A 114875-nucleotide genomic window follows, 5' to 3' on the forward strand; every position below is an offset into this window, starting at 1 on the left:
ATCAACGATCCGAAGCAGCGCATGATCGCTTCCATGCGTATGATCGCGAAGATCCCGACGCTGGCGGCGATGGCCTACAAGTACACGGTCGGCCAGCCCTTCGTGTACCCGAAGAACTCGCTGAAGTTCGCCGAGAACTTCCTGCACATGTGCTTCGCGGTGCCGTGCGAGGAGTACAAGATCAACCCGGTGCTGGCTGACGCGCTGGACAAGATCTTCATCCTGCACGCCGATCACGAGCAGAACGCTTCGACCTCGACGGTGCGTATCGCCGGCTCCTCCGGCGCCAACCCGTTCGCCTGCATCGCCGCCGGCATCGCCTGCCTGTGGGGCCCGGCGCATGGAGGCGCCAACGAAGCCGCGCTCGCGATGCTCGCCGAGATCGGCTCGGTCGACAACATTCCCGAGTTCATCGCCAAGGTGAAGGACAAGAACTCTGAAGTCCGCCTGATGGGCTTCGGTCACCGCGTCTACAAAAACTACGATCCGCGCGCCAAGATCATGCAGAAGATGTGTCACGCCGTGCTCAAGGAGACGGGCCATGGCGACGATCCGATGCTCAAGGTGGCGCTGGAACTGGAGCGGATCGCGCTCAGCGACCAGTACTTCATCGACCGCAAGCTCTACCCGAACGTCGATTTCTATTCGGGCATCACGCTGAAGGCGATGGGCTTCCCGGTCTCGATGTTCACCGTGCTGTTCGCGGTCGCCCGCACCGTCGGCTGGATCAGCCAGTGGAGCGAGATGATCGAGGATCCGCAGCAGAAGATCGGCCGTCCGCGCCAGCTCTACACCGGCGTCACCAAGCGCGACTACGTCGCGATCAAGGATCGGAAGTAAGTCTTAGCCTCACGACGTTTGAAACGGCGCCATCGTCTGCGATGGCGCCGTTTTTGTTTGGCGTTCACCTTGGGGTGGGCAAAGCGGAGCGTGCCACCATCTTTCCGCGACCGGCATAGACAGCGTGGGCACGCTTTGCTCTGCCCACGCTACGAAACGGGTTGGACCGCTCCCCTATCTTGCTGCCGCGCACAACAACAAGTCCATGCATCGAGCCGCAAGTGCCTTGACAGTTGAAGCGCTCCGCGCGCAAATCCTTACCCTAAGTAAGAATAACGACAGGGATGGAAATGCCGGAGCAGCCGAGAAGTCGGCGGCAGACGCGTGCTGCCATTTTGACTCATCTGCTTCAGTCGGGCGGCTCGTTTCGCCCGCCGCTGGCCAGGGCCGTGCGCCTGTCGGAAGCGAGCCTGTCGCGCATTCTGTTTGATCTCAAGGCCGAAGGCCTGATCGAGGAGGTGCGGCGCCCTGCCCCTTATGTCGGCGGCCCGACGGGCCTCGTGTCGCTCGACGGCTCGGTCGCGCTCGCGGCCTTCGAGCTGAGCACCCAGCGTCTCAGCGTCGGTGTTGGGGGCCTGTCGGGTGAGTTGCACTACACCGGACACGTGCCGCCTGCCGAAGACGCCGACCGTCGCGACCGTCGGCCGGGCGTTTGGCGAGGCGATGACATTGCTGCGCGACTGGACGCGGCGCCGGCGCATCCCCCTCGCGCAGATCGGCGTCTCCATTCCGGGCCTTGGCCGGTTGGGCGCATCGACCAATCCGATCATTCCCTGCGACGTCGGGCGTATCAGCGAGATGCTCGGCGAGACGTTTGCCGGCGTGCCGGTCGAGTTCACCAATTCGGTGGTCGCGCACGCCATTTTTCACCGTTGCCGTACGGAGAATTATCCATTCAGCGGCGCGCATCTCTTCGTCTTCGTCGGCCAGGGCGTCGCGGGGACCTGGATGGACGATCCGGTCGAGGACGATGCGCTCCAGCCGGTCGAGCTCGGCCACATGGTGTTCGAGCCCGACGGACCGCGTTGCCGCTGTGGTCATCATGGCTGCGTCGAGGCCTATACATCGCTTCCAGCCTTGGCCGAGCTTCTTGGCGTCGCGGAGGCCGAGTTGCTTCAACTCGGCAGCGAATGGGTGACCGCAATGCCGCTTTCGTCGCGCGTGCGGCAGGAGTTGCGCCGGCGGCTGTTCCGGCTTGGCCTCGCGATCGGCAACACGCTGAACGTGAAGCTATGCAACGGCGTCGCGATCAGCGGCTGGCCGTCGCTTCTCATCGAGGACGATCGCAACGCTCTCGTCGACGGGATCGACGCCTGCCTGTTGGGCGGTCGCAAGCATGCGCAAGTGTCGCTTGCTTTCGTGCCGCCGTCGAATGGCAATGATCCGCGGGCGGCGCTGGCATTCGCGGCGTTCTGCCTCGCTTGCCGCGGCGGCATGCCGGCCGCATCGACCGAGGCCGCCTGAGATACCTGATACCGCGCGGCTCTCGCGCGAAAGAGTTCACACCGGGAGGAACTTGCCATGCCGATCACGACAACAAGGCGCCGTCTGCTCGCTGGATCTGCTGCCGCGCTTGCGCTCCCGGCATTTGCCCGCGCGCAAGGCGCGGTCAAGCCGCGCCTGACTGCGATCTCACAATGGTCCGCAGGTAGCGACGGGGCGGCCATCACGGCGCTCGGCAAGAAATTCGAGGAGAAGGGCGGGATTTGGCAGCACTCGCCGGTCCCCGGATTCACCACCGAGATGATGAACAAGCTGCGCGCTCAGATCATGGCCGGCGATCCACCGGCCTGTTCGCAGCTCAAAGGTCCCGAGATTGCAGCCTGGTCGAAGATTGCCCCAACCGTCAATCTCGACGCCCTTGTTGCCGCCGCCGGCTACGAAAAGGTCGTCGCTCCAGACCTTGCACGATTGCATAAGCCGGGGGGCAAATGGATCGCACTGCCGCTGCAGATCTACAGCACCAACATGCTGTTTCTCTCCAAGCGCGCGATGGACAAAGCCAAGGCCGACAAGATCCCCGTCACATGGGCTGACTTCAACGACCTTGCCGAGAAGATGAAGGCGGGCGGTGTCGCCTATCCCATCGCCAACGGTGGTACGCGCCCGGACGATGGACAGAAATTCGAGGCCGCTCTGGCCGGCATCAGTCCCACCTCATACCGCGCAGCCATCATGAATCTCGACAAGAAGGCCTTGGAGGGTCCCGAGATAAAGGCTGCCTTCGCACAGGTGCGCAAGATCGCCGACTGGATGGACCCGAACGTCGGCGCCCAGCACTTTTCGACCAACCTGAAGCGCTTCATCGACGGCGACATGGGCATGATGATCATGGGCGGCTGGGCGCAGGGCGTATTGCGCAATGCCGGTTTCAAGTTCGACGACTTCATCATCGCCCCGGGCCCGAGCGACAATTCCAAGCCGGTTTTCCTGTTGAATGCCGATGCCTTCATATTCTGGCAGCGCAAGGAGCCAGATCTGCAGGCGGGTCAGGCGCTGATGGCCCAACTCGTCATGGATCCAGCAATCCAGACGATGTATTCACAGATCACGGGATCGATACCCGTGCGCACAGATGTCGATCTTTCCGGTGAAGGCTGGTCGGACGGTCAACGGCGGACCGCAGCAGCCCTGAAAGACGCTATCGCCAGCAATCAAGCGGTCCTCAGTCTCGCGCACAACATGGCGCAGGAAAACGGCATGACCGCAGCGATGATCGACGTGATCACGGAGTATGTGAAGAACAAGACGGTTACACCGGAGCAGGCGGTCACCCGTCTTGCAGAGGCCGTCGAGGGCGCGCGTTGACCGACACCGTCTCTCCAGCGACGCGGCCGGGCTGGCCGGCGACCTCTGACCTGGTGCGCCGGCTGCCCGAATACCTGATGATCTGGGTGCCGCTGCTGCTGGCGGCGGGGCATCTCGTCTCGTTCTCGCTGTGGACGATCTGGGTATCGTTCACGCCCTCCACCCTTGTCCCAGTTTCGGGCTGGGTGGGTTTGCGCAACTACACGGCGGTCCTGTCGTCGCGGAACTGGCAGATCGCGTTCGACAACTTGCTGTTGTTTGGCTGCGCTTTCGTGGTGCTGAGCTTGATCACCGGCCTCATGCTCGCGATTCTTCTCGATCAGCGCATTCGCGGCGAGAACGTGTTGCGATCCATCTTCCTGTATCCCCTGGCGGTGTCGTTCGTCGTCACCGGCACGGTCTGGAGCTGGCTGCTCAATCCCGGCCTTGGTATCCAGAAGCTCGCTCACGACCTCGGCTGGACCTCGTTCCGGTTCGACTGGCTGCTAGACCGCGACATGGCGATCTGGACCATTGTCATCGCTGCGATCTGGCAATCTTCGGGCTTCGCCATGGCACTGTTCCTTGCCGGCCTTCGCTCCGTCGACGCGGACATCATCAAGGCCGCGCAGATCGATGGCGCCGGACCTATCCGGATCTATCGGCGGGTCATCTTGCCGACGCTATGGCCGATAACCATCACCGTCGCCGTGATCCAGCTGCAGTTCGCGATTTCGGCCTTCGACCTCGTCCGCGCTCTCACCAACGGCGGGCCCGGAATCGCGACCCAGCTGCCGGCACTCGTCGTCTACGATCTGATGTTCCAACGTGGCCAGCTCGGCCGGGGTGCGGCGGCGGCGGTGCTCATGTTGCTTATTCTTCTCGCGGTGCTGCTGCCGTATGCAGCGTGGCGTTATTTTGAGCGACGGCGGACGACCCATGCGTGATCGAGCCTTCGCACCAAGCCGAATGTTGATCTATCTGCTCGTTTTGGCGATCGCTGCAGCATGGCTCGCGCCATTGGCTGTTGTCGTGCTGAATTCGCTCCGTAGCAACGAGGAGATCGCACAGGCCTCGATGATCGGCTGGCCGAAACAATGGGCCTGGAGCAACTACGCCGTTGCCTGGAGCGGTTTCTGCGTCGCCGAGACCTGCGCCGGCCTCCGGCCGTACATGTTGAACTCCGCGCTCGTCACGATTCCCGCGACGATTTTCTCTACCCTGCTCGGTGCTATCGCCGGTTACGCCGTGTCGCTCTGGCGATTTCGCGGCGATAGCTGGATCTACGGCATCGTGACCCTTGGCCTCTTCCTTCCCCAGCAGATGCGCTTGCTTCCCTGGACCATCGTGTTGCGGGATATCGGTCTCATCAACACGCTGACGGGTCTCGTGCTGATTCACACGATCCAGGGGCTCTCCTTCACCACGCTGTTCTGCCGGAACTACTACGTCGCCATCCCACATGAACTGATCAGCGCCGCGCGCATCGATGGCGCCGGGTTCTTCCGCATTTTCTGGCGCATCATTCTGCCGCTCTCGTCTCCGATTCTGATCGTCACCGTGATCTGGCAGTTCACGCACATCTGGAACGAGTTCCTCTACGGCGTGACATTCACGACCGGCCAGCAACAGCCGGTCACGGCCGCTCTCATTGCGCTATCTGCCGCGATCGCAGACATCCCGCAGCATGGCGTACAGAGCGCGGCGGTGATCATCGCGGCGCTGCCCACTTTGTTGATCTATCTCCTCGGCGGCCGGTACTTCGTGCGCGGCCTGACCGCCGGGGCCGTGAAATGATGGGATTGTCATGGCAGCACTAAGCATTCGCTCCCTGTCGAAGCGCTACGCCAATCTGGAAGTGCTGAAGGGGATCGACCTCGACATCGAGAGCGGCGAGTTCACCGTGCTGGTCGGCCCGTCCGGTTGCGGCAAGTCGACGCTGCTCAACATCGTCGCCGGGCTCGACCGCCCGAGCGCAGGCACCGTGGAAATCGGCGGACGTGTCGTCAACGACATCCCGCCAAAAGACCGCGACATCGCCATGGTGTTCCAGTCCTATGCGCTCTATCCGTCGATGACGGTGCGTCAGAACATCACCTTCGGCATGGAATGCCGCCACGTAGCGAAGGCTGAACAGGAGAAGGCACTGGCGAATGTGGCCCGGCTGCTCCAGATCGAGCCGCTGCTCGGCCGCAAGCCGTCGCAGCTCTCCGGCGGTCAACGCCAGCGCGTGGCGATGGGTCGGGCTCTGGTCCGCGATCCCCTGCTCTTCCTGTTCGACGAGCCGCTCTCCAATCTCGACGCCAAGCTGCGCGTCGAGATGCGGATGGAAATCAAGCGGCTGCATCAGCGCATCGGCGCCACCATCATCTATGTCACCCACGACCAGATCGAGGCGATGACGATGGCGACGCGCATCGCCGTGATGCACCGGGGCGTGGTGCAGCAGTTTGCCGACCCCGATACCGTGTATCGCTATCCCGCTAATCTGTTCGTGGCCCGTTTCATGGGCTCACCGCCGATGAACACGATGCCGGCTCGGCTCGAGGCCGATGCCGGCGGGCCTGTGGCCGTGATCGGCGCAGGAAGGCCGGACGAGGTCCGCCTCCGCCTTGGCCAATACGACGCGGCGGCGCGCTTCGTCGGCCGTGACGTGGTGGTCGGAATCAGGCCGGAATGCATCGCCGAGGGCAATCGCGTGTTTTCCAGCGATGCGCCCGTCATCGTCGACGCGCCGGTGGAAATGGTCGAGCCGACCGGAGCCGAAACGATCGTGCTGCTGCGGCTTGGCGGCGAGCCTGCGCTGGCGCGCATCACGCCGGATATCCGGCCCACGCCCGGGGCGACTGCCTCCTTCGCGCTCGACACGCGGCGCATTTGCCTGTTCGACCCCGAAACGGAGCGGCTGATCGCATGACCAGGACCACCTATTCCAGCCTTGCCGGCCGCGTGGTGTTGATCACCGGTGGCGCCAGCGGCATCGGTGCCGCCTTCGTGCGTGCCTTCGCAGCCCAGAAGGCACGCGTTGCCTTGTTCGACCTCGATGCGAGCGCCGGCGAAGCACTGGTCGCGGAAGTGGCGGCGGCGTCCGGCACCGTACCATTGTTCGTGCCATGCGATCTCCTCGACATTGATGCCCTGCGCGGCGCCATGGCGCAGGTCCACGGATCGCTCGGCGATGCCGCGGTCCTCGTCAACAACGCCGCCAATGATAAGCGCCAGGTACTGGCCGAGGTGACGCCCGCCGAATTCGACTGGACGATCGGCGTCAACCTCAAGCACGTCTTCTTTGCGGCTCAAGCGGTGGTGCCGCAGATGCAGGCGCGCGCGGCGGCGGCTCGATCATCAACATGTCGTCGATTGCCTGGATGCGCGGCGCGCCGGCGCTGCCGGTCTACGCTGCGGCAAAAGCCGCGATCGTCGGCTTCACCAACTCTCTGGCCCGGCTGGTCGGTCCCGACCGCATCCGCGTCAACGCGATAGCGCCGGGGATGGTGATCACGGAGCGTCAGCGCCGGCTGTGGTATCCGGACGAACAGACCATCGCCGAGCTGCGCACGCGCCAGGCCATTCCCGATGCGGTGACGCCCGACGACATCGCCAACATGGCGCTGTTCCTCGCCTCCGACGAGAGCCAGCGCATCACGCGCCAGTGTTTTCAGGTCGACGGCGGGATTGGCTAGCCGCTCCAGGCGAACTGTTCGTTGCAGCTCCTGCGACGCTTCATACCATCCTGCTAGGATCGAAACTGCTCATTGAAAATGCCATAGACCACATCTAAACTGTAGATAGAGTGCGACTAATCATTAGAACGACAGATTGAAACACAGCAGAATTTGCGCGGCATGAAAACCGTGGACTGACCAATACCATTGAAGCTGGATAAGCGCCGCCGGCGCGTGAGCCGGATGGGGAGCTGGATCGAGAACCAACCACGGGGATGCTCCATGGATACGCTTTGGCGGTTCTTTCTAGTCAAGAAGAATCGGGACGTCCTGGCTTGGCTCGGCGGGGGAGCCGTGGTCGCCATAGCGAGCCTATGGACGGCCTACGTCCAACTGCAACCCAAACAAGCCGCCCACGATGTTGCGCCTGTCTCCGCGAACTGCGGCAGCGTAGCGGCGGGCGGAAACATCAGCGGCGCGACCATCGTGATGAACGGACCGAAAGACTCAGATTGCAGCAGTAAGCAATGAGGCAGCAATGTTTCGTGGCACATTCGTCGTTGTAGCCATCACGCTTCTGATCGCGAACACCGTCCAAGCTCAGGTTCAGGCCAACTTTGGAAGTGTGGCGGCCGGCCGCGACATTGTGAATTCCGTGATCAACATCGGCGTCGATGATCTCGTCAAGAAATACAAGGAAGATGCCCAGGATCTGAAACAGAATAATGCAGACCTGAGGCAGAACAATGCAGATCTAAGGCAGTTCAACGCAGAACAAATCACCCGGCTCGCTGAACTTCAGAAGAAGCTCGATCTGAACGAACGACAAATTCGCTCGGCTCTCTTCATTTTGGGCGAAACAAACCTGTCACCGGACCAGCTCGCACCCACATTGGTGCAGATCGCCAGCCAATACAAACTGCTGAGAGACCAGGCCCTCACCAGGCCGACGGACTCTTCAGAGACCTCCACCCTGAAGAACGATGCCCGGAAGGCCATCGACGCCGGGGACCTAGCTGGGGCCGAGGCCCTGCTCGCCAAGGTCGAGGACCTCCAACGGGCAGCGTTGCTCAATGCGACCCGCAATCTCGCCGCCGATGTTGCTGAAACGGCTGCAAGCCGAGGCGAGGTCGCCATGACGCGGTTACGTTACGTCGAAGCCGCGACGCATTTTGCCTCCGCAGGCAACATGTATGCACCCGCATTCGACAGTCCCAAGGCGCTCGACTATCTCGAGCGCGAGGCCGATGCGCTCTATCTGCAGGGCGAAGAGTTCGGCGACGACAAGGCGCTGCACCAGTCCATAGAGCGGCGCAGAGCGCTGCTGGAACGGCTGCCTCGCGACAAGATGGCTCGGGACTGGGCCCGCAACCAGCACAATCTTGGCCTGTCTCTTGACACGATTGCGCAACGCAGCAGTGGCGCCGAGCCCATCCTTCTCCAAAGCATTGAAGCTTACCGCGATGCCCTTCAGGTGATTACGCGAGACAAGTCTCCTCTCGACTGGGCCAACATGCAAAGCAACCTGGGAAGCGCGCTCGCCCAACTCGGAGAGCGCTCTCCCGGGTCCGGGCGAATGGAGGAGGCGATCGCCGCCTACCAGGAAGCACTCAAGGAGTGCTCGCGAGAGAAGGCTCCGCTGCAGTGGGGCGGCATTCAGGCAAATCTTGCGGCCGCCTATCTGAGGATTGCCGAAACCGAGAGCGGCACCGAGAGCTTCGAATTGGCCTTGAAGTCTTTCGATCTCGCTCTGCAGGAGGTTACCCGGGAGCGCGATCCGGCGGCCTGGGGGACGATCCAGAATGACCTAGGTTCGGCGCTGTCCAAATTGGCAACCCGGAATGGCGACCAGAAAATGCTCGCTTCCGCAATCGACGCGTATCGGGCTTCGCTAGCGGTCAAGACGAGGGAGCGATATCCTTACGACTGGGCGACGACGACCTATAATCTTGCTGGCACGCTGTCCGACCTTGCGAAGGACGACTCCGGGGTAAAGCTGCTCGACGAGGCGGCGATCTCCTATCGCGCAGCTCTCCAGGAGATCACGCAGGAACGATCCGGACTGGTCTGGGCAAGAGCCCAGACGAACCTGGGCAACGTGCGGCTACGCCTGGGACGCTTGCGCCCAGGTACAGCCGACCTGGAAGCCGCGCTTGCGGCCTACACGGAGGCAACAAAGGAATGGACAATTGATAGTTCGCCTCTCGACTGGGCCATGGAACAGGACCACATCGGCGACGTCCTCTTCCTGCTTGCGATACGGACTTCGCAATCCCAGCGCTTCCAGGAAGCGGCCGATTCGTATCGACAGGCAATGGCAGTTAATCAGCGTGCCAACCGCATCTTCGACGCAGCCAGGAATCAAGCGGATTACTGTGTGGTGCTCTGGCTGGCGGGCGACCGAACCAGCGACGAGTCCAAGAAGTCGGAAGCACAGCAATCATGTCAGCGGGTGGTGCGTTTAGCGATGGCGGTTGCGAACGCGGGAGATCGGATGCCGGCAGCAACGAGATTTCAAGCGGCCAAGATTCTCGGTGACCTGACCTACAAATTCGTTTTCGTTCGTGACTACGACGAAGCTGTTCGCATAGCAGATTTTGTCATTCCTTCATTTCCCGAACTGAGCTGGGTGCAAATAAACAAGGCGCATGCCTTGATGCTGTCCGGGAAGACGCAGCAAGCTCTTGAAATCTATCAGGGTCTCATCTCAGGTCCCGATGCAGCCGACTTCAAGCAATCAATCCGCACCGACTTTCAACAACTGCGCAGTCTTGGACTCAATGCTCCGCTCATGGAAACTGTCGAAAAGAACATCAAAGACTAGCCTGTCCGGCGGCCCTTGCGCATCGTCGCCAGCACGATGTCGGCGGCAAGCACGCTCGGCGGCTTGTTGCCGGTCGCCATGATCTGATCGAGCTGGACGAACGCTTCGACCTGCTGCTTGCGCAGCGGCGAATCCGTCAACAGCTCCGACAGCGCAGGCGCCAGCTTCTCCGGCGTGCACTCCTCCTGCAGAAACTCCGGGATGACATCCTTGCCGATCACGAGATTGGCGAGGATCACCGAGGAGACGCGGATCGCGCGGCGCAGGATGAAGGCTTCGATCACGCTGACGCGATAGGCCGTCACCATCGGAATGCCCGACAGCGCCAGCTCCAGCGTCACCGTGCCGGATTTCGCGAGCGCTGCATGCGCGATCCGGAAGGCGGCGCGCTTCTCGTTTTCACCAACCACGATCTGCGGCTTGACCGGCCAGTTCGCGATGCCTTCGCGGACAGTCGCTTCGAGATGCGGCGTGGTCGGCAGCATCAGTTCGAACGCGCGGCCTTCCGTCTGCAATCGGCCGAGCGTCGCGCCGAACACGTCAAGATGGTGCCGGATCTCGCTGCGGCGGCTGCCGGGCAGCACCAGCAAAACCGGCAGCTCACCGTCGCGGCGCTTCTGCTCCTCCGCGTTCGGTCGCAGCGACGGCAATTGCTCGATCAGGGGATGGCCGACATAGCTGCATGGCGGTCCGCCGAGCTTGCGATATTCCTCCGGCTCGAACGGCAAGAGGCCGAGCACATGGTCGACATAACCGAGCATGGTCCGCGCCCGTCCCGGCCGCCAGGCCCAGAGCTGCGGCGAGACGTAGTCGACGATCGGGATTGCTGGATTGCGCGCCCGCACGCGGCGGGCGACACGATGGGTGAAATCGGGACTGTCGATGATGACGAGCGCGTCCGGCGCGGACTCGGTCACGGCCTCCACGGTCTCGCGGATCAGCCGCAGGATCTTTGGCAGTTGCTGCACGACCGCGGCGAAACCGACGATCGAGAGCTGCTCGATCGGAAACAGCGTCTCGAGCCCCTCGCGGGCCATGGTGCGGCCGCCGACGCCTACGAACTGCACGCCGTCGCCGAGCCGCTGGCGCAGCACCTTCATCAAGGCGCTGCCGAGCCGGTCGCCGGATTCCTCCGTGGCGATCAGGAAGATCTTGCGCGTGGGATCGCGGCCTTGCATCACGCCGGCAGGCCGATGACGAAGAGATATTTTGTGTCGGCGAACGCGATCATCGCCTGCGGCTCGGCGGCGATGGTATTGCCGGCGACGACGGCAATGCCGGCGAGCCCCGCGACGGCGACGCCCTCGAGGGTGCGCGGGCCGATCGTCGGCAGGTCGAAGCGCAAATCCTGCCCGCTCTTTGGGACCTTCACCAGCACGCCGCGCCCGGTGGCAGCGCGGATGCGGCCCTCTTCGCGCAGGCGCGCCACGCGCGCGAGCAGCGCATCGGTGCCCTCGATATCCTCGACCGCCACCACATGGCCGTCGATCACGACCGCGGCCTGGCCGATGTCGAACGGACCGAGCGCGGTCAGCACCGCGCGTCCGCGCTCGATGTCGGTCTTGCCGGTGTCGCTCGGCCAGGCGCGGCTGATGCAGCCCTCGGGCATCAGCAGGTCGGGCGCGACATCCCGGATCCCGACCATGCGAAAGCCGCCCTGCTCGAGAATGCGCCCGACGCCGGACAACAAATGATCGTCGCCACCGCGGAAGGCGCGGATGACATTGCCGAGCAGCCGGAGCGTTGTGAAGTCGACCCGGACCTCCGAGAGCGAAGGCCGTACCAGCGTGCCGATGAAGATCAGGTCCCGGCAGCCTTCTTCGCGAAACAGCCGCATGGCGCGGCCAAGCTGGCCAACCGAAATCCAGCGGTGACGGAATTTCTCCACTCGCGCCGGATCGCAGGCCCCCCGAAGGGGAAACAGCACCGGTGTGATGCCGCGGGCGGCGAGCGAGTCCGCAACCGCGAACGGCATCGCGCCGCCGCCTGCGACCACGCCGACCGGTGACGAAATCTCCGAAGCCGCCGATGTCATGCCCGCGGCCATCCCAGAACTCACTTCGCGATGGCGGGAAGACAGAGCGGGCGATGCTTGCCCTTGCCGATGAAGTCGAGGATTTCGGCGATCGCCGGATCTTCACCGGCGAGCGGCCGCGCCGTCTCCAAGCGTTCGGCAAAGGTGCCGGGGCCATGGAAGAGTTTCTGGTAAAACGCGCGCACGGTCGCAAGCCGCTGCTTGGTAAACTTGCGCCGCTTCATGCCGATTAGGTTGAGGCCTTCCAGCGCCGCATACTGGCCGTTGGCCAGCCCGAACGGAATGACGTCGTCGCGCACGCCGCACACGCCGCCGACCATCACCTGCGGGCCGATGCGCGTGAACTGATGCACCGCGGACAGACCGCCGATGAAGACGAAATCACCAATCTCGCAATGACCGCCGAGCGTCGCCGAGGTGGCGAAGATCACGTCGTTGCCGACATGGCAGTCGTGGCCGACATGGCTGCAATTCATGAAATAGTTGCGGTCGCCGACCTCTGTGATTCCGCCGCCTGTGACGGTGCCGGCGTTCATGGTCACGGATTCGCGGATGGTGCAGCCCGAGCCAATCTTGAGCTTCGTCAATTCGCCGCGATAGCTGAGCGATTGCGGCGGCGTGCCGAGCGAGGCGAAGGGATAGATGGTGCAATCGTCGCCGATCGTGGTTTGCGCGGTGATATGCACATGTCCGATCAGCTTGCAGTTCGCGCCGATCACGACATTGGCGCCGATGATGCAATAAGGTCCGATCTCGGTGCCCTCGCCGATCACGGCGCCGTCCTCGACCCGTGCGGTGGGATCAATCTTGCTCATCAAGCAATCAAACTCGTCAAGAAGGGCTGGTTATGCGTTGAAGTCATTCGATTTTCCGGTGGTTAGCGCGACTATGCCCGATCTGTCCAGTGACGTATCATCTCGCCGTGTTTCAAGTGCCGGATGAAGCAACCTTCTCGGCTCGTCAACAAGTTCACACGGAGCTTCAGCTATCGTGGTCAGGGCCCTGGCACTTCTGCTCGCACAGCTCGCGGCCGCACCGATCGTCTCCGAAACGGTCGAGACCGGCGAACTTCGCCCCACCGACCTCGCGACGTTCGAATGCCGCGACATCAGCCGCAGCACGGTGCTTCAGCGCGTCTGCTACGACCGGGCGCAGCAGAACCTCGTAGTCGCGGTCGACGGCAGGTATGACCGCTATTGCGCCGTCGCGGCCGAGACCGTCGACAGCCTCCTGGGCGCTCCGTCCATGGGCCAGTTCTTCAACCGGAATATCAAGCGCGAGGCAGCCGGCAGCCGCTACGACTGCCGCGCATGAACCGGACCGTTCAGTCGGTCAGCATGGCGCCGACGTCGGCTTCCGCGACCACCTGGCCGTTGACCTTGGCATCGCCGTGAAACCACCACATCGCCTTGCGGCGCCCGACCGAGCGCATGTGATACTCGATGGTGTCGCCGGGCAGCACGGGCTTGCGAAACTTGCACTTGTCGATGGTGAGGAAATAAACCGCCCGCGGCTTCTCGGTGCCCTCGACCGACTTGATGCCGATTACGCCCGCGGTCTGCGCCATCGCCTCGATCATCATCACGCCGGGATAGACCGGACGATCCGGGAAATGGCCCTGGAACTGCGGCTCGTTGAAGGTGACGTTCTTGATGCCGATGCCGCTGTAATCGGTGCGGATGTTGATCACGCGATCAATCAGCAACATCGGAAAACGGTGCGGGAGCGTTTGCAGAATCATATTGATGTCCACAAGCTCGAACCTGACCGGTGCTTCGTCCGTCACTCCCGTTCCTCCTGCTTCGGCTCGGCCTTGCCGTCGCGCGCCAAGCGCTCCACCGCCAAGATTTCCTTGAACCACTGCCTGGTCGGCTTGGCAAAAAAACCACCCCAACGTCCGTTGGGAGGAACGTCGTCCTTGACGCCACTCATGGCAGTCACCTGAGCTCCATCCCCGATCTTGACGTGATTGTTGATACCCACCTTCGCGCCTAGCGCCACGTTGTCGCCGAGGGTCAGACTGCCGGCGAGGCCGATCTGGGCTGCCAGCAGGCAGTGCCGGCCGATGGTCACATTGTGGCCGATCTGGACCTGATTGTCGATTTTGGTGCCCTCCCCGATCACGGTGTCGCGCAAGCTGCCCCGGTCGATCGTGGTGTTGGCGCCGACCTCCACATTGTTCTGGATCAGCACGCGGCCGGTCTGGGGCACCTTCAGATGGCCCTCGGGACCGAAGAAGATGAAGCCGTAGCCGTCCTGGCCGATCGAGCAGCCGGGGTGGATCAGCACGTCATTGCCGATCAGTGCGCACTGGATGGCGGTGCGCGCGCCGACATTGCAGTCCCGACCGATCTTGACGCCGGGGCCGATCACGGCCCCTACACCGATCACCGTGCCACTGCCGATCTCCACGTCGGGGCCGATCACGGCCAGGGGATCGACGATCACGCCGTCCTCGAGCCGGGCCGTGGGGTCGATGATCGCCGACGGCGCGATGCCGTCGTTGCCGGTCCAGGATTGCGGCCGGAGGGCGTCGCCATGCCACTCCCGCGCAATCCTGACGAAGGCGCGGAACGGCTGCGTCGCCCGCAGCACGGCCACATGCGCGGGCACCTTGGCCTCGAAACGCGGGCTCACCAGGCAAGCTCCGGCCTTGGTCGCCTTGAGTTCGTCGGCATATTTGAGATTATCGAAGAACGTCAGGTGCATCGGGCCGGCCTCGTCGAGCGAAGCCAGACCCGTGATGATTTGGCCGCCCTTGGCGGGATCGACCAGCTCCGCTTTGGTCAGCGTGGCAATGTCAGCCAACGCTGAGGCAGGCGGTTTTGTGAAGAAGGTCGGCTGCGCCATTCCACCCCATCGCGGTCCGGCTTCGGCATGAAGCGGCAAGACCGCATCATGCCTCATCTCTTAAATTGGCACGATCCCTTTCGGAAACCGGCTCCAGTGATCCGGATCGTGCCGTGCTGATCGAATTAGAACGAGGTGCCGCCGCCGAACCGGAACTCCTGCGTACGGTCGTACTTGCCCTTGCTGAGCGGCACGGCGTAGTCGAAGCGCAGCGGACCGAACGGCGACTGCCAGATCAGGCCGACACCGACCGACGATCGGATCACCTTGCTGTCGTCGTAGATCAGGCCGGTACAGGTTCCCGGCGTCACCGGATTGGTGGTCGAAGCCGTGCAGCCGGAGTTAAACGGCGTGGTCGTTTCGCCAGTCACTCCCCACGTCGTCGGCCCCTTATAGTCATACAGGCCGCCGGCGTCGGCATAGACCGCGCCCTTCAGACCAACTTCCTTCGGCAGGAACCAGAACGGCATCTGCAATTCGAGCGAAGCGCCCCAATACTTGGTGCCCCCAAGGGCGTCCTGCGTGTCGTACGGGTTGATATCGCGCGGGCCGATGCCGTTCGGGGCGAAACCGCGGACGAGGTTCGGGCCCATCTGGAAATGATCGAGCATGCGCAGGTCGTTGGAGCCGATCTTGTTCAGCATGCCGCTCTGCAAATGGACGAGGCCGACGACGTCAGACACCAGCGGAGCGTAGTACTTAGCGTCGATGACGGACTTCAGGTAGGAGACGTCGCCGCCGACGCCGGCGAAATCCTGCCGGAAATCGACGAGCAGACCGTCGGTGGGGTTCTTGTTGTTGTCCAGCGTGTTGTAGGTCAGCGTGTAGCCCAGCGCCGAGGTCAGGGTCTTGCCGCTCGCAAGCTCCTTGCGCACCGGCAGCGAAGCTTCACCGTCGCTGTAGCAGCCGAGGCCGTTGGTCGCGGCGAAGTTGAAGCCGCTGGACGCGATATCCGCAGCGCCCTGCGCTGTGTTGGCGTATGCAGGGGAGGGATTAAACGCCGGTCCCAGAATGTTGTTACAGTTCGCCAGGTAGGACGGCAGCGTGATTTCCTGCTGGTAGATCGAGTAGCGCAGCTGCAGCGACAGATCTTCACGCAAGGCGAAACCGAGGCGCGGCGAGAAGCCGAGCGTCTTGGTGCCGTAGGAGATGTAGCTGTTGGACAGCTGCTGGCGCTGATAGAGGTCGAGACCCAGCGCAACACGATAGTCGAGCAGATAGGGCTCGACGAACGACAGCGAATAGCCGCGGGCGTACTGGCCATAGGTCACCGACGCCTTGGCGAACAGGCCGCGGCCGAGCAAATTGCGTTCGGAAACCGAGACTTCGGCCAGCGCGCCGTCGGTGGTGGAATAACCGCCCGAGACCGAGAAGTCGCCGGTCGATTTCTCTTCCATGTCGACGAGCAGGATCACGCGGTCGCTCGACGAACCGGGCTCCGTCGTGATCTTCACGCTCTTGAAATAGTCGAGGTTCTTCAAGCGCCGCTCGGCACGGTCGACCAGCGCGCGGTTGTAGGCATCACCCTCAGAGACGTCGAACTCACGACGGATCACGTAGTCGCGCGTGCGGGTGTTGCCGCGAAGGTTGATGCGCTCGATATAGGTGCGCGGGCCCTCGTCGATGTTGAACACGACCGACACGGTGTGCGCCTCGAAGTTGCGGTCGCCGCCGGGACGGACCACGGCGAAGGCATAACCGCGGCGCGAGGCCTCGATCTGCATCTCCTCGACCGACTTCTCGACCGATTCGACGTTGTAGAGCGAGCCGACATTGATGCGCGAATAGTTGCGCATCGAGGTGGGATCGAAGTTCGGAATGCTGGAGCGGAAGTCGATCGCGCCGACGCGGTATTGCGAGCCTTCCTCGATCTTGAAGGTGACGTTGAAGCCCTTCTTCTCCGGATCGTATTCGGTGAGCGCGGCCACGACCTGGACGTCGGCGAAGCCGTTCTTGAGATAGAAGCGGCGGATCAGGTCGCGGTCGGCTTCGACGCGATCGGGATCGTAAATGTCGCTGCTGGCGAGGAAGCTCAGCAGGTTCGATTCGTGCGTCTTGATGACGTCGCGCAGGCGGTAGGACGAGAACGCGCTATTGCCGACGAATTCGATCGACTTGACGCCGGTCTTGGAGCCCTCCTCGACCGTGAAGATGAGGTCGACGCGGTTGTTGGGCTGCTCGATGATCTCAGGGGTGACGCGAACGTCGTAGCGGCCGGAGCGGCGATAGATTTCAGCGATTCGCAGCGTGTCGGACTGCACCATGGCCCGGGAAAAGGTGCCGCGGGCCTTGGACTGGACTTCGGCAGTGAGCTGCTCGTCCTTGATCTTCTTGTTGCCCTCGAAGGCAATGCGGCCAATCACCGGGTTTTCCACCACGGAGACGACGATCTGGCCACCGGCACCGCGGTTGATCCTGACGTCCTGGAACAGACCGGTCTCGATCAACGCCTTGAGGCCGTCGTCGATGGCACCTTGATCCAGGCGACCGCCGGGACCCGCCTTGAAATAGGAGCGGATCGTCTCCACCTCGACACGGCGATTTCCTTCAACGGAAATCGACTGCACGGTCTGAGCGAGCGCAGACGAAGACACGAAAGCAGCCCCAACCGGGGCAAGCACCGGCGCGCCGAACATGATCAGGGTTGCGAGCAAGCCCCCCCGGAGTCGCAGTCCAAACTTCATTGCGCAGCGCGCCCTTATCATTCCGCACCAGACCCAACCCCAACGCCGGTCTGGAGATTCCCCAAGTTCAAGCCGCTTGTAGCCAATTTAAACGACGCCGCAAACGGCCGAGCGCGCCGTAATTTCATTTTCATTCCAAGACGTTGCCCAAGAGCAACGCCCAGCAACGCCACAAAAAAACCCCTATCAGGATGCGGCCATCCGCAGGATGTCGTTGTAGGTGGCAAACACCATCAGCATCAGCACCAAACCCAGCCCGATTCGGAATCCCATCTCCTGAGTCCGCTCGGACAGGGGCCGCCCACGGGCCACCTCCGCCGCATAGAACATGAGGTGACCGCCATCGAGCAGCGGGATCGGGAACAGGTTCAACAGGCCGATCGACACCGACAGCACCGCGCACAGGTTGATCACGAATTGGAACCCGGCGCTGGCCGCCTGCCCCGACATCTTCGCAATGCCGAGCACACCGCTCACCTCGTTCGGATTGCCGTTTCCGACGAACAGCGCGCCCAGGAACTTGAAGGTGCTGGTGATGATGAACCAGACCTGCTCAACCCCGATCTTGAGCGCTTCGCCGACGCCGACCGGCGAAGTCGAGGCTTCGCCCGCCTGAGACTTGTGCTCGATGCCGAGCACGCCCAGGCGATGGCTGTTGCCGAAGGGATCCTTGCGCTCCAGCAGTGCCGGGGTCGCGGTCAGCGACACGATGCTGCCGTCCCGCTTGACCTCGAAGGCAAGCGCCGAACCGGCGTTCATCGCAACGCGATTCGCTGCATGTCGGCAAAGCTCTCGATCGGCTTGCCGTCGATCTGGACGACGACGTCGCCGATCTTGAAGCCGGCTGTCGCCGCAGCGCCGTCGGCGACGACACCGTCGACACGCGCGATCGTGCTCGGCTTGCCGTAATACAACGCCATGCCGGCGAAGATCAGCGCGCCCAGAATGAAATTGGCGATCGGTCCGGCGGCAACGATGGCGGAGCGCGGGCCGACCTTCTTGTGATGGAAGCTGCCGGCGCGCTCCTCGGCCGTCATGGCCGCTAGCTTCTCGGACGACGGCGTCGAAGCCTCGCTCTCGTCCCCGAAGAACTTGACATAGCCGCCGAGCGGGATCGCCGAGATCTTCCAGCGGGTGCCATGGCGGTCGTTGAAACCGACCAGCTCAGGTCCGAAGCCGAGCGAAAAAGTTAACACGCGAACGCCCGCCCAGCGCGCGACCAGAAAATGGCCGAGTTCATGGAAGAACACGACGATGGTCAGGACGAACAGGAAGGGAACCGCATAGCCAAGGAGTCCATGGCTCAACGTATTGAAACTATGGACGAAAAAGTCGATCATCGAATTCCCTCATCCAGCGCCGCAATGCCCCGGCCGCGAACCATCTAGGATGCCTTTAAGGCAATTTGAGGCAATAGGGCGGCAGCTCTATTTCGCGCAACATGGTCAACAGAGATTGCGTCGTCGGCTGACGTCAGCGGGGCCTGGTTCCCGCTCCGGATCCAGTCGTCCAGCGTCGCTTCCACCAGCCTGGCAATCGCGCCGAACCGGATCTTGCCGGCGATGAAGGCGGCGACCGCGACCTCGTTGGCGGCGTTGTAGACGGTGGTGGCGCCCTTCCCGGTCCGAAGCGAATCGAAGGCCAGGCGCAGCCCGGGGAAGCGCTCGAAATCCGGCGCCTCGAAGGTCAGCTGGCCGATCTTGGCCAGATCGAGCTTGGCAGCAGGCCCCTTGATGCGGTCGGGCCAGCCGAGACAATGCGCGATCGGCGTGCGCATGTCGGGTGCACCGAGCTGGGCCACGACCGAACGATCGGAAAACTCGACCATGCCGTGGATGATCGACTGCGGATGCACGAGGACGTCGATCTCCTCCGGACTCAGCGCGAACAGATAGGAAGCCTCGATCACCTCGAGCCCCTTGTTCATCATCGAAGCGGAATCGATCGTGATCTTCTGGCCCATGCTCCAGTTCGGATGCTTCAGGGCTTGCTCGAGGGTTGCCTGCTCGATGTCGGCCGGCTTCCAGGTCCGGAACGGGCCACCGGAGGCCGTGATGATGACACGGACGAGCTCGTCGCGATTGCCTGAGCCGAGCGCCTGGAACAGCGCGTTGTGCTCGGAATCGGCCGGCAGGATGCAGGCGCCCGCTTTCGCCGCGCGCTGCATGAAGAAATCGCCGGCGCAGACGAGACATTCCTTGTTGGCGAGCGCGACATGCGCGCCGCGATCGACCGCCGCCAGTGCCGGCTTCAATCCGGCAGCGCCGCTCACGGCGGCCATCACCCAATCGGCCGGACGCGCGCCGGCCTCGATCACAGCGCTTTCGCCGGCGCCGCATTCGGTGCTGGTGCCCGCGAGCGCAGCCTTGAGCTCGGCAAACTTCGAGGTGTCGGCGATCGCGACGAAGCGCGCGGAAAACTCCTTCGCGAGCTTTGCCAGCGCTGCGACATTGCTGTTCGCCGTCAGCGCCTCGACCCGGTAGCGCTCGGGAGAGGCGCGCAGCAGATCCATCGTGCTGTCGCCGATCGAGCCGGTGGCGCCGAGAACCGTGACGCTGCGGACGGTCGATGCCGCAGTCTTGTTGTTACGCAATGGAACCGCGCTCATGTCCTCACCAAACCATAAGACCGCTTCCGGCGCTATGCACACCATGGCGGAGGAAACCGATAATCCATGCCACCAGGATGGCAGCGACAAAACCGTCCAGACGGTCCAATAGCCCGCCATGGCCGGGAATTAAGTGACTGGAATCCTTGACATCGAAGCGTCGCTTCACCGCGGATTCGAAGAGGTCCCCGCAGGCCGACACGACCGACAGGATGGCGCTGACGAGCAGCAATGGAACCATCTTTCCGAGCCCGCAAGCGGCAAAGCCGGCCGCAACCAGAAGGCTCGCGGCAAAGCCGCCGAGCGCCCCTGACCAGGTCTTCTTCGGGCTCACCCGCGGCCACAGCTTCGGTCCGCCGATGCTTCGGCCGGCGAAATAGCCGCCGATATCGGTCGCCCACACCACCAGCAGCACGAACATCAGCGCGGCGAAGCCGTTCACGAGATCCTGCCGCAGCAGGATCGAGGCCAACAGCGCCGCCGATGCATAGGCGAATCCAGAGGCCGCCCAGACGAACTTGCCCCGCGCGATCACCGTCACGATCGCACCGCCAATGAGGCCGGTGATGATTGCGGTCTTCAGCGCGCCGAAGGCCACGCAGGATCCCATCAAGGCGATGACGATGGTCCCTGCCCCGGTCAGCGCGACCGATCCCGCGCCCACCACCATCAGCCATTCCGCGAACAGTCCGATCGATACCAGGGTGACGAGAAGCGCCCACAACCAACCGCCGGCATAAGCGAGTGCAATGGCGAGCGGCGCCAGCACCAGCGCTGCGAGGACCCGCATCACGAGATTGCTCGGGGCAGGCTGAGAGCCGGCCGGTGCGGCGTCGGGTTCACTCACGAGGCGGTTTTCGCGACCAGGCCGCCGAAACGGCGTTCCCGCCTGGCAAATTCGGCGATGGCGCCTTCCAGCGTCGCCTTGTCGAAATCGGGCCAGTGAATCGGCACGAAGACAAGCTCGCTATAGGCGGCCTGCCACATCAGGAAGTTGGACAGCCGCTGCTCGCCGCTGGTGCGGATGATGAGATCGGGATCGGGAATGTCGGGCGCGTCGAGATGCGCTCCCAGTGTCTCGGCATCGATCGTCGCGGGATCGCGCCGCCCCTCGGCGACTTCGCGCGCGAGCTTCTGTGCCGCCTTCGCAATCTCCTGCCGCGAGCCGTAGTTGAAGGCGACGACGAGCGTGAGGCGCGTGTTGTCGCGCGTCAGTTCCTCGGCCTCGTTGAGGAGTGCGCATATGTCGCCCTCCAGCCCGTCCCGCTCGCCGATGATGCGGACCTTGACGCCGTCGCGATGCAGGCTCGCCAGATCGTTGCGGATGAAGCGGCGCAACAAGCCGAAGAGATCGCCGATCTCGCTCGCCGGACGGGACCAGTTTTCCGAGCTGAAGGAGAAGATGGTGAGATAGCGGATGCCGAGCTCATGCGACGCGCGAACCGCGCGGCGCAGGGCCTCCACGCCGCGGCGATGGCCTTCCGCCCTCGGCAAGCCGCGCGCGGCCGCCCAACGCCCATTGCCATCCATGATGATGGCGACATGCGCAGGCGCCTCGGACCGATCGGGTCCTTCCGTTGCTGGCGCGGCGGCGTTGGACATGAGGATGCCTTAAAGCATGATCCCGAAAAGTGCGAAGCGGTTTTCCGAAAAGATCATTGCGCGAACAATAACCTAAAGCGCGATCCATCGCGCTTTAGACGGTGAGGATTTCTTTTTCCTTGGCAGCCAGCAACTGGTCGATCTCGGAGATCGTGCCGTCGGTCGCCTTCTGCACCTCGTCGGAGTGACGCTTCTGATCGTCCTCGGACATCTCGTGATTCTTCTCGAGCTTCTTGAGAACGTCGAGGCCGTCGCGGCGGACATGGCGCGCGGCGACCTTGGCGGCTTCCGCGTATTTGTGCGCGACCTTGACGAGCTCCTTGCGGCGCTCCTCGTTGAGCTCGGGAATGCGCAGGCGCAGCACCTGGCCTTCGGTCGCGGGCGACAGGCCGAGATTGGAATCGACGATCGCCTTTTCCACCGCCTTGACCATCGACTTGTCCCAGACCTGCACCGAGATCAGGCGCGGCTCCGGCACGCTGACGGTGGCGAGCTGGTTCAGCGGCATGTGGGTGCCATAGGCGTCGACCTGCACCGGGTCGAGCATCGAGGCGGAGGCGCGGCCGGTGCGCAGGCCGCCAAGTTCGTGCTTGAGCGACTGAACGGCGCCCTGCATGCGGCGCTTCACTTCGTTGAGGTCGAAATTATCCGTGGCCATCACGTTTCTCCTTCAAAATCCCGGCGACCTCTCCGCACCCTTCTCTCAGGGCGCAACGACGAGCCGTCAGCCGGCGACGATGGTTCCGTGGCCGCCGCCACGCAGTATAGCGCCGATCGAACCCGGCTCCGCGATCGAGAACACAATGATAGGCAGCGACGTCTCGCGGGCAAGCGCGAAGGCGGTCGCATCCATCACCTTGTAGCCGCCCTCGATCGCCTGCGAATGCGTCAGACGGTCGAATCGCGTCGCCGTCGGATCCTTCTTCGGGTCGGCCGAGTAGACGCCATCGACATTGGTTGCCTTCAGCACCGCCTCGGCGCCGATTTCGGCGGCGCGCAGCACTGCGGTCGTGTCGGTGGTGAAGAACGGATTGCCGGTTCCGCCGCCGAGCAGCACGATCCGGCCCTCGGCGAGGTATTTGTGCGCCACGGTGCGGGTGAAAAGCTCGGAAATCTCGGGCATGACGAAGGCCGACAGCGTGCGCGCCGGCGTTCCCTTGCGCTCGATCGTCGCCTCCAGCGCGAGGCAGTTCATCATGGTGGCGAGCATGCCCATGGTGTCGCCTGTCGGGCGCGACACGCCGCGCGAGGACACCTCGACGCCGCGAACGATGTTGCCGCCGCCGATCACGACCGCAACCTCGGTGCCCAGTTGGCGGGCGGCGATCAGATCGTCCGCGACCCGGTCGATGGTCGGCTGGTCGATGCCAAAACCCTGCTGTCCCGCGAGATATTCGCCGGACAGCTTGATCACGACGCGACGATAGACCGGATCAGTCATGAGCACTTTCCTTGTCCGGGCGCCGCTTCCGGCGGCACGCCGGAAGGAACGTTCCGGCGCTTACTTCTTGCCGCTGACCGCGGCGACCTCGGCCGCGAAGTCGCTTTCCTGCTTCTCGATTCCCTCACCGAGAGCATAGCGCACAAAGCCCGCGATCTTCACCGCGCCGCCGACCTTGCCTTCGGCTTCCTTCACCGCCTGCGCCACCGACTTGCCGGTGTCGTGGATGAAGGCCTGCTCGAGCAGGCAGACTTCCTTGTAGTAGGTCTTGAGACCGGACTCGACGATCTTCTCGATCACGTTCTCGGGCTTGCCCTGCTGGCGATATTTGTCGGCGAGCACGTCCTTCTCGCGCTTGACGACCGCCGGATCGAGACCGGACGGTTCGAGCGCCAGCGGATTGGCGGCCGCGACATGCATCGCGATCTGGCGACCCAGCGTTGCGAGTTCATCGGCCTTGCCCGGCGATTCCAGCGCCACGATCACGCCCATCTTGCCGGCGCCCTCGACGACCGCGCCGTGGACGTAGCTTGACACCACGCCCTGGCTCACTTCGAGCGAAGCTGCGCGGCGCAGCGTCATGTTCTCGCCGATGGTGGCAATCGCGTCATTGATCGCGGCTTCGATCGTGACGTCGCCGACCTTGGCGGCCTTGATCTTCTCGACATCTGCGCCGACGTCGAATGCGACCTGGGCGATCATCTTGACGAGGCCCTGGAACTGGCCGTTGCGCGCGACGAAGTCGGTCTCGGAGTTGACCTCGATCACGACGCCCTTGGTGCCCTTGGTGAGCGCACCGATCAGGCCTTCGGCGGCGACACGGCCCGACTTCTTGGCGGCCTTCGACAGGCCCTTCTTGCGCAGCCAATCCTGCGCCGCTTCCATGTTGCCGTCGTTTTCGGTCAGCGCGGCTTTGCAGTCCATCATGCCCGCGCCGGTCGACTCGCGCAGCTCCTTGACCATCGCAGCTGTGATCGTTGCCATCGTTGAAAATCCTTTTTGCCTGCCGGTTCGCCGCGGCGTGGCATTCAATTGCCCCGCCGCGGTCCATCTCAGGAATTCGCGTCAACTGAAATGGTGGCCGGAGCTTATCCGGCCAACCCATCGCTCTTTTGACTATTCCGCTTCCGCGGTCAGCGCCTTGGCCTTGGCCACCCAGGCATCGGCCCGGCTCGGCAGACCGACTTCTTCGCCGATCTTGTGCGCGGTGTCGTGATCGAGCTCGGCGAGCTGCCAGAAATGGAAGATGCCGAGGTCGTTGAACTTCTTCTCGATCGCACCCGACACGCCCGGGAGCTTCTTGAGGTCGTCGGAAGTACCGCGCGGACCGGCGAGGCCCTGGAAGCCGCTCGTGACCGGCAGCTCTTCGGCGGCCGGCCGAACCGAAGCGCCGACGTCGACGCCGGAATCGCCCTGGGCACGCGAGATGCCGTCAATCGCCGCACGCGCGATCAGATCGCAATAAAGCGCGATGGCGCGGCCGGCGTCGTCATTGCCCGGCACCACATAGGTGATGCCCTTCGGGTCCGAATTGGTATCGACAATCGCTGCGACCGGGATGTTGAGCCGCTGGGCTTCCTGGATCGCGATGTCTTCCTTGTTGGTGTCGATCACGAAGATCAGGTCGGGCAGACCGCCCATGTCCTTGATGCCGCCGAGCGAACGGTCGAGCTTGTCGCGCTCGCGCTGAAGCGTCAGGCGCTCCTTCTTGGTGTAGGAGGAGGCATCGCCACCGGCGAGCACGTCGTCGAGATGACGCAGGCGCTTGATCGAGCCCGAGATCGTCTTCCAGTTGGTCAGCGTGCCGCCGAGCCAGCGCGAATTGACGAAGTACTGCGCGCAGCGCTTGGCAGCGTCGGCGACGCCGTCCTGCGCCTGGCGCTTGGTGCCGACGAACAGGATGCGGCCGCCCTTGGCGACAGTGTCGCTGACCGCCTGCAAGGCGTTATGCAGCAACGGCACGGTCTGCGCGAGGTCGACGATGTGGATGTTGTTGCGAGCGCCGAAAATGAAAGGGGCCATTTTCGGATTCCAGCGATGAGACTGGTGACCAAAGTGCACGCCGGCTTCGAGGAGCTGACGCATAGTGAAATCAGGTAGTGCCATCGTTCTAATTCTCCGGTTGGTTCCTCCGGAAGCGTGTGAGCAAAACGGAGCGTTGTCGCCCCGGCTGCCACCGGACGGCCTTGTGAGCCATGCTTCCGTGTGAGATGGCGCGCTGTATAGCGCGATTCCGGCCAGAAGCAAGGAAATAAGGGCCATTCTGCGGCGGTTTTCGCCCGCGAGAGGCCCTCTTCCGTAAAGACCACGCTGCGCCCTGGCCCGCGACTAGCATCTGGGCTGGTTCGGCGGGCATTTCTTTGCCGCCGGCGGCGGGGCCGCGGGACGCGGCGGAGGTGCTGCCGGGCGCGGCGGTGGCGCGACGGCCATCCGGGGCGGCGGCGGTGGCGCCGGCCGGGCTACCGGTGGCGGCGGCGCGGGTCGGGCCATTGGCGGCGGCGCTGGCCGAGCGGCCGCGACGGGGGGAGCCACCCGGGCCGGCGGCGGCGCTGCAACACGCGGCGGAGGCGGCGGTGCCGGACGCGCCACGGCCGGCGGTGGAGTCGGCCTCGCCACGGCCTGAGGCCGCGGTGGTGATGCCGACGGCCGGGCGGCCTGCGCGGGAGTAGCCGACGGCTGATTCTGGGGCCTGATCGGCTCGCGCGCGGCAGAGGGCGGCGGGGTGACCGGTCGTCCAGCTGCGCCGGGAGGCGTGCGGGCAGCAGGCGGCGTGCCAGCCGGGTTGCGGGTCGCGGACTTGCCATGCTCCCCGGGCCCGGTCCCGGGCGCGGGCTGGGCCACCGGCGGCTTCGGCGATTGGCCGGCCGCAGCGGCCGGATTTGCAGTGATGGGCTTAGCCGTCGGCGGCGCCGCGGCGGTTGGCGCACCGGGATGAGCCGGCAGAGCGGTACCGGGACCAGCAGTCGGCGGCGCCCCCGGATGCGTCGGCAGCGGCGCGCCGGGTGCAGTCGCCGTCGGAGGTACAGCTCTGCCGCCCGGCAGAGGCCCTGCCCCCGCTGGTGGCGTCGGCGGCCCGCCATGGCTCCCTGGAACCGGCAGTGTATTGGCCTGGGGCAGCCTGGCCGATGGAGCAGCGGTTGGCGCTCCGATCGGTGCCGCGGTCGGCGCGACATTGGCCGGCGTCGCTGGAGCTAGCCTTGGCCTTGCCGTCGGCTGCATCGTCGCGCTCGGCGGCATCGGCGCCTTGCCCTGCTGAATCAGGGCGGCGCGCTGCGCGACCGCCTGCGGCACGGCGGGACCGGCCGGGCTGGCGCGGCCGGCAACGGCTGGTGCGAGATTGCCCGGTCCGGGCCCCGGCCCCGCACCCGCCGGCAATGCCTGCGGCCGGTTGATGACGGTGTTGATGACCGTGGTGTTGTGAATGTTCTGGTAGATGATGTTGTTCGGCGGCGGCGCGACATAGATCGGCGGTCTGACGAACACCGGGATCGGCACGAAAACCGGCTGCGGCAGCACGAACAGGCCGAGCACCGGCATTGGCGGCGACAGCACGACGAAATCCGGCGGCGGCGGCGGCAGATAGTAGATCGGCGGCGGCGGCGGCGGCGCGAAGCCAAAATCGGGATCGCTGAAATACAGCACCGGACGGTCGACATAGACGATCTCCTCCGGCGGCGGAGGCGGTACGTCATAGTCGATCATCGCAAAGCTCGGCGGCGGCTCGACCGGCGCGGTCAGGATCGCCAGGCGACGGCGCGCGTCGGCCGCATGCGGCCCTCGCGAATAGCGACGCAGATACGACCAATAGGCTTCCGGCGTATCGGTCCGATAGGTCCGCCGCCAAGTGATCGCCTCGCGGCGCGCCGCGACGATCGCCATCACGCGCTTGGACATCGGATCATTCGGATAGGCGCCGAGAAACTCCTCATAGGCCGGCAGTGTGTCGCGCGCGAGCGCGGCGGCATAGGCATCCTGGACGCCGAGGTCGCGGATCGGCTTGTTACGCATCGCGGCGACCTGGTCGGGCGCGGCCTCCTGCGGCGGTGCGTCGGGGCCGCGCTCGAAGAACGAGAACTGCGCCGATATCTTCTGCTCGTTCCAGGGTACCTGCGCGCCCTTGCTGGCCTCGTTGACGCGCAGGCGAACGCGATCGAACACATCAGGCAGTGGCAGGCCGCCGGTGCGGATCATCTCCGCCAGCGATTGCGCGTAGATGCCGTATGGCCCCGGCTCCTCCGGCGCCACCGTGCCGGGCGCGGCATTGAAGGCGATCAGCATGTTCGGATCGGGCTCGACCAACGCAAGCCCGCTCGCGATCGGCTGGCCGCCCTCGACGAAGGGCTGCGCCCGCGCTGCATCGAGCACGACGATGTTGGCCTTGAGCGGAACGGAAGCGAGCTGCCGCGCATAATCGCTGATGCGCAGGCCTTCGGTCGGAATGTCGGCGTCACGGGTGATGTTGGAATCGACCGGGATGAAATAGTTCTCACCCGCAAGCTGCACGCCGTAGCCGGCGAGATAGATCATCGCGACGGTGCCGGGGCCGGAGGCCTGCGCCTTCTGGATGAAGTCGCGAAAACTCTTGCGCAGCGTGTCGCCGTCGAGATCGCGGGCGCCGACAACGTCGAAGCCCGCCGCTTGCAGCGTCTGCGCGATCAGGCCGGCATCGTTCGCGGTCGTCGCCAGCGGCGACTTGGCATAGGCGCCGTTGCCGACCACGAGCGCGATGCGCTTTTCCTGCTGCTGAGCGCGCGCCGGATCCGGCGCGCCCGCGGCAAAAACCGCGATCGGCAGGAGAAGGCAGATGAAGGCTCTGAGCGTCCCAAGCATGGCTTGCTGCCCGTTATTGTTGTTGAGGTGCCGCCACGCATCAGACGCGCGGCCAGCTGAATGGCACTTGAACGAAGGGCTAAATAACGAAAGGCCCAAATAACGAAAGGCTTGGATTGAGGCGGAGGCATGGCGCCCGTTGCCGGCGCCAAGCTCCTGCGTCAGACTCGCATCAGCCTCGCGACGGTGGACCGGCGCGAGGCGATCAGCGCGTCAGCCCTGCGCGATCAGTTCGACCGTTCCCGTCGTGAGCCGGTAGATGCCGCCCACGACCTTGAGCTTGCCCTGCTCCACGGCCGCATTGAGGATCGGCGCCGCCGATTTCAGCTTCGCGACGTTGTCGATCACGTTCTGCCGGATCGCATTGTCGAGGACGTTCCCGCCTTGCTGCATCGCAACCTTGGCGGCAGGCGCGATCGCATCGACCAGCGAGGGGATGTGGCCCGGCGGCGGCTTGTTGTCCTTGATCGCCTTCAGCGTCGCATCGACGGCGCCGCAAGCGTCATGGCCGAGAACGAGGATCAGCGGCGCGTTGAGCACGGCGACCGCATATTCCATGCTGGCGATGGTCTCGGTGCCGGCAAAATTTCCGGCGACGCGGCAGACGAACAGATCGCCGCGGCCGGTGTCGAAGGCATATTCCGGCGCGATGCGCGAATCGGCACAGCTCAGCACGGCCGCGAACGGGTTCTGCCCGCCTGCCAGCGCCTCGCGCTCGTGCTTGAAATCATGACGCCGCGCCACGCCGTCAACATAGCGCGCATTGCCTTCCATCAAGCGTTTCAATGATGCGTCGGGCGACAGCACGTTCTGCGGCTTGGGCGGCGTTTTCGTCTCCTTGGCGAAGGCTCTGCCGGTCAAGGCGAGGCCGAGGGCCGAGGCACCAAACAACATCGCGGACCGCCGCGATGGTACGATCTTCTCCTGTAGGGATTCATTGCATTTGTCGCACATGTTACGTTTCCTCCCGGCGCGATGGACCAACGGCATCGGTGCAATCATAGCCGCAACGATGTGACGAAACCACAAATGACGGTGCGGGCGACGCCCGAGTTTCGCGCGGGCCTATTCCGCCAAGCGAAGCTCCGCGATCGTCGTCCTCGCAGCCGGTTCGTCCAGGGGAAGGAAATCCAGCGGTCCCTGATTTGTATAGCCGGACGTCATCGCAAGTGTGAGACCCCAGCCCAGCAGCCCAGTGCTCGCGTTCGCGATCATGGCGCTCTTGCGCTGACTGAAGCGCGCAACGAAGAACACGGTCTGGCTGGACTGAGCCGAGAAGTCCACGCGCGTCACGCCGAGCGCCGCCTCCTCTGCTACGAACTGGTGTTGGCCCGCCGGGCGATCGACATAGACATATGTCCCGGTCTTCAGGCCCTTGATCGGCGTACCGTCGAGGGAAAATGCCCAGTCCGGATCGCCGATGCCGCCGAAGCCCTTCTCGCGAAACACGACGACGCGTGCCTGCCCGGCTTTCGGCGGACCCAGCTTTCGTACCGCCTCCGAATACCCGAGCCCACTTCTCGCCGTCTCACAGCCGCACAGCAATGCCGCAGCCACGAGCAACACCAGCCCACGCAATAGCATCACGCCCCCAGATTTTCCCCGGGAGCATGCTAACCGGAATCAGCGACAGGTTGCAACGGGACCGCAGCATCACCCGCGCAAAACATGCAACCGGCTGCAACTTCGTGCGTGTTGCTAGAGCTGCTGCACGTCCACGACACCCGCCACCGCCTTGATGGCGCCCGCGATCTGCGGCGAGACCTTGAAACGGCCGGGCAGCTTCATCTCGACCTCGGTCTCGAGGTCGAGCATCATCACCAGCGAGACCTCACCGTCGCCGTTGGAGCGCGGCGCGGTGCCGGGACTGCCGACTTTCGGTGCCGCGCCGTTCGACGCCGCCATGTCGGGTCCGGCGAGACGCTTGGCGATCGAGTCCAGCGGCTTGGTGTCGCGCACGAAAATGCGCAGGCCCTTCTGGGTCTTGGCCGCGGCGTCGTCCAGCGGCTCGGCATGCAGCACGCGGGCGCGCACGTCCTCGCCCTGGAGCTCGGCACCGAGCTGGAGCAGCACGGCAGCGCCCGGCTCCAGCACGTCGCGATATTGCGCGAGGCCTTCCGAGAACAGCACCGCCTCGAAATGTCCGGTCGGATCGGACAGGCCCATAATGCCCATCTTGTTGCCGGTCTTGGTGCGCCGCTCCATGCGCGACACCACGGTGGCCGCGACCTTGCCGGCGGTGGCGCCGGTCTTCACCGCGCGCGAGAACTCGGCCCAGGACTGTACGCGCAGCCGCTTCAGCACGGTGGCGTAATCGTCGAGCGGATGTCCCGACAGGAAGAAGCCGATCGCGTCATATTCGCGGCGCAGCCGCTCGGCCGGCAACCATGGCTCGATCTGCGGCAGCATGACGGTCGGCGCATCGGCCGAGCTGCCGAACATGTCGTTCTGGCCGATCGTCTCGGCCTGATGCGCGCGCTGGCAGGCGGCGAGGATCGCGTCCGCACCGGCGAAGACGCGCGCCCGGCTCGGCTCCAGCATGTCGAAGGCGCCGGCCGCGGCAAGACTTTCGATGACGCGCTTGTTGATCGCGCGCGGATTGACCCGCGCGGCGAAATCGGCGAGCGAGGTGAACAGTCCCTTCTTCGTCCGCTCCTCGATGATCTGCTCGACAGCGGCAATGCCGACGCCCTTCAGCGCGGCGAGCGCGTAGTAGATCGTCTTGTCGCCGACCTCGAAGGTCGCGCCTGAGCGATTGATGTTCGGCGGCTCGACCTTGATGCCGAGGCGCTGCGCCTCCGAGCGGAATTCGGAAAGCTTGTCGGTGTTGTTGAGATCGAGCGTCATCGACGCCGCGATGAACTCCACCGGGTAATGCGCCTTCATGTAGGCGGTGTGGTAGGACACCAGCGCATAGGCCGCCGCGTGGCTCTTGTTGAAGCCGTAGTCGGCGAATTTCGCCAGGAGCTCGAAGATGGTGTCGGCCTGTGCCTTCGGCACGCCGTTCTTCACCGCACCGGCAACGAAGATCTCGCGCTGCTTCTCCATTTCGGCGCGGATCTTCTTGCCCATGGCGCGGCGCAGCAGGTCGGCGTCGCCGAGCGAATAGCCCGACATCACCTGCGCGATCTGCATCACCTGTTCCTGGTAGATGATGACGCCGAAAGTCTCTTTGAGAATCGGCTCCAGCACGGGGTGCAGATATTCCGGCTCCTCGTCGCCGTGCTTGCGCAAACAATAGGTCGGGATGTTCGCCATCGGACCCGGGCGGTAGAGCGCGACCAGCGCGATGATGTCCTCGAACCGGTCGGGGCGCATGTCGACCAGCGCGCGCCGCATGCCCTGGCTTTCAACCTGGAACACGCCGACCACCTCGCCGCGCGCCAGCATCTGGTAGCTTTCGGCATCGTCGATCGGCAGCGTGGCGAGATCGACATGGATGTCGCGCGGCTTGAGCAGCTTGATCGCGACGTCGAGCACGGTCAGCGTCTTCAGGCCGAGGAAGTCGAACTTCACGAGGCCCGCGGGCTCGACCCATTTCATGTTGAACTGGGTGACCGGCATGTCCGACTTGGGATCGCGGTACATCGGCACCAGCTCGCTCAACGGGCGATCGCCGATCACGATGCCGGCGGCATGCGTCGAGGCGTGGCGGGTCAGGCCTTCGAGGCGCTGGGCGATATCGAAGGCGCGCGCCACCACCGGGTCTTCGTCGCGGAACGCCTGGAGTTTTGGTTCGCTCTCGATCGCGGCAGCCAGCGTGACAGGCGCGGCCGGATTCTGCGGCACGAGTTTTGTGAGCTTGTCGACCTGACCGTAAGGCATCTGCAGAACGCGGCCGACGTCGCGCAGCACGCCGCGCGCCTGCAGCGTTCCGAAGGTGATGATCTGCGCGACCTGATCGCGACCATAGCGCTCCTGGACGTACCTGATCACCTCGCCGCGGCGGTCCTGGCAGAAGTCGATGTCGAAATCCGGCATCGAGACGCGTTCGGGATTGAGGAAGCGCTCGAACAGCAGGCCGAACTTGATCGGGTCGAGGTCGGTGATGGTCAGCGCCCAGGCGACCAGCGAGCCTGCGCCGGAGCCGCGGCCCGGCCCGACCGGTATGCCCTGGCCCTTTGCCCATTTGATAAAGTCGGCCACGATCAGGAAGTAGCCCGCGTATTTCATGCGCATGATGACGTCGAGCTCGAACGCCAGGCGCTTTTTGTAGTCCTCGTCAGTGGTGCCCGGCGACAGGCCGTGCACTTGCAGACGGTTGCCAAGCCCCTCCTCGGCCTGCCGCTTCAATTCGGCCGCCTCGACCGCGGCGGCATCGGAGCTTGCGGCAGCGCCGACCGTGAAGAACGGCAGGATCGGCTTGCGCGTCATCGGGCGGAACGAGCAGCGCTCGGCGATCTCCACCGTCGAGGCCAGCGCCTCCGGAATGTCGGCGAACAGCACCGCCATCTCGGCGCGGGTCTTGAAGCGGTGGTCGGGCGTGAGCTGCTCGCGCTCGGTCTCTGCGATCAGCCGCCCGCCGGCGATGCAGAGCAGCGCGTCATGCGCTTCGTAATCGTCGGTCGCGGCGAAATACGGCTCGTTGGTCGCAACCAGCGGCAGGCCCTTGACGTAAGCGATGTCGATCAGGCTGCTTTCGACTCTCCGCTCCTTCTCGGTGTTGTGGCGCTGCAGCTCGACGTAGAGGCGGTCGCCAAACAGGCTGGCCAGACGCTCGCAGCGCGAGGCGGCAATTTCGGCCTGCCCCGCGGCAAGCGCCAGCGAGATCGGCCCATCCGGACCGCCCGTCAGCACAATCAGGCCTTCGGTCTCGCCCTCCAGCCAGTCAAACTTTATGTGGGAGGCATGGGTGTCGGGCGTCTCCAGGAACGCGCGCGAGTTCAGCCGCATCAGGCTGCGGTAGCCGCGCTCCTGCGCGGCCAGCAGTACCACGCGCGAGGGCAGAAGCGCGTTGCGCGCACTGGGATCCTGGTCGCCGAAATCGATCGCGATCTCGCAGCCGACGATCGGCTGGATGCCGGAGCCCGCCATCTTGTCGGAGAACTCCAGCGCACCGAACATGTTGTCGGTATCGGTCAGCGCCAAGGCCGGCTGATGGTCTTTCTTCGCAAGCTCGGCGAGCTTGGCGATCTTGATCGAGCCCTTGAGCAGCGAATAGGCCGAGTGAACGTGAAGGTGGACAAATCCGGCGCTCGGCATGGTCGCGTGACGGCCTCTTGCAGATGGATGGAGCGGTCGCCGGCACCGGAGGCATCATGCATTCGCCAAGCCGACTCGCCTCACAATGGTGGGGTCTCACCGCTTCAGAGTCCACGCCGGAGCGGCCGATCGGTCGCGTCGTCCCGCTTTTCCCCAAGGGGCACCCGTGAGCCGAGCACCGGTTTACAAAATCGCGGGTCTAGAGCTGCGGAATCACCTGCGCCCAGATTGCGATCATCCCGACGAACAGCGCGATCGAGGCGAGTGCGGCGGCTTCTTCGACGAAAATCCTGAACATGGCTTGCTCCATCACCAGAACGTAGGAAGAACATTGTTCTCATTTTGTTCCTGGGAGTCAAGCCGTCTGCGCCATCTTGAAAAGCGATGGTTAACTCGCTGAATTCAAACAATAAAAAAGCCCCGGCACAAGGCCGGGGCTTTCATCAACCGCTCGATGGAGCGATCAAGCTCAGTAACGGCCGAGCATCTGGCCGGGGCCGAACTTGTAGTTCAGGCGGACGAGGCCCATGTCGACGTCCTGCTTGACGTGGACCGGCAGAACACCGATGCCGCCGGTCAGGTTCTGATCGTTGCCACCCAGGAAGATGTGGTTGTATTCGGCGCCAACCGACCAGTTCGGAGCGAACCCGAACTCGAGGCCCGCGCCGACCGTGCCGCCCCAACGAGTGTCGTTGGCCGATGCAAGCGACACGCCGCCGAAAGAGGCGTCGTACTTGGTGCCAACCACCGCCGCACCACCCTTTACGTAGAGCAGCACGTTGTTCCAAGCGTAGCCGACCTGACCGGTGATCAGACCGAACGAGTCGATCTTTGCGTTGTTGGTGAAGCCGGAGATCGCTCCAACGTGGCTGCCGGAGAAGTCAGCCCAGTTGCCCTGGCCTTCCACGCCGAACACCCACTGGCCCGACTGCATGCGGTAGCCGATCTGGCCACCAACCGTGCCCCCGGTCGCGTCATGCGAACCATCGCGGCCGAAGCCCACCAGATCCCACGTCGCGTGCGAGGAACCGCCGCCGCCGTTGACGCCGATGTAGAAGCCGCTCCAGTCGTAGATCGCGGCAACCATCGCGGGCGCCTTGGTGTAAGGCCGCGCAGCGAGGTCAGCAGCCACCGCCGGCGCAGCCGCGCCGAGCGCGACAAGGCTCACAGCAGCAAGCAACAGATTCTTGTTCATTTGATTCCCGTTCCAGTTTTGTCGTGAGGCCCCCGGGCCGTGTCGTCGTTCATACCAGCGCTCGACGGAATTGCTGTAACCTCGACGCCACAGTCCGCCCCAAAGGGCTGCGCTTCATTAATGAAGATTTATCAGGGCGCGCTGGAAACCCTTTGAAACAAGAGTTTTCACGAGTTCCAATGTCGGTTACACGACATATACGGCATGCACGCGTAACAATATCGCGCGCACATTCGCGTGATTGGAGAATTGAAATGCGCAGACGAATTGCTTTCCCCATTTCTGCCATATTTTCGCTCGCGCTCGCCACATTTGCGTTTGCGCCCGGCGGAAGCACGCCGGCGCATGCGTTCGGAACTCACCATGCCTTCTGTCTCACCGGCGATGAATGGCCGGGGCTCAGCAATTGCACGTTCGACAGTTACGCGCAGTGCCAGGCGAGTTCGTCGGGCCGCGCCCTCACCTGTATCGCGAACCCGTATTTCGCAGGCCAGAGCGATGATCCCTACGCCTACCAGAACAGGCCGCACGCGCAGACGCCTGGTTATCCGCCGGGCTATTTCCTGCGCTAAGCTGCGTCGCACTCGCTTCGCGCTCCTTGATTGCCGCTACGCCTCCCTCGAGCAGTGCAGGTATTTGGCCGTGGGTCTGTCGGCGACGCGCACTGCGAACCGGTATTTTGCGCAGAAGAAGCCCCCTCGCCGCGCAAGGCGCCTCAATTAAATCGGGACGCTGATATGCGGCCTGCCCAGCGTTCAGCTTCCGGTGTTGACGCCGACTGATCCGGGTTTAAGTACGACAGAGAAATCTTGCAGGGGTGGCGACGTTTGCTGGGCTGGTTCCCGTTGACGCCACCATTGCAGGACACATGACGACATCGCACCGAGCGACCTCGCCCCGCGCGACCGCGGCCTCAGCACCCCCTCATCTCGCCATCGTCCTGTTCTCGCTCGCGATGGGCGGCTTTGCGATCGGAACCACCGAATTCGCATCGATGAGCCTGCTGCCGTTTTTCGCCGCCGACCTCGGGATCGACGAGCCGACCGCGGGACACGCAATCAGCGCCTACGCACTCGGCGTCGTGCTCGGCGCGCCACTGATCGCCGTGCTCGGCGCGCGATTGGCGCGGCGCGCGCAGCTATTGGTCCTGATGGCCGTGTTCGCGCTCGACAATGCCCTCACCGCGCTGGCGCCGGGCTTTGGCTGGATGATCGCAGCGCGTTTCCTCTCGGGATTGCCCCACGGGGCCTATTTCGGCATCGCCGCGCTGGTCGCGGCCTCCCTCGTTCCGCAACATCGCCGCGCGCAGGCGATCGGCCAGGTGACGCTCGGCCTGACCACTGCCACCATCATCGGCGTGCCGCTGGCCAATCTGATTGGGCAGGCCGTCGGCTGGCGCGCGAGCTTCGGTCTCGTGTCGGTGCTGGCGCTGCTCACGGTCCTGCTGTGCGCCCTGTTCGCGCCACGCGACCAGGCAGGCCGGTCCGATCCGCTGCGAGAGCTGGGAGCGCTGCGAAGCGGCCGCGTCTGGATCACGCTGGCGATCGGCGCCATAGGCTTCGGCGGCATGTTCGCCGTCTACACTTACCTGGCGACCACGCTGATCGAGGTGACCAAGGTCAGCCCCGCGGTCATTCCGCTTTTTCTGGCCGTGTTCGGCATCGGCGCCACGCTCGGCAATCTGTTCGTGCCGCGCTTTGCCGACCGCGCGCTGATGCCGACCGCGGGCGTCATCCTGTTATTCTCGGCAGTTGCGCTGCTGGTGTTTCCGCGTGCCGCCGGCAATCCCTGGCTGCTGGCGGCAGACGTCTTCGCGATCGGCGCCAGCGTCTCGCTCGGCGCCATTCTCCAGACGCGGCTGATGGACGTCGCCGGAGACGCGCAGGCGCTTGCGGCCGCCCTCAACCATTCGGCATTCAACACCGCCAATGCGCTCGGCCCGTTCCTCGGCGGCATCGCCATTCGCGAGGGGCTGGGCTGGACCTCCACCGGCCCAGTCGGCGCCGCGCTGGCGGTTCTGGGTTTCCTGATCTGGATCGTCGCCTATCGCGACGCCAGATCTGCTGAAGCCGAATCTGCTCCGGTCGATGTCAGCTCGGGAAGCAACGCGGCCGCACCGGAGAATCCTCCGGCGAAACTGGCGCCACCGTTGGCGCCGGATGATCGAAGCCGTTCGGATGCCGCCAGTGATCCGGTGGCTTGAGGACGCCTCCTCAACCAGCCATCGTAACGATCAAAGGTCCGCTTCGGGTGGCGATCACGGTGTGCTCGTATTGAACAGTCGCCGCTTCGGGGCTGCTGTAGAGCGTCCACGGATCATCGCCATCCTGTGCCCACTCGGCGCCCAGGGACAGGAATGGCTCGACCGTGAACACCAGGCCGTCGCTCATGATACGGCGTTCGGAGCGGTCGGGCCATGTCGCGATCTCCGTCGGCTCCTCGTGGAGCGACAGGCCGACACCGTGGCTAGCAAGGTTCCTGACCAGGCTATAACCGTTCTTCCGCGCGAAGGTCCCGATGGCCTGACCGATGCCGGCAATCGGTTTGCCGGCTCCAACCTGCCGCAGGCCCGTCCACATCGCGCGCCTTCCATCCCTGCAAAGACGTTCGACCACGCGGGTTACGGGCGGAACGGCGAATGACGCTCCCGTATCCGCAAAGAAGCCGTTCTTCGCGGCAGACACGTCGATGTTCACAAGGTCGCCGCGCGCGATCCGTCGCTCACCCGGAATGCCGTGAGCGATCTCCTCGTTCACGCTGATGCAGGTCGCCCCGGGAAAGTCGTAGGCCAGCTCCGGAGCCGAACGTGCGCCGGCAGCCTCCAGCAGTGTTCGTCCGATCTGGTCGAGCTCGGAGGTGGTCATGCCCGGCTCGAGCGCCTTGCCCATCGCCTCGAGAGTGTTGGCGACGATGCGTCCGATCTCTTTCAGGCTGGTGAGGTCGTTGTCATCCGAGATTGTCATATCAGGCTCTTCCGAAAGCCGGGGCATAGCGCTTGTGAAGCCGGCTTGCAAACGGAAGGACCCATGCCAAATCGCGTCGGCGCAAATGCTTCTTGCCGGACGGCCCGGTCTTTCGAAAACGCACGACGTGACGCACCGGACCTCGCAATCGCCGTTCATATGACATTTCAGCGATGCTATCCCCCTGTCGCTCTCGACAACACAGACGAGAGAACTGGAGAATGTTCATGTCTGTCACGAACAACGGAATCGGCCGGCGAGACTTCGTTGCATCGTCGCTGGTCGGTACCATTGGCCTTACCTTTCCGCTCACTTCGATCGCGTCATCCGCTCAGGCCGCAGAAAGCACCGCAAGCCCCGCCGGCGACGCCAGCATCCGCAAATTCAATATCAACATCCCCGACTCGACGCTCGATGACCTGCGCCGGCGCATCGGAGCAACGCGCTGGCCCGACCGGGAGACGGTGCCCGACATCTCGCAAGGCGTGCAACTCGCGCGGCTGCAATCTCTTTGCGGCTACTGGGCCAAGTCCTATGACTGGCGCAAGATCGAAAAGCAGCTCAACGCGCTGCCGCAGTTCATCACCGAGATCGATGGCCTCGACATCCATTTCATCCATGTCCGGTCACGCAATCCCGACGCGCTGCCCATCATCATCACGCACGGCTGGCCGGGTTCGATCCTCGAAATGCTCAAGACCATCGGACCGCTGACCGATCCCGTAGCGCACGGTGGGCGCGCCGAGGACGCCTTCCACGTCGTCATCCCCTCGATTCCCGGTTACGGCTTCTCGGCGAAACCACGCGAACTCGGATGGGGCCCGGACCGCGTAGCGCGCGCCTGGGACGTGCTCATGAAGCGGCTGGGATATGTCAGATACGTCTCCCAAGGCGGCGACCATGGATCGGTGATCTCCGACGCGCTCGCCCGTCAGAAACCTGCTGGCCTTCTGGGTATCCACGTCAACATGCCGCCGACTGTGCCTGCCGAATACGTCAGGGGCATCAATGCCGGCGATCCGCCGCCTGCAGGCCTTCCTGAGCCGGAACGCGTGGCCTTCGAGACCCTGAGCAAGTTCTTCGCGCGAAGCGCGGCCTACGGCGCGATGATGGTGACGCGCCCGCAGACGATCGGTTACGGGCTTTGCGACTCGCCCGCGACACTCGCTGCCTTCATGTACGAGAAGATTGCCGAGTGGACGGACAGCGGCGGCGAGCCCGAGCGCGTGCTGACCAAGGACGAAATCCTGGATGCCATCTCGCTCTATTGGCTCACCGATACCGGCGCGTCGGCCAGCCGGTTCTACTGGGAAAACAACAACAACAACTTCAGCTCCGCCGCGCAGAAGACCACGGAGATCACGGTGCCGGTCGCGGTGACCGTATTCCCTGCCGAGATCTATCGCGCGCCGAAGACATGGACCCAGCGCGCCTATCCGACGCTCCATTATTTCAACGAGGTCGACAAGGGCGGCCACTTCGCGGCGTGGGAGCAGCCGCAGCTCTTCGCCGCCGAGATGCGGGCAGCGTTCAGATCGCTGCGCTAAGGCGTTCAACCCGTGAACCGAGGCGGCGCTGTCATGGCGCCGCTTGGTGGCTCTTTCGGCCTCTCGGCGGCGCCGTCGCTTCCCTGCGCATGGCGCGAAGAGCGCGTCGGCTGTGATGACCGACAGGACGGGTCTGACGTCAGTGTGGACGCAGCTCGTGGCGTCGTGCTCGTCGGCGGCATCGGCTCCGACTAGCCCTTGGACAGCAGCTTCGCTGCCGAACGTCAGCGCGACGCCGTCGCCGCAGTTGGATTCAAAATAAAGCCGCGCTTAGAGCCTGTCCGTAGATCATTGCGGCCACAAGTGACAGCAGCAGACCTGCTCCCGAAAAAATCACAAGTATCTTTAAAGTTTCGACGTCAACGTTGGTTCTCGTCGCCCCGGAATATCGCCTTCGCCAGTGCAGTCATCATCGCCCGCTCCAAAGCAGACCGCGTGAAAACGCGACCTGACTTCGTCTAGCGTTGTTGGGCGCGTTTGCGTGTGAAGCAGATTACAGGTGATTGGCGCAACGACAGTTTTTGATTACGCACCTGGGCATGATCATCATGAGCAGGATCGTGTTGCGATCCTGCTCACGTCGCCGCCCAACGCAAAATTCCTCGGCGACGTCGTTACGCGACGGCTCAGGTCTGCCAGGGCGTGTTGCGGATGCGCGTGCATGCGTTCGGCTTGCGAAATGCCGGATCGCGATCTTCGATGTAATCGAAATTGACCGTCCCGAACGTCGTCTGAGGCTTCTTCAAGGCCGAGCAAGTCTGCACCTCGAGGAATTCGTTCTTGAAATCGCCGCGCGGAAACGCGGCGATCACCTCGTCGCGTTGCTCTTGTGTGTAGTCGTCATATCCAACGCCCACGACGTCCACCAAAACCCCTGCGTTCGTGAGCGCGATTTCCGGCTTCATATACTGCGGAATTCCTGGCGTGGTATGCAGCGCAATCGCCTCCCACACCAGATCGGCTTGCGGCTGAGCAACGCCGTGCCCCCTGAGAAATTCTCGCGCGGCGTCGGCGCTGTCGACTTCAAATCGCTTTGTCTCGGTGTGGTAATGATCGACAAGGCCGAGATCGTGAAACAGCGCCGCGACATAGAGCAACTCGGAGTCGAATTTCAGCTTCTGACGCACGCCCTTGATCGCGCCGAATACATAGACGCGAACCGAATGGTTGAACAACATCTCGGTTTCGTACTGGCGCACCAGCTCGGCCGCCTGCCGTGCCATCTTGCTGTCGGGAATCCTCACGCCGGAAATCATGCTTGCCATTTTTCAGGCTCCTGGCTTTGTCGCTGCGATTGCGGCCGTCAGGCCGCCTTCTCCATCGCAGCCTGCGGCCTATTTCGGAAGCTGATCGCGAGACGGTTGTACACATTCATCAGGCCGATCGCGATGGTGAGATCGACGAGCTCGCGCTCCTCGAATATCGCGCGGGCGGCCTGGTACGTTTCATCCGGCACGCCGGTATCCGCGACCCGAGTCACCGTTTCGGCCCATGCGAGGGCGGCGCGCTCGCGCGCGTCGAAGAGATTGCCGGCCTCAGCCCACGCCTGCAGCAGCGCGAGCTTTTCGATCTTCTGGCCGCTCTTAAGCAGATCGCGCGTGTGCATGTCCAGGCAATAGGCGCAGTTGTTGATCTGCGATATGCGCAGGTAGACCAGGTTCACCAGCGTCGCAGGAAGATTGCTCTGCATGACGTAGCCGTAGACGCCGCCCAACGTTTTCACGCCCGCCGGTGCGATGTGGTTGTAATCGAGACGCATGGTCATTTTCTTACTCCATGATGTCGGTCTGTTCGCCGGTCTTGGTTGCCGGGTACTTTCATCTGCCCCCATAAGTGCTACCGCCATGGTCCACAGAAAAGTACCAAGAACGCACGAAAATCGTGTACCACGGGGACATGACCAAGCCGCTGCGGTTGAAGCTTGACCGCTCTGCGAAGACGCCGCTGGCGGAGCAGATCCGCAAGGGTATCGGGAATGCTATCGCGAGCGGTGTGCTCGCCCCGGGGGCTCGTCTGCCTTCCTGGCAGGACATGGCAGCCCAACTTGGCGTCGCGCGAGGTACAGTGCGCTCGGCGTACCAAAAACTCTCCTCCGCCCAACTGATCGTAGCTTCGCGCGCGACAGGAACGCACGTCGCGGACCGGCCGTCCCTCGCCGCTCGGCAGGAACAAGCCCCGGATTCTGGCTCATTCATGGAGATGTACCGGGAGCTCACCGCGGGGCCGGCTGTTTTTCAGATGGGCGTGCCTTCGAACGAAACCGTTCCCGCCAAGCTCTTCGCGAGAATGCGCGCGCAGGCGGTTCGTGCAGAAATGAGCGCACCGGCGATCTATCCCGATCCGCGGGGCGAGCTAGACTTGCGCCGCGAGATCGCGGCTTTACCTTGCGCTAGCGCGCGGAATCGAGTGCGCACCTTCCCAAATCATCATCACCAGCGGTTTCAGTGGCGGCCTCGGACTGGCGCTCCGCGTTCTCGGCCTCGAGCAAAAAAAGGTCTGGGTGGAGGATCCAGGCTTTCCCTTCACCCGTAAGGGTCTCGAGCTTGCGGGATTGTCGATCGCGCCGATCCCGGTTGACGCGGACGGCATCGACGTCAATTACGGCCTGAAACATGCTCCTGACGCGTCGCTGGTTGTCGTGACTCCAGGACAGCAGGCACCGCTTGGATTCACCCTGTCGCTGGCAAGACGTTCACGCCTGCTCGAATGGGCCGCTCAAGAGAGGGTGTGGGTGATCGAGGATGACTATCTGAGCGAGCTTCAGCTAAAGGGCCGGGCTACGCCGGCGCTTGCCTCTCTCGATCGTGCTGGGCGCGTCATCCACATTGGGTCTTTTAGCAAGACAGTGACGCCCGCCTTGCGGCTTGGCTTCGTCGTTGCGCCCGCTGCTCTGGCGCCACGCTTTGCCGAAGTTGCGGCATGCCTCGCTCCGGCGCCCGGGCCCTCCGTACAGATCGCAACCGCCGAATTCATCCGCGACGGCCACTATCTACGGCATCTTCGACGGACGAAGCGGGCCTATGCCGCGCAAGGCGATGCGCTGCTGAAATACCTGAAGGCACGCGCCAGGGACGTTGCGATCGCCGGATTGGCCGCGGTCCTGCGACTGCCGGACGGGACCTCCGACGTCGCGATCGCGAGGAAAGCGGCATCGTTCGGATTGGCGCCCACGCCCCTGTCGCTATGGCATGCGTCCGCGGCTTCGGCGCGATCCGGACTGTTGCTGGGCGTCGCCACATCTCCCCACAAGAGGATCGAGGCATCCTGCGACCGGCTCCTTCAGATCATCGACCGTCATACGTGACGAGCTTGGGCCCTATGATTCCGCAATCTACACGGGTGTGTAGATCACCAGCTTCAGCGCCGGATCGTCATTGGCCTGAAAACTCGTGTGTTCGAACTGGAGCACGCCCCTGGTCGGGTGGTTCATGGTCTTGAGGCCCGCGGCGGTGCTGCGGATGTCGTGCGCTTCCCACCATTTGACGAATTCCGGACTGCCCTCGCGCAGCCGCGTGAGCAACTCCGAGAAGGCGGGATCGCCCGCCCAGACGTCGTGGGTGGCGCGAAACATCGCGACCATGCTCTTGGCGACGTCGTTCCAGCCGGCACCATAGAACTTTCGCGTCTGCTTGTTCGTCATCACCAGCAGCAGCGTGTTGCGGTCCTGCTCGGGCAATTGTCCGAACCCGAAGACCTCCTCGGCCGCCTCGTTCCAGGCCAGCACGTCCCAGCGCCGCCCCGTGACATAGGCCGGCTGCGTCAGGCTCTCGATCATCCGCCGAACGGGCGCCGGCACGATCTCGCGCGTGAACGCGCGCTTGTCACCGTCGCGCGCCAGCGCCTTGAGATGGGCATGCTCGGTCTTGCTGAGGCGCAGCGCGCGGGCCAGCGCGTCGACGGTGGTCACCGACGGACTGACGGTGCGGCCCTGCTCGAGGCGGATATACCAGTCGACGCCGATGCCGGCGAGCTGCGCGACCTCTTCGCGACGGAGCCCTGCGGTGCGGCGCCGCCGGCCAGCGGGAAGCCCGACGGTCTTCGGCGACAGCTTTTCGCGGCGGGACCTGAGGAAGTCGCCGAATTCGACGCGGCGTGGATCGGCCATGATGACATGCCTCGATGGAGGGCCTAGACAATACTAGGATAATACCAGGCCTTCCTGCGCCTGGAAAGGCGGCGCATATCGGCTTCACCCACTTTAAGGTGAGATCATGAAAGCTGCCGTACTGAAATCCTTTGGATCCCCGCTTGCGATCGAGAAAGCCCCGGACCCTGTGCTCGGGACCGGCGAGGTGATCGTTGACGTCGTCGCCACGCGCGTGCTGTCTTACATGAACGAGGTCTTCAGCGGGATGCGCAACTATGCGCTCGACCTGCCGATCATCCCGGGTCCTGGCGGCATCGGACGGGTGCGTGCGATCGGCCCGGACGCGACGAAGCTCAGCGTTGGCGACTGGGTGTTCTGCGATCCGACGGTGCGTTCGCGCGATGACGCCGCAGCGCCCGACGTCGCCCTGCAGGGGCTGACTGCCCCCGGTGCCGGCGCCATGCGCCTGCAAAAGCATTTTCGCCACGGCTCGTTTGCCGAGCAGATGCGCGTGCCGACGGAGAACGTGAAGCGCCTTGGCCAAATCACGTCCGACGAAGCCACGCAATGGTGTGCGCTGGGGACGCTGCTGGTGCCCTATGGCGGCTTCCTTGCCGCCAACCTTCAGCCCGGCGAGACCGTGCTGGTGAGCGGGGCCACCGGAAATTTCGGCAGCGCCGCGGTCTCGGTCGCGCTCGCGATGGGCGCGGCCTGTGTGGTCGCACCCGGCCGCAACGACGAAATTTTGGCCGACCTCGTCCGGCGTTTTGGTGACCGCGTGAAGCCGGTCAAACTCACCGGCAATGAAGACGACGACCGCGAGCGCATGAAGCGAGCGGCGCCCGGACCGATCGACTGCGTGCTCGACATCATGCCGCCCTCGGTGAGCACGACCGTCGTGCGCGCGGCGATCATGACGGTGCGCGCCTACGGCCGCGTCGTGCTGATGGGCGGCGTCGGCATGGCCGGCGGCACTGGCCTCGAGCTGCCTTACCCCTGGATCATGCGCAACTGCATCAGCATCCATGGCGTCTGGATGTATCCGCCGGATGCGGCAGGCCGCCTGATCGCGCTGGTGCGCGCGGGACTGCTCAGGCTCGACGAATACGAGACCACGGCCTTCGATCTCGACCATGCCAACGAGGCGGTCGAACACGCCGCAGCCAATGGCGGTCCGTTCAAATTAACAGTGATCCGGCCGTAAATCGCCTTCCGCGGCGGCGATGCGCCGCCGCGGCTGATATGCCCGACATGTCAAATGGCTGGAGGAAGTCACGCCTGACGTAGCCGGCACACGCCCGGCTACTGTGCATGGGGTTGTTTTCGCGTTTTCGTTCGAGCTCGATGACGTTACTCGAGCTCGATGGTTTTATTCGAGTTCGATCACTTGTCCGTTCGACAGCGACACGCGCCGGTCCATGCGGCCGGCCAGCTCCATGTTGTGGGTCGCGATCAGCATCGAAACCTTGGTCGCCTTGACGAGCTGCATCAGGGCCTGGAAGACGTGGTCCGCGGTGTGCGGATCGAGATTGCCGGTCGGCTCGTCCGCGAACAGCACCCGCGGCGCGTTGGCCACCGCGCGCGCGATCGCAACGCGCTGCTGCTCGCCGCCCGACAGCTCGGAGGGACGGTGCGTGATGCGCTCGCCGAGGCCGAGATAGCCAAGAATCTCCTTGGCGCGCTTGACGCTCTCGGACTTCTTCAGGCCGCGGATCATCTGCGGCATCATGACGTTCTCCAGCGCGGAAAACTCCGGCAGCAGCCGGTGGGACTGGTAGACGAAGCCGATATCGGTGCGGCGGAGCTGGGTGCGCTCGATGTCGGGCAGTTGTGAGGTCGGCGCGCCATTGACATAGACCTCGCCGGAATCGGGAGCTTCCAACAGCCCCGCAATGTGCAGCAACGTCGACTTGCCCGAGCCCGACGGCGCCACCAGCGCGACGGATTGACCCGCCCACAGCGCGAGCTTGGCGCCGTCCAGGATCGTCAGCGGCACCTCGCCCTGCAAGTACTGCCGCTTTATCTCGTGGAGATAAATGACCGGTACATCTTCCGCCCCCTGCTGCTCCATCAGCCCCTCACTCGTACCGCAGCGCTTCGACGGGATCGAGGCGTGCGGCCCGCCAGGACGGATACAGCGTCGCCAGGAACGACAGCGTCAGCGCCATGATGACGACGGCCGAGGTCTCGCCGATGTCGATCTCGGCGGGCAGCTTCGACAGGAAATAGAGCTCTGGCGAAAACAGCTCGGTGCTGGTCAGCCAGGACAGGAATTGCCTGATCGACTCGATGTTGAGGCAGATCACCAGCCCGACGAAGAAGCCGACCATCGTACCGACCACGCCGATCGAGGCGCCCGTAATCAGGAAGATGCGCATGATCGAGCCTTGCGAGGCTCCCATCGTGCGCAGGATCGCGATGTCGCTGCCCTTGTCCTTCACCAGCATGATCAGGCCGGAGACGATGTTGAGCGCCGCGACCAGCACGATCATGGTGAGGATCAGGAACATCACGTTGCGCTCGACCTGGAGCGCGTTGAAGAAGGTCGAGTTGCGCTGGCGCCAGTCGACCAGGAACACCGGCCGGCCCGCCGCCTCCGTCACGGCCTGGCGAAACGCTACGATCTGATCCGGATTGGTGGTGAAGACCTCGATCGAGGTGACGTCGTTGCTGCGGTTGAAATAGGCCTGCGCCTCCGCGAGCGGCATGAACACGAAGCCGAGATCATACTCGGACATGCCGATCTCGAACACCGCGGCGATCTTGTACGGTTTTATGCGCGGCGTCGTGCCCATCGGGGTAACCGCGCCCTTCGGCGCCACCAGCGTGATGCTGTCGCCGGCGTGCAGCGACAACTGGTCAGCGAGTCGCCGGCCGATCGCGACCCCCTGCCCGTCGTCAAAACCCTCGAGCGAGCCCTGCTTGATGTTCTTGGCGATCGAGGTGAGGTTGTTGAGGTCGTCGGAGCGGATGCCGCGCACCAGGACGCCCGAGGCGTTCCACGGCGATGACGCCAACGCCTGGCCGTCCACCACGGGCGCGGCGAGCCGGATGCCCTGGACCTGGCTGAGACGGTCGGCGACGTCCTTCCAGTCGGTCAGCGGCGATTCCAGCGGCTGGACCAGGATGTGGCCGTTGAGCCCCAGGATCTTGTCGAGCAGTTCCTTGCGGAAGCCGTTCATGACGGCCATGACGATGATCAGCGTCGCCACCCCCAGCATGATCCCGAGAAAGGAGAACCCGGCAATGACCGAGATGAATCCCTCCTTGCGGCGCGCCCGCAAATAGCGCGCCGACAGCATCCACTCGAATGGCGCAAAAGGCGCGGTCTGTACAGTCTTGGTCATGGGTTCATCCATCGGTTGATAATCCCATGATTCGGGGTCAATTGTGGCCGGATTGCCGGCCCATTACCGCGCGGTGAACACTATTCAGCCGGCCAGACGCGCAACCACGTCCGCAGGCGACATATTCTCGCGCGAGCCGTCGGCACGCCGCTTCAACTCGATCTTGCCGTCGGCGAGCCCCTTCGGCCCGATCATGATCTGCCAGGGGATCCCGATCAGGTCGGCGGCGGCGAATTTGGCCCCGGCGCGCTGGTCGGTGTCGTCGTAGAGCACGTCGACGCCCTTGGCGGAAAGCTCCGCATAGAGCTTCTCGCAGGCTGCATCGACCGCGGCGTCGCCCTGCTTGAGGTTGAGAATCGACACCCGGAACGGGGCCACGGCCTCGGGCCATTTGATGCCGGCATCGTCATGGCAGGCCTCGATGATGGCGCCGAGCAGGCGCGAGACGCCGACGCCGTAGGAGCCGCCGTGGATCGGCACATCGACACCGTCGGGACCCGCAACCAGCGCCTTCATTGCGTCGGAATACTTCGTGCCGAAATAGAAGATCTGCCCGACCTCGATACCGCGGGTGTTCACCCGCTTGTCCGCGGGCACTTCCTGCTCGAAGCGCGCGGCGTCGTGAACGTCTTCCGTCGCCGCATAGACCGAGGTCCATTGCTTGATGATCGGCGTCAAATCGCTCTCATAGTCGACGTCCTCGCCCGGCACCGGCAGGTCAAGCACGTCGCGATTGATGAAAACGCCGGATTCGCCGGTCTCGGCCAGCACGATGAACTCGTGGCTGAGATCGCCGCCGATCGGGCCGGTCTCGGCGCGCATCGGGATTGCCTTCAGCCCCATCCGCGCGAAGGTGCGCAGATACGCCACGAACATCTTGTTGTAGGAGACCCGCGCCGCGGCCTCGTTAAGGTCGAACGAATAAGCGTCCTTCATCAGGAACTCGCGGCCGCGCATCACGCCGAAGCGTGGGCGCTGCTCGTCGCGGAATTTCCATTGGATATGGTAGAGATTGAGCGGCAGGCTCTTATAGGACTTCACATAGGCACGGAAGATCTCGGTGATCATTTCCTCGTTGGTCGGCCCGTACAGCAGCTCACGCTTGTGGCGGTCGGCGATGCGCAGCATCTCCGGACCGTAAGCATCGTAGCGGCCGCTCTCGCGCCAGAGGTCGGCGAGCTGGAGCGTCGGCATCAACAGTTCCAGCGCACCGGAGCGGTCCTGCTCCTCGCGCACGATCTGCTCGATCTTCTTCAGCACACGAAAGCCGAGCGGCAGCCAGGCATAGATGCCGGCGGCCTCCTGTCGGATCATGCCGGCGCGCAGCATCAGCCGATGCGAGACAATTTCCGCCTCTTTCGGATTTTCCTTCAGGATCGGCAGAAAGAACCGCGACAACCGCATGGCAATACTCGAGGAATCAGTGACGGCTTGCAGTGAAACCGGAATTGAGAGCCAAAACACAAGACCATGAATGAGGAAAAGCCGCTAAGGCAACGGAATTCCTGTCATTTTTCCGTCGACTTGAGGTTCAGCCTGAGCTGCCGAAGAGCCGGATTCAGGGCGCCCCCACCTCGAGTTCGTCCTCCAGCGTGATCATCTCGAAATCGGTCACCAGCGCGTCGATCCGCATATGCCAGCGGCCGGCAAAGGGAAGCTCGACTTTGCGCACGTGCCAGTAGCCATCGGGTCCTAGCGAAGCGTTCCGCTCCATCGGCTCGATGCCCCGTTCAGGCAGGCTCAGGGTCAGCGTCGCTTCCTTGGCGGTCAGCGGCGTCGCGTCGCCGGTCATGAGCTGGAGCACGAAATCGTCGAGCCCGGCCTTACCCGGCGAGACCAGGACTTGGAACATCGCCTTGTCGGTGTGAATGTGGATGGCGAGCGGCGTCTCCGGAACGATCGTCCGCGGCGGCGGCGTGAAGCGCCAGCCCGCGACGACGGCAAAGATGCCGAGCGTGATGGCGCATTCGAACAGGATCGAGCGCTTGAGGGCTGGCGCGGCCTTGTGATCCCCGGGGAGCGCCGGGGTCAGGCGAAAGCGGTTGAGCGCGGCAAGCGCCAGCAGCACCACGACCAGCGCCAGCTTGATCGAGAGGATCAGGCCGTAGCGGGTCTCGACCAATGCAGACAGCTTTTCAAGCTGGACGAAGGCGAGCGCGAGGCCGGTCAATGCGAGAACGCCAACGACCGGGACGGCGATGTGGGAAAAGCGGTTCACGACAGGCAATGCCGCGGCTGGCGACTTCGACACAAGTGCAGCGAGCGGGACCAGCGCGCCAATCCAAAAGGCAACGGCGAGGCCATGCAGGAAGATAGCAGGCCGCGTGAGCGCCTCGGGCGGTGCCGTAGCAGCGTGCCCGGTCATGGCGAGCGACAGACCGACGCCGACGAAGGCGATGAGAGCAAGAGCGCGTGCATACCCCGTACCGCGCAGCGCCATTAACGCGAACAGCATCGCAGCGATGGCAACAAGCAGCGCGGGGCCGGCGCTAGTCTCAAATGCGACTTTCCAGGGAGCAATCGTCGCGAGAGCCGCCAGCGGCAGCCCAAGAAGATCGAGACCCAGCGCACCAAGGGACGCAACCGCGCTCGGAAGGCCGATCGCGAGCGCTATGCGCGGCACGGCCATGCCGGTCATCGACCACGCAACGCAGCGCGCAAAGAACACGCCGCCGGCGCCGACGAACAGGCCAAGATAGAGACCGACCCGCGTCAGCCAGATCAGCACGTTCAATCCGCTATCCGCGTTTGCCGGAGGTTGCGTCCCCGTCGGCCGGCCGATCGAGAAGATCACCGATCCCGCGACGGGATGGCCATCCTGCGAGATCACGCGATAGCTGACGACCGCCGTGCCCTGCGGCAGGTCCGCCGGCATCGCAATCGAGATCGTCTCGCCCGATGCGCTGACGCGCACATCACCCCGCGCCCTGCCCGCGCCGTCGATCAGTTGGATCGCGCCCGGCGTCACCGCCTCGTTGAAGCGCAGCTCCACCGTCTTCGGCGCGCTCGCGAGCATGCTGCCGCTCGGCGGCTCGACCGCGACGAGGGCCGCGTGCGCCGAGGCGCCGGTCGCGAAGCCGACAAAGAGGAGCAGCGCGGCGAGCAGGCGCATCAGGGTTTTGGCAGGAGTTTTACGCCCGGCGCCGGTGACTTGCCCTCGCGCGAATGCCCCGCTCCCTCCGCTGGAATCTCGATCCAGCGGCTGACGCCGGTCTCGCATTCCTGGACGACGGGGAAGTACAGAATCGTGTTCGGCTTGAGCGTGTCGGTCAGGGCCGTGTGCATGACGAACTCGTCATAGTTCTTGTCCGGCAGCTTGCCGCCGGACCAAGTCACCTCCTTGACGCCGGAGGAGAGCTTGGTGCCGTGATAGTCGTATTCGCCGGCATATTTGCCCTCGACGACATCGACGTTCCAGCCGGCCTTCGGCATCGGCTTCACCGCGATCACGCCCTCGGGGATCTGCACCCGGATCTTCACCGTCGGCGAGCCCGCGCAACCGTGCGGCACGGCGAAGACGGCTTTGTACGATCCCCCCACAGTCGCCTGCTTGGCTTCGAGGAAGACGTGCGCGGTCGCCGGCGTTGCCGCAAATGCGCTCAGAAAAATCAGCCAGATTCGCGTCGACATGTTCGGTCTCCCGAAGGTCCGGATCATGCTCGTCACATCTTCATTCCCGAATGATCAGGCATTTTCTTCATCATCTGCCCGCTATCGCCGGGCGCCTGGGCGCCGACGCCCTGGACCTCGAGGGAGACGGCAACTTTGCCGGCCTTCTCGAACTGAAGCGTCACCGGCACCTTGTCGCCCTGCTTGAAGGGGCCCTTCAGCTCCTGAAGCATGAGGTGGTAGCCGCCGGGGGCGAACTTCACCGTCTTGCCGGGATCAATCACGAGGCCCTTGTCGAGCAGGCGCATCTTCATCACGCCGTTATCCATCGCCATTTCATGAACCTCAGCCTTCCCCGCGATATCGGCGGAAATGCTGACCAGCTTGTCGGCGGTCATGCCCTTGTTCTCGATGGTCAGATAACCGCCGGCGACCTTGGCGCCGCCCGGTGTCGCCCGGCTCCACGCCTGCGAGATGACGAGATCGCCCGCCTTGACGTCGTCGGCCACCGCTGGCGCCGCGCAGAGCGCGAGAGCGAACGCCGCGAACAGCACATCTTTCAACATGGTCTTCATATCGGTCTTCCCGTTTGCAGATTGACTTTCAGTGTGTGGAGAGTTGTTGCGCCGACCATTTTTCGAGGTCGGCTATCTCGGCCGAGCCTTCGACCGTCGTAATGGCTCCATCGCGAGATATGAGCATTGTCCGGGGAATGTCGCCCTGCCAGCCGGGGTCGATCTCGAACCGCAAACGTTCGACAAAGCCGTCATTGAAGATGAAATTTTCGGTCGAGGACAGCCCCGCTCTGTCGAGCATCGATTGCGTCGCCGCCGGCAAGTTCGGCACGAGATCCGCGCTGATCGTGACGACGTCGATCCCGGGATGATCCTTCGCAAACTGCCCGAGCAGCGGCAGCTCGACCTTGCAGGGCCCGCAGGTTACGCCCCAGAAATGCACGAGCGTCGGGCGACCCGCATGGCCCCTCAGCACGCTTTGCCACGCGCCGCGCTCGAACGGTTTCAGAGCCGGGGCTGCCCCTGGCGCAGACGCTGAGGCGATCAGGAGACCCAGGCCCAGCAGGCCGGCAAATCGACGTCTCATGGCTGGTCCTCGATTGCTGCAATCCGATAGCCATCCGCCTTCGTCATCCATGACAGGTAGGTCTGCCGGCCGTTGGAAACGAGCAAGGGGTGGTCGGAGGTGTCGGTGGTGCTCGATATCGTTCTCGGTGCCGACCACGTCTCGCCATCGTCGTGCGAGATCGTCATCTGCACCGAGGTCTTCTCGCCATCGAACTCTTTCCAGACCATCACCGTTCCCGCCGGGCCCGCAAGCACGAACGGGCGCGTCGGACTGCGATCAGGCCGCCCCAGCGCCAAGGGCGCAGAGAACGTGCGGCCTTCGTCGCGCGAGTGGGCGTAGAACAATCCCTTTCGCACCTTCCCGTTGGTGTACCAGGCGACGTGATAGGTCCCGTTCGGTGCAACCGTGAGGCTCGGCCCGTGATGCGGGCAAGCATTGATCTGCCAGTCGTCATTGCTGACCCGATGGATTTCACCTGGCGTCGAGACGTCGGTGAAGGTCATGACCGCATGATCGCGCACGCCGCCCTCGAAGATGTTTCTGAAGATCACGACCGGCCGCCCCGGTGCTGCGAACGTCAACCCCAATCGGCAGCATTCGCAGGTGTTGTCACGCGCGAGACTGGCCTCTGCGTAGGTGGCGCCGCCATCGCGCGACGACGCAAAGAACAGCCCTGCGCCCTCGTACTTCCGTCCCGCCTCCTTCGCCGGGACGCGATTGCGCTTGTCGAGCCAGGCCGCGAAGACAGTGCCATCCTGATCGAGCGCCAGCGCCTCAAAACGCTGGCTCTCGTTGTTTGCGGTGATCGGCTTCAGCTCCGCAAAGCTCCTCCCGCCATCGGCCGAGCGCGTGTAGAGCACCTGACCGTTGAATGCCTCGTCCCTGAAGATCGAGAATGCGAGGGCGATGCCGCCCTTGCGATCGACCACGATCTTCGGCCGGGCATCCGGCCCCCAGTCGAGGTTGAGCCGCGTCGTCGTGACCTGGGTGGGCGGCGAAAAACTCCGCCCTGCATCCTGCGAACTCGCAACCGAAACCTGCCCGCCCGCCATCCAGGCGAGCCACAGCGTTCCGTCCGGGCCGAATGCAGGCGTCGCCTTGGTTGCGCAACGCAACGTGGGCTCCTCACAGGCCGCTTCCGAGGCATGCTGAGTATGCATCTGCGCGAGCGCCGTACCTTGCAAGAACGCAAGGGCGACTATGCCGAGGAGGCCACTTCGGATCATGGCCCTACTCCCTTCAAGAGCCCGGATCATCTAAACGCCACCTTCATACCTGCAACGAACGTGCGCGGCGAGCCCGCATAGATCGATCCCGTTGTGTTTGCGAGCACGCTCGCAGGATTTTGAAGGCCGGCCCCGGTCACCGTGTTGGCGATGTTGTTTGCCGACGCAACGTAGGTGCGATCGAACACGTTCCTGACTTCGAGAAACAGGTTGAGGGATCTGAAGGTATCCGACACCAGATCCGTCTTGTAGTGGACGTTCACATTGACCAGCTCATAACCTGGCGCTTTCAGCAGATTTGCATTGTCCATGTAGAAGGAGTCCTTCCACTGGACTTCGACAAAACCTCCCAGCCCCGTCAGTGGCCCCGCGAATTCGTCGTAGCCGATCCTGGCCGTCAGCTCGTTAGGCGAGATTCCGGGGATCTTGTTGCCTGCCCGGTTGAAGCTGAACACCGCGACATTGGTGATGTTCTCCACATACTCGGTGTAGACCTCGTCGAGATAGGTGTACGCCGCCATGAACCGCCAGCCCGGATAGAACTTCCAGTCGGCGGCGAGCTCGATGCCGCGATGTTCGGAGCGCGGCGCGTTGAATGTATAGCTTGTGTTGGCTGAATTGGCTGGAGTTGCCTGCGATACAAGTTCGTCGCGGAAAAATTCGTAGAACCCAGTCGCGCTGACCTTGAGCGTGTTGCTCGGTGTCCAGTCGAAACCGAGATCGTAGCCCAGGTTCTTCTGGGTCTGGAGTTGGGTATTGTTGCCCGACAGCCCGCTCGCCAAAACGAACAGGTTCGAAACCTGCGGAGTGCCGTACCCCGTCGCGACCCGTCCCCGGAGCAGCCATTCGCTGTTGACTGTATAAAGCAACGCCAGCTCGGGCGACGTATTCTGGAACTGCCTGTCCGCGGCCGTAATCTTCAGAGGATCCAGGACGCCTGTCGGACCAGTGTAGCTGTAGGCCGTGTTTATGCCCTTCAGGACGGTTTGCTCCCAGCCGATGCCGGCAACGGCGAGCAGCGATGGTGTCAGCCTCAGCTCCTCTCGCGCGCGCACGCCGTAGTTCGACGTTTCGCTGTAGAGATTGTTCGTGATCCTGCCAAGCGTGGCATTGCCCCCCGGCATCACGCTTCGGGTGTCGCTCGACGCCGTCAGGGTGTTGTAGAAAGCGCCAAAGAACGCGGTCGACTCCAGGCCGAGAATTTCGCCCCGCTTGGTGAGATCGCTCATGTAATTATACGACGGGAAGTCGCCGATCGCGCTGGTCGTGCCGGTGGGCTGACTGATGTTCCTGTCGTCGAACACGAACTGGTTGCGCCAGGTCGTGGTGTTGTCAAAATCGTGCTCCCACCGGCCGCCGACGATGGTGCGGCGGTCGTTGCGGCCGAGCCCGGCCTGCACGGCCGTCTCCTTGTCGGTTCCGGCGGTCGCGTTGAAGCCGTTGTTGTTCAGCGTGACCGTACCGCATCCGGCCGCGGCCGCGGCGCCGGTCGCGCAGCCTTGCTGGAAGGGATTTTGATAGTACTGGTTCAGCGACTGTCGGATTGGCAGCCGCGCGCTGAGGTCGTTGTTGATGATCTTGACCGTGAAGCGATCGTCCGGCGTCGCCTTCAGCGTTCCGAGGAAATTGACGGTCTGCGTGTTGAACCAGCTATTGCCGATGTAGCCGTCGCCCCGCGTGTCGCTTGCAAACAGCGAGCCCTCGAAATTCCCGACCTTCTTGCCGGCTGCCAGGTAGTTGTTGCGATAACCGTAGCTGCCGCCGTCGACGCCATATTCGACGCCGTCGATCGTGCCGCCCCGCCGCGTTCGAAAATTGAGCGCGCCGCCGGTCGCATAATTGCCGTAGAGCGCCGACGAAGGGCCGCGGATCACGTCGATCGCACCATAGGCATGGGGATCGATCAGGTCGCTCCGCGACAGGCCGTCCGGCTGCGTCACCGGAAAACCGTCGTCGAAGATCACGAGATTGCGGATGCCAAAGCCGTTCCGGGCGTTGGAGCCGCGAATCGAGATGCCGAAATCGCGGGGGCCATTCCCCTGCTTGATCGAGATGCCCGGACTATCCCGCAAGACGTCGCTGACCGAAAACGACGGGCGATTGTCGAACTGGCTGCGATCGATGGTCGTCGCGGTCTGTCCGGCAGGCGCCTGATTGAGACCATCTCGGGCTGCACCAGCAGTCACTGTCCTGCTTTGGGTCGGTGCGCTGACGTTCGCGTTCGCCGCAACAGGCCTCGCCGCGCGGCCCGCCGAAGCGGAGCGTAGTCGTGATGGCCGGGTTACCGCTGGTTTGGGCCGGGCGGCCTGCGGCGCCTCAACGGTCACCGCGGGAAGCACGGTATTGCTGTTTTGGGCAAAGACTCCGCTCGACGACGCAAGCAGCGCAGCCTGAACGGCAACGAGGCTCACGCCACGGCGGGCATAACAACGTAACATGGGGCATTCCTGACGCCGGCAGCTATCGCCGGCCAATGACAACATCAATCGCCAGCGGACGGGCCGCGGCGTTACCTTGGGTCGTCAGGGAAAACTGAGGCGGCGCGCGTGCCTGGGCGTTTGAGTCCCTATAGACGGCGACGGCGGATACATCCGCCACGTGCCACACCACGCGCTCGGCGTGGCGGAAGGGAATGGAGAGCGCGGCGTGCGGCGGCGAATCGGGTGACGCGCCCACCTGCGCCAGACAACACAGCGCGCAGGCGCCACCATGCGCGGCCGGTGCACCGTTCTGGTCGCTCAGGCCGCCCTGCTCGCTCGGGCTGTGGCAGATGACGGCTGCAGAAAGCGGATTGGCCACGGCCTGGCCGGCCGCCAAACAGGCGGCGATCGGCGCCAGCACCTGCATCGCCAAAGCGAGCAGGACCAGGGGTAAGAATTTTTGCAACCGTGCGCGCATCCGCCGAACCATTCGTTCGTCTACCAACTAAACACCGCGCGGAGAGCCGAGTCGAGGCCGGTTCCGCGGCCTTCTTGGTTCAGCGCAAATTTCTGGAGAACTGTGGTCGGGCCGCCCCACGAGAGGGGATCTGCGGCATTCGAGGCAGTCCCGCAACCCTGCCCCTCCACAGATTTCTTATATTTGTCATATGCTTACAAGACCGGAAGCCTGATCATTTCGTTAATTGCTCGAATTTTGAACATTCGTTGCCGAAAATGATGACAAGTGAGAAAAGTTGATCTAGCATCCCTCTTGCTCAGGCTGGCCGTGAGGTCGAAGTCTGGTGGTCCAAGTCTCGGGAGGAGCCCCTGACGCGCAAAACGCAGCGTCGCCCCGCCAATCAAGATCAAATCTTAGAATCGGGGATAATAGGGTCGACACAATTTTCGAGCGGGGCTAGGGCCCCGCTCTTTTTTTGTCTGCATGGCCACGGCGCCGGTGAATAATTCTCCCAATCCGATCGAACGGGGCTTTGAACTCGCGGCCTTGCGCTGCGCGGATCTCACGCCGCTCGTCTATCAACGTCTGTTCGAAGAGCATCCCGAAACGCGGGCGATGTTCCGCACGCAAGGCAGCGAGCTCGTGATGGGATCGATGCTCGCGCTCACGATCGAGGCGATTCTCGACTTCGCCGGTGATCGTCGTGGGCATTTCCGGCTGATCGCGTGCGAGGTCGCCTCGCACGATGGCTACGGCACGCCGCGCGAGCTGTTCATCGCCTTCTTTGCCGTGATCAGGGATACGCTGCGCAGGTTGCTCGGCGATGAGTGGTCGCCGGATATCGCGCAGGCCTGGGACCGACTGCTCATCGAGATCGACGCATTTGCCGCCGTTCAGGCCTGACGCTTGCGCTGCACCAACACCGGTTGCGGCGATCTCGCGTGATTGCAGATTGAGTGGCATCAACTCTTGTGAGACACTTTCCGTATCGGTCGCGCAATCAATGACGCGCCGACGATAAAATATGGGAGCGAGCGATGTCCGGGACGAAAGATTTCTCGACGACGAGGCGCGATCTTCTTCAAGCGGCGGCAACCGCCGGCGCCGGGGCTGCCATCCTTGGCGGCATGGGCATAAACCCCGCCCTTGCAGCCGAAGTCGGACGAAGCGAGAAGCCGCTGAAGGCGGCGTTCTCCAATGCGGGCCTCCAGGCGACCTGGTGCGCGCAGGGCAAGCAGGCCGCGGAGTTCTGGGGCAAGCTGTTCAACGTCGAGGTCACCTGGTTCGACGGTCAGCTCGATGCGGTGAAGCAGCGCGCGGCGATCGACAACATGGCCTCGCAGAAGTGGGATTTCGTCGCCATCCAGGCTTTTGGCATCGGCACCCTCACCCAGCCCGTGCAGAAGATGATCGACGCCGGCACGCCCGTGATCGACATGGACACGCTGATTGCCCCTCTCGACCAGATCAACGTCCACTCTTTCCTCGCCCCCGACAACGAGTTCATGGGCGCGTCCGTGACGCAGGCGCTGTGCAACGCCATGGGCGGCAAGGGCAAGATCATCATGACGCAGGGCGCGCTCGGCCATACCGGCGCGCAGGGCCGTGCCAAAGGCTTCAACAATGTCGTGAAGCAATTCCCTGGCATCGAGGTGCTGGATACTCAGCCCGCAGATTGGGACGTCTCCAAGACCGCACGTCTCTGGGAAACCTATCTGACCAAGTACCCGCAGATCGACGCAGCGTTCTTCCACAATGACGACATGGCGCTTGCCGCCGCCAATATCATGAAAGCGCGGGGCCGCACCAATATCCTGATCGGCGGCGTCGATGCGATGCCGCCAGCGATCCAGGCGGTCAGCGAAGGCCGCATGTTCGCCACCGTGCGCAATCCGTCCTGCCGCATCCATGGCGGCGCGATCGTCGCGGGCGTCTCCGCCGTGGTCGGCGGGGAGAAGAGCGGACAGGGCATTCCCAAGAACGTCGTCACCGACGGTCCGGTCGTGACCAAGGCCAACGCACCCGGCATGCAGTGGATGGAGGATCACTTCCTGATCTGACCCTCCATGCCTGAGGGACATCAGCCCATCCTGGAATTGCAGGGCATCACGAAGAGCTTCGGCGGCGTCGAAGCGCTTCGTGGTGTCGATTTTGCGCTCTCACCCGGCGAGATCCATGGTCTCGTCGGCGAGAACGGCGCGGGAAAAAGCACGCTGATGAAGATCATCGCCGGCGTGCACACTGAATTCTCCGGCCGCTTCCTGATCGACGGACAGGAGACGCATTTCCGCTCGGCCCGCGATGCGCACTCCGCCGGCATCGCCATGGTGCACCAGGAGCTATCTGTCGCCCCCGACCTCACGGTCGCCGAGAACGTGTTTTTGGGCAACCAGCCGACCAACCGGCTCGGCCTGGTACAATGGCGACGGATGGCGCGCGAGGCCGGCGAGCAGCTCGCCCGCTTCGGCATCGACGTCGATCCGATGAGCAGGCTCGGCGACCTCCCGATCGGGCTTCAGCAATTGATCGAGATCGCGCGCGTACTGTTTTCCGGCGCGCGCATCGTCATCCTGGACGAGCCGACCTCCGCTCTTTCCCCGCCCGAGGTCGAACGGCTGTTCGCAACGCTGCGGCGCCTACGCGCGGAAAGGCACGGCAATCGTCTTCATCTCGCATTTCATCGAGGACATCTTGCGCGTGTCCGACACGGTGACCGTGTTCCGCAACGGGCGAAAGGTCGCGGAGACGGCAAGCGCTGCGACCAGCAAGGGCGCGCTGATCGAGGCCATGATCGGCCGCGGCGGTGAAGCGCTCGAGCACAGCTATAGCGACGATCTGATGCTGCCGCGGCCGAGCGACAGCTCGGTGGTCCTGAAGGTCGATCAGCTGTCGCTGGCCCGCAGCTTGAAGGACATCTCCTTCGAGGCGCGTGCCGGCGAAGTGCTGGGAATCTACGGCTTCATGGGCTGCGGCCAGCAGGAGCTGTCGCGCATATTGTTCGGCAAGCTGAAGCCGGATGCCGGCACGCTCGCCGTCGAGGGCAAGCCCAAGACCTTCGCCAGCACGGCAGCGGCGCGGCGCGCGGGCGTGGCGCTGGTGCCGGAGAGCCGGCGCGCGATGCTGTTCCACCAGGAGCCGGTCTACAAGAACATCTCGATCAGCATTCTCGATCGCATCTCGGCGCTGCTGCTCAAGCCGGCGCAGGAGCGCGATATCGCCCAGCGTCAGGTCGAGCAACTGCAGATCAGGCCGCCGGTGGTCGGCCTCGATCTCGGCATGCTCTCCGGCGGCAACCAGCAGAAGGTCGCGCTGGCGAAATGGCTGACCTATCCGCCAAAACTGCTGGTGCTGTGCGAGCCGACCCGCGGCATGGATGTCGGCGCCAAGAACGACGTCATCAACATCGTCCGCGACCTCCGCGCCAAAGGGCTCGCGATCATCGTGCTGTCGACCGAGCCGGAAACGGTGCTGTCGCTGGCCGACCGCATCCTCGTGCTCAAGCGCGGCGCATTGGTGCGGGAATTCAGGAACGAGCCGGTCAGCAAGGACCGCCTGCTGGAAGCGGCGTGACGGAGAAGCACCATGGCGAGCAGTGAGACGGCACCGGCGGCGAGGCAACGGGCGCGCGGGTTAGCGCCCTTCCTGCGCTCGCAGATGCGCAACATCGCACCGTTCCTGACGCTGATTTTCCTGTCCGGGTTCTTCGCCCTCGCCAGCCCCTCCTTCGCGACGCTGGACAATCTCGGCAACATCCTGACGCAGGTGTCGGTCACGGGCGTCATCGCCGTCGGCCTCACCTTCGTGATCCTCTGCGCGGAGATCGACCTCTCGATCGCCAGCATCGCCAACGTCACCGGCATCGCGGTCGCCTACTTCACGGTTCAAGAATCCTACGTCAACATTCCCAACATTCCCCTCCCCGGCGCTGCGGCGATCCTGCTGGCCATTCTGCTCTGCGCGGCTCTCGGCCTCGTCAATGCGCTGGGCCTGACCGTGATCGGCATCCCCTCCTTCATCATGACTTTGGCGATGATGCAGATCGCGGCCGGCATCTCCGCGCTGCTGGTGCGCGGCCAGATCGCCTACAAGGTGCCTGACGTGATCACCACGCTCGGCTCCGGATCGATCGGCGGCATTCCCTGGATCGTCATCGTCGCCGCGATCATGCTGCTCGGCGGCCATCTGGTGCTGACCTACACGCGCTTCGGCCGCTACGTCTACATGGTCGGGGGAAATCGCGAGGCCGCCGAATATGCCGGCCTCAACGTCAAGCTCATTCTCGGCGCGGTGATGGTGATCTCGGCGGTCTGCTCCGGCATCGGCGGCATGCTCGGTGTCGCCCATTTCGGCAGCGCGCAGCAGAACGAATTCGACACTTACCTGCTCGACTCCATCGCCGCCGTCGTCGTCGGCGGCACCAGCCTGTTCGGCGGCCGCGGCGGCATCGGCAACACCATCGTCGGGCTGTTCGTGCTTGGCGTGCTCAACAACGGCCTCGACCACGTCAACATCGACAGCTTTTTGAAGATCCTGATCCGCGGCCTGATCCTGCTCTTGGCCCTGATCATCAACGTCTACGCGCAGCGGCTGAGGGAAAAGGCGGCGGAGTAGACAGCCATCAAAACAAAAAGCGCGAAAACAACCCCATGCACAGTAGAAACTGTGAGGAAGTTCAGCCGCTTACAATATTCGCAATTGCGTGATTGCGACCGCGCCGACGTTTGACTCGTCGGGCAAAACAGGCGCACGATGTCATTGTGGCGCTTGGCGTCGGTGGACTCAGAGTCACGCTCAAGTTCCGTCATTGCGAGCGCAGCGAAGCAATCCAGACTGCCGCCACGGAAAGATTCTGGATTGCTTCGCTACGCTCGCAATGACGATGTGACAGCAGGGCAATCCAGCCTCCCCTCGATCGCCGAGCATGAGAACGCGGCTTAACTGTCCGACTTCTCTTCCAGCGCGAGCTGCGAGAACCGGAAATTGCAGTGGCTCGCACCGCCCGCTAACGTCTGTGTCCTTTCCAGCCGGATGCCTCGCGCTGCGTAGGCGACGAAATCGAGTCCGCAGATGTTCGGCAGAATGTCCTTGTCGCCATGGCGCGCCGCGAATTTGCAGAAGCCGCAGGCCTTGTAGTTGATCCCGAACTCGAAATTGTCTTTTGGACCCGGCTCGACGAAATCGTAGGCGAAATCTTCCGGAAACTCGTTCTGATGGCTGTCAGTCATGCTGGTGGCCGCCTGCTCGCGCAGCAAAGCCTGGTTCTCCGGCGACATGAATTGACGCCCCGAGGCGAGACGTTCCGCTTCTGATACGGTCAGCAATTGCGCCCTGTAGGTTTCCCGCTCGATCTCGCCGATCACAGGCAGCGGCACGCCGTGCCGCCGCAGTACCCGACTGATGGCCATGAAGCCCATCAGGCGCATGAAGAAATCGCTCATGCGACTGGCCGCGCCGCCGACATAGGGCATCTGTGTGAGCACGATCTCGAATTCGTCCATCACCTCCTGCCTGATCCCGTCGATCTCGGTGAGATGCGCGCGCTCGCGCAACATCGCATCGGCAAGGTCGAGCCGCTGGCGCATGGCCGCTTCCATAGCGCTCCGATACGTCTCGTAGAAGGGATGCATGTTTTCAGCCATTGGACGCCCGATATGATTGGTTCATTCGCGAAGCCGGTTTCATTCCGCGGCGATCGCCTCGATCTCCAGCAGCCATTTGCTGTCGACGGTCTCGACGATCACGACCGTCAGCGCGGGCTGGTGTTCCCCGAGCACCGCGCAACGAATGGTGCGGTTGGTCACGACCTGATTGCGGTCGGTCAGAAACGTGGTCAGCTTCACCAGATGCTCGACGCCAAGGCCTGCGGCGGCGAGCACCTCCATCACGTTGCGCCAGGCCTGCTCGCATTGCGCCTCGAAACCATCGGGCACGGTGCCGTCGGTTCTCTCAGGCACCTGGCCGCTGATGAACAAGAGGCGGCGGTGCTGCGTCAATTCAACTCCCAAGCTGTAACCACCGGCGGGAGCATGGACCGTTGCGGGATTATGGCTGACGACGTGAACTGGCGGCATAGGGTTTCTCCGGATTGCGGGCCGACCCTATGCGGCGACATTGCCGTGGCGCAAAGCATTGTTGCTGCGGTTCAACGCAAGAAAATCTATTGCAAGGCCGCGGCCCATCAGTGTCAAAGTGGAGCACGATGACCTACACCCTTCCACCCCTCAACGCGCTCCGCGCCTTCGAAGCCGCTGCCCGCCATCTCAGCTTCAAGCTGGCCGCGCACGAGCTGCACGTGACGCCCGCCGCCGTGGGGCAGCAGGTGAAAGCGCTGGAGGCGCGCCTCGGCGTGCAGCTGTTCGAGCGGCTGCATAAGCAGCTCATCCTCACCGCGGCCGGTCAGGCCTATTTGCCCGGGGTCTCCGAAGGCTTTCGCCACATCGCGGAGGCGACCTCGCAATTGAAACCGGCGGGTGCGGTACTGCTGCAGTTGGGCGTTCATGGCAGCTTCGACCTGCGCCGCCTCGAATTGGCGGAGTTTCGCGGCGCGCATGCGGAGATCGGTTTGCGGGTGCTCCAGCCCGCCGGCCTGCACGAATTGGTCGAGGGCAAGGTCGACCTGCTGATCGCCCGGGGTCTCAGCCGCCATCCGGGCTATCGCTGCGACCGGGTCGATGCGGGATCCGGCTTGGGCGATTGGCTGATCGCGCCTGAAGGCACGGCGGATTGCCCTGAGATCGTCAGCTTCCGCGAATGGCTGCGCGCCCTGCCGGCCGAAAACCCGCTCGCAAACCGCCGCCCGCGTCTGGTCGGCATCAGACGATAGGCTCGACCGGCAATCGTAGCCTCGCTGCGGCGGCGTTCGACACATCTGGCAAAACAGAAGCACGGTGTCATCATGGCGTCCGGCGTGTCCGTGGCAGCGCTCCCAAATGCTCCGACGTTCACCGCAAACAATGCCCCGTCATCCTGAGGGGCTGTCAGTTTTCTAGCTACCAGTAGCGCAATGCTTCAGGGAAGCGGCTTCGGAACAAATGATCTTCCAGAGAATGGTGCCGGCTCGAGCCCAACGAAGATGGCGGGACTGCCAAATTTACCACCTTCGACCCATCTCCCGTTCGTTATGCCAGGAAGCATCTTCTCGCTCCACTTCCCACTGATAAGAACCCCGGCATCTCGGAAAGCGCCGACAACGAGATCTACTACATTGTGCTGACTATCTTGTTCGACGATAGCAACACCCGTAGTTGACACTGCCGTGCCAAAGCTACTTGGGAACTGAACATCCTGTGTTCCAGCAAGCTTCATGCGAGCATCGATACCGGCAGTCTGCAGAGACTAGCTTATCTGGAAAGCGTATCTGTTCGCCTCTACGTCCGCGAGTGCATAGAGATAGACGCGGTCGATCTTTCCCTTCAAAGAGGCGCCGATCTTTGCGATCGGCTCATTCGTTAAGCGCCGAGCGGACACCTCTTCGGTGATCATTGCCTCTATCTTAACGGCCTTCGCGCACCTTGGCGAACGGCGGCCGGCACGCTTCTCGTCGATACTGATCCATTCATGTTCAGTCGCCGCGCCCAGCTTCTCGGTCTGGCAAAACGCCATGCTATTTCCGCCATTCTCGATCGGTGGGAGTACGCCGGAGGCCGGGGAGTGCGAGGCGGATTTGCAGCCCAAGGGCCGATTCTGACGTGCTTGTCAGAAACTAATTCATTCGTCATCGGACATTGAGCGCTATCCCGTAAGATATAGGAACCGCAGGAGATCAACCGTATTCACACTTGGCCAACAGCGCAGCTGACGAGTTCGCTGCGCGTTGGCGCACCTCAATTCAGAAGAGGAGTTGATGATGATGAGGAAACTCACGATCCTGGCCGCAGGCGCATCCCTGCTTGCAGGGGCCTGCCCGAGCTATGCAGCGGACCATCTGTTTACCGCCGTGGCTGCGGGCGGACTTTCGACCACGACGAGCCAACCATTCCTGAACGGCGCCAACAATCCGGGTCGTCCGGGCGACGAAGTCCCAGGTCAAGGCAGCGTGTTCCAGGGCGAGGACCATACCGTCCCGGCAACGGATACGACGACCGGGGTAAAGACTCTTAAGACACCCCCGCCGGCACTGAGCGGGACGAAGACTGTGCCCACTGGCAGCCCTTCGGTGCCCTAATCCGGCCGACTGCGATCGTTTCGGATCGCGCCAAAAGCGGCGCGTTCACCATCAGGTCTTCTGGTCTGATCGCGCCGCCTGCCGCATTACCAAGGATTACGTTCAGCATGGAGCACCGCAAGCGCTAATGCGGCGAGATCATCATTCGCACGGATAATCAACTGAGTTTGCCTCGAAGCCTTCTGATGCGCGCAGCACTGGGAGGCGCTGCAATTGCTGTTGCGTATCCGTTGTGGGCACCGGATAGCCCGGTTTCCGCAATTGGGGATGATCATGACAATCTGCGCTACGTCAGCATCACGCGCGATAATGTTGTTCAGAACATCACTGCTGCCGGAACGCTCGAAGCCGTCGACACCGTCGAGGTCAGCTCACAGCTATCGGGTCAGGTCGCCAAACTCATGGCTGACCACAATTCCCGCGTTCGCGCGGGCGAACCGCTTGCGGCCCTTGACGGTGCGACCTTTGAAGTCCTGCTCAAGGAAGCGGAGGCTGCGCTCGCGGTCGCACTGGCACAACAGGAAGAGGCCAACGCAGCCATCGAGGGCGCACGGGCACACTACGATGACGCTTTGCGGGAGCTTCAGATCAAGGCCACGCTCAGCAAGAACGGCAGTGTTTCCCAGCGCGACGCCGAGCGAGCACAGATGACGGCTCGGGCGCTCGCCGCGGAATTGTCCGCGGCCAAGGCGCGCGAGCAGGTACGCACGGCCGGGGTAATGGCTGCGCGCGCTTCTCTGGAACGGGCTCGACTTGACCTCGAACGAAGCACCATCAAGTCACCGATCGATGGGGTCGTAATTCGGCGCAGCGTCGAGCTTGGCCAAACGCTGGCTGCGAGTCTGCAGGCGCCGACGCTCTTCACCATCGCGCGTGATCTTTCGGACATGCGCGTAAATGCATTCGTCAGCGAGGCCGATATCGGCGCAGTGCGAATCGGGCAGCGCGTCCTCTTCGGCGTGGATTCATATCCGGGCCGAGCGTTCGAGGGGCGCGTGATCGAGATTCGGAAGGCTGCGCGGATGATCCAAAATGTCGTGACCTACACCGCGATGATTTCGGCGCCCAATCCGGACGGCTTGCTGCTTCCGGGAATGACGGCCGACGTCCGCATCCTGGTTCAGGAGCGTCAAGACGCGATGGTGGTTCCCAACGCCGCGCTGAGCTTTCGTCCGACCCGATACGACGGAAACAATCCTGCGCCCGGTCAGGGCGTGATCTGGCTCCGCGCGAAATCGGGTCATTTGGCTGTCGCCACCGTGTCACTAGGCGCTACCGGAGATTCGCTCACTGAGATCCGGTCGCCAGATCTCAAAATAGGCGAACAGGTTGCCGTCGGTTATCGGAGCAAACACTAGATTGGAGCCGCTTTGCCGGTTAGCGCATGCGATCGCTCGTCACTCTCGACCATATCAACAAACAGCACCGGCTCGGTGACCAAACGATTCGCGCATTGTCCGACGTAAGCCTGAAGATTGATCGCGGAGAATTCGTCGCGGTCATGGGCCCATCGGGATCGGGAAAATCGACGTTACTTTCGATTCTCGGCTGCCTCGATCATCCCTCGCGCGGGCGCTATTTTCTTGATGACGAAGATATACTAGTGCAGTCGAAGGGGCGCTTGAGCGAGCTGCGAAACCGGCGCATCGGGTTCATCTTTCAAAACTTCAACTTGCTGCCGCGGCTGACCGCACTCGAGAATGTCGGCTTGCCGCTATTCTATCGGCGCGAGCCGCTACGGAATCCGACAGCGAGGGCGCGCGCTGTGCTTGAGCGGGTGGGGCTGGGCGGCCGAATGCACCATATGCCTGCCCAGCTTTCGGGAGGTGAGCAGCAGCGGGTTGCCATCGCGCGGGCGATCGTCAACGGTCCCGACCTTCTCCTGGCCGACGAACCGACCGGCGCACTGGACACCAGCACGCGCGATGCCATTCTTGCTCTTCTTGGCGAATTGCAGCGCGCGGGCCTCACAGTCGTGCTTGTGACCCATGATCCTGAGGTCGCGGCGTACGCGGGGCGCAGGATCAGGCTACGGGACGGCGCAATTGTCGACGACCAGGGATGTGATGCTACCTCATGAGCTTCTGACCCGCGTGCGGTTCCAATGCGATCATTCAGTTATATCTATCTGGCGTTTCGGTCGTTGCGTGTGCACATACTGCGCTCCATTCTCGCAGTGACCGGCGTTGTCATCGGTATTGCTGCCGTCCTGATCGTGGTCGCGGTGGCGGAGGGAGCCCGTGCCGAGGTTTCGAGGCAGATCAACTCGCTTGGATCAAATCTGCTGCTCGTGCAACCTGGCGCGCAGGTCGCGCAGGGCGTACGACAGCAGGCGGGCACCATCCTATCGCTCACGACGGGCGATGCAATCGCTGTCGCCCGCGAAGTGCCCGATGTCGTTATCGCGGCACCGTTCGTCGGCGAGCAAAAGACGACGATATCAGGAGACCTGAACTGGTCGACACTTGTTGCCGGTGTGACGCCCGTTTTTTTTGAAGCGCGCGGGTGGAATCTTGCGGAAGGTCAGCTGTTCAACGACGCGCAAGTCGCATCGGCCGCAAAAATAGCCGTCATCGGTCATACCGTGGCACGTGAACTGTTCCGGGGCAGTGATCCACTTGGCCGTTTTGTCCGTATTGAACGCACGTCCTATCTCGTGATAGGCACGCTTGCCGAGAAGGGGCAGGATTTCACGGGCCGAGACCAGGATGACGTCATGTTCATTCCGCTGTCGTCGGCGAGAATCTTCGCCATTGGACGCAGTCAGGCCAATCCCGATGCCGTGCATTCGATTCTGGTGAAAACCGAATCCGCTCAGTCGATGTCCGCGGCAGAAACCGCGATTGCACGCGTCCTACGGCAACGTCACAAGATCGTCAGGCGGGGGCGACGATTTTCGAATTCAGAACCTCATTCAGGTCGCCCAGACGCGTGACCGCGCCTATCGCCAGTTCACGTTGCTGGTGTCCGCGCTTGCAGGAATCTCATTGCTGGTCGGCGGTATTGGGGTGATGAACATCATGCTCGTGTCGGTGACCGAACGGATCAATGAAATAGGCATTCGACTGGCATTCGGTGCCCGACCGCAAGACATCCGTCGACAGTTTCTGTTGGAAGCGGTGCTCCTGTGCACTATCGGCGGCCTGTTGGGACTGGCCGTTGGCTACGCATGCGCGCGCGTTGTGCCCTCCGCGCTGGGTTGGCCAACCGAGTTCAACGAACGAATGGCGCTGATCGCGATCGCCTGCTCTAGTCTCACCGGCATTATCTTCGGTCTGCTACCCGCTCAGCGGGCTGCACGCTTGGATCCGGCGGCGCTGCTAAGATCCAGGTAAACGGTAACTCGGCGCACCTAAACATCCGTGGCGCACCACTCTCGACCCGTGCGCAAGACATGGTGATGATCAGGTCGGCGCCATACCAGTGACGTCCGGAAGTGGTCCCTTACGGACCTATAGATGCTGTAGTAGATTTGTCGGCTGCCGACCGAACTGAGACATTCGCGCGTGGCTTCTGTCCCGCGTTTTGCGTTTACGACTACGGCGGTTCTTCGCTCGCCCCGGTCGCCTCGTGGTTGATCGTGACACCCGCCGAACGCAAGCAGGTCAGCAATACGGTTCTTACACTGGCCGGATCGAATCCAATATCCTTGGCGTTTGGTGGATGTGCTTCGCTGCCCTTCAATCGGAGCGCCAAGTGCAAGTGCTCGCAAAGGTGCTGAACAACGAGATCGACCTGATCGTCAGTCATGATCTGCCTCTCCTGCTACCATCTTGCTACACAACTAGGTAGCACACATGAAAATGGGGTGGTACGCGATTGGACTGCCCCACGGATCAACCCCACGCGATTGTTCATGGGCGGGCTCCAAAATCGTTCGCCTATCGGGGCGGATCGGAGGTGACTAGCGGGCATTAGAACGACGCTTTTGACCCACAACGGTCGCCCTCCGTCCTAGGGACGTCCACCCTCGGCTGAGACCAATACCGCCTGACCGTCAATCTCGTCAGCTCGCCAGCACCGGACCGAGTGTCCGTCGGAACGCGTTTCAAGCGACGGTCCAGGCTCGCTCCGACACACCGCCTCGGCATACCGGCACCGCGGACTAAACGCGCATCCGTTCGGCGGATTGAGGGGATTGGGAAGGTCGCCGCCTGTCGTCGCGAGCGGTGCATGGTGCAGGGGATCGGGGATGGCGGCGATCAGGGCTTGCGTATAGGGGTGCGCGGGCCGTTCGAAGATTTCGCGCCAGTCGCCGTTCTCGACGATGCGGCCGAGATACATCACGGCTACCCGGTCGCTCATGTGTTCGACCACGCCGAGGTCGTGGCTGATCATGATGAACGACAAGCCGAGCGTTTCCTTCAGTTCCAGCAGCAGATTGATGATCTGCGCACGGATCGAGACATCCAGCGCCGACACGGGCTCGTCGCAGATGACGATTTTGGGATTGAGGATCAGGGCGCGCGCGATGCCGATGCGCTGGCGCTGGCCGCCGGAGAATTCATGCGGGTAGCGGTCGGCCTGTTCGGGCCGCAGGCCCACATGCCGCAGCATGATCGCAACGCGGTCCTCGATCTCGCTTGCGGCGGTCACGCCATGCACGCGCAGGGGATCTTCAAGCGTGCGACGAACGGTCTGGCGTGGATTGAGCGAGGCGTAGGGGTCCTGAAACACCATTTGCACGATGCGGGCCAGCGCCTTTCGATCGCCGGATGGCCGGCCCGTCACGACCTGCCCGTCCACCACGATGCGGCCGCGCGTCGGGGTCTGGAGACCAAGGATCGACAATGCGACCGTCGACTTGCCGGAGCCGGACTCGCCGACGAGGCCGAGGCATTCGCCCCGCTTCAGCCTGAGATCGACACCGTCGACGGCGCGGAGCAGCCGACGGCCGCGCCCCAGCAGGCCGCCTCCGAGCGGAAAATGGACCGCAAGATCCTCGACGCTGAGAATGACATCGTCGTCGGGCCTTCCCTGCGGCTCATGCATGGTGATGACACCTGACCAGACCGCCGGCCTCCAGCAAATCCGTTCCCGGCACGGTGGTCCGGCAAATATCGGTCGCATGCGCGCAGCGCGGATTGAACCGGCAGCCATGCGGGAAATTCGTGATGGCCGGCACGACGCCCGCGATCTCCTTCAGCCTGGTGCGGCCAAGCGCGGCGCGGCTGCCGAGCCGCGGCAGCGAGGCCACCAGGCCTCGCGTATAGGGATGCGAGGGCGCCCGGAAGATATCGGCCGAGCCGCGCTCCTCGACGATGCGGCCGGCATACATTACGGCCACGCGGCGACAGACATTGGCGACCAGGCCGAGATCGTGGCTGATCATCAGGATTGCCGTTCCTCTCTCGGCGCATAAATTCCGCATCAGCTCGATGATCTCGGCTTGCACGGTCACGTCGAGTGCCGTTGTCGGCTCGTCGGCGATCAGGAGATCCGGACCGCATGCGAGCGCAATGGCGATCATCACGCGCTGACGCATGCCGCCTGACAGCTGGTGCGGGTAATCCTTCACGCGTCGCTCCGGCGCGGGGACGCGGACGCTGGCCAGCGCCTCGACTGCGAGCTGGTTGGCTTCCCGCCAGCTCTTGCCCTTGTGCAGCACGAACATCTCGGCGATCTGCCGGCCCACGGGCGACACCGGGTTCAACGCCGTCATCGGCTCCTGGAAGATCATGGCGATGCGATTGCCGCGCAGCTCCCGTTGCCTGCCGGCTGAAAGTTGCTGGATCTCCCTGCCCTCGAACCGGATGGCGCCGCCGCCGATCGACAACGGCTGCCGCAACAGGCCGATCAAAGCGAGCGCCGTGATACTCTTGCCGCAGCCGGATTCGCCGACAAGGCCGAATGTCTCGCCGCGATCGATGCGGAATGAAATGCCCTCGACCGCCGCAACGCGCCTCGATCCATCGTTGAGGTCGATACGCAAATCCTCGACCTCGATCAGCGGCGGCCCGGTCATGTGCGCCGGCTCCGCGATTGTGGATCGAGAATGTCGCGCAACCCGTCGCCGAGCAAATTGAGGCCGAGCACCGTCAGGAAGATGGCAAGACCGGGAAAGACCGAGAGCCACGGTGCCGTCGTGATCTGGTCGCGGGCATCCGACAACATGCTGCCCCAGCTCGGAAACGGCGGGCGCACGCCGAGGCCGAGGAACGACAATGCGGCTTCGGACAGCACCGCGCTACCCATGCCGAGTGTGCCGATGACGACGATCGGCCCTAACATGTTCGGCAGCAGCTGCGTGATCATGATGCGCAGATCGCCGTAGCCGAGCACGGTCGCGGCCTGCACATAGCCCTGGCTCCTGAGCGACAGCGCCGAGGCCCGTGCGATCCGGCACGTGAAAGACCAGTTGGTCAAGCCGAGTGCGATCAGCAGGCTGGTCAGGCCGGGACCAAGCACCGCCATGATGGCCAGCGCGAAGATCAGCGATGGGATCGCGAGCATGACGTTGGTCAGGCCGTTGACGACATCGTCCCACCAGCCGCCCCAATAGCCGGCGCTCAGGCCCAGCGCGACGCCGATGACGCTGTTGATGAGCTGCGAGACGATGCCGACCGTCAGCGAGACGCGCGCGCCGTAGACGACGCGGGAATAAATGTCGCGGCCCTGGTCGTCGGTGCCGAACCACCAGGTCCAGCTCGGGGGCTCTTCCGCATTCAACAAATTGGCGTCCATGACGGGATCGGTATGGGCCAGCCAGGGCGCGAGCAGGCCGACCAGGATGGCGAGCGCGAACAGCGCGCCGCCGATGATGAGATTGGCGCGCAGCTTCATGCGTATCTGATCCTGGGATCGATCACGCCGTAGAGCAGGTCGATCAGCAGATTGATCGCGAGAAAGGCCAGCACCACCACGAGAATGGATCCTTGAACGGCCGGAATGTCGCGCTGCAGGACACTGTCAACCAGCAGCGAGCCGATGCCGGGCCAGGAGTACAATTTCTCGACGACCACCGCCTGCCCCATCAACGCGCCGAACTGCAGGCCGACGGTGGTGAGAATGATGACAAGCGCATTGCGCATCACGTGCCACTTCACGACCCGTGTCTCGCTCATGCCCTTCGAGCGCGCAGTGCGCACGAAATCTGCGGTCATGATCTCGAGGACCGCAGCGCGTGTCGTCCGTGCGAACAGCGCCATCGGCGAGACGCCGAGCGTCACGGCCGGAAGGATCAGATATTTCAGTCCGCCATCACCATAGCCGAAACTCGGCAGCCAGCCGAGCTTCAACGCAAAGAAGTACATCAGCACCAGTCCAAGCCAGAATTTGGCGATCGAAAGGCCCGAGACCGCCACGACCATTGCGAGCGTGTCGACGATGCCGCCAGGCTTCAGCGCTGCGATGAAGCCCAGCGGCACGCCGATCACGACGGCAAGTGCCATGGCGGCGAAGATGAGTTGCAGCGTCGGCCACATCCGTTTGGCGATCATGGTCGTGACAGGTTCGCGGGTCCGGAACGATGTTCCGAAATCACCTGTCGCGAGCTTGGCGATGTAGGCGCCGAACCGCACATAGACGGGATCGTCGAGGCCGAGCTGCTTCTTCATGCGCAGCTCGACCTGTGGATCGCTGTCGTCGCTCATGGACGAGACGATGCTGCCGGGAACGACGCTGAACAGCACGAAGACCAGCAGCACGACGGCGAGCACGGTCGGAATGGTTTGCAGGAGACGACGGAACAGGAAGGGGAGCATCGGCACTTTTCCTCTCTCCCTCCATCGTTCGTTGCGATGGAGGGAGCCCGAGAGCGCGTGTCACTTCGCGGGCGAGGTCTCGTCGACCCAGAGGTCTTCGACGTTCTGATGGGTCAGCTCCGTCGCGTTCAGCTGAATCCCCTTGAGCCACGGCTGCACCGCCATGACCGCCTTGTTGTAGTTGAAGAACCAGACCGGCGCCTCTTCGTAGAGCAGGGCGTTGGCCTTTTGCAGCAGCTGGGCGCGCTTGGCGGGATCGTCGGCCTGTCCGGCCTCATCGACCATCTTGTCGAAGTCGGCATTTTTGAAGTTCATGTAGTTGCAGGCTGGTTGCGGCGTCGCCGAGTGGAAGCATTTGAGGGCGGCCTGCGGATCCGGGCCGCTCGCCTGGGAATAGATGAAGGCCTGGTAATCGCCGCTGCGAACCACCTCCGCCAGTACCGCGGTCTCGACCTGCTTGACTTTCACCTTGATGCCGACCTTGTCCAGCATCGGGATGACGGCCGAGACGATCGGCAGACCCCAGCTTTCATTCTGGCTGGTGGTCCATTCGAATTCGAAGCCCGAGGGATAGCCGGCGTCAGCGAGCAGCTGCTTGGCCTTGGCGGGATCGAAGGCGTAGGGCTTCATGGCCTTGTCGTAGGCGGGCGAGGTCAGCGGCAGCCAGCTGGTGGCGCGATAGGCCTTGCCCTTGACCAGCTTGTTGATGATCAGGTCGGTGTCGATCGCATAGTTGATCGCCTGCCGGACCCGCTTGTCGGCGAACGGCTTGAACGCGGGGTTCATCCCCATGTAGCGGGTGAAGACCTCGGCGACCTCGACGACGGTGCCCTTGAGGTCGGCGTCGTTCTGATAGGCGACATATTGCGCCGGTCCCAGCACCGAGGTGTCGATCTCCTTGTTGCGGAAGGCGACATCGCGTGCCGCGGCCTCGCCCATGACCGACACGATGATCTTGTCAGCGTAAGGCTTGCCGGGCTTGTAGAAGCGGTCCCACCGCTCCAGAACGATGCGCGATCCCGGTACGTGCTCGACGAACTTGAAGGGCCCAAGACCGATCGGCTTCTGGAGAAAGCTCTCCTTGGCGGCTTCGTCGGCGGGATAGATCGAAGTTATCGCGTTCCAGAAGTAGAAGCCTGGATCGACTTTCTCGGTCAGCTTCATCTCAAGTGTGACGTCGTCGATTTTCTTCAGACCGGAGATTTCCTTGGCCTGGCCCTTTTCGACCGCGGCCGCGCCCTCGATCACGCGGACATAGCGCGCGCCGGGATAGGCCTTGGTGCCGTCCATGATGCGGTTGTAGGTCCAGATGATGTCGTCCGCCGTCATCTTGCGGCCATTGTGGAAATAGGCGTCGTCGCGCAGCTTGAAGGTGTGAACGAGACCTCCGCCCGAGACGACGTCCTCCTTGGCAAGTTCCAGAACCGGCTTGCCTTCCGTGGAATTCCAGATGTAGAGCGACCGGTGCAGAGCCTTGGCGTAGATTTCGTCCTGGGCGCGCTGCGTCGTATGAATGTCCAGGCTTGTGAAGCTCGAGCCATAAGGCGCGGTCATGCGGATGGTTCCGCCCTTTCGCGGTGTCTGGGCCTCCGCCGAGGCGACGAGCGCCAGTCCAAAACCAGCGACGATTGCCACTATCCTGAAGATCATGTGTCCCCCAACAACGCAGGCGTGCTCCGGTTCGAGAGTTGACCATCCACGGCACGTCGAGCGCAAGCGCCTTGAAGGGGTTGACGTATGCGGGCGCAGAGCTCGGGCCCCGATTTGTGAGTACGCGCCCTAGCCAGTCGCGAGCTCCGGCTGCCAGTCGCGCAATTTTCGCGCTGCAGCAGTGACGTCCGCAATGGTGGGAAATGCCCCCGCCTCCAGCATCATCGTCCTTGCCAGCCTCACGGCGCGTGCTTCGCTGATCGCGCGCCGGCGCGGATCCTCGATCAGCTCGAAATCGATATTGTGGGCGAGACCGAAGATGCGGCGGATGGTTTTTGCCGCAGCGAAGCCGACCGTGTCGGCGAACAAGCGCTGCATGTAGACCTGCCGCTCGGCCTCAAGCCGCGCGGCGCCCTTCTCTCCTGCGAAGAGCGAGGCCGGGTAGGCATCTCCCGCCGCGCCAGCGCGCCAGAGGTCGAGGAATTTGCGGGCGAACTCGTTCCAGACCTCCTCGACGGTCTCAAGCACCCAGCCTTCAAAGGCGCGCCGGTCCCCCGGCGAGCGATCGCGGCCTGATGACGCGAAATAGGCCATCAGCAGGTTTGCCAGCACAGCGCCGACATCAAACCCCATCGGACCATAGAACGCGAACTCGGGATCGATCACCCGTGTTTGGCCCTCCGTCACCATGACCGAGCCGGTGTGAAGGTCGCCATGGAGCAGCGCCTCGGGGCTCGCCATGAATTTCAGCTTCAGCCGGGAGATGGCGACGTGCAATTCAATGTCATCGCGCAGATCCGCGGCGAGCGCATCGAGATACGGCACGGTCCAGTGGTTCTGTACGGCCACGCGGTAGGGATCGGTAAAGATCAAATCCTCGGTGATCTTGCACAGCGCATGGTTGCCGGCGAAGGCCGCGATGGCCTCCTTCTTGTCGGCCGCTGACAGCGCGAGGTCGGAGGTGAAGAACAAGGTCCGGGCCATGAAGGTGGTGATGTCATTGGCGAAGCCCGGATATTGCGTTCCCGCGACCATCCCCTTGCGCATGATGATGTGGGGCTCGAGCAGCTCCATCACCGTCAGCGCCAGCGCCTCGTCGTGATGCAGCAATGCCGGCACGAGTCCGGGCGCGAGCTGGGCCTGCCGGGACAGAGCGAGATATTCGTAATGGGCCCGGGACAGCGGCAGCGGCCAGCTCTCGCCGACGAGGCGGACATAGGGCAGCGCCTGCTTCACGGCGACACCGCTGCGGCCGCCCTTCACGATAAAGACGAGATTGAGGTTGCCGTCGCTGACTTCGGTGATCGACCAGGAGGCAGCCTCGCCGCCGAGAAGCGCCTTGAGGTCCGGAACGCCTGCGAGATAGTCCCGCAAGTCAGCCTCATGCAGAATCCGGTACCCCTCCGCCTGCGCCATGACGATCCCATCCCATGCTTGTCATGGCCGGATCGCTACTCCCGCTCCAGGAAGCTTGAGCCGATCTCGGCCTTTCTTTTGACCGGATCGTAATCGCAATAGACGTTGTCCGCCACCAGCGTGTAGCTGGCGCTGACATTGTATTTGTCGAGCTTGACCGAGTTCAGGCCGATGACTGAGGTGCTCTTGCCCCCGTTCCATTTGAACGGCGTCGAGCTCTTGGCCTGCTCGCAGGCCATCACCGCGTCGTTGAAGACGTAGCCCTCGACAAACGCCTTCAGGGTGCGCACCTGCGCGGCCATCTTCCACTCGAAATAGCCGATCGCACCGAGACCGGCGACGATCAGCACCAACAGCGCGATGACGATCCTCTGAAAAGTCATTCGTCCCCCCAAACCCACACAACCGGAAAATTCTAAAACGGCATTCCCATCAATTTCGACAGGCGTTCGATCGAGAGATAGCCGGCGTGATAGGCCGCTATGCCGATCCCGTAGATGATGGCCGAGATGATCGTGGTCCAGATCAGCTTGCGCCGCATGCCGGTCAGGATCGGTGCGCCGGGATCGGTGCCTGGCGTGCCCACGCCGTCCTCGTGCTGGCTGCGTACGCCGAACGGCAGCGTCAGAAACAGTGCAATCCACCAGATGACGAAGTAGATCGCGAGCGCGGTTGAGAGCTGGATCGCCATGGCTTCGGCCTTACGCCTGCTCGATTTCGACCAGCGCGCCGGAAAAATCCTTCGGATGCAGGAACAGCACCGGCTTGCCGTGGGCGCCGATCTTCGGCACGCCGTCGCCAAGCACGCGTGCGCCCTCCTTCACCAGCGTGTCGCGCGAGGCGATGATGTCGACCACCTCGTAGCAGACGTGGTGGATGCCGCCGTCGGCGTTGCGGTCGAGGAACTTTGCGATCGGCGAGGCCTCGCCGAGCGGCTCGATGAACTCGATCTTGGTGTTGGGCAGGGTCGCGAACACGGTGGTGACGCCATGCTCGGGCAGCGCGACGGCCTCCGAGATCTGGGCCCCGAATGCGGCGCCATAGATCCTGGCGGCCTTGACGGCGTCCTTGGTCGCAATCGCGACATGGTTGAGCCGGCCCAGCATGTTTCTTCTCCCTCAGAGCATGATCCGGAAAAGTGTGAAGCGGTTTTCCGATGAGATCATGCTCAAACTTTATACTGTCAGAACGTGTACCAGACAGGGGGGCTTTTTACCCCAATGTTCGTTGATCACGGAGCGGACAGCGCGTCGCACCGACTCAGCCAGCGCATCCGCGTCGCGACGGCGCGCCTTCGGCAGGCCTTCGATGGTGGAGACCACGGCGTCGAAGACGATGTCGTCGAAGGGCTCGCCCGCTTTGTTCTTCTCGGGGATGCCGATCAGATCGACCTCGGGATCGTCGACGAGCTCGCCTTGCTGCGTCATGGCGATAGCCACGAAGGCGCAGCCGGAGAAGGCCAAGCGGCGCCGCTCGATCACCGCGCGGGACTTGGAGTCCTCCAGAATCGTGCCGTCCTTGTAGAGACGGCCCGCGGGCACTTGTCCGATGATGCCGGGATCGCCGGGGCCGAGCTTGACCAGGTCGCCGTTGCGGCAGACCAGGACGCGCGGCACGCCGGCGGCACGCGCGAGCTTGGCGTGCTCGTTCAGGTGCAGGGCCTCGCCATGGACGGGGATCAGGAGCTGCGGCCTGGTCCAGGCGATCATATCGCGCAATTCGTCGCGGCGGGGATGACCGGAGACATGGACCAGGTGGTCGCGGTCGGTGATGACCTCCACACCCTGCAAAACCAGGCCATTGATGATGGCGCCGACCGCCTTCTCGTTGCCGGGAATGGTGCGCGAGGAGAAGATCACGCTGTCGCCGCGATTGAGCGTGATCTCGGGATGGTCGTCATTGGCGATGCGCGCCAGCGCGGCACGGGGCTCGCCCTGGCTGCCGGTGCAGAGCGCCAGCACCTTGTCTTGCGGCAGATGACCGTAGACCTCGGGGGAGCGGAAACTCTGCACGCCGTCGAGATAGCCGGTCTCGCGCGCGACCTGCACCACGCGCTCCATGGCGCGGCCGACCACGACGACCTCACGGTCGGCGGCCTTCGCAGCGATGGCGACCGCCTTGAGGCGCGCGACATTGGAAGCAAAGGTCGTGACTGCGACGCGGCCCTTGGCGGCCTTGACGAGTTCGGTGATGGATCTCGCAACCTCGGCTTCCGAGGGTGAGCGGCCGTCACGCACGGCGTTGGTGGAATCGCCGATCAAGGCGAGCAGGCCCTGATCGCCCAGCTCGCGGAGCCGCTTTTCGTCGGTCGGGCGGCCGATGATCGGGGTCGGATCGATCTTCCAGTCGCCGGTGTGCAGCACCGTGCCGACTTCGGTGTGAATCGCCAGCGCATGCGACTCCGGAATCGAGTGCGCGACGGGGATGAACTCGACGTTGAACGGACCGATATCGACGCGCCCGCCGGACGGCACCACCGTCACCGGGATCTTCGGCGCATTGCGCTCCGCGGCGCATTTGGCTTCGAACAGCGCGGCGCTGAACTGCGTCGCATAGATCGGGCATTTCAGCCTCGGCCACAGGTCGATGATGGCGCCGAAATGGTCCTCATGGGCGTGCGTCAGCACCAGGCCCATCAGGTTCTTGCGCTCCTTCTCCAGGAAGCTGATGTCAGGCATGATCAGGTCGATGCCCGGCAGATGCTCCTCGTCGCCGAAGGAGACGCCGAGATCGATTGCCAGCCAGGCGCGCTGCTGGCGGTTGCCGAGGCCGTAGATCGACAAATTCATGCCGATCTCGCCGACACCGCCGAGCGGTGCAAATACCAGTTCTTCAGGCTTCGCCATCACGCAGCTCCCACGGAGGCGGCCGAGCCAAAGAACACCTCGCCCGCGGCCACCGGCACGCGCCGGCCCTCCGCGGTGCGGACGATCAGGCAGCCGGTGTCGTCGATCGTGTCAAAAATGCCTTCCAGCGTCATCACTCCCGTGTGGATCGCAACCCGCTCGCCGAGGCCGGCGGCGCGCTCCAACCATAGCTTGCGGATCTCGGCAAAGCCGCGACCATTGTCCCAGATGCCGCGGAACTCCACCCAGGCGTCAGAGAGTGCCGAGAACAGCTCCTCCGCACTGATCTGGACGCCGAGCGCGGCGAGCGACACCGCCGGCGTCGGCGTGCCCTCAGGCGCGGCGACGACGTTGGTGCCGATGCCGACGACGATGGCAAGGCGTTCGCCGACGGCTTCGGCCTCAAGGCCGATACCGACCAGCTTCTTGCCGCCGGCAAGCACGTCGTTCGGCCATTTCAGGGTGTAGCGGGGACGACCCTCGCCGAGGCGCAGTGCAGCCTCCAGGCTCACCTTTTCCAGGGCGGCCTCCTCGGCCAGCCCGGCCGCAAAGCCGATCGTCGCGGCGACAGACGGGGCAACGTCCAGGACTTCGAGGACGCTGGCGGCGAGGTTGCCCTTTGGCGCGATCCAGGCACGCTGACGTCGGCCACGGCCCGCGGTCTGCTCCGACGTGACGAACCACATCGGGCCGCGTTCGCCGCCCCTCGCGTGCTCGATCGCCTCGGTATTGGTCGAGCCGGTCCGTTCGAAAGCCGCGAGCTTGTAGCCCGCCGACAGAGCGCTGGGACCGAGCGCGAATGCCATCCTAGAACAGCGACTTTGCCGCGGCGGAGGCGACGCTCACCACCGGACCCGCGAACAGGGCGAACAGGATATTGAACAGGCCCGCGACCGCCAGCACCGTCCGCACCTCGACCCTGACAGGATCGACCTGCCCGGCCGGCTCGTCGAAATACATCGTCTTGACGATGCTGAGATAATAGTAGGCGCCCACCACGCTGGTCAGCACGCCGACGACAGCGAGCGTGAACAAATTCGCCTTGATGGCGGCGACGAAGACGTACCATTTGGCAAAGAAGCCGGCGAGCGGCGGGATGCCGGCGAGCGAGAACAGCAGCATCGCGAACATGAAGGCGAGCAGCGGATTGGTCCGCGACAAACCGGCGAAATCGCTGATTTGCTCGACGGGCTGGCCGTTGCGCTTCATGGCGAGGATGACCGAGAACGAACCGAGCGTCATCGCGACATAGATCACGATGTACATCAAGACGCCCTGCGCGCCCTCGACCGTGCCTGCGGCAAGGCCGACCAGGGCAAAGCCCATGTGGCCGATCGACGAATAGGCCATCAGGCGCTTGATGTTGCTCTGGCCGATCGCGGCGAACGAGCCCAGCGCCATCGAGGCGATTGCCACGAACACCAGGATCTGCTGCCACTGCGAGACGATGCCCGGGAATGCGGTGAGCGTGACGCGGGTGAAGACCGCGAGCGCGGCGACCTTCGGCGCCGAGGCGAAGAAGGCGGTGACCGGAGTCGGCGCACCCTCGTAGACGTCTGGCGTCCACATGTGGAACGGGACCGCCGAGACCTTGAAGCAGAGGCCGGCGAGCAGGAACACCAGGCCGAACACCAGGCCGACATTCGAGACGGTCGCGGCCGCCGCGATGCCGGTGAAGGTCACAGTACCGGTGAAGCCATAGATCAGAGAGGAACCGTACAGCAGCATGCCCGAGGATAGCGCGCCGAGCACGAAGTACTTCAGACCGGCTTCGGTCGACTTGGCGTTGTCGCGGTTCGAGGTCGCCACGACGTAGAGCGCGAGCGACATCAATTCGAGGCCCAGATAGAGCGAGATCAGATCGCCGGCCGAGATCAGCACCATCATGCCGAGAGTCGAGAGCAGCACCAGGATCGCGTATTCGAAGATGCGGCGCGACGGGTCGGACAGGAACTCGGTCGACAGCACCAGCGTCACCGCCGAGCCGATCAGGGCCAGTATCTTCATGAAGCGGGCAAAATCATCGACGATGAAGCTGCCGCCGAAGGTCACCTGCTTGCCCGCGGGCAGCATGTATTCGAGCACGCCGACCACGATCAGGAGCAGCACCGCAAGCGTCGTGACCGTCTTGGTGGTCTCCTGCCCGCGATAAGCGCCGAGCATCAGCAGCGCCATGGCGCCGATTGCGAGCACGAGCTCGGGCAGCACCGGCGCCAGTTGATAACCTGCAGTCTCAAAGCTCATGGCGATATCCTGACCTGCCCGCTCACTGGAGCAGTGCGGCGGCCTTCACGGCCGTCACAGCGGTGTTGTAATTGTTGACGAGTTGCTGGACCGAGGCCGCCGACATGTCGAGCACCGGCTTCGGGTAGATGCCGAACAGGATCGTCAGCGCGATCAGCGGGAACAGCATCAGGCACTCCCGGAAGGTGAGATCCTTCATGCTCATCAGCGACGGCTTGACCAGCGCTCCGAACACCACCTTGCGGTAAAGCCAGAGCGCGTAGCAGGCCGACAGGATCACGCCGAAGGTGGCGAAGAACGCGGTCGGGATCGAGACCTTGAAGGTGCCGAGCAGCGTCATGAACTCGCCGACGAAGCCGGAAGTGCCGGGCAGACCGACATTGGCCATGGTGAAGACCATGAAGGTCAGCGCGTAGAGCGGCATCCGGTTGACGAGGCCGCCATAGGCCGCGATATCGCGGGTATGCATGCGGTCGTAGACGATGCCGACGCAGAGGAACAGCGCGCCGGAGACGATGCCGTGCGAGATCATCTGGAACACGCCACCGGCGACGCCCTGCATCGTGCCGGCAAAGATGCCCATGGTAACGAAGCCCATATGCGCCACTGAGGAGTACGCAATCAGCTTCTTCATGTCCTCCTGCATCAGCGCCACCAGCGAGGTGTAGATGATGGCGATGGCCGAGAGCGTGAACACAAGCGGCGCGAAATCATGCGACGCCAAGGGGAACATCGGCAGCGAGAAGCGCAGGAAGCCATAGCCGCCCATCTTCAGGAGGATCGCGGCGAGGACCACGGAGCCTGCGGTCGGCGCCTCGACGTGCGCGTCGGGGAGCCAGGTGTGTACCGGCCACATCGGCATCTTCACCGCGAACGAGGCGAAGAAGGCCAGCCAGGCCCAGGTCTGCAACGAGCGCGGCACGGCCGTGTGCATCAGGGTCGGGATGTCGGTGGTGCCGCCGTTCCAGTACAGCGCCATGATGGCGAGCAGCATCAGGACCGAGCCGAGCAGCGTGTAGAGGAAGAACTTGAAGGACGCGTAGACCCGGCGCGGACCGCCCCAGACCCCGATGATCAGGAACATCGGGATCAGGCCGCCTTCGAAGAACAGGTAGAACAGCACGAGATCGAGCGCCGAGAAGGTGCCGATCATCAGCGTTTCCAGGATCAGGAACGCCATCATGTATTCGCGGACGCGGTTGGTGATCGCCTTCCAGCTCGCGATGATGCAGAACGGCATGATGGCGGTGGTCAGGATCACCAGCGGCAGCGAAATGCCGTCCACGCCCATGTGATAGGTGATGCCGGTGGCGAGCCAGTTCGCCTTCTCGACGAACTGGAAGTCGGCGTTCGACGCGTCGAACCGCATGACCAGGATCACCGACACCGCGAAGGTGATCAGCGTGGTCCAGAGCGCGATCCAGCGCGAGTTGCGCCGGGCCGCCTCGTCATCGCCGCGGCTGAGATAGACGATCAGCGCGCCGACCAGCGGCAGAAACGTCGTGACGGATAGAATTGGCCAGGTTGTCATTTACTGGCCTCCAAAGCCGAACATGAACCAGGTGATCAGGCCGGCGGCACCGATCAGCATGGCGAACGCGTAGTGGTAGAGATAGCCGGTCTGGGATCTTCACGACGTTGCGGGTGACATCCAGCACGCGGGCCGAGATGCCATCGGGGCCGAGGCCGTCGATGATGAAGCCGTCGCCCTTCTTCCAGAGCTGATAGCCGATCCACTTCGCCGGACGGACAAAGATGAGATCGTAGAGCTCGTCGAAGTACCATTTGTTGAGCAGGAACTTGTACAGCATCGGCTGCGTGTTCGCGAGCTCGACCGGTAGATAGGGCCGGCGGATGTAGAACAGGTACGACACCAGGAAGCCCAGCACCATCATCACCGTCGGCAGGAAGGCGATGGTCTCGGGGATGTGGTGCATCCCCTCGATGATGTGCGGATTCATCTTCACGGACTCGCGGAAGAACTCCTCGATGCCGTGACCGGCAAACAGCTCCTTGAACGGGAAGCCGGCCAAGATGGAGCCGACCGCGAGCACGCCGATCGGGATCAGCATCCAGATCGGCGCTTCATGCGCAGCCTCATAGTGATGCTCGTCATGGGGCTCGCCGTGGAAGGTCTTGAAGATCAAGCGCCACGAATAGAACGAGGTCAGGCCGGCCGCGACGACCGTCATCAGGAAGCCGTACATCGCGAACGGATTGTGCGAGGCGTAGGCGGACTCGATGATCGCGTCCTTGGAGAAATAGCCGGCGGTCAGCGGGAAGCCGGTGAGCGCGAGCGTGCCGACCACCATCACCGCGTAGGTGTAGGGGATCTTGCGCCAGAGGCCGCCCATGTTGCGGATGTCCTGCTCGTGATGCATCGCGTAGATCACCGAGCCGGAGCCCAAGAACAAGAGCGCCTTGAAGAAGGCATGCGTGAACAGATGGAACATGCCGACCGAATAGGCCCCTGCTCCCATCGCCACGAACATGTAGCCGAGTTGCGAACAGGTCGAGTAGGCGACGATGCGCTTGATGTCGTTCTGGACGAGGCCGATGGTCGCCGCGAAGAACGCCGTGGTGGCGCCGAAGAACATCACGACGGCCTGCGCGTTCGGCGCGAGCTCGAACAGCGGCGACAGGCGCGCCACCATGAACACACCGGCGGTGACCATGGTCGCCGCGTGGATCAGCGCCGACACCGGGGTCGGGCCCTCCATCGCGTCCGGCAACCAGGTGTGCAGAAGGAACTGCGCCGATTTGCCCATCGCGCCCATGAACAGCAGCAGGCAGGTCAGGGTCAGCGCATCGGCGTGCCAGCCGAGGAAGTCGATGGTCTTGCCGGTCAGGCTCGGAGCTGCATGGAAGATGGTCTCGAAATCGGTCGAGCCGACCAGCAGGAAGATCGCGAAAATGCCGAGCGCGAAGCCGAAATCGCCGACGCGGTTGACCACGAAGGCCTTGATGGCGGCCGCGTTCGCCGACGGCTTCTGGTACCAGAAGCCGATCAGGAGATAACTCGCCAGACCCACGCCTTCCCAGCCGAAGAACAGTTGCACGAGGTTGTCCGCGGTCACCAGCATCAGCATGGCGAAGGTGAACAGGCTGAGATAGCCGAAGAAGCGCGGCCGGTTCGGGTCCTCGTCCATGTAGCCGATGGAATAGAGGTGCACGAGCGAGGACACGGTGGTGACCACCACCAGCATCACCGCGGTGAGCGTGTCGACCCGCAGCGTCCAGTAGACCTGGAGATCGCCGGAGAGAATCCACGGCAACAGCGGAATGCGCATGTCGTGGTGCATGAAGCCGACGTCGACCAGCGTCATCCAGGACAGCGCTGCCGACACGAACAGGAACGCCGTGGTGATCAGCTCGGCGCCGCGCGAGCCCACCGCGGGCGGCTCGGAGACGTGATGGTCGTCGTGGCCGTCGCCGGGCTCGTGATGGGACTCCTGGATGACCGACGCATCCTCGTTGATCGTATCGGACGCATGCGCCTGTGCGCCGTGTCCGTGATCATCGTGGTGCTCGACCGTGTCGCCCGAGGGGTTGCGGGCATGCGCGCCGAACAGCGCGATCATGCCGGCCAGAATGGCCCCCAGCAGAGGCAGAAAGACGATTGCCTGGACCATGACTTATTTCTCTTTGCGCATGATCTGACCGGAAAACCGGTATCCACTTTTCCGGATCATGCGCGTTAGCCCTTCATCAGATTGACGTCCTCAACCGCGATCGAGCCGCGGTTGCGGAAATAGACCACCAGGATGGCGAGACCGATCGCGGCTTCGGCGGCCGCGACGGTGAGCACAAGAAGCGCGAAGACCTGCCCGACGATATCGCCGAGGAAGGTCGAGAACGCCACGAGGTTGATGTTGACCGCGAGCAGGATCAGCTCGATCGACATCAGGATGACGATGATGTTCTTGCGGTTCAGGAAGATGCCGAGGATCCCGAGCGTGAACAGGATCGCGCCGACCGCAAGATAGTGTCCGAGCCCGATCGTCATTTCACCCACTCCGCCGCGTCAGAGTCCTGGAGCCCCTGCCCCGGCGCCACCTTGCGTATCGCCATCGCAATTTCGGGCGTGCGGGCGTTCTGAACGTTGATGTCCTGCCGCTTGACGCTCGCCTTGTGCCGCAGCGTCAGCACGATGGCACCGATCATGGCAACCAGGAGCACCATGCCCGAGAGCTGGAAGTAGTGGATGTACTTCGTATAAAGCACCAGGCCGAGCGCCTCGGTGTTCGAGACATTGGTCGGGATCGCCGCCGTGATCGTCTTGGCGACGCCGGGGTTGATGACCCAGAAGCCGACCGTGAGCAGCAGCTCGAACAGGAAGATGCCGCCGATCACGAGGCCGACCGGCAGGTACTCGATGAAGCCCTCGCGCAGCTCGAGGAAATCGACGTCGAGCATCATGATCACGAACAGGAACAGCACGGCGACGGCGCCGACGTAGACGACGATCAGGATCATCGCCAGGAATTCGGCGCCCATCAGCACGAACAGGCCGGAGGCGTTGACGAAGGCCAGGATCAGGTACAGCACGGAGTGCACGGGATTGCGCGAGACAATCACCATCACCGCCGAGGCGACGCAGACGCCGGCGAAGAGATAGAAGAACAGCGCGGGAAGGATCATGCTCTCATCTCACCGGTACGGCGCGTCGAGCTCGATCGCTTTTGCGATCTCGCGTTCCCAGCGGTCGCCGTTGGCGAGCAGCTTGGCCTTGTCATAGAACAGTTCCTCGCGGGTCTCGGTCGCGAACTCGAAGTTCGGGCCTTCGACGATCGCATCGACCGGACAGGACTCCTGGCAGAGGCCGCAATAGATGCACTTCACCATGTCGATGTCGTAGCGCACGGTACGGCGGGTGCCGTCGTTGCGCCGCGGGCCGGCCTCGATGGTGATGGCCTGCGCCGGGCACACCGCTTCGCAGAGCTTGCAGGCGATGCAGCGCTCTTCACCATTCGGATAGCGGCGCAGCACGTGCTCGCCGCGGAAGCGCGGCGAGATCGGGCCCTTCTCGAACGGATAGTTCAGTGTCGGTTTCGGCTGGAAGAAATAGCGCATGGCGAGGAAGAACGCCGAGACGAATTCCGACAGCAGAAGCGAGCGTGCAGTGGCGTTGATGTTGATACCCATGACGGCCCTCACTTCGGCGCGATGCCGGCGAAGTGCAGCACTCCGGCCACCACGATCACCATCGCCAGCGACAGCGGCAGGAACACTTTCCAGCCGAGGCGCATCAGTTGATCGTAGCGGTAGCGCGGCACGATCGCCTTGGCCATCGCGAACAGGAAGAACATGAAAAACAGTTTCAGCGAGAACCAGATGATCCCCGGCACCCAGTTGAAGGGCGGGAGGTCCACCGGCGGCAGCCAGCCTCCGAGGAACAGGATCGTCGCCATCGCGCACATCGTGGCAATCGCGACATACTCGCCGAGCATGAACAGCAGATACGGCGTCGAGCCGTATTCGACCATGAAGCCGGCCACGAGCTCGGATTCCGCTTCGACCAGGTCGAACGGCGGACGGTTGGTTTCCGCCAGCGCCGAGACGTAGAAGATCACGAACATCGGGAACAGCGGCCAGACATACCAGTTCAGGATGGTGAGCTGCGGCAACCCGATCAGGCTGGCGAGGCCGCGGACATGCTGGGCCTCGACCACGGCCGAGAGGTTCAGCGTGCCGGCGCAGAGCAGCACCGTGATGATGACGAAGCCGATCGAGACTTCATACGACACCATCTGCGCCGCCGAGCGCAGCGCCGCCAGGAACGGGTACTTCGAGTTCGACGACCAGCCCGCCATGATGATGCCGTAGATCGACAGCGACGAGATCGCGAAGATGAAGAGGACGCCGACATTGATGTCGGAAATCACCCAGCCGAGATTGGTCGGGATCACCGCCCACGCGGCGAGCGCGAGCACGCACGATACCAAGGGAGCAAGAAGGAACACGCCCTTGTTGGCGCCGGACGGAATGATCGGCTCCTTCAGCACGAACTTCAGGAGATCGGCGAAGGACTGCAGCAGACCCCAGGGACCGACCACGTTCGGGCCGCGGCGTATCTGCACCGCCGCCCAGATCTTGCGGTCGGCGAGCAGGATGTAGGCGATCGCCACCAGCAGGACGACCAGCACCAGGACGCTCTCCGCGATCATGATGATCAGCGGCCAGAGGAACCCGGTCCAGAATGCGCTTTCGAAGAATTCCATCAGCTCACTCCGCTGCGGTCAGCATCTGCCCGGAGGCAAGCCGCGAACACTCCGCCATCACGGCGGACGCACGCGCGATTGGGTTGGTCAAGTAGAAGTCCTCGACCAGCGGCTTGAACGGCGCCTTCTCCATCGTGCCGCCCTTGCCCGCGAGTTTCTTGATCTGGTCGGCGGAGCCGGCCTCGATCTGGTCGAGACGGATTAGATGCGGCACGGCCTTGAAGATCGCCTGGCGCAGGGCCGAAAGCGAGTCGTAGCCGAGCTTCTTGCCGAGCGCCTCCGACAGCGCGCGGACAATCGCCCAGTCCTCGCGGGCCTCGCCCGGCGGGAACGCGGCGCGGCCGGTCATCTGCACGCGGCCTTCGGTGTTGACGTAGATCGCGGACTTCTCGGTATAGGCGGCTGCCGGCAGGATCACGTCGGCGCGATGCGCGCCGCGGTCGCCGTGGGTGCCGATATAGACGACGAAGGTGCCGTCCGACGGCTTGATCTCGTCGGCGCCGAGCAGAAACAGCAGGTCGAGCGTCCCGAACGTCGTCATCTGCGCCGCGTTAAGCCCGCCCTGACCGGCGACAAAGCCGATATCCAGCGCACCAACGCGCGAAGCGCTCTCATGCAGTACGCCAAAGCCGTTCCAGCCGTCCTTGAGCGCGCCGACGTCGAGCGCAAGCTTGGCGGCGGCGGCGAGAATGGCAGCGCCGTCGTGGCGCGAGGCAGCGCCCGCACCGACCAGGATGATCGGGTTCTTGGCGTTCTTCAGCACGTCCATGAAGGAGTGCTTGCCGGCCGCGAGTTCACCGAGCGTCTCGGTGCCCGCGCCGAGATGGCCATAATCGTAGGTCAGGTCGTCCTTGGCGCCGATCACGCCGACCTTGAAGCCGCCGGCGCGCCAGCGCTTGCGGATGCGGGCGTTGAACACGGCCGCCTCTTTCCGCGGATTGGCGCCGATGATCAGCAGCGCGTCGGCCTGCTCGACGCCCACCAGCGTCGGATTGAAGATGTAGGAGCCGCGGCCGAGCGCGGGGTCGAAGGCGTCGCCGCCCTGCACCGCCAGATTGCCCGAGCCGTATTTGGCCAGCAGATCCTTCAGCGCGAACATCTCCTCGACGCCGGCGAGGTCGCCCGCGATCGCGCCGATGCGCTTGCCGTCGGTGCGCGCCGCCTTCGCGGCGATAGCGGCAAAGGCTTCGGGCCAGCTTGCCGCCCGCAGCTTGCCGGCTTCGCGGATATAGGGCCGGTCGAGGCGCTGGGTGCGCAGACCGTCGACGACGTGGCGGGTCTTGTCCGAGATCCATTCTTCGTTCACGGCCTCGTTGATGCGCGGCAGGATACGCATCACTTCGCGGCCGCGGGTGTCGACTCGAATCGCGGATCCGATGCCGTCCGTCACGTCGATCGACTGGGTCTTGCCGAGCTCCCACGGGCGTGCGGCGAAAGCATAAGGCTTCGAGGTCAGCGCACCGACCGGGCAGATGTCGACGAGATTGCCCTGAAGCTCCGACGTCAGCGCGTGCTCGAGATAGGTCGTGATCTCCATGTCCTCGCCGCGGCCGGTCGCGCCCATTTCAGGGGCGCCGGCCACTTCCGCCGAGAAGCGGACGCAGCGTGTGCACTGGATGCAGCGGTTCATCGAGGTCTTGACCAGCGCGCCGAGATATTTGTCCTCGACCGCGCGCTTGTTCTCGGCGAAGCGGCTGGTGTCGACACCATAGCCCATCGCCTGGTCCTGCAGATCGCACTCGCCACCCTGGTCGCAGATCGGGCAGTCCAGCGGATGGTTGATGAGAAGGAATTCCATCACGCCTTCGCGCGCCTTCTTCACCATCGGCGAACGCGTGGAGATTTCCGGCGGTTCGCCCTTGGGACCCGGACGGCAATCGCGCACACCCCAGGCGCAGCTTGCGACCGGCTTCGGGCCGCCCTTCACCTCGACGAGGCACATCCGGCAATTGCCGGCGATCGACAGCCGCTCGTGATAGCAGAAGCGCGGAATCTCGGCGCCGGCCGCCTCGCACGCCTGAAGCAGCGTGTATTCGGCGGGGACATCGATCTCTTTGCCGTCGATGATGAGCTTGGTCATTCTCTCTACTCCGCCGCGACCATGTTCACGGGATCGCGGACGCCGGCATCATCGATGTCGGCCTTATGCGAATATTCGTCGATGCGCGCTTCGATCTCATGACGGAAATGCGCGATCAGGCCCTGGATCGGCCACGCCGCCGCGTCGCCGAGCGCGCAGATGGTGTGGCCTTCGACCTGCTTGGTGACCTCCAGCAGCATGTCGATTTCGCGCTTGTGGGCGCGGCCGTCGGCCATGCGGCTCAAGACGCGCCACATCCAGCCGGTGCCTTCGCGGCACGGCGTGCACTGGCCGCAGCTCTCATGCTTGTAGAAATAGGAGATGCGGGCGATGGCGCGGATCAAATCGGTCGACTTGTCCATCACGATCACGGCCGCGGTGCCGAGGCCCGAGCGCAGCTTGCTCAAGCTGTCGAAATCCATCGGCGTGTCGATGATCTGCTCGGCCGGCACCATGCGCACCGAGGAGCCGCCGGGGATCACGGCCTTGAGGTTGTCCCAGCCGCCGCGGATGCCGCCGCAATGCTTCTCGATCAGCTCACGGAACGGAATGCCCATGGCCTCTTCGACGTTGCAGGGCCGCTCGACATGGCCGGAGATGCAGAAAAGCTTCGTGCCGACATTGTTCGGACGGCCGATGCCGGCGAACCACGCCGCGCCCCGGCGCAGAATGTCGGGCGCGACCGCGATCGACTCGACGTTGTTGACGGTGGTCGGGCAGCCGTACAGGCCGACATTCGCCGGGAACGGCGGCTTCAGACGCGGCTGGCCCTTCTTGCCTTCGAGGCTCTCGAGCAGCGCGGTTTCCTCGCCGCAGATATAAGCGCCGGCGCCGTGGGCGACGTAGATGTCGAACGGCCAGCCGTTGACGTTGTCCTTGCCGACCAGCTTGGCCTCGTAGGCCTGGTCGATCGCCGCCTGGAGATGCTCGCGCTCGCGGATGAACTCGCCGCGGACATAGATGTAGCAGGCATGCGCGTTCATCGCGCAACTCGCGATCAGGCAGCCCTCGATCAGGAGATGCGGATCGTGCCGCATGATCTCGCGGTCCTTGCAGGTACCGGGTTCGGATTCGTCCGCGTTGACGACGAGATAGCTCGGCCGACCGTCGGTCGATTCCTTCGGCATGAACGACCATTTCAGGCCGGTCGGGAAGCCGGCGCCACCGCGGCCGCGCAGCCCCGACGCCTTCATCTCGTTGATGATCCAGTCACGGCCCTTGTCGATGATGTTCTTCGTACCATCCCAGGCGCCGCGGCGCCGCGCGCCCTCGAGCCCCCAATCATGGAGGCCGTAGAGGTTCTTGAAGATGCGGTCCTTGTCCTCGAGCATGTCAGTGCTTTCCGATCAACGGTTGGCTTGCTTGTAGGCAAGCCCGGCGGCGCAGACGGCGAAGGTCAACGCCCAGAGCAGACGACGAGAGATCACGCATCAGGTGACCTCCTTAAGTGTGGTCGGCCCGCCCGTCGGCGCCGAGAACTGGCGGCCGTTCTGCGGGCCGGGCTTGGGCGGATTGCCCGAAGCAAAGCCGTCGAGCACCTTGCCGAAGCTTTCCTTGGTCAAATCCTCATAGGTGTCCTTGCCGATCAGCACCATCGGCGCGTTCACGCAGGCACCGAGGCACTCCACCTCTTCCCAGCTGAAATTGCCGTCCTTGGAGAGATGGAAGGGCTCGTGATGGATGCGGTGCTCGCAGACGTGGATCAGATCCTCGGCGCCGCGCAGGCGGCACGGCGTGGTGCCGCAGACCTGGACGTGGGCCTTCTTGCCGACGGGGGCCAGCTGGAACATCGTGTAGAAGGTCGCGACCTCGAGCACGCGGATATAGGGCATGTCGAGCATGTCGGCGACGACGCGGATCGCGGCTTCCGAGACCCAGCCATCGTGCTGCTCCTGCGCCCGCCAGAGGATGGCGATGACCGCCGAAGCCTGGCGTCCGGCCGGATATTTCGCGATCTGCTGCTTGGCGAACGCGAGGTTCTCCTCCGTCAACGCAAAGCTCGCGGGCTGGACTTCCTTCGGTGCTAATCGGCGAACGGACATATCTTCAATCTCTCACTGCATGCGGCGCGCGGTTTTGGCATTCAGGGCTTCGATCCTGTCCTGCCAGAATGCGCTTGCGGTGCCGAAAACGTTGTAGCCGACGTGGGTCGAGACCTTGATGCGATCGAGGATCGACAGCTCGGTCACGGTCTCCATCCGGTTGCTGCGCGGATCGAACACGATCAGCTTCAGCGGGGTGTGTTCGAGGATGTAGCGCGACACCGCATGCGAGCGGTCGCTGCCGTGCTCTTCGCACATGATGACGCTGTCGGCCTGGAGCAGCCGGGCGCCGCCCTTGATCGCCTCGATCTCGACGCCCTCGACGTCAAGCTTGATCAGGTACTTGCCGCTGGCGGCAACCTTGCCGTCGTCGATGAGATTGTCGAGCGCGATCACAGGCACGTCCTCGCCGCCCGCCGACGCACCGCCGGCAATGCTGAAGGCCTCGTGCTTGGTGCCGGACAGACGCGCGGTGCCGCGGGCCGCGCCGATCGCGCATTTCATGGTCTCGAAGCGATTGCCGTTGACGCGGGCGTTGTTGGCGAGCTTCGGATAGTTCTGGCCGGACGGCTCGATCGCAATCGCCATGTGCGAGCCGAATGGCTTGCTCGACACCAGCACCGACCAATAGCCGTAATTGGCGCCGCAATCGAGCAGCGTGTAATCGACGTCGATGGAGTCCGCGAACAACAGCTCCAGCTCGTCCTCGTAATTGTAGGAGCGGTTGAGCAGCTTGCTCCAATAGCCGTCGCCGTAGGGGAATTCGAACACGGCGTCGGGGGTTGAGCTTGATCGCGATGTTGCGCTCGGGCAGCGTCTTCCGCAGCAGGTTCGCGCAGGCGATGTAGCCCATATGCGAGAAGTGCGACGAGATCTTCGATCCCGTCACCAGCGCCAAGGCAGCCGTCCGCTCCCACAGGTTGGCCCCTTCAAGGGCCCCCGAGGCACGGTCAAACTGGATTGGCGCCTGCGCCATCACCGATCGACCTCTCCGAACACGATGTCGAGCGAGCCGAGGATCGCCGAGACGTCGGCGAGCAGATGGCCGCGGCAGATGTGGTCCATGGCCTGGAGATGCGCAAAGCCCGGCGCGCGGATCTTGCACTTGTAAGGCTTGTTGGAGCCATCGGAGACGAGATAGACACCGAACTCGCCCTTGGGCGCCTCGACTGCGGCATAGATCTCGCCGGCCGGCACGTGGACGCCTTCGGTGTAGAGCTTGAAGTGATGGATCAGCGCTTCCATCGAGCGCTTCATCTCGCCCCGGCGCGGCGGAGCAACCTTGTTGTCTTCGACGACGACCGGGCCTTTTCCTTCGGCTGCGTTCAGCTTCTGGATGCACTGCTTCATGATGCGTACGGACTGGCGCATCTCTTCCATGCGGATCAGATAGCGGTCGTAGCAGTCGCCGTTCTTGCCGATCGGAATGTCGAAATCCATCTCGGCGTAGCACTCATAGGGCTGCGACTTGCGCAGATCCCAGGCGGCGCCCGAGCCGCGCACCATCACGCCCGAGAAGCCCCACTCCCAGGCTTCCTTCAGCGACACCACGCCGATGTCGACGTTGCGCTGCTTGAAGATGCGATTGGCGGTGAGCAGCCGATCGAGATCTTCGACCACCTTCAGGAACGGATCGCACCAGGTGTCGATGTCGTCGACCAGCTTCTGCGGCAGGTCCTGATGCACGCCGCCGACGCGGAAGTAGGCTGCGTGCATGCGGCTGCCGGAGGCGCGCTCGTAGAACACCATCAGCTTTTCGCGCTCTTCAAAGCCCCACAGCGGTCGGGGTCAGCGCGCCGACGTCCATCGCCTGCGTGGTGACGTTGAGCAAATGCGACAGAATGCGGCCGATCTCGCAATAGAGCACGCGGATCAACTGAGCGCGGCGCGGCACCTCGATGCCGAGCAGCTTTTCAGCCGCCATGCAGAAGGCGTGCTCCTGGTTCATCGGCGCGACGTAGTCGAGGCGGTCGAAATAGGGGATCGCCTGGAGATAGGTCTTCTGCTCGATCAGTTTTTCGGTGCCGCGGTGAAGCAGGCCGATATGCGGGTCGACGCGGGCGACGACTTCGCCGTCAAGCTCCAGCACCAGGCGCAGCACGCCGTGCGCCGCCGGATGCTGCGGACCGAAGTTGATCGTAAAGTTGCGAAGGATTTCGGGTTGCTCGTTCATGTTCAGACCTTCGGCCCTGCTTTTTCATCGCCCGGAAGGACCGGATAGTCGGCGCCCTCCCACGGAGACAAAAAGTCGAACTTGCGGAATTCCTGGTTGAGCCTGACCGGCTCGTACACCACCCGCTTCTCCTGGTCGTCGTAGCGGACCTCGACGAAACCGGTGGTCGGGAAGTCCTTGCGCAGCGGATGGCCCTCGAAGCCATAGTCGGTCAGGAGGCGGCGCATGTCGGGGTGGCCGACGAAGAACACGCCATAGAGGTCGTAGGCTTCGCGCTCGAACCAGTCGGCGCCCGGGAACACCTCGATCAGCGACGGCACCTGCGTGGTCTCGTCGGCCTGGGCCTTGAGCCGGATCCGCGCATTCAGGGCCGGTGACAGGAAGTGATAGATCACGTCGAAGCGTTTTTCACGCGAAGGATAGTCCACCGCCGTGATGTCGGTGAAGTTGATGAACCGGCAGTTCGGATCGTCGCGGAGGTACTTGACCACCTCGACGATCTTGCTGGCTTCGACATCGACCGTGAGCTGGTTGAAGGCCACCGAATGACCGATGGCAGCGCCCGGAAGCGCGCTAACGATCGTCTGCCCCAGGGCGTCGAGCTTGGCGTCGTCCATGACGTAAAACCTTAGCGTTCGATGGTACCGGTGCGGCGGATCTTCTTCTGCAGCAGCAGTACCCCGTAAAGCAGCGCTTCCGCCGTCGGTGGGCAGCCCGGCACGTAGATGTCGATCGGCACGATACGGTCGCAACCGCGCACGACCGAGTAGGAATAGTGATAATAGCCGCCACCGTTGGCGCAGGAGCCCATCGAGATGACGTAGCGCGGCTCGGGCATCTGGTCGTAGACCTTGCGCAGCGCAGGCGCCATCTTGTTGGTCAGGGTGCCCGCGACGATCATCACGTCCGACTGGCGCGGCGAGGCACGCGGGGCGAAGCCGAAGCGCTCGATGTCGTAGCGCGGCATCGACACCTGCATCATCTCGACCGCGCAGCAGGCGAGACCGAAGGTCATCCACATCAGCGAGCCGGTACGCGCCCAGGTGATGAGGTCGTCGGTCGCGGCCACGAAGAAGCCCTTGTCGGACAGCTCCGAATTGACCTCGAGGAAGAACGGATCACGGGCCCCGATCGGCTTGCCGGTCGACGGATCCAGAATGCCCTTGGGGGCCGGCGCTACGACCGGACCGGAGGACGGTGCAGGGTTCAATCCCATTCGAGTGCCCCTTTCTTCCATTCATAGGCGAAGCCGACCGTCAGCACGCCGAGGAACACCACCATGGACCAGAAGCCGGTCGCGCCAAGCTTGCCGAACGCCACCGCCCAGGGAAACAGGAACGCCACCTCGAGGTCGAAGATGATGAAGAGGATGGCGACCAGATAGAAGCGGACGTCGAACTTCATGCGGGCGTCGTCGAAGGCGTTGAAACCGCACTCATACGCCGACAGCTTTTCCGGATCCGGCTGCTGGAACGCGACGATGAAGGGCGCGATCAGCAGCACAAGGCCAATAAGGCCCGCTACCCCTATGAATACCACGAGTGGAAGATAGTTCTGAAGAATGCCGCTCATTGACGAGCCCTTTTTCCCGCAGCCTCGGGACAGCCACGGATTCGTCCAGTTTGGAATTGTTCTGAGCCTTAGCGCAGTGCACCAATGGGCGCAAGACACGCTCTTTTTAGGCCCTTTCCCGCTCCCGGAACGATGAAATTCCGGAATCACCCCGCGCTGGTATGGAGCAGATCAGAAAACCCGGCAAGGGTTGGGCAAGAGCGCCCACGGTTTTGCAGGGCAGCGGTTCTGAGATTGCGGCGCACGGGCTGAGGCGGCTACTTGCCGCGCAACATCCGGTCAAAATGCCGGGGTTTTTGGCCGCCGCGGCGCACCCAAACCCAGGCGATGACCAGCACAGGCGCTCCCACGGTCACCCAGGCGACGTACTGGCCGACGGTCCCCCAGAGCAGCGCAGCGAGCAGACCGGTGATGGTCGCAGCCGCAAGCAGGACAGGTGCGGCAAAGACACGTATCCACCGGCGCGTACGGTCAGGGGAGGCATGCATCACGACGGGACCGGGGCTCGTCTGGCGAATGCGTTGGATTTGGCAGGCGCGCGCGCTTGCGCCGCCGCGCCAGCCAGAGATAGAGACCGCTGCCGATCACAACGATCGTGAGCAGGTCGAGCGCGGCCCAGATCACCTTGAGCGGCATCCCGCCATAGTCGCCGAAATGCAGCGGCTGCGAGATCAGGAGCGCCTGGAGATAGACCGGCAGCGCGCGGCTGTCGGCGACCTCCCCCGTCTCTCCGTCGAGCAGCACCGGCTTGAGCAGCCGCGCCGTCAACGCCGTGTCGCCGCGCATGAAGGCGGCGAAGTGATGCGACGAGGTGAAGGGCGTCCCTGGAAAGGCGATGAAGGCGACCTCCATGCCGGGCGCGGTGTGTCTGGCGCGTGCGACGACGTCGTCGAGCGACGCCAGATGCGACGGTGGCGGCTTGCCGGTATATGGCGCGACCATGCTGGCGAGTTCGGTCACCTTCCACTGGTTGAGCATCAGCTCGGCCCAGGTGTTGACGACGCCGGTCAGGCCCACCACCAGCGCCCAGGCCACCGTCACCCACGCCGATCAAATTGTGCCAGTCGAGCCAGCGCACGCGGGTTGAGGCGCGGTCGCGAATAGTGGCAAAGCGCAGACGGCGAGTGAACGGCCAGTACAGCACCACGCCGGAGATGATGGCGATTGCGAACAGCAGACCCATCCCGCCCAGAAACAGCTTTCCGGGCTGGCCCGCGAACATGTCGGTGTGCAGCTTCAGAACGATCAGCATCGGCCCGACGCCGACCGGGCCGAGCAGCTTGGTCGAGACCGCATCGAAGGCGCGCACGGTGGTATTATCGGGCAGCCCGTCGACGGCACTGTTGGTGAAAGCCGTGACGATCCCGGGCTCGTCCTTGTCCCAGGAGATGTATTGCAGCACGCGGCCGGGATCGGCGGCGAGCGCGGCGTCGGCGACCGCCTGGGTCGTCGCACGCGCCGCGCTCGCATGAGCTTCGGGCTGGGGGGCATAGCCCAGGAGCTCATCGATCTCGTGATGGAAGATCAGCGGCAGGCCGGTCAGGCAGAGCAGCAGCAGAAAGACGGTCGAGATCAGGCTGGTCCAGGTGTGGACCACGGACCAGAGCCTGACCGTGCGCGCCTTCACGAAGCCCTCCCCTCGCCTGCGCCTACCATTTGTAGGAAACGCTGGCGGTGACGCGCCGGCGGTCGCCGTAGAAGCACGACGTCGCCGAGGCACAGCTCGCGACATAGATCTTGTCGGTCAGATTGATCACGTTGATAGCCGTGCGCCAGTTCTGCCATTCGTAATGGACCGCGAGATCGCCGAGCACAACCGCGGGAACCTCGAGGGTGTTGGCGGCGTCGGCCCAGGAAGACCCGACATAGCGCGCACCGCCACCGAAGCCGAAGCCCTCAAGCGGGCCGTCCTTGAAGGTGTAGTCCGCCCAGCCCGATACCAGCAACTCAGGCGTGTTGGTCGGCGTCTTGCCGACCAGCGACGGGTCGAGATCCCTGCTGTTGAACAGGTGATAGGCCGTGAACGCGCCGATCAGCTTCAGCTCCTTCGTGGCATTGGCCACGGCTTCGAGCTCGATGCCGCGCGAGGTCACCTCTCCGGTCTGGTTTTGCAGCAGCACATTCAACGGATCGGTGGTAGCCACGTTCTGGCGCTTCAGGTCGAACACCGAAGCGGTGAAATAGCCGTCGAATCCCTTCGGCGCGACCTTGACGCCGATCTCGGCCTGCTTGGCCGTCTCCGGCAGGAACAGCTGGTTCTGTGCGTTGAGGCCGATGATCGGATTGTAGCTCGTCGAATAGGAGACGTAGGGCGCGATGCCGTTGTCGAAATTGTAGATCAGCCCGGCGCGCCCGCTGAACTTGCTGTCATCGCGTTGGGCGATATTTGCGCCCGTGTCGCGGGCGGCCTGCGTCGTCTCGACCCAGTCATTGCGGCCGCTCAGCACCAGCGTGAAGTTGCCGAGCTTCATCTGGTCCTGAACGTAGGTGCCGGCCTGCTTCTGCGTGATCAGGAAGTTGCGGAACGGCGCGCCCGCGAGCGGGATGTCGATACCATAGGCCGGATTGAAGACGTTGATCGGAGGAACCGTGCCGAAGTTGAAGGCCTGATAGTCATCGATCTGATAGCCCTTCAGATCGACACCGAACAGCATCGTGTGCCTGACCGGGCCGCTGTTGAAGCGATACTCGAGCTGGTTGTCGAGATTGGCCTGATTGGCGGTGTTCTTTGCATACCAATTGTAGCGGCCCATCGTAGCCGTATTGATATTGTCCCAGCCATTACCGATGTAGCCGCGATAGGTGAGGTCGATATGTGCAAATCGCGCGTTCTGCCGGAACGTCAAATCGTCGGTAAGATTGCGCTCGAACTGGTAGCCGAGCATCTCCTGCTCGCGCGTGAACTTGTCGACGCTGGGATCGCCCACGAAGAAGCTGGTCGGAATCTTGCCGAACGGCGCGTTGGTCACCGTGCCCTGGTAGGGCAGGAAGTTGATGCCGCGGGTGTCCTGCTTCGAGGCCGAGGCCAGCACCGTGAAGGTGGTGTCGGCATCCGGCTTCCAGGTGAACGACGGCGCGATGAAGTAGTTGTTGTCGGGCGTGAAGTTGACCTGCGTATTGCCGTTCTGGACCTGGCCGACGACGCGGTAGAACAGTTTGCCATCCTGGGACTGCGTCGCGACAGGACCGCCGACATCGAAGCCGACATAGGCATTGCCGAAATTGTTGACGCCGGTCTCGATGTAACGCACCGGCTCGGTCGGCGGCATCTTGCTGATGACGTTGACGATGCCGCTCGGGCTCGATCCGCCATAGAGCACGGCCGACGGACCACGCAGCACCTCGACGCGCTCCATGTTCGGCGGCTGCAGCTTCCAGCTCGCATAGGACGTGTAGAACAGCTGCATGCCATCGAGGAACAGGCCGACGTCATCGGATTTGAAGCCGCGGATCAGCCACCAATCGTTGCGGGTATCCGCACCGAAGGTTCCGGCGCGCACGCCGGCGGTGTAGCGCAGCACTTCGTCGAGCTTGTTCGGCTTCTGGTCGCGGATCTGCTCGGCGCCGATCACCGAGACCGACTGCGGCGTCTCCATGATCGGCGTGTTGGTCTTGGTGCCCGACGAGCTGCGACCGGCGACGTAGCCGTGCACCGGGCCGAGCGGGGTCTCGACGAAACCGATATTGCGCTGCGGCTGCGGCTTGCTTCGGTCAGCAGTCTGCTGGGATGATCGCGGCGCGCGACGCTGGGCGGCGGCAGCACGGCGGCGCCCTTCCGGCGCGGCGACGGTCACCGACGGAATGTTTTGCGCGCCGCTCTGCGCAGAAGATTGTGCAAGCGATGCCTGCGGCACCAAAACCCAAGCGGATGCGGTCGCCAATACGGCCGACCGCAGCATTCCAAGACTGTTCACGCGCCACCCCAAACGTATCTGCATGCGTCATGCCGTCAGCCACGTGACGGCACTGCGGTGACGCTTAAGTGAGCGCGCGCGAAATCCCTAATTGAAAAGTTCTTAGAACGATTCTTAGAAAAAAAGGATTCTTAGCAAATTTCTTAGAAGCGATCCAATATCTCCGGAGATTGCCGCGCAATCAGCGCGGAACTTTCTCGGCTTCGAGCAGCTTCTCTGCCGTCGCCGTGAGACGGTCGATCTGCGCCAACAGCGTCTCGAACTCGTCCTTGCTCAATTGCTCCAGCAATTGCCGATTTCGGTCCTGCGCGCCTTCGACGATCGCATCATGCGCGGCGAGCCCTGCCGGTGTGAGCGAGACCAGCACCTCGCGGCTGTCCTTCGGGTTCGCTGACTTCGCGATCAGCTTGCGCGAGACGAGTTCCGCGAGTGCGCGACTGATCTGCCCCTTGTCCTGCCCGACGGCTTCGGCGAGCCGCGCCACGCTCATCGGCGGGCGGCGGCCGAGCGAGGCGACGAGGCCGAACTCGACGGAGGACAATCCGGCGAGGCGCTTGTAGCGCAGGATCGCACCGCGCTTGAGCAGATTGGCCAGCACCATCAGCCGTGACGACAGCATCGCGGTGATCGGCGCGGGCGAGTGACTTTCGTCCGCATCGGACGATGTGCGCCCGTCCCTGCCTGGTGTCTGGCTCATGATCCACCTCTGCCAAGAAAGCCGCGGCGTGCCAAGGGTTGGTAGCGCTAGCTCCCCAGCCTGATCCGAATGCGACTAAGAGGCATTTGGAAATTCGTTGACATTGTCATCGATCAGCCCTTCATTGGTGTTTAAGGCCTCAAAAGCCGGGCCAGCACGGCCGACAGCGGGAGGATCAGCATGACCATCACCCAGCGGGATCGCGATTTCGGCACCGCCTATGCGATGAAGCCGGCGCTCACACGTACCGAGCTCACCTCGGTCGTGCGCGGCACGCCGATGGGCGAACTGCTCCGCCGCTACTGGCATCCGGTCGGACTTGTCAGTGATGCCACCGACACGCCGAAGAAGGTGCGTGCCCTCGGCGAAGATCTGGTGCTGTTCCGCGACAAGCACGGCCGCGTCGGCCTGCTGCACGCGCGCTGCTGCCATCGCGGCACCACGCTCTACTACGGCAAGGTCGAGGAGGACGGCATCCGCTGCTGCTATCACGGCTGGAAGTTCGACGCCGAAGGTCACTGCCTGGAGCAGCCCTGCGAGCCGGACGGCGGCCAGTACAAGGACAATGTGCGCCAGCCCTGGTATCCGGTCGAGGAGCGCTACGGGCTGATCTTCGCCTATATGGGCCCTGCCGAGAAACGCCCGGTGCTGCCGGCTTACGAATGCCTGGAGACCATGGATGACGGCGAGTTCGTCGAAGCCGACGATTCCTCGATCGGCGGCGGTGGTCCGGCGATCATCCCCTGCAACTGGCTCCAGCATTTCGAGAACGTGGCCGATCCCTACCACGTGCCGGTGCTGCACGGCTCGTTCTCGGGTCCGCAATTCACCAACATGATGGCGTCGATGCCGGAGGTGAAATTCGACAAGACGCCGCGCGGCATCGCCGTGCGCTCGATCCGCAAGCAGGATGACGGCAAGGTTTTTTACGCGCGTCACCGAGGCCGCCCTGCCCACCTTGCGCGTCGTACCGAACCCGCGCGTCGCGCAATTTGCCCGCGTCGAGTCGATCGGCTGGACGCTGCCGATCGACGACACCTCGTTCCGCATCTACGTCGCCGGCCGCGTCAAGAACTCCGGCGACATCGGCCGCATGCGCTCGAAATTCAACGGAAAGTTCTGGTGGGACATGACCGAGACCGAGCACCAGCAATTCCCCGGCGATTACGAGGCCCAGGTCGGCCAGGGCCCGCAGACCATCCATTCCGAGGAGCATTTCGGCCAGAGCGACCGCGGCATCCTCATGATCCGGCGCATGCTGAGCGACCAGCTCGAAGCGATGGAAGCAGGCCGCGATCCGATCGGAACATCCTTCGACGCAAGCGCGCATCCCGTCGAATTCGAAGCGGGGAATTACATCCGCGAAGGCTGACTATCCGGCTCCAAATAGGAGCTGGACCGACAACGATAACAAAGACTAATTGGGGGAAGCGATGGTCGATGTGACGTCACAAATGTCGGTGCAAACGGCCGCCACGGCAAAGCCTTCGGCGCGGCGCTATTACGTGCTGGGCCTGCTCACCATCATCTATGCGCTGAACTTCCTCGACCGCACGATCTTCAACGTCCTGATCGAGCCGATCAAGAAGGAGTTTCAGCTCAGCGACACCATGATGGGCCTGCTCGCGGGCTTCGGCTTCGCGCTGTTCTACTCCCTGCTCGGCATTCCCATCGCGCGCGTCGCCGACCGGCTCAACCGGCGCAACATCGTCGCCGCCGCCTTCGCGTTCTGGAGCGCGATGACGGCACTGTGCGGCGCGGCTTCGAGCGTCACCTCGCTGGCGCTGGCGAGGATCGGCGTCGGCATCGGCGAATCCGCGGGCTCGCCCGCCTCGCAATCCATCGTCGCTGATCTCTTCGCCAAGAACGAGCGTCCGCGCGCGCTCGGCATCTACGCGGTCGGCACCTATCTCGGCGTCTTCCTCGGCTATTTCGTCGGCGGCTACGTCAACCAGCACTATGGCTGGCGGACGGCGTTCTACGTCGCGGGCGTGCCCGGCATTCTGCTCGCATTGATCCTGTGGCTGACGATCTCCGAGCCGAAGCGCGGCGCCATGCAGGAGAGCTTCGTGCCCGAGCCGCTCGGCCCGACGCTGCGCTTCCTCGCATCCCAGCGAAGCTTCATCATCGTGCTGATCGGTTTCTGTCTCACCACTTACACGAACTACGCGACCGCGGCGTGGATCCCGCCGTTCCTGGCCCGCGTGCACCATCTGTCGAGCGCCGAGATCGGCACCTATGCCGGCACCTTCAAGGGGCTCGCCGGCATGGCCGGCACCCTGCTCGGCGGCTTCGTGGTGGCCAACATCAGCCGCCGCGACGATCGCTGGAAGCTGTGGGCGCCCGCGATCACCTCTGGCCTCGCCGGCCCCGTGTTCGCGGTATGCATGCTGACGCAGGACTTTGCGATGATGGTGGCCATGCTGGCGCTGACCTCGTTCCTGGTCGGCTTCCATCTCGGGCCGATCTTCGCGATCGCACAGACGGTGGCCAAGCCGAGCATGCGGGCGCTGGCCTCCGCCCTCATCGCACTCACCGCCACCTGCTTCGGCCAGGGCGTCGGCCCGCTCGCCGTGGGCATGGTCAACGACGCCCTCAAAGGCAGCTATGGCGCGGACGCCGTGCGCTATTCCCTGCTTTCGGCTGCGGTCACGACGCTGGGGGCGCTCCTGTTCGTCTGGGCGGCCCGCACCATCCGGAACGATATCGGCCGGGCCGCAGCCTGAGGCAGGCCCTGGAACACCTTCGCCCGGTGAAACCCGCCGGGCGGCCAGATGAAACCATTTTGCGGAACCCGCGAAACAATCCGGAAACAGACGGTCCTTACAAGTGGAGCCATAGACGGCGGCAAAGCCCGTCGGGAGGCTCAGATGAACCACTCCATTCACTCTGCTGATCGTGCGACCCACCTGAAGATCGTGGTTGTGGCGCTGGTGGCCGGCATCACTGTGGCCGGCTTCGGGATCGCAGCCCGCACCAATGCCGATCACAGCCAGACCGCCCAGTCGACCCACGTGATCAAGGCCGGCAAACCGGTCGTGGTGACGAGCGCCGGGACGTCAGATATCCGCTGACGCGAGGCTCGCGGGCAGACCAGTGGCCGCCTCCGGGCGGCCTTTTTGATTCAGGCGACGGGTGAGGACGCCGACATGGATCGGGGCAGTAGCTGCCGCATCTATGCGTGAATTTCTCGCCTGAAACAGGGGGCCGCGCGAGCGCGGGAGTTTTACGCCGGTCGAAGGCCAAAAAGCACGCAGGAGTCGCGTCGCGAGCGCCCGGGATCGAAGCAAGAAGAGGATTCGGAGGTAAGGGTATGAAAGGATTGCCAAAAATGGCGCGAGAGACGGGGCTCGAACCCGCGACCTCCGGCGTGACAGGCCGGCGCTCTAACCAACTGAGCTACTCCCGCGTGACACGCAAATGTCTGCGGAACGAGGGGGGACTTAAAGGCCGGACCTGTTGAAGTCAAGGACGTTGCATCCGCAGCCTGAACGAGCGGATTTCCGTCGAGGGTGCGCACGAACGTGACCCTCGGCCGCGAGGGCTGACGTAGTCAGTCCGGTCCCGAATCGTCTACGCCTCCGGGAACTTGCGGGTTCAGGGGCCGTCTTCCCGACCACCGGCAGGAATCGAGGAGGCCAGACATCGAGGAGGCCAGACATGGCTAAGAAGGACTCGGCGAAGAAGGCTGCCGCTCCCGCCACCATCACGCTCAAGCGCCTCGCCGCCGACATCGCGGAGAGCCAGGACCTGTCGAAAAAGCACGCCGAGGCGGTCCTGACCGACATGGTCGACCTGATCACCAAGCACCTCAAGAAGGGCGACCGCGTCCGCATCGTCGGGCTCGGCATCCTCCAGGTCCGCAAGCGCGCCGCCCGCACCGGCCGCAATCCCGCGACTGGCGAGCCGATCCATATCAAGGCCAGCAAGAAGGTCGCCTTCCGCCCGGTCAAGGAACTGAAAGAGGCGATCTAACCACTCACATTTCGTTAAGCCTGAGCAGCGTCGTCCCGCCGCAACGCGGCCCACTTTTCTGGTATACCGCCTCTCTCCCCTGACCCGGCGGTTTGACCAGAAATGTCCTCCCTCACCTTTTCGCATACCGTGACCGAGCGCTTCCTGCGCTACGTCCTCATCGACACCCAATCCGATCCGGAATCCCCGGCCTCCCCGTCGACCGAGAAGCAGAAAGACCTCGGCCGTGTGCTCGCCGCCGAGCTTAGAGACATGGGCGTTGCCGATGCCCATCTCGACGATTACGGCTACGTCTACGGAACGATCCCGGCGAACACCGACAAGAAGGTGCCCGTGATCTGCTTCTGCTCGCACATGGACACCTCGCCCGACGTTACCGGCAAGGACGTCAAGCCGCAGGTGGTCAACAACTATCGCGGCGGCGATATCACTCTATCCGGCGACACCAGCCAGGTGATCCGCTTCGCCGAGCATCCAGCGCTGAAGAACCAGATCGGCAACGACATCATCACCACCGACGGCACCACGCTGCTCGGGGCCGACAACAAGGCCGGCGTCGCCGAGATCATGGATGCCGCGCATTTCTTCATCAACAATCCGCAAGTGAAGCACGGCACCATCAAGATCCTGTTCACGCCCGACGAGGAGATCGGCCGCGGCGTCGACAATGTCGACCTGACGAAGCTCGGCGCCGAGTTCGGCTACACCATGGACGGCGAGAGCGCGGGCTGCGTCGAGGACGAGACCTTTTCCGCCGACGGCGCCGTCATCACCATTAACGGCGTCAGCGCCCATCCCGGCTATGCCAAGGGCAAGATGGAGCACGCGATCAAGATCGCGGCGGCCATCGTCGAGCGGCTCCCGAAGGAAGGCTGCTCGCCCGAGACGACCTCAGGCAAGCAGGGCTTTCTGCATCCGATCGGCATCGAGGGCGCACTGGAGCAGGCAACGCTCTCCTTCATCGTGCGCGACTTCACCGAGGAAGGGCTCAAGGAGAAGGAAGTCCTGCTCGAGAACATCGTCAAGGACGTGATGAAGGACTATCCGCGCTCGACCTACAGGTTCGAGGTGCGAGAGCAGTACCGCAACATGAAGCAGGTGATCGATCGTCATCCCCACATCCTCGAATACGCCATCGAAGCGATCCGCCGCGCCGGCCTGCGCCCGATGCGCACCGCGATCCGCGGCGGTACCGACGGCTCCCGGCTCTCCTTCATGGGCCTTCCCTGCCCCAACATCTTTGCCGGCGAGCACGCGTTTCACTCGCGCCTCGAATGGGTCAGCCGGCAGGACATGGAGAAAGCCGTGCAGACCATCGTGCATCTCGCGATGATCTGGGAGGAGAAAGCGTAGATACGCGCAGACGCCGTGGCCGGGCTTGCTCCCGGCCACAAGCGCAGGCCGCAGCCTTTACGGCACCGGCTTCGCGCGAGAAGTGCGATGGAAGCGGTTGGAACTTACGATCCAGTTCGGCAGCGGCTCTCCATCGCGATGCCGTCCGCCGGCAACAGCAGCAGCCCAGGCTACCACGGCCCCGATCAGAGTTGCGGCTGCAACCGAGAATGCGAGGATGATCGAGCTGTGTCGCGTACGGTTGATCGCCGTCCGGGAGTCCGCAATCGCGGCGTCGACCCGACGCTCGGAGTCCGGCCCGGTCAGTCCCGTCAACGCTGTAACCTGCTGCACAAGATAGGTTCGATCGTCGCCGCTGACGCCGCTGTGGCTCGACGACGTCATCAGGATACGTCCGGCTTCAGCGCGCGTTTCCCCGAGATCGGTGGGAGGTCGACGCGCACGGAATAGCTTGTCCAGTTCATAACCTAAAAGCGGCTCGGCTGCGGTCGCGTTGCCTGACGACGAACGTGCCGGAGAGCGGTCAATTGTGCCCGCACCGAGAAAGGCGAGGAAAACGCCGCCGATCAGTACGGCAAGCGCCCATGACATCAGGCCATGGAGCCCGTCCCACCGCTCGCCATCGTCATCGATGGCCGAAACTGCGGCCGCCTGACGCGTGGTGCGGCCCGCGATATAGCCGCCGAAGCCGAAACTGGCGATCGCCTGCAAAATCAAATACAACCCCGAAAGAAGCGCCAGAGCCGCTGATGCGTCGCGCCATGTCGGCGACGTCGAGCTGATGCCGAGCCCGATAGCGACGCCAAAGCTCACCAGGATGAAGGACAACGCGGCGGCGGCGAATGCGCCTGCGACGATAGAACTCCATTGGATGCTCCAGCGGTCTTCGGCGACTCGCGGACGACCTTCGGTGACTTCTTCCTGCACGAGAGCTTCGATGGTCATATCAGCTCTCTCAACGCAGGCCGAATAACGACAAGACAGCCATGATCACCACGATCAAGCCGACGAGATAAATCAGTCCGTTCATGGTGCGTCCTCCTCGATTTTCCCCTGCTCGCTAATGAGGAGGAAGACGGAACGTTCCTAGTTTTTGCAGCCGACAGGAACGAACTCACCGGAGTCGGGTTGGGTGTGAGCCCAAGGATGAAGTTGCGAGCACGAGGCCCAGCCGGTCAACACCGGAGCCGGGGGCCTTTGTTTTGAGCTGGGCTCCCTGTCCTATGTTAGCGACGCCGGCGCTGGGATCATCGAAGATGCGACCGGGGCGGGACTCCGGATCGGGAGAGCCGCGTGGATCGCAGAACCGCGTGCCTTCATCAGGCAGATGCATTCCGGGAAAAGGCGATCGCCGATCCCGAGCACCACGACCAGTGGATCGATGAAGCCATCAAATGGCTGGAACGGGCAATGGAAGCCAGCTGTCGCGCCGTCGTCACGGTCGAAGCCGGCGACACCGGCGACATTCCGGAGCTGGCACGCGGAGCGCCAGCCGATGCTCAACTGAGCCTGATCACCCGTCAATGAGAAGCGCTGGCGTCTCCGCCACTGCTGCGGCAATTGCGCCAGGGACGTAACAATGTTGCGGGTCGACACTATTCCCGCGCCCATGCTAGGCCGGACGCAGACCGCAATCAGAGTGACTTCGTGCTCGCGAACCGCCAGCCCTCAGGATCTTGCCGCCCGCGCAACTGGCGCGGGCTGATGTCTGTGCTGATCGCGGTTGTCTATCTGCTCGCGGGAACGCTGCACGGCCTGCACGACATCGACGTCACCACGCCCGGCGGCGGCTCGGAGATTGCTGCGGTCATTGATGGCTCCTCAGATCACAGCGACCACAAGGCCATCGGCGGGCATCATTGCCATGGCTGCTTCTCGGTGATGGTCGCGCAGCCGGCGCCGCCGGCCGCATCGACCGCGCTCGTGTCTGCATCGCGCCCGCAACGCGTATCCCGGCTCGCCGGCATTGTCCCCGATACCGACTCCCCGCCTCCCAAACATATTGCCTGAACGGATTGGTCGGGCGCCGCGCGCCCATTAGGTTCATCCTTCACAGGTCGATTTCATGTTTTGCAGGGGAATGGCCGCGCGCCTGGCGTGCGCGGCAGCGTGTCTGATTGGCGGATTGGCGCTTGCGCCGTCCCACGCCCAGACACTGACGATGCGAAGCGCGCTCTCGCGCGCGCTGGCCACGAGCCCGCGGCTGACCGCGGCGGAGCGCGACGTCGGAATCGCCACGGGCCAGCGCATCCAGGCAGGTGCGCTTCTCAATCCGGAACTGTCCTACGAACAGGACAATTCGTTCGGGTCCGGCATCTATCGCGGCACGCGATCGGCCGAGACCACGCTGCAGATCAGCCAGGCCTTCGAGCTGTTCGGCAAGCGCGACGCGCGGATCGCCGCGGGCGTCGCCGGCATCGAGGTTGCCGCGATCCAGGGCAAGGCCGTCAGGCTGGAGGTGCTCTCGGAGACGGCGATCGCCTTCCTCAGCGTGCTCGGCGCACAGCGGCGTATCCAGATCCTCGACGAGCAGATCGCCGCCATCGACCGGCTGACGCCGCTTTTGCGCCGCCGCGTCGAGGCCGGCGCCTCCTCGCCGGCCGAGACCGGCCGTGCCGAGGTAGCTTCCGCCCTGGTGAAGGCCGACCGCGAACGCTTCAAGGCGACGCTGGCGAGCGCCCGGCGCGAGCTTGCGGTCTTGATGGGCGACGCGGCAGCGAAATTCGGCGAGGTCTCCGGCCGGCTCGACACCATGGGACGGCCGCCGACCTTCCAGTCGGTCGTCGCCGCCATCGATGCCAATCCGCAGCTGGTGCGCTGGACCGCGATCTATGCCCAGCGCAACGCCGAGCTGTTGTTGGCGCGGCTCAGGCCCTATCCCGACGTGCGGATCGCTGCCGGCTGGCGACATTTCAACGAGACCACTGACGACGCGGCGCGCCTCACCGTCTCGGTGCCGATTCCCGTGTTCGACCAGAACCAGGGCAATATCCTCTCGGCACAGGAAAGCCTTGCCAAGACCAAGGCCGAGCGCGAGGCCAACCGCAACACGCTGATCGTGGTCGCCGGCCGCGCCTACGACTCGCTTCAGGGCTCGCTGCGCGAGCTTTCGGTGCTGCGCGAGAGCGCCATTCCCAAGGCCACCGAAGCCTCGGACGCAATCGCGCAAGGCTACGGCCAGGGCCGCTTCACCCTGCTCGAAGTGCTCGACGCCCAGGCGAGCGTCACCCAGGCGCGGCTGCGCGAGCAGGAGGCGCTCCAGAACTTCCATGCGGGGGTGGCGACCATCGAAGGCCTCGTCGGCAATCCCTTCACGCTGGCGCGGGAGAGCGCACGATGAAGACGTCCTCCATCGTCCTTGTCGCCGTCGTTGCCGCCGCACTCGGCGCTTACGGCTATTCCCTGCTCGCCCCAACCAGGGTCGAGCATGCCGAACACAGCGCGGACAAAAAGCCGGAGAAGCCGAACGACCATGTCGAGCAGGACGAGCACGGCGCCGACCGGATCCGGATCTCCGACGTCAAGCTTGCCGCCGCCGGCGTGACGCTGGCGGAAGCTGCGAGCGTCACGCTAACCGACACGCTCGCCTTCAACGGCGTCCTGCGCGCCAACCAGGAAGCCGTGGTGCAGGTGACGCCGCGCTTTCCCGGCGTTGCCAAATCGATCCAGAAGCGCATCGGCGACAAGGTCGGCAAGGACGATCTGCTCGCCGCGATCGAGAGCAACCAGAGCCTCACCGTCTACGAGCTCAAGGCGCCGATTGCCGGCACTATCATCGAGCGGCAGATCTCGCTCGGCGAATACGCCTCCGAACAGAAACCGGCCTTCGTCGTCGCCGACCTCTCCAGCATCTGGGTCGATCTGTCGATCTATCGGCAGGACCTGCGGCGCGTTCGCCTCAACGACGAGGTGCTGATCGATCCCGACGACGGCCGCGGCGAGATCAAGGGCACGATCTCCTACATGGCGCCGATCGGCAGCAGCGAGACCCAGACCGCGCTGGCGCGCGTGGTGCTGCCAAATCCGGACGGGCGCTTGCGTCCCGGCCTGTTCGTCACGGCACGGCTGATCCTCGCCGCGCGCAACGTCGCGGTCGCCGTGCGCCGAAGCGCGATCCAGACGCTGGAGAACCGGACCATCGTGTTCGTCCGCGAGGACGGCGACAAGATCGAGGCCCGCCCCGTGGAGCTGGGCGATTCCGATCCCCGCCATGTCGAGATCAAGGCCGGCCTTTCAGCCGGCGAGCATTACGTCGCGGAAAACAGCTTCGTCGTGAAGGCGGAAATGGGCAAGGGCGAGGCCGAGCATGATTGAGCGTCTCATCGCCGTCTCGCTGCAGCAGCGCTGGCTGGTCCTGCTGCTCGCGCTCGGCGCCGTTGCCTTCGGGACCTGGAATTTCCAGCGCCTCCCGATCGACGCCGTACCCGACATCACCAACATCCAGGTCCAGATCAACACCCGCGCGCCCGGCTATTCGCCGCTGGAAACCGAGCAACGCATCACCTTCCCCGTCGAGACCGCGATGGGTGGCCTGCCGAAACTCGACTACACCCGCTCGCTGTCGCGCTACGGCCTGAGCCAGGTGACGGTCGTCTTCAAGGACGGCACCGACATCTATTTCGCCCGCCAGCTTGTCGGCGAACGCATCCAGCAGGTGAAAGACCAGCTTCCGGCCGGCGTCGAGGTCGCGATGGGCCCGGTCTCGACCGGACTCGGCGAAATCTTCATGTACACCGTCGAGGCCAAGGCGGGCGCGAAGACGCAGGGCGGTCACGACTACTCGCTGACCGATTTGCGCACCGTGCAGGACTGGATCATCAAGCCGCAGCTTCGCAATGTACCTGGCGTGATCGAGGTCAATACCATCGGCGGCTTCGAGCGCCAATTCCACGTGCTGCCCGACCCCGGCAAGCTGATGGCCTACCGGCTCGGCTTTCGCGACGTCATGACGGCGCTCGCCGCCAACAATGCCAATGTCGGCGCCGGCTATATCGAGCGCAACGGCGAGCAATATCTGGTTCGCTCGCCGGGCCAGGTCGGCAATGTCAGCGAGATCCGGGACATCGTCATCGGCTCGCGCGGCGGCAATCCCGTCAGGATCAGGGATATCGCCACCGTCACCGAAGGCCGCGATCTGCGCACGGGAGCCGCGACGCGCGATGGCGAGGAAACCGTGCTCGGCACCGCCATGCTGCTGATCGGCGAGAACAGCCGCACGGTGGCGCGCCGTGTCGCGGCCCGGCTCGAAGACATCGCCAAATCGCTGCCCGACGGCGTCGTGACGCGGACCGTCTACGACCGCACCCATCTGGTCGAGGCCACCATCCGCACGGTCGAGAACAACCTGCTGGAGGGCGCGGCCCTGGTTGTGGCCGTGCTGTTCCTGATCCTTGGCAATATCCGCGCCGCGCTGGTGGTGGCCTGCGTCATTCCGCTGTCCATGGCCATGACGATCACCGGCATGGTCGAGACCAAGGTCAGTGCAAATTTGATGAGCCTGGGCGCGATCGATTTCGGCGTCATCGTCGACGGTGCCGTGATCATCGTCGATAACTGCCTGCGTATGCTGGCCGAGGCCCAGCGCGAGAAAGGCGGCCTGCTCACGATCTCCGAACGGCTGCGCGCGATCCGGCGCGGATCGAGCGAGGTCATCAAGCCGAGCCTGTTCGGAACGCTGATCATCGCGGTGGTCTATCTGCCGGTGCTGACGCTGACGGGCGTTGAAGGCAAGATGTTCACGCCGATGGCGCTGACAGTGCTGATGGCGCTGGGCGCCGCGGTGCTGTTCTCCGTCACCTTCGTGCCGGCGGCGGTTGCCATCTTCGTCACCGGCAAGGTGTCCGAACAGGAAAACCTGTTCATGCGGGTGGCGAAGCGCGCCTACCGGCCCCTGCTCCGGCTTGCGATCGACAATCGCCTCAGCGTCGCAATCATGGCCGCCATCATCGTGGCCGCAAGCGGCATTGCCGCCGCGCGCATGGGCGGCGAGTTCATCCCGAGCCTGGACGAAGGCGACGTCGCGCTGGCCTCGATCCGGATTCCCGGCACCAGCCTGACCCAGTCGCTGGACCTGCAAAAGGCGCTGGAAAAGCGCATCAAGCAGATTCCGGAGGTGAAGGAGTTCTTCACCCGCATCGGCACCGCGGAGATTGCGACCGACCCGATGTCGCCGGCACAGACCGACGGCTACATCATGCTGAAGCCGCGCGTCGAATGGCCTAACCCGGACAAGCCCAAGTCGGACGTGATCGAGGCTATCGACCGTGCCGCCGACGACATCCCCGGCAGCGCCTATGAAATCTCCCAGCCGATCCAGTTCCGTGTCAACGAGCTGATCTCCGGCGTGCGCAGCGACGTCGGCGTCAAGATCTTCGGCGATGACCTCGACATCCTCCAAGGCGCGGCAAAACAGGTGGAGGCCGCGATCCACGGCATCCGCGGCGCCAGCGACGTCAAGATCGAACAGGTCTCGGGCCTGCCGATCCTCACCGTCCGCCTCGACCGCCAGGCGCTCGCCCGATACGGGCTCAGCATCAGCGAGGTGCAGGGCATCGTCGAGATCGCGGTGGGCGGCAAGTCGGCCGGCAAGCTGTTCGAGGGCGACCGCCGCTTCGACATCGTCGTGCGCCTGCCGGAGCATCTGCGCGGCAATCTCGAGGCGATCCGGGCAATTCCCATCCCGCTGCCGCCGGGTGAGGAAGCGGCGTCCAGCGCGCCGATCCGGACGGCCTTGCCCGCCTCGCCCCTTGCCCAGATGCGCTATGTGCCGCTGTCGTCGGTCGCTACCGTCGATGCGACGCCCGGCCCCAACCAGATCAGCCGCGAGAACGGCAAGCGGCGCATCGTCGTCACCGCCAATGTCCGCGCGCGCGATCTCGGCTCCTTCGTCACCGAGGCCGAGGCGGCCGTCGCGGAAAAGGTCAAGCTGCCGCCGGGCTACTGGATCGGCTGGGGCGGACAATTCGAGCAGCTTGTCTCCGCCACCAAGCGGTTGACGCTCGTGGTGCCGGTGGCGCTGCTGCTGGTATTCTTGCTGCTGTTTATGGGCATGGGATCGGCGGCGGATGCGGCTCTCGTGTTCTCCGGCGTGCCGCTGGCGCTGACCGGCGGCGTCGTGGCGCTGCTGCTGCGCGGCATCCCCTTATCCATCAGCGCCGGCGTCGGCTTCATCGCGCTGTCGGGAGTGGCCGTGCTCAACGGCCTCGTCATCATCGCCTTCATCGAGCGGCTGCGCAGCGTGGGCTACCCCGTCGCCGACGCGGTGCGCGAGGGCGCGCTGACACGCCTGCGTCCGGTGCTGATGACGGCGCTGGTGGCGTCCCTCGGCTTCGTGCCGATGGCCCTTGCCACTGGGGCCGGGGCCGAGGTGCAGCGGCCGCTCGCGACCGTGGTGATCGGCGGCATCATCTCCTCGACCGTGCTGACGCTGCTGGTGCTGCCGGCGCTCTACGTGCTGTTCCGCCGTGACGCAGGCACCGAAACGCCTACAATAGCGCCTGATTTGGCAGCGTCCGGGGAGCGCTAGAATTGGGCAACCACGACCACCACGGTCATCATCACCATGACCATGCCGGCCACAGCCACGATCATGGTCACGATCACGGTCCTGGCCACGCGCATGTCCATGCGCCCGCCAATTTCGGCAAGGCGTTCGCGATCGGCATTTCGCTCAACACCGCGCTGGTCGTGGCCGAGGCGATCTATGGCTATATCGGCAACTCCACCGCCCTCCTCGCCGATGCCGGCCATAACCTTTCCGACGTGCTCGGCCTGGTCGTGGCCTGGTGCGCGTCGATCGCGGCGAGGCGCGCGCCGAGCGGCCGCTTCACTTATGGACTGCGCGCCTCCACCATCCTGGCGGCACTGGCGAACGCCGTGTTCCTGCTGGTTGCAACCGGTGCGATCGGCTGGGAAGCGTTCCTGCGCCTGCGCGAACCGGAGCCCGTCGCGGGCGTCACCGTGATGGTGGTCGCCGGCATCGGCATCCTCGTCAACGGTTTTACAGCCATGCTGTTCGCGCGCGGCCGCAAGGACGACATCAACATCGAGGGCGCTTATCTGCACATGGCGGCGGACGCCGCGGTCTCGCTCGGCGTCGTCATCTCGGCGGCGCTGATCATCTGGACCGGCTGGCTCTGGCTCGATCCCGTCACCAGCCTCGTCATCTGCGTCACCATTCTCTGGAGCACGACCAGCCTGCTCCGCGGCTCCATCGACATGTCGATGGCGGCAGCCCCAAAAGGCACCGACCTCGCCGCGGTCAGGGCGTTCCTGCTGGCACGTCCCGGCGTGTCCGGGATCCACGATCTCCACGTCTGGCCGATCTCGACCACGGAGACGGCGCTGACCTGCCATCTCGTCATGCCCACCGGCGCCGGCGACGCATTTCTGATGGAGACCGCGCAGATGCTGAAGACCTCCTTCCGCATCGGCCACACCACCCTTCAAGTGGAAGCGCGTCCCGACAATGGCTGCGCGCTGGCGCCGGATGATGTGGTGTGATCGTCATTGCGAGCGCAGCGAAGCAATCCAGCCTGCCTCTGCGGGCACATTTCTGGATTGCTTCGTCGCAAGTGCTCCTCGCAATGACGGCGCGGAGAGAGTTGCGCCTACGCCGCCTTCGCCGTCACGATCCAGATTGCGCCCTGGAGCGCCACGCTCGGCCCATTCAGAAACGGCGCCAGCATCTCGCGGATCGAGACTTTTGCGGCGGCATACGTCTCCGGCGGGTGGCCCTGCAGTGCGCGGCTGGCCGGGCCGATCTGGAGCGAGCCCTCGACCGCGGCATCGAGCCCGCCACCGATTGCGACATCCATCGCGAGATTGTGCGGCTCCATCGCGACATCGACGAAGCCGGCGCCGCCAAGGATGCGTTTCACGCGCTCTTCCGCGGCGAAGGCGAAAGGCCCGGGCTCCTCGGGCCCGACCGGCGGCATCTTGGGGACGTGTTTGTAGACCGCCATCAGCGGCGCCATCATCCAGGGATTTTCCTTCGGCTCACGCCAGCAGGCAAAGGCGAGCCGCCCGGACGGCTTCAGCGCACGACGAAGGTTGGTGAAAGATGCGATCGGGTCAGCGAAGAACATCACGCCGAACCGCGAGGCCAGCAGATCAAAGCTCGCCGGCTCGAATGGATGGACCGTCGCATCGGCCAGCGCGAACTCGAGCGGGAGGCCTTTCGGCGCCAGCGCGCGCGCCTGCGACAGCATCGGATCGGAGACGTCGAGCCCGAGCGCAAATCCGTTCGGCGCGACAGCCTTCGCGAACGCGCACGTCGTTGCGCCGGAGCCGCAGCCGACATCGAGGACGCGCTCACCCGGCTTCGGCCTGGCCCGGTCGATCAGCACGTCGGCAATGGGTCCGAGCAGGCTCTCCTGCGCCCCGTGGCGATCGGCCCAGCGTTGCCCGCTCGGGCCGTTCCAATAGGCGATCTGGTCTGCGTTCTCTTCGTGTCCGCTTGGCTGCTGCATCGGGCCTCCCATATGACGGCTCGCTGGGCTGGCCCGCAATGCCGGCGCTCGCTTCGCGAGCGCTGGCTGGTGGGCAGTGACGGGCTCGAACCGCCGACATCCTGCGTGTAAAGCAGGCGCTCTACCAACTGAGCTAACCGCCCCTCGCCGCTTCTTTATCCCCACCGGCCCCGAACGGGCAAGCGCGGAACTCCACTTCCTGGGCCTCAATCGCCCGGCCGGCCAGGCAGCAGTGGTACCGCGTCGATCCACACTGCCGCCGACTGGCACCAGATCTGCCTGACGGGCCGCAATTTGTCGCGCTGGCGCATGCTGCCCCAGCGGATGCCCCAATCGTCGGCCTGGTCACCCTCGCCGCTGGTGAACAGCGGGGAACCGCAATCGGCGCAAAAGTGCTGGAAGCGCATCCGGCCATTGTCGCCGCGCTTGCCGTAGATTTTTGGCGAACCGCCGGTCAGGCGGACATCGACGCCGGAACATACGGCCGTCACCCGGAACGGCGAGCCCGTCAACGTCTGGCAATCGGTGCAGTGGCAGACCGACACCGTCTCGGGGTCGATCTCGGCTTCAAAGGTGATCTGCCCGCAATGGCATTGCCCGTCGATGTGCATTGGCTTCATCCGCTGCCCCAAACAAAAACGGCGCCCGAAGGCGCCGTTTTATCATCTTTCCGAGCTGCGATCTCAGTGAGCGGTCAGGCCGCCGGCGGCTTCGTCGCCGTCCGGCTTCACCGTCACCTTGGTGTCTTCTTCCCAGACGATCGGCACCGGTTTCTTCACCAGCGCCTTGGCGACGACGTCGTCGAGGCGCGAGACCGGGATGATCTCCATGCCGCCCTTGATCGCATCGGAAATCTCCGTGAGATCCTTGGCGTTGTCCTCGGGGATCAGCACCGTCTTGATGCCGCCGCGCGCAGCGGCCAGCAGCTTCTCCTTGAGGCCGCCGATCGGCAGCACGCGGCCGCGCAGCGTGATCTCGCCGGTCATCGCGACATCATGGCGGACCGGAATGCCGGTCATGACCGAGATGATCGCGGTGGCCATCGCCACGCCAGCCGACGGACCGTCCTTCGGCGTCGCGCCTTCCGGCACGTGCACGTGGATGTCGCGCCGGTCGAACAGCGGCGGCTCGATGCCGTAGACGATCGCGCGCGAGCGGACGTAGGAGGCCGCCGCCGAGATCGATTCCTTCATGACGTCGCGCAGATTGCCGGTGACCGTCATCTTGCCCTTGCCGGGCATCATGACGCCTTCGATGGTCAGAAGCTCGCCGCCGACATCGGTCCAGGCAAGGCCGGTGACGATACCGACCTGCGGCTCGCTCTCGATCTCGCCGTAGCGGTACTTCGGCACGCCCAGAAGCTCTTCGAGAGTCTTCTCGGTGACCTTGACCGACTTCTTCTTCGAGATCATCAGCTCCTTCACCGCCTTGCGGGCGAGTGTGGAGAGCTCACGCTCCAGATTACGTACGCCCGCTTCGCGGGTGTAGCGGCGGATCAGCAGCAGCAGCGCGTCGTCGTCGATCGAGAACTCCTTGGAGTCCAGGCCGTGCTTGGACACCGCTGTCGGGATCAGATGCTTGCGCGCGATCTCGACCTTCTCGTTCTCGGTGTAGCCCGCGATCCGGATGATCTCCATGCGGTCCATCAGCGGTCCCGGAATATTGAGCGTATTCGCGGTCGTGATGAACATCACGTTGGACAGATCGTAGTCGACCTCGAGGTAGTGGTCGTTGAAGGTTGCGTTCTGCTCGGGGTCGAGTACCTCGAGCAGAGCCGAGGACGGATCGCCGCGGAAATCGGCGCCCATCTTGTCGATCTCGTCCAGCAGGAACAGCGGATTAGACGACTTCGCCTTGCGCATGGACTGGATGATCTTGCCGGGCATCGAGCCTATGTAGGTCCGGCGGTGACCACGGATCTCGGCCTCGTCGCGCACGCCGCCGAGCGAGACGCGCACGAACTCGCGTCCCGTCGCCTTCGCGATCGACTTGCCGAGCGAAGTCTTGCCGACGCCGGGAGGTCCGACGAGGCACAGGATCGGTCCGGTCA

General features: G+C 63.8%; 96 protein-coding genes, 2 tRNA genes and 12 pseudogenes (2 of these 110 cut by a window edge). 36 read left to right on the plus strand and 74 right to left on the minus strand.

From position 1 onward, the window contains the following. The 9 genes and pseudogenes from gltA to ACVWYI_RS22875 all read left to right on the plus strand — a co-directional run. Positions 1-840: the 3' portion of a citrate synthase gene (gltA, locus tag ACVWYI_RS22835; protein ID WP_456663275.1), read on the plus strand. It extends 465 nt beyond the left edge of the window; only the last 840 of its 1305 coding nucleotides appear in the window; the start codon falls outside the window, past its left edge; its stop codon occupies positions 838-840. 284 nt (positions 841-1124) lie between these two features. Next, positions 1125-2304: pseudogene (locus tag ACVWYI_RS22840) on the plus strand (ROK family transcriptional regulator). A 57-nt stretch (positions 2305-2361) separates the two neighbouring features. After that, positions 2362-3648: an ABC transporter substrate-binding protein gene (locus tag ACVWYI_RS22845; RefSeq protein WP_456663276.1), complete on the plus strand. Its 1287-nt coding sequence runs from the start codon at positions 2362-2364 to the stop codon at positions 3646-3648. A 77-nt stretch (positions 3649-3725) separates the two neighbouring features. Beyond that, positions 3726-4574 carry a carbohydrate ABC transporter permease gene (locus ACVWYI_RS22850; protein ID WP_456652016.1) on the plus strand — a complete coding sequence of 283 codons (849 nt, stop codon included), beginning with the start codon at positions 3726-3728 and terminating at the stop codon, positions 4572-4574. Continuing rightward, a complete protein-coding gene (locus tag ACVWYI_RS22855; RefSeq protein WP_247349472.1) occupies positions 4567-5424 on the plus strand; it encodes a carbohydrate ABC transporter permease in 858 nt (285 codons plus the stop codon). The genes ACVWYI_RS22850 and ACVWYI_RS22855 overlap by 8 nt, the downstream gene beginning before the upstream one ends. Positions 5425-5434: 10 nt before the next feature. Continuing rightward, positions 5435-6544, plus strand: coding sequence for an ABC transporter ATP-binding protein (locus ACVWYI_RS22860; protein ID WP_456663277.1), 1110 nt, complete (start codon positions 5435-5437; stop codon positions 6542-6544). Beyond that, a pseudogene (locus ACVWYI_RS22865) lies at positions 6541-7310 on the plus strand (SDR family NAD(P)-dependent oxidoreductase). Before ACVWYI_RS22860 ends, ACVWYI_RS22865 begins: the two are co-directional and overlap by 4 nt. A 264-nt stretch (positions 7311-7574) precedes the next feature. Next, entirely contained in the window at positions 7575-7823 is a 249-nt protein-coding gene (locus ACVWYI_RS22870) for a hypothetical protein (protein WP_456663278.1), read from the plus strand. Positions 7824-7830: 7 nt separating this feature from the next. After that, on the plus strand, positions 7831-10116 hold the full coding sequence (locus tag ACVWYI_RS22875) for a hypothetical protein (RefSeq protein ID WP_456663279.1): 2286 nt from the start codon (positions 7831-7833) through the stop codon (positions 10114-10116). Here ACVWYI_RS22875 and lpxB read toward each other — a convergent pair. From lpxB to lpxA, 3 genes are read right to left on the minus strand one after another with little or no spacing between them, the layout of a single operon-like run. After that, on the minus strand, positions 10113-11297 hold the full coding sequence (lpxB, locus tag ACVWYI_RS22880) for a lipid-A-disaccharide synthase (RefSeq protein ID WP_247447377.1): 1185 nt from the start codon (positions 11295-11297) through the stop codon (positions 10113-10115). The two genes, ACVWYI_RS22875 and lpxB, sit on opposite strands and share 4 nt — an antisense overlap. After that, entirely contained in the window at positions 11294-12151 is an 858-nt protein-coding gene (locus ACVWYI_RS22885; RefSeq protein WP_247447419.1) for an LpxI family protein, read from the minus strand. The genes lpxB and ACVWYI_RS22885 overlap by 4 nt, the downstream gene beginning before the upstream one ends. Positions 12152-12171: 20 nt before the next feature. Beyond that, positions 12172-12966, minus strand: a complete 795-nt coding sequence (gene lpxA, locus ACVWYI_RS22890; RefSeq protein ID WP_247447376.1) for an acyl-ACP--UDP-N-acetylglucosamine O-acyltransferase — start codon at positions 12964-12966, stop codon at positions 12172-12174. A gap of 175 nt (positions 12967-13141) precedes the next feature. Between lpxA and ACVWYI_RS22895 the strand changes: the two genes are divergently transcribed. Further along, positions 13142-13465, plus strand: coding sequence for a KTSC domain-containing protein (locus tag ACVWYI_RS22895; RefSeq protein ID WP_247447375.1), 324 nt, complete (start codon positions 13142-13144; stop codon positions 13463-13465). Between the two features lie 10 nt (positions 13466-13475). Here the strand turns inward: ACVWYI_RS22895 and fabZ are convergent, their stop codons facing one another. The 16 genes and pseudogenes from fabZ to ACVWYI_RS22975 all read right to left on the minus strand — a co-directional run bounded on the left by fabZ (position 13476) and on the right by ACVWYI_RS22975 (position 34563). Beyond that, positions 13476-13892, minus strand: a complete 417-nt coding sequence (gene fabZ, locus ACVWYI_RS22900) for a 3-hydroxyacyl-ACP dehydratase FabZ (protein ID WP_249803886.1) — start codon at positions 13890-13892, stop codon at positions 13476-13478. Positions 13893-13933: 41 nt separating this feature from the next. Further along, entirely contained in the window at positions 13934-15001 is a 1068-nt protein-coding gene (gene lpxD / locus ACVWYI_RS22905; RefSeq protein ID WP_456663280.1) for a UDP-3-O-(3-hydroxymyristoyl)glucosamine N-acyltransferase, read from the minus strand. Between the two features lie 125 nt (positions 15002-15126). Continuing rightward, complete coding sequence (gene bamA / locus ACVWYI_RS22910) at positions 15127-17685, minus strand: outer membrane protein assembly factor BamA (RefSeq protein ID WP_456663281.1); 2559 nt, start codon at positions 17683-17685, stop codon at positions 15127-15129. A gap of 186 nt (positions 17686-17871) precedes the next feature. After that, a pseudogene (gene rseP, locus ACVWYI_RS22915) lies at positions 17872-19025 on the minus strand (RIP metalloprotease RseP). Between the two features lie 44 nt (positions 19026-19069). Further along, positions 19070-20293, minus strand: coding sequence for a 1-deoxy-D-xylulose-5-phosphate reductoisomerase (dxr, locus tag ACVWYI_RS22920; protein WP_456663282.1), 1224 nt, complete (start codon positions 20291-20293; stop codon positions 19070-19072). 4 nt (positions 20294-20297) lie between these two features. Next, the gene (locus ACVWYI_RS22925; RefSeq protein WP_354049546.1) at positions 20298-21140 is read right to left on the minus strand and encodes a phosphatidate cytidylyltransferase; all 843 of its coding nucleotides are present in this window, start codon (positions 21138-21140) and stop codon (positions 20298-20300) included. Continuing rightward, the gene (locus ACVWYI_RS22930; RefSeq protein ID WP_456663283.1) at positions 21137-21895 is read right to left on the minus strand and encodes an isoprenyl transferase; all 759 of its coding nucleotides are present in this window, start codon (positions 21893-21895) and stop codon (positions 21137-21139) included. The genes ACVWYI_RS22925 and ACVWYI_RS22930 overlap by 4 nt, the downstream gene beginning before the upstream one ends. A 94-nt stretch (positions 21896-21989) precedes the next feature. Beyond that, positions 21990-22553, minus strand: coding sequence for a ribosome recycling factor (gene frr / locus ACVWYI_RS22935; protein WP_247349255.1), 564 nt, complete (start codon positions 22551-22553; stop codon positions 21990-21992). 66 nt (positions 22554-22619) lie between these two features. Further along, positions 22620-23336, minus strand: coding sequence for a UMP kinase (gene pyrH / locus ACVWYI_RS22940; protein WP_456663284.1), 717 nt, complete (start codon positions 23334-23336; stop codon positions 22620-22622). Between the two features lie 60 nt (positions 23337-23396). Continuing rightward, on the minus strand, positions 23397-24320 hold the full coding sequence (gene tsf, locus ACVWYI_RS22945) for a translation elongation factor Ts (protein WP_456663285.1): 924 nt from the start codon (positions 24318-24320) through the stop codon (positions 23397-23399). Positions 24321-24452: 132 nt separating this feature from the next. Further along, entirely contained in the window at positions 24453-25442 is a 990-nt protein-coding gene (locus tag ACVWYI_RS22950) for a 30S ribosomal protein S2 (protein WP_247349258.1), read from the minus strand. Positions 25443-25664: 222 nt separating this feature from the next. After that, the gene (locus tag ACVWYI_RS22955) at positions 25665-28166 is read right to left on the minus strand and encodes a caspase family protein (protein ID WP_456663286.1); all 2502 of its coding nucleotides are present in this window, start codon (positions 28164-28166) and stop codon (positions 25665-25667) included. Between the two features lie 213 nt (positions 28167-28379). Further along, positions 28380-29120 carry a carbonic anhydrase gene (locus tag ACVWYI_RS22960; RefSeq protein ID WP_247349260.1) on the minus strand — a complete coding sequence of 247 codons (741 nt, stop codon included), beginning with the start codon at positions 29118-29120 and terminating at the stop codon, positions 28380-28382. Between the two features lie 111 nt (positions 29121-29231). Continuing rightward, positions 29232-29750, minus strand: coding sequence for a hypothetical protein (locus ACVWYI_RS22965; protein WP_456664562.1), 519 nt, complete (start codon positions 29748-29750; stop codon positions 29232-29234). A gap of 114 nt (positions 29751-29864) precedes the next feature. Then, positions 29865-33368: a DNA polymerase III subunit alpha gene (gene dnaE / locus ACVWYI_RS22970; protein ID WP_456663287.1), complete on the minus strand. Its 3504-nt coding sequence runs from the start codon at positions 33366-33368 to the stop codon at positions 29865-29867. 469 nt (positions 33369-33837) lie between these two features. Then, positions 33838-34563: an outer membrane protein gene (locus tag ACVWYI_RS22975; RefSeq protein ID WP_456649707.1), complete on the minus strand. Its 726-nt coding sequence runs from the start codon at positions 34561-34563 to the stop codon at positions 33838-33840. 254 nt (positions 34564-34817) lie between these two features. Between ACVWYI_RS22975 and ACVWYI_RS22980 the strand changes: the two genes are divergently transcribed. Together ACVWYI_RS22980 and ACVWYI_RS22985 are read left to right on the plus strand one after the other, a co-directional pair. Continuing rightward, positions 34818-35135: a DUF3551 domain-containing protein gene (locus tag ACVWYI_RS22980; RefSeq protein ID WP_247447368.1), complete on the plus strand. Its 318-nt coding sequence runs from the start codon at positions 34818-34820 to the stop codon at positions 35133-35135. 296 nt (positions 35136-35431) lie between these two features. Then, positions 35432-36766, plus strand: a complete 1335-nt coding sequence (locus ACVWYI_RS22985; RefSeq protein ID WP_456663288.1) for an MFS transporter — start codon at positions 35432-35434, stop codon at positions 36764-36766. 10 nt (positions 36767-36776) lie between these two features. On the opposite strand, the gene map is transcribed toward ACVWYI_RS22985, so the two are convergent. Beyond that, positions 36777-37526, minus strand: coding sequence for a type I methionyl aminopeptidase (gene map / locus ACVWYI_RS22990; protein WP_247349267.1), 750 nt, complete (start codon positions 37524-37526; stop codon positions 36777-36779). Positions 37527-37753: 227 nt separating this feature from the next. Between map and ACVWYI_RS22995 the strand changes: the two genes are divergently transcribed. Next, positions 37754-39073, plus strand: coding sequence for an epoxide hydrolase family protein (locus tag ACVWYI_RS22995; RefSeq protein WP_354104804.1), 1320 nt, complete (start codon positions 37754-37756; stop codon positions 39071-39073). A gap of 33 nt (positions 39074-39106) precedes the next feature. Further along, positions 39107-39268, plus strand: a complete 162-nt coding sequence (locus ACVWYI_RS23000) for a hypothetical protein (RefSeq protein ID WP_456663289.1) — start codon at positions 39107-39109, stop codon at positions 39266-39268. 431 nt (positions 39269-39699) lie between these two features. Here the strand turns inward: ACVWYI_RS23000 and ACVWYI_RS23005 are convergent, their stop codons facing one another. Together ACVWYI_RS23005 and ACVWYI_RS23010 are read right to left on the minus strand one after the other, a co-directional pair. Next, positions 39700-40338 (minus strand): HD domain-containing protein, encoded by a 639-nt coding sequence (locus ACVWYI_RS23005; protein WP_247349270.1) that lies wholly within the window; start codon positions 40336-40338, stop codon positions 39700-39702. A gap of 38 nt (positions 40339-40376) precedes the next feature. Continuing rightward, positions 40377-40838, minus strand: coding sequence for a carboxymuconolactone decarboxylase family protein (locus ACVWYI_RS23010; protein ID WP_456663290.1), 462 nt, complete (start codon positions 40836-40838; stop codon positions 40377-40379). A gap of 131 nt (positions 40839-40969) precedes the next feature. On the opposite strand from ACVWYI_RS23010, the pseudogene pdxR reads away from it, so the two are divergent. Then, positions 40970-42377, plus strand: a pseudogene (gene pdxR, locus ACVWYI_RS23015) (MocR-like pyridoxine biosynthesis transcription factor PdxR). 27 nt (positions 42378-42404) lie between these two features. On the opposite strand, the gene ACVWYI_RS23020 reads toward pdxR, so the two are convergent. Then, positions 42405-43178 carry a helix-turn-helix transcriptional regulator gene (locus ACVWYI_RS23020; RefSeq protein ID WP_247349272.1) on the minus strand — a complete coding sequence of 258 codons (774 nt, stop codon included), beginning with the start codon at positions 43176-43178 and terminating at the stop codon, positions 42405-42407. Positions 43179-43284: 106 nt separating this feature from the next. Here ACVWYI_RS23020 and ACVWYI_RS23025 point away from each other — a divergent pair, with 106 nt between their 5' ends. Next, on the plus strand, positions 43285-44364 hold the full coding sequence (locus tag ACVWYI_RS23025) for a zinc-binding dehydrogenase (protein WP_456663291.1): 1080 nt from the start codon (positions 43285-43287) through the stop codon (positions 44362-44364). A 165-nt stretch (positions 44365-44529) separates the two neighbouring features. Here ACVWYI_RS23025 and ACVWYI_RS23030 read toward each other — a convergent pair whose 3' ends face one another. From ACVWYI_RS23030 to ACVWYI_RS23075, 10 genes and pseudogenes are all read right to left on the minus strand, one after another. Next, positions 44530-45231, minus strand: a complete 702-nt coding sequence (locus ACVWYI_RS23030) for an ABC transporter ATP-binding protein (protein WP_211398118.1) — start codon at positions 45229-45231, stop codon at positions 44530-44532. A 7-nt stretch (positions 45232-45238) separates the two neighbouring features. Then, entirely contained in the window at positions 45239-46507 is a 1269-nt protein-coding gene (locus ACVWYI_RS23035) for a lipoprotein-releasing ABC transporter permease subunit (RefSeq protein WP_456649699.1), read from the minus strand. 84 nt (positions 46508-46591) lie between these two features. Next, the gene (proS, locus tag ACVWYI_RS23040; protein WP_354104809.1) at positions 46592-47911 is read right to left on the minus strand and encodes a proline--tRNA ligase; all 1320 of its coding nucleotides are present in this window, start codon (positions 47909-47911) and stop codon (positions 46592-46594) included. Between the two features lie 154 nt (positions 47912-48065). Continuing rightward, positions 48066-49619 (minus strand): copper resistance CopC/CopD family protein, encoded by a 1554-nt coding sequence (locus ACVWYI_RS23045; protein ID WP_354104810.1) that lies wholly within the window; start codon positions 49617-49619, stop codon positions 48066-48068. Then, positions 49619-50137 (minus strand): YcnI family copper-binding membrane protein, encoded by a 519-nt coding sequence (locus tag ACVWYI_RS23050; RefSeq protein WP_247447356.1) that lies wholly within the window; start codon positions 50135-50137, stop codon positions 49619-49621. Before ACVWYI_RS23050 ends, ACVWYI_RS23045 begins: the two co-directional genes overlap by 1 nt. Positions 50138-50169: 32 nt before the next feature. Further along, positions 50170-50691, minus strand: coding sequence for a copper chaperone PCu(A)C (locus ACVWYI_RS23055; protein WP_456663292.1), 522 nt, complete (start codon positions 50689-50691; stop codon positions 50170-50172). A 28-nt stretch (positions 50692-50719) separates the two neighbouring features. Then, positions 50720-51217 carry a TlpA family protein disulfide reductase gene (locus tag ACVWYI_RS23060; protein WP_456663293.1) on the minus strand — a complete coding sequence of 166 codons (498 nt, stop codon included), beginning with the start codon at positions 51215-51217 and terminating at the stop codon, positions 50720-50722. Continuing rightward, positions 51214-52425 (minus strand): sialidase family protein, encoded by a 1212-nt coding sequence (locus ACVWYI_RS23065; protein WP_456663294.1) that lies wholly within the window; start codon positions 52423-52425, stop codon positions 51214-51216. The genes ACVWYI_RS23060 and ACVWYI_RS23065 overlap by 4 nt, the downstream gene beginning before the upstream one ends. Positions 52426-52451: 26 nt before the next feature. Beyond that, a complete protein-coding gene (locus ACVWYI_RS23070) occupies positions 52452-54863 on the minus strand; it encodes a TonB-dependent receptor domain-containing protein (RefSeq protein WP_456663295.1) in 2412 nt (803 codons plus the stop codon). Between the two features lie 88 nt (positions 54864-54951). Next, a pseudogene (locus ACVWYI_RS23075) lies at positions 54952-55323 on the minus strand (DUF2946 domain-containing protein); the annotation flags it as partial. Between the two features lie 480 nt (positions 55324-55803). On the opposite strand from ACVWYI_RS23075, the gene ACVWYI_RS23080 reads away from it, so the two are divergent. From ACVWYI_RS23080 to ACVWYI_RS23095, 4 genes and pseudogenes are all read left to right on the plus strand, one after another. Beyond that, entirely contained in the window at positions 55804-56208 is a 405-nt protein-coding gene (locus tag ACVWYI_RS23080) for a globin (RefSeq protein WP_456663296.1), read from the plus strand. A 134-nt stretch (positions 56209-56342) separates the two neighbouring features. Next, positions 56343-57365, plus strand: a complete 1023-nt coding sequence (locus tag ACVWYI_RS23085) for a sugar ABC transporter substrate-binding protein (RefSeq protein ID WP_247349284.1) — start codon at positions 56343-56345, stop codon at positions 57363-57365. A 6-nt stretch (positions 57366-57371) separates the two neighbouring features. Continuing rightward, positions 57372-58875: pseudogene (locus ACVWYI_RS23090) on the plus strand (sugar ABC transporter ATP-binding protein). 12 nt (positions 58876-58887) lie between these two features. Continuing rightward, complete coding sequence (locus ACVWYI_RS23095) at positions 58888-59916, plus strand: ABC transporter permease (protein ID WP_354049571.1); 1029 nt, start codon at positions 58888-58890, stop codon at positions 59914-59916. 323 nt (positions 59917-60239) lie between these two features. Here the strand turns inward: ACVWYI_RS23095 and ACVWYI_RS23100 are convergent, their stop codons facing one another. Next, positions 60240-60944 carry an L-2-amino-thiazoline-4-carboxylic acid hydrolase gene (locus ACVWYI_RS23100; RefSeq protein WP_456663297.1) on the minus strand — a complete coding sequence of 235 codons (705 nt, stop codon included), beginning with the start codon at positions 60942-60944 and terminating at the stop codon, positions 60240-60242. 39 nt (positions 60945-60983) lie between these two features. Then, complete coding sequence (locus ACVWYI_RS23105; protein ID WP_456663298.1) at positions 60984-61376, minus strand: RidA family protein; 393 nt, start codon at positions 61374-61376, stop codon at positions 60984-60986. A 128-nt stretch (positions 61377-61504) separates the two neighbouring features. On the opposite strand from ACVWYI_RS23105, the gene ACVWYI_RS23110 reads away from it, so the two are divergent. After that, positions 61505-62128 (plus strand): LysR family transcriptional regulator, encoded by a 624-nt coding sequence (locus tag ACVWYI_RS23110; RefSeq protein ID WP_456663299.1) that lies wholly within the window; start codon positions 61505-61507, stop codon positions 62126-62128. Positions 62129-62640: 512 nt separating this feature from the next. Here ACVWYI_RS23110 and ACVWYI_RS23115 read toward each other — a convergent pair. Next, positions 62641-62907 carry a hypothetical protein gene (locus ACVWYI_RS23115; RefSeq protein WP_456663300.1) on the minus strand — a complete coding sequence of 89 codons (267 nt, stop codon included), beginning with the start codon at positions 62905-62907 and terminating at the stop codon, positions 62641-62643. Between the two features lie 747 nt (positions 62908-63654). On the opposite strand from ACVWYI_RS23115, the gene ACVWYI_RS23120 reads away from it, so the two are divergent. The 4 genes from ACVWYI_RS23120 to ACVWYI_RS23135 are packed head-to-tail and all read left to right on the plus strand — an operon-like array spanning position 63655 to position 66804. Beyond that, entirely contained in the window at positions 63655-64827 is a 1173-nt protein-coding gene (locus ACVWYI_RS23120; protein ID WP_456663301.1) for an efflux RND transporter periplasmic adaptor subunit, read from the plus strand. A gap of 26 nt (positions 64828-64853) precedes the next feature. After that, on the plus strand, positions 64854-65549 hold the full coding sequence (locus tag ACVWYI_RS23125; RefSeq protein ID WP_456663302.1) for an ABC transporter ATP-binding protein: 696 nt from the start codon (positions 64854-64856) through the stop codon (positions 65547-65549). 24 nt (positions 65550-65573) lie between these two features. Next, positions 65574-66404, plus strand: a complete 831-nt coding sequence (locus ACVWYI_RS23130; RefSeq protein ID WP_456663303.1) for an ABC transporter permease — start codon at positions 65574-65576, stop codon at positions 66402-66404. Positions 66405-66432: 28 nt separating this feature from the next. Next, entirely contained in the window at positions 66433-66804 is a 372-nt protein-coding gene (locus ACVWYI_RS23135; RefSeq protein WP_456663304.1) for an FtsX-like permease family protein, read from the plus strand. 202 nt (positions 66805-67006) lie between these two features. On the opposite strand, the gene ACVWYI_RS23140 is transcribed toward ACVWYI_RS23135, so the two are convergent. From ACVWYI_RS23140 to ACVWYI_RS23295, 32 genes and pseudogenes are all read right to left on the minus strand, one after another. After that, positions 67007-67219 (minus strand): hypothetical protein, encoded by a 213-nt coding sequence (locus ACVWYI_RS23140; RefSeq protein ID WP_456663305.1) that lies wholly within the window; start codon positions 67217-67219, stop codon positions 67007-67009. A 204-nt stretch (positions 67220-67423) separates the two neighbouring features. Next, a complete protein-coding gene (locus tag ACVWYI_RS23145) occupies positions 67424-68461 on the minus strand; it encodes an ABC transporter ATP-binding protein (RefSeq protein WP_456663306.1) in 1038 nt (345 codons plus the stop codon). Then, the gene (locus ACVWYI_RS23150) at positions 68454-69434 is read right to left on the minus strand and encodes an ABC transporter ATP-binding protein (protein ID WP_456649690.1); all 981 of its coding nucleotides are present in this window, start codon (positions 69432-69434) and stop codon (positions 68454-68456) included. Before ACVWYI_RS23150 ends, ACVWYI_RS23145 begins: the two co-directional genes overlap by 8 nt. Beyond that, positions 69431-70252, minus strand: a complete 822-nt coding sequence (locus tag ACVWYI_RS23155) for an ABC transporter permease (RefSeq protein WP_151649942.1) — start codon at positions 70250-70252, stop codon at positions 69431-69433. The genes ACVWYI_RS23150 and ACVWYI_RS23155 overlap by 4 nt, the downstream gene beginning before the upstream one ends. Then, the gene (locus ACVWYI_RS23160; RefSeq protein ID WP_247447417.1) at positions 70249-71172 is read right to left on the minus strand and encodes an ABC transporter permease; all 924 of its coding nucleotides are present in this window, start codon (positions 71170-71172) and stop codon (positions 70249-70251) included. Before ACVWYI_RS23160 ends, ACVWYI_RS23155 begins: the two co-directional genes overlap by 4 nt. A 60-nt stretch (positions 71173-71232) precedes the next feature. After that, a complete protein-coding gene (locus ACVWYI_RS23165; protein ID WP_456663307.1) occupies positions 71233-72822 on the minus strand; it encodes an ABC transporter substrate-binding protein in 1590 nt (529 codons plus the stop codon). Positions 72823-72951: 129 nt separating this feature from the next. Beyond that, positions 72952-74238, minus strand: a complete 1287-nt coding sequence (gene mtnK, locus ACVWYI_RS23170) for an S-methyl-5-thioribose kinase (protein WP_456663308.1) — start codon at positions 74236-74238, stop codon at positions 72952-72954. Between the two features lie 35 nt (positions 74239-74273). Then, positions 74274-74621, minus strand: coding sequence for a hypothetical protein (locus tag ACVWYI_RS23175; RefSeq protein ID WP_456663309.1), 348 nt, complete (start codon positions 74619-74621; stop codon positions 74274-74276). 32 nt (positions 74622-74653) lie between these two features. Further along, positions 74654-74929, minus strand: a complete 276-nt coding sequence (locus ACVWYI_RS23180; RefSeq protein WP_247349302.1) for a DUF1467 family protein — start codon at positions 74927-74929, stop codon at positions 74654-74656. A 10-nt stretch (positions 74930-74939) separates the two neighbouring features. Further along, complete coding sequence (gene mce, locus ACVWYI_RS23185; protein ID WP_106944962.1) at positions 74940-75344, minus strand: methylmalonyl-CoA epimerase; 405 nt, start codon at positions 75342-75344, stop codon at positions 74940-74942. A gap of 69 nt (positions 75345-75413) precedes the next feature. Next, positions 75414-77084 carry a ribonuclease J gene (locus ACVWYI_RS23190; RefSeq protein WP_456663310.1) on the minus strand — a complete coding sequence of 557 codons (1671 nt, stop codon included), beginning with the start codon at positions 77082-77084 and terminating at the stop codon, positions 75414-75416. Further along, entirely contained in the window at positions 77084-77890 is an 807-nt protein-coding gene (locus ACVWYI_RS23195; RefSeq protein WP_456663311.1) for a biotin--[acetyl-CoA-carboxylase] ligase, read from the minus strand. The genes ACVWYI_RS23190 and ACVWYI_RS23195 overlap by 1 nt, the downstream gene beginning before the upstream one ends. Before the next feature lies 1 nt (position 77891). Next, positions 77892-79328, minus strand: coding sequence for an NADH-quinone oxidoreductase subunit NuoN (nuoN, locus tag ACVWYI_RS23200; RefSeq protein ID WP_247349307.1), 1437 nt, complete (start codon positions 79326-79328; stop codon positions 77892-77894). 22 nt (positions 79329-79350) lie between these two features. After that, on the minus strand, positions 79351-80859 hold the full coding sequence (locus ACVWYI_RS23205) for an NADH-quinone oxidoreductase subunit M (RefSeq protein ID WP_247447335.1): 1509 nt from the start codon (positions 80857-80859) through the stop codon (positions 79351-79353). After that, positions 80860-82960: pseudogene (gene nuoL, locus ACVWYI_RS23210) on the minus strand (NADH-quinone oxidoreductase subunit L). Between the two features lie 65 nt (positions 82961-83025). Further along, a complete protein-coding gene (gene nuoK / locus ACVWYI_RS23215) occupies positions 83026-83334 on the minus strand; it encodes an NADH-quinone oxidoreductase subunit NuoK (protein WP_015685769.1) in 309 nt (102 codons plus the stop codon). After that, on the minus strand, positions 83331-83969 hold the full coding sequence (locus ACVWYI_RS23220) for an NADH-quinone oxidoreductase subunit J (RefSeq protein WP_007610978.1): 639 nt from the start codon (positions 83967-83969) through the stop codon (positions 83331-83333). The genes nuoK and ACVWYI_RS23220 overlap by 4 nt, the downstream gene beginning before the upstream one ends. A gap of 9 nt (positions 83970-83978) precedes the next feature. After that, positions 83979-84467, minus strand: coding sequence for an NADH-quinone oxidoreductase subunit NuoI (nuoI, locus tag ACVWYI_RS23225; RefSeq protein ID WP_247349480.1), 489 nt, complete (start codon positions 84465-84467; stop codon positions 83979-83981). A gap of 14 nt (positions 84468-84481) precedes the next feature. Continuing rightward, positions 84482-85549, minus strand: a complete 1068-nt coding sequence (gene nuoH, locus ACVWYI_RS23230; protein WP_007603555.1) for an NADH-quinone oxidoreductase subunit NuoH — start codon at positions 85547-85549, stop codon at positions 84482-84484. Positions 85550-85553: 4 nt separating this feature from the next. Next, entirely contained in the window at positions 85554-87629 is a 2076-nt protein-coding gene (nuoG, locus tag ACVWYI_RS23235; RefSeq protein WP_456663312.1) for an NADH-quinone oxidoreductase subunit NuoG, read from the minus strand. 5 nt (positions 87630-87634) lie between these two features. After that, entirely contained in the window at positions 87635-88960 is a 1326-nt protein-coding gene (nuoF, locus tag ACVWYI_RS23240; RefSeq protein ID WP_456663313.1) for an NADH-quinone oxidoreductase subunit NuoF, read from the minus strand. A gap of 99 nt (positions 88961-89059) precedes the next feature. Beyond that, positions 89060-89671 carry an NADH-quinone oxidoreductase subunit NuoE gene (nuoE, locus tag ACVWYI_RS23245; RefSeq protein WP_247349315.1) on the minus strand — a complete coding sequence of 204 codons (612 nt, stop codon included), beginning with the start codon at positions 89669-89671 and terminating at the stop codon, positions 89060-89062. Between the two features lie 12 nt (positions 89672-89683). Beyond that, a pseudogene (locus ACVWYI_RS23250) lies at positions 89684-90647 on the minus strand (FkbM family methyltransferase). Further along, a pseudogene (locus tag ACVWYI_RS23255) lies at positions 90647-91844 on the minus strand (NADH-quinone oxidoreductase subunit D). Before ACVWYI_RS23255 ends, ACVWYI_RS23250 begins: the two co-directional pseudogenes overlap by 1 nt. Positions 91845-91846: 2 nt before the next feature. Continuing rightward, on the minus strand, positions 91847-92461 hold the full coding sequence (locus ACVWYI_RS23260; RefSeq protein ID WP_247349319.1) for an NADH-quinone oxidoreductase subunit C: 615 nt from the start codon (positions 92459-92461) through the stop codon (positions 91847-91849). Between the two features lie 11 nt (positions 92462-92472). After that, positions 92473-93054: a NuoB/complex I 20 kDa subunit family protein gene (locus ACVWYI_RS23265; RefSeq protein ID WP_247349482.1), complete on the minus strand. Its 582-nt coding sequence runs from the start codon at positions 93052-93054 to the stop codon at positions 92473-92475. Then, positions 93051-93416 carry an NADH-quinone oxidoreductase subunit A gene (locus ACVWYI_RS23270; protein ID WP_007603535.1) on the minus strand — a complete coding sequence of 122 codons (366 nt, stop codon included), beginning with the start codon at positions 93414-93416 and terminating at the stop codon, positions 93051-93053. Before ACVWYI_RS23270 ends, ACVWYI_RS23265 begins: the two co-directional genes overlap by 4 nt. A gap of 257 nt (positions 93417-93673) precedes the next feature. Continuing rightward, positions 93674-93904: a hypothetical protein gene (locus ACVWYI_RS23275; protein ID WP_456663314.1), complete on the minus strand. Its 231-nt coding sequence runs from the start codon at positions 93902-93904 to the stop codon at positions 93674-93676. After that, a complete protein-coding gene (locus ACVWYI_RS23280; RefSeq protein WP_456663315.1) occupies positions 93888-94457 on the minus strand; it encodes a PepSY-associated TM helix domain-containing protein in 570 nt (189 codons plus the stop codon). The genes ACVWYI_RS23275 and ACVWYI_RS23280 overlap by 17 nt, the downstream gene beginning before the upstream one ends. A gap of 61 nt (positions 94458-94518) precedes the next feature. After that, a pseudogene (locus ACVWYI_RS23285) lies at positions 94519-95148 on the minus strand (PepSY domain-containing protein); the annotation flags it as partial. Further along, on the minus strand, positions 95066-97315 hold the full coding sequence (locus tag ACVWYI_RS23290; protein ID WP_456664563.1) for a TonB-dependent siderophore receptor: 2250 nt from the start codon (positions 97313-97315) through the stop codon (positions 95066-95068). The gene ACVWYI_RS23290 and the pseudogene ACVWYI_RS23285, both read right to left, overlap by 83 nt. Positions 97316-97511: 196 nt before the next feature. After that, entirely contained in the window at positions 97512-98027 is a 516-nt protein-coding gene (locus tag ACVWYI_RS23295) for a MarR family winged helix-turn-helix transcriptional regulator (protein WP_456663316.1), read from the minus strand. A gap of 180 nt (positions 98028-98207) precedes the next feature. On the opposite strand from ACVWYI_RS23295, the pseudogene ACVWYI_RS23300 reads away from it, so the two are divergent. The 3 genes and pseudogenes from ACVWYI_RS23300 to ACVWYI_RS23310 all read left to right on the plus strand — a co-directional run bounded on the left by ACVWYI_RS23300 (position 98208) and on the right by ACVWYI_RS23310 (position 101101). Beyond that, a pseudogene (locus ACVWYI_RS23300) lies at positions 98208-99399 on the plus strand (Rieske 2Fe-2S domain-containing protein). 61 nt (positions 99400-99460) lie between these two features. Next, positions 99461-100753 carry a spinster family MFS transporter gene (locus ACVWYI_RS23305; protein WP_456663317.1) on the plus strand — a complete coding sequence of 431 codons (1293 nt, stop codon included), beginning with the start codon at positions 99461-99463 and terminating at the stop codon, positions 100751-100753. Positions 100754-100897: 144 nt separating this feature from the next. Further along, the gene (locus ACVWYI_RS23310; protein ID WP_247349336.1) at positions 100898-101101 is read left to right on the plus strand and encodes a hypothetical protein; all 204 of its coding nucleotides are present in this window, start codon (positions 100898-100900) and stop codon (positions 101099-101101) included. A 258-nt stretch (positions 101102-101359) separates the two neighbouring features. On the opposite strand, the gene ACVWYI_RS23315 is transcribed toward ACVWYI_RS23310, so the two are convergent. Continuing rightward, positions 101360-101436 (minus strand) — tRNA-Asp (locus ACVWYI_RS23315). A gap of 251 nt (positions 101437-101687) precedes the next feature. Between ACVWYI_RS23315 and ACVWYI_RS23320 the strand changes: the two genes are divergently transcribed. Both ACVWYI_RS23320 and pepT read left to right on the plus strand, forming a co-directional pair. Continuing rightward, positions 101688-102002, plus strand: coding sequence for an HU family DNA-binding protein (locus ACVWYI_RS23320; RefSeq protein ID WP_247349339.1), 315 nt, complete (start codon positions 101688-101690; stop codon positions 102000-102002). Between the two features lie 102 nt (positions 102003-102104). Then, positions 102105-103355, plus strand: a complete 1251-nt coding sequence (gene pepT / locus ACVWYI_RS23325) for a peptidase T (RefSeq protein ID WP_247349343.1) — start codon at positions 102105-102107, stop codon at positions 103353-103355. Between the two features lie 57 nt (positions 103356-103412). Here pepT and ACVWYI_RS23330 read toward each other — a convergent pair whose 3' ends face one another. Then, the gene (locus tag ACVWYI_RS23330) at positions 103413-104300 is read right to left on the minus strand and encodes a hypothetical protein (protein WP_247349346.1); all 888 of its coding nucleotides are present in this window, start codon (positions 104298-104300) and stop codon (positions 103413-103415) included. A 348-nt stretch (positions 104301-104648) separates the two neighbouring features. Between ACVWYI_RS23330 and ACVWYI_RS23335 the strand changes: the two genes are divergently transcribed. From ACVWYI_RS23335 to ACVWYI_RS23360, 6 genes are all read left to right on the plus strand, one after another. After that, positions 104649-104882 (plus strand): hypothetical protein, encoded by a 234-nt coding sequence (locus tag ACVWYI_RS23335; RefSeq protein WP_247349348.1) that lies wholly within the window; start codon positions 104649-104651, stop codon positions 104880-104882. A gap of 120 nt (positions 104883-105002) precedes the next feature. Further along, entirely contained in the window at positions 105003-105365 is a 363-nt protein-coding gene (locus ACVWYI_RS23340) for a hypothetical protein (RefSeq protein ID WP_247349350.1), read from the plus strand. Positions 105366-105420: 55 nt separating this feature from the next. Continuing rightward, complete coding sequence (gene ihpA / locus ACVWYI_RS23345) at positions 105421-106695, plus strand: divalent metal ion exporter subunit IhpA (protein WP_247349351.1); 1275 nt, start codon at positions 105421-105423, stop codon at positions 106693-106695. Further along, entirely contained in the window at positions 106692-107669 is a 978-nt protein-coding gene (gene ihpB / locus ACVWYI_RS23350) for a divalent metal ion exporter adaptor subunit IhpB (protein ID WP_247349352.1), read from the plus strand. The genes ihpA and ihpB overlap by 4 nt, the downstream gene beginning before the upstream one ends. Beyond that, the gene (locus ACVWYI_RS23355; protein WP_456663318.1) at positions 107662-110880 is read left to right on the plus strand and encodes an efflux RND transporter permease subunit; all 3219 of its coding nucleotides are present in this window, start codon (positions 107662-107664) and stop codon (positions 110878-110880) included. The genes ihpB and ACVWYI_RS23355 overlap by 8 nt, the downstream gene beginning before the upstream one ends. 2 nt (positions 110881-110882) lie before the next feature. Beyond that, positions 110883-111857, plus strand: coding sequence for a cation diffusion facilitator family transporter (locus tag ACVWYI_RS23360; protein ID WP_456663319.1), 975 nt, complete (start codon positions 110883-110885; stop codon positions 111855-111857). A 107-nt stretch (positions 111858-111964) separates the two neighbouring features. On the opposite strand, the gene ACVWYI_RS23365 is transcribed toward ACVWYI_RS23360, so the two are convergent. The 4 genes and pseudogenes from ACVWYI_RS23365 to lon all read right to left on the minus strand — a co-directional run. Further along, the gene (locus ACVWYI_RS23365) at positions 111965-112825 is read right to left on the minus strand and encodes a methyltransferase domain-containing protein (RefSeq protein ID WP_456663320.1); all 861 of its coding nucleotides are present in this window, start codon (positions 112823-112825) and stop codon (positions 111965-111967) included. A gap of 67 nt (positions 112826-112892) precedes the next feature. After that, positions 112893-112968 (minus strand) — tRNA-Val (locus tag ACVWYI_RS23370). A gap of 63 nt (positions 112969-113031) precedes the next feature. Then, on the minus strand, positions 113032-113436 hold the full coding sequence (locus ACVWYI_RS23375) for a GFA family protein (protein WP_456664564.1): 405 nt from the start codon (positions 113434-113436) through the stop codon (positions 113032-113034). Positions 113437-113508: 72 nt separating this feature from the next. Next, positions 113509-114875, minus strand: a pseudogene (gene lon, locus ACVWYI_RS23380) (endopeptidase La); it runs 1058 nt beyond the window's last position.

The sequence above is a fragment of the Bradyrhizobium sp. LB13.1 genome, from assembly GCF_054056815.1.

What these genes read in the sequence shown, in the direction of transcription:
- ACVWYI_RS22975 (WP_456649707.1), bottom strand. Translation starts at nt 34,563, where the DNA reads ATGAACAAGAATCTGTTGCTTGCTGCTGTGAGCCTTGTCGCGCTCGGC.
- ACVWYI_RS23005 (WP_247349270.1), bottom strand. Translation starts at nt 40,338, where the DNA reads ATGGCAAGCATGATTTCCGGCGTGAGGATTCCCGACAGCAAGATGGCA.
- ACVWYI_RS22965 (WP_456664562.1), bottom strand. Translation starts at nt 29,750, where the DNA reads ATGCTATTGCGTGGGCTGGTGTTGCTCGTGGCTGCGGCATTGCTGTGC.
- ACVWYI_RS22850 (WP_456652016.1), top strand. Translation starts at nt 3,726, where the DNA reads ATGATCTGGGTGCCGCTGCTGCTGGCGGCGGGGCATCTCGTCTCGTTC.
- ACVWYI_RS23155 (WP_151649942.1), bottom strand. Translation starts at nt 70,252, where the DNA reads ATGAAGCTGCGCGCCAATCTCATCATCGGCGGCGCGCTGTTCGCGCTC.
- ACVWYI_RS23120 (WP_456663301.1), top strand. Translation starts at nt 63,655, where the DNA reads ATGCGCGCAGCACTGGGAGGCGCTGCAATTGCTGTTGCGTATCCGTTG.
- ACVWYI_RS23175 (WP_456663309.1), bottom strand. Translation starts at nt 74,621, where the DNA reads ATGACTTTTCAGAGGATCGTCATCGCGCTGTTGGTGCTGATCGTCGCC.
- nuoN (WP_247349307.1), bottom strand. Translation starts at nt 79,328, where the DNA reads ATGAGCTTTGAGACTGCAGGTTATCAACTGGCGCCGGTGCTGCCCGAG.
- ACVWYI_RS23150 (WP_456649690.1), bottom strand. Translation starts at nt 69,434, where the DNA reads ATGACCGGGCCGCCGCTGATCGAGGTCGAGGATTTGCGTATCGACCTC.
- fabZ (WP_249803886.1), bottom strand. Translation starts at nt 13,892, where the DNA reads ATGATTCTGCAAACGCTCCCGCACCGTTTTCCGATGTTGCTGATTGAT.
- nuoE (WP_247349315.1), bottom strand. Translation starts at nt 89,671, where the DNA reads ATGTCCGTTCGCCGATTAGCACCGAAGGAAGTCCAGCCCGCGAGCTTT.
- ACVWYI_RS22985 (WP_456663288.1), top strand. Translation starts at nt 35,432, where the DNA reads ATGACGACATCGCACCGAGCGACCTCGCCCCGCGCGACCGCGGCCTCA.
- ACVWYI_RS23055 (WP_456663292.1), bottom strand. Translation starts at nt 50,691, where the DNA reads ATGAAGACCATGTTGAAAGATGTGCTGTTCGCGGCGTTCGCTCTCGCG.
- ihpB (WP_247349352.1), top strand. Translation starts at nt 106,692, where the DNA reads ATGAAGACGTCCTCCATCGTCCTTGTCGCCGTCGTTGCCGCCGCACTC.
- ACVWYI_RS22845 (WP_456663276.1), top strand. Translation starts at nt 2,362, where the DNA reads ATGCCGATCACGACAACAAGGCGCCGTCTGCTCGCTGGATCTGCTGCC.
- dxr (WP_456663282.1), bottom strand. Translation starts at nt 20,293, where the DNA reads ATGAGCGCGGTTCCATTGCGTAACAACAAGACTGCGGCATCGACCGTC.
- bamA (WP_456663281.1), bottom strand. Translation starts at nt 17,685, where the DNA reads ATGAAGTTTGGACTGCGACTCCGGGGGGGCTTGCTCGCAACCCTGATC.
- ACVWYI_RS23125 (WP_456663302.1), top strand. Translation starts at nt 64,854, where the DNA reads ATGCGATCGCTCGTCACTCTCGACCATATCAACAAACAGCACCGGCTC.
- nuoH (WP_007603555.1), bottom strand. Translation starts at nt 85,549, where the DNA reads ATGGAATTCTTCGAAAGCGCATTCTGGACCGGGTTCCTCTGGCCGCTG.
- ACVWYI_RS23070 (WP_456663295.1), bottom strand. Translation starts at nt 54,863, where the DNA reads ATGTTACGTTGTTATGCCCGCCGTGGCGTGAGCCTCGTTGCCGTTCAG.
- ACVWYI_RS23020 (WP_247349272.1), bottom strand. Translation starts at nt 43,178, where the DNA reads ATGGCCGATCCACGCCGCGTCGAATTCGGCGACTTCCTCAGGTCCCGC.
- ACVWYI_RS22955 (WP_456663286.1), bottom strand. Translation starts at nt 28,166, where the DNA reads ATGCTTGGGACGCTCAGAGCCTTCATCTGCCTTCTCCTGCCGATCGCG.
- ACVWYI_RS23010 (WP_456663290.1), bottom strand. Translation starts at nt 40,838, where the DNA reads ATGACCATGCGTCTCGATTACAACCACATCGCACCGGCGGGCGTGAAA.
- ACVWYI_RS23105 (WP_456663298.1), bottom strand. Translation starts at nt 61,376, where the DNA reads ATGCCGCCAGTTCACGTCGTCAGCCATAATCCCGCAACGGTCCATGCT.
- ACVWYI_RS23140 (WP_456663305.1), bottom strand. Translation starts at nt 67,219, where the DNA reads ATGACTGACGATCAGGTCGATCTCGTTGTTCAGCACCTTTGCGAGCAC.
- ACVWYI_RS23050 (WP_247447356.1), bottom strand. Translation starts at nt 50,137, where the DNA reads ATGTCGACGCGAATCTGGCTGATTTTTCTGAGCGCATTTGCGGCAACG.
- nuoG (WP_456663312.1), bottom strand. Translation starts at nt 87,629, where the DNA reads ATGACCAAGCTCATCATCGACGGCAAAGAGATCGATGTCCCCGCCGAA.
- ACVWYI_RS23130 (WP_456663303.1), top strand. Translation starts at nt 65,574, where the DNA reads ATGCGATCATTCAGTTATATCTATCTGGCGTTTCGGTCGTTGCGTGTG.
- ACVWYI_RS23095 (WP_354049571.1), top strand. Translation starts at nt 58,888, where the DNA reads ATGGCGAGCAGTGAGACGGCACCGGCGGCGAGGCAACGGGCGCGCGGG.
- ACVWYI_RS22870 (WP_456663278.1), top strand. Translation starts at nt 7,575, where the DNA reads ATGGATACGCTTTGGCGGTTCTTTCTAGTCAAGAAGAATCGGGACGTC.
- ACVWYI_RS23030 (WP_211398118.1), bottom strand. Translation starts at nt 45,231, where the DNA reads ATGGAGCAGCAGGGGGCGGAAGATGTACCGGTCATTTATCTCCACGAG.
- ACVWYI_RS23160 (WP_247447417.1), bottom strand. Translation starts at nt 71,172, where the DNA reads ATGCTCCCCTTCCTGTTCCGTCGTCTCCTGCAAACCATTCCGACCGTG.
- ACVWYI_RS23270 (WP_007603535.1), bottom strand. Translation starts at nt 93,416, where the DNA reads ATGAGCGGCATTCTTCAGAACTATCTTCCACTCGTGGTATTCATAGGG.
- ACVWYI_RS22860 (WP_456663277.1), top strand. Translation starts at nt 5,435, where the DNA reads ATGGCAGCACTAAGCATTCGCTCCCTGTCGAAGCGCTACGCCAATCTG.
- ACVWYI_RS22950 (WP_247349258.1), bottom strand. Translation starts at nt 25,442, where the DNA reads ATGGCACTACCTGATTTCACTATGCGTCAGCTCCTCGAAGCCGGCGTG.
- map (WP_247349267.1), bottom strand. Translation starts at nt 37,526, where the DNA reads ATGACAATCTCGGATGACAACGACCTCACCAGCCTGAAAGAGATCGGA.
- frr (WP_247349255.1), bottom strand. Translation starts at nt 22,553, where the DNA reads ATGGCCACGGATAATTTCGACCTCAACGAAGTGAAGCGCCGCATGCAG.
- proS (WP_354104809.1), bottom strand. Translation starts at nt 47,911, where the DNA reads ATGCGGTTGTCGCGGTTCTTTCTGCCGATCCTGAAGGAAAATCCGAAA.
- ACVWYI_RS23025 (WP_456663291.1), top strand. Translation starts at nt 43,285, where the DNA reads ATGAAAGCTGCCGTACTGAAATCCTTTGGATCCCCGCTTGCGATCGAG.
- ACVWYI_RS23305 (WP_456663317.1), top strand. Translation starts at nt 99,461, where the DNA reads ATGGTCGATGTGACGTCACAAATGTCGGTGCAAACGGCCGCCACGGCA.
- tsf (WP_456663285.1), bottom strand. Translation starts at nt 24,320, where the DNA reads ATGGCAACGATCACAGCTGCGATGGTCAAGGAGCTGCGCGAGTCGACC.
- ACVWYI_RS23065 (WP_456663294.1), bottom strand. Translation starts at nt 52,425, where the DNA reads ATGATCCGAAGTGGCCTCCTCGGCATAGTCGCCCTTGCGTTCTTGCAA.
- ACVWYI_RS23320 (WP_247349339.1), top strand. Translation starts at nt 101,688, where the DNA reads ATGGCTAAGAAGGACTCGGCGAAGAAGGCTGCCGCTCCCGCCACCATC.
- ACVWYI_RS23355 (WP_456663318.1), top strand. Translation starts at nt 107,662, where the DNA reads ATGATTGAGCGTCTCATCGCCGTCTCGCTGCAGCAGCGCTGGCTGGTC.
- ACVWYI_RS22930 (WP_456663283.1), bottom strand. Translation starts at nt 21,895, where the DNA reads ATGTCCAACGCCGCCGCGCCAGCAACGGAAGGACCCGATCGGTCCGAG.
- ACVWYI_RS23365 (WP_456663320.1), bottom strand. Translation starts at nt 112,825, where the DNA reads ATGCAGCAGCCAAGCGGACACGAAGAGAACGCAGACCAGATCGCCTAT.
- ACVWYI_RS23290 (WP_456664563.1), bottom strand. Translation starts at nt 97,315, where the DNA reads ATGCTGCGGTCGGCCGTATTGGCGACCGCATCCGCTTGGGTTTTGGTG.
- ACVWYI_RS23180 (WP_247349302.1), bottom strand. Translation starts at nt 74,929, where the DNA reads ATGGCGATCCAGCTCTCAACCGCGCTCGCGATCTACTTCGTCATCTGG.
- ACVWYI_RS22980 (WP_247447368.1), top strand. Translation starts at nt 34,818, where the DNA reads ATGCGCAGACGAATTGCTTTCCCCATTTCTGCCATATTTTCGCTCGCG.
- mce (WP_106944962.1), bottom strand. Translation starts at nt 75,344, where the DNA reads ATGCTGGGCCGGCTCAACCATGTCGCGATTGCGACCAAGGACGCCGTC.
- lpxD (WP_456663280.1), bottom strand. Translation starts at nt 15,001, where the DNA reads ATGGCGCAGCCGACCTTCTTCACAAAACCGCCTGCCTCAGCGTTGGCT.
- ACVWYI_RS23220 (WP_007610978.1), bottom strand. Translation starts at nt 83,969, where the DNA reads ATGATCCTTCCCGCGCTGTTCTTCTATCTCTTCGCCGGCGTCTGCGTC.
- ACVWYI_RS23145 (WP_456663306.1), bottom strand. Translation starts at nt 68,461, where the DNA reads ATGCATGAGCCGCAGGGAAGGCCCGACGACGATGTCATTCTCAGCGTC.
- ACVWYI_RS22855 (WP_247349472.1), top strand. Translation starts at nt 4,567, where the DNA reads ATGCGTGATCGAGCCTTCGCACCAAGCCGAATGTTGATCTATCTGCTC.
- ACVWYI_RS23060 (WP_456663293.1), bottom strand. Translation starts at nt 51,217, where the DNA reads ATGAGACGTCGATTTGCCGGCCTGCTGGGCCTGGGTCTCCTGATCGCC.
- ACVWYI_RS22885 (WP_247447419.1), bottom strand. Translation starts at nt 12,151, where the DNA reads ATGACATCGGCGGCTTCGGAGATTTCGTCACCGGTCGGCGTGGTCGCA.
- ACVWYI_RS23275 (WP_456663314.1), bottom strand. Translation starts at nt 93,904, where the DNA reads ATGCATGCCTCCCCTGACCGTACGCGCCGGTGGATACGTGTCTTTGCC.
- ACVWYI_RS23205 (WP_247447335.1), bottom strand. Translation starts at nt 80,859, where the DNA reads ATGACAACCTGGCCAATTCTATCCGTCACGACGTTTCTGCCGCTGGTC.
- pepT (WP_247349343.1), top strand. Translation starts at nt 102,105, where the DNA reads ATGTCCTCCCTCACCTTTTCGCATACCGTGACCGAGCGCTTCCTGCGC.
- pyrH (WP_456663284.1), bottom strand. Translation starts at nt 23,336, where the DNA reads ATGACTGATCCGGTCTATCGTCGCGTCGTGATCAAGCTGTCCGGCGAA.
- mtnK (WP_456663308.1), bottom strand. Translation starts at nt 74,238, where the DNA reads ATGGCGCAGGCGGAGGGGTACCGGATTCTGCATGAGGCTGACTTGCGG.
- dnaE (WP_456663287.1), bottom strand. Translation starts at nt 33,368, where the DNA reads ATGCCGAGCGCCGGATTTGTCCACCTTCACGTTCACTCGGCCTATTCG.
- nuoF (WP_456663313.1), bottom strand. Translation starts at nt 88,960, where the DNA reads ATGCTCGAGGACAAGGACCGCATCTTCAAGAACCTCTACGGCCTCCAT.
- ACVWYI_RS23295 (WP_456663316.1), bottom strand. Translation starts at nt 98,027, where the DNA reads ATGAGCCAGACACCAGGCAGGGACGGGCGCACATCGTCCGATGCGGAC.
- ACVWYI_RS23375 (WP_456664564.1), bottom strand. Translation starts at nt 113,436, where the DNA reads ATGCACATCGACGGGCAATGCCATTGCGGGCAGATCACCTTTGAAGCC.
- ACVWYI_RS23310 (WP_247349336.1), top strand. Translation starts at nt 100,898, where the DNA reads ATGAACCACTCCATTCACTCTGCTGATCGTGCGACCCACCTGAAGATC.
- ACVWYI_RS23330 (WP_247349346.1), bottom strand. Translation starts at nt 104,300, where the DNA reads ATGACCATCGAAGCTCTCGTGCAGGAAGAAGTCACCGAAGGTCGTCCG.
- ACVWYI_RS22995 (WP_354104804.1), top strand. Translation starts at nt 37,754, where the DNA reads ATGTCTGTCACGAACAACGGAATCGGCCGGCGAGACTTCGTTGCATCG.
- ACVWYI_RS23045 (WP_354104810.1), bottom strand. Translation starts at nt 49,619, where the DNA reads ATGCGCCTGCTCGCCGCGCTGCTCCTCTTTGTCGGCTTCGCGACCGGC.
- lpxA (WP_247447376.1), bottom strand. Translation starts at nt 12,966, where the DNA reads ATGAGCAAGATTGATCCCACCGCACGGGTCGAGGACGGCGCCGTGATC.
- ACVWYI_RS23100 (WP_456663297.1), bottom strand. Translation starts at nt 60,944, where the DNA reads ATGGCTGAAAACATGCATCCCTTCTACGAGACGTATCGGAGCGCTATG.
- ACVWYI_RS23260 (WP_247349319.1), bottom strand. Translation starts at nt 92,461, where the DNA reads ATGGACGACGCCAAGCTCGACGCCCTGGGGCAGACGATCGTTAGCGCG.
- ACVWYI_RS22960 (WP_247349260.1), bottom strand. Translation starts at nt 29,120, where the DNA reads ATGTGCGACAAATGCAATGAATCCCTACAGGAGAAGATCGTACCATCG.
- ACVWYI_RS23165 (WP_456663307.1), bottom strand. Translation starts at nt 72,822, where the DNA reads ATGATCTTCAGGATAGTGGCAATCGTCGCTGGTTTTGGACTGGCGCTC.
- ACVWYI_RS23035 (WP_456649699.1), bottom strand. Translation starts at nt 46,507, where the DNA reads ATGACCAAGACTGTACAGACCGCGCCTTTTGCGCCATTCGAGTGGATG.
- ACVWYI_RS23000 (WP_456663289.1), top strand. Translation starts at nt 39,107, where the DNA reads ATGGCGCCGCTTGGTGGCTCTTTCGGCCTCTCGGCGGCGCCGTCGCTT.
- ACVWYI_RS23110 (WP_456663299.1), top strand. Translation starts at nt 61,505, where the DNA reads ATGACCTACACCCTTCCACCCCTCAACGCGCTCCGCGCCTTCGAAGCC.
- ACVWYI_RS23195 (WP_456663311.1), bottom strand. Translation starts at nt 77,890, where the DNA reads ATGGCATTCGCGCTCGGTCCCAGCGCTCTGTCGGCGGGCTACAAGCTC.
- ACVWYI_RS23190 (WP_456663310.1), bottom strand. Translation starts at nt 77,084, where the DNA reads ATGGCGAAGCCTGAAGAACTGGTATTTGCACCGCTCGGCGGTGTCGGC.
- ACVWYI_RS23085 (WP_247349284.1), top strand. Translation starts at nt 56,343, where the DNA reads ATGTCCGGGACGAAAGATTTCTCGACGACGAGGCGCGATCTTCTTCAA.
- ACVWYI_RS22875 (WP_456663279.1), top strand. Translation starts at nt 7,831, where the DNA reads ATGTTTCGTGGCACATTCGTCGTTGTAGCCATCACGCTTCTGATCGCG.
- nuoK (WP_015685769.1), bottom strand. Translation starts at nt 83,334, where the DNA reads ATGACGATCGGGCTCGGACACTATCTTGCGGTCGGCGCGATCCTGTTC.
- ihpA (WP_247349351.1), top strand. Translation starts at nt 105,421, where the DNA reads ATGTTTTGCAGGGGAATGGCCGCGCGCCTGGCGTGCGCGGCAGCGTGT.
- ACVWYI_RS23115 (WP_456663300.1), bottom strand. Translation starts at nt 62,907, where the DNA reads ATGGCGTTTTGCCAGACCGAGAAGCTGGGCGCGGCGACTGAACATGAA.